The 115,343-nt window shown below is 71.6% G+C and carries 101 protein-coding genes, 2 tRNA genes and 1 pseudogene (2 of these 104 cut by a window edge); 71 read left to right on the forward strand and 33 right to left on the reverse strand.

Annotated elements, in window-relative coordinates; all coding sequences use genetic code 11:
- The 4 genes from IE277_RS17945 to IE277_RS17960 all read right to left on the reverse strand — a co-directional run.
- Positions 1-896: the 5' portion of an ABC transporter ATP-binding protein gene (locus IE277_RS17945; RefSeq protein ID WP_189953583.1), read on the reverse strand. Its footprint begins 130 nt before the window's first position; the window shows 896 of its 1,026 coding nt (coding positions 1-896); the start codon lies at positions 894-896; its stop codon lies off the left edge, out of view.
- A gap of 11 nt (positions 897-907) precedes the next feature.
- Positions 908-1,888: an ABC transporter permease gene (locus IE277_RS17950; protein WP_189953585.1), complete on the reverse strand. Its 981-nt coding sequence runs from the start codon at positions 1,886-1,888 to the stop codon at positions 908-910.
- Positions 1,889-1,969: 81 nt separating this feature from the next.
- Positions 1,970-3,751 carry an ABC transporter substrate-binding protein gene (locus IE277_RS17955; protein WP_189953587.1) on the reverse strand — a complete coding sequence of 594 codons (1,782 nt, stop codon included), beginning with the start codon at positions 3,749-3,751 and terminating at the stop codon, positions 1,970-1,972.
- A 76-nt stretch (positions 3,752-3,827) separates the two neighbouring features.
- Positions 3,828-4,859, reverse strand: a complete 1,032-nt coding sequence (locus IE277_RS17960; protein ID WP_189953589.1) for an ABC transporter permease — start codon at positions 4,857-4,859, stop codon at positions 3,828-3,830.
- A 466-nt stretch (positions 4,860-5,325) separates the two neighbouring features.
- Here IE277_RS17960 and IE277_RS17965 point away from each other — a divergent pair, with 466 nt between their 5' ends.
- From IE277_RS17965 to IE277_RS17985, 5 genes are read left to right on the forward strand one after another with little or no spacing between them, the layout of a single operon-like run.
- Positions 5,326-6,945: a peptide ABC transporter substrate-binding protein gene (locus IE277_RS17965; protein ID WP_189953591.1), complete on the forward strand. Its 1,620-nt coding sequence runs from the start codon at positions 5,326-5,328 to the stop codon at positions 6,943-6,945.
- 5 nt (positions 6,946-6,950) lie between these two features.
- Positions 6,951-7,871, forward strand: coding sequence for an ABC transporter permease (locus IE277_RS17970; RefSeq protein ID WP_189953593.1), 921 nt, complete (start codon positions 6,951-6,953; stop codon positions 7,869-7,871).
- Complete coding sequence (locus IE277_RS17975; RefSeq protein WP_189953595.1) at positions 7,864-8,844, forward strand: ABC transporter permease; 981 nt, start codon at positions 7,864-7,866, stop codon at positions 8,842-8,844. The genes IE277_RS17970 and IE277_RS17975 overlap by 8 nt, the downstream gene beginning before the upstream one ends.
- Positions 8,845-8,851: 7 nt before the next feature.
- Positions 8,852-9,835 (forward strand): ABC transporter ATP-binding protein, encoded by a 984-nt coding sequence (locus IE277_RS17980; protein WP_189953597.1) that lies wholly within the window; start codon positions 8,852-8,854, stop codon positions 9,833-9,835.
- Positions 9,819-10,880 (forward strand): ABC transporter ATP-binding protein, encoded by a 1,062-nt coding sequence (locus IE277_RS17985; protein ID WP_189953599.1) that lies wholly within the window; start codon positions 9,819-9,821, stop codon positions 10,878-10,880. The genes IE277_RS17980 and IE277_RS17985 overlap by 17 nt, the downstream gene beginning before the upstream one ends.
- A gap of 126 nt (positions 10,881-11,006) precedes the next feature.
- Here the strand turns inward: IE277_RS17985 and IE277_RS17990 are convergent, their stop codons facing one another.
- Complete coding sequence (locus tag IE277_RS17990) at positions 11,007-13,145, reverse strand: S9 family peptidase (RefSeq protein WP_189953601.1); 2,139 nt, start codon at positions 13,143-13,145, stop codon at positions 11,007-11,009.
- 165 nt (positions 13,146-13,310) lie between these two features.
- On the opposite strand from IE277_RS17990, the gene IE277_RS17995 reads away from it, so the two are divergent.
- The 9 genes from IE277_RS17995 to IE277_RS18035 all read left to right on the forward strand — a co-directional run bounded on the left by IE277_RS17995 (position 13,311) and on the right by IE277_RS18035 (position 23,676).
- The gene (locus tag IE277_RS17995) at positions 13,311-13,505 is read left to right on the forward strand and encodes a hypothetical protein (RefSeq protein WP_189953603.1); all 195 of its coding nucleotides are present in this window, start codon (positions 13,311-13,313) and stop codon (positions 13,503-13,505) included.
- A gap of 43 nt (positions 13,506-13,548) precedes the next feature.
- Complete coding sequence (locus tag IE277_RS18000; protein WP_189953605.1) at positions 13,549-16,014, forward strand: MFS transporter; 2,466 nt, start codon at positions 13,549-13,551, stop codon at positions 16,012-16,014.
- 59 nt (positions 16,015-16,073) lie between these two features.
- Positions 16,074-16,934 (forward strand): N-acetyl-1-D-myo-inositol-2-amino-2-deoxy-alpha-D-glucopyranoside deacetylase, encoded by an 861-nt coding sequence (gene mshB / locus IE277_RS18005; protein ID WP_189953607.1) that lies wholly within the window; start codon positions 16,074-16,076, stop codon positions 16,932-16,934.
- Positions 16,931-17,347 (forward strand): DUF6113 family protein, encoded by a 417-nt coding sequence (locus IE277_RS18010; protein ID WP_189953609.1) that lies wholly within the window; start codon positions 16,931-16,933, stop codon positions 17,345-17,347. Before mshB ends, IE277_RS18010 begins: the two co-directional genes overlap by 4 nt.
- 159 nt (positions 17,348-17,506) lie before the next feature.
- Positions 17,507-20,020 (forward strand): hypothetical protein, encoded by a 2,514-nt coding sequence (locus IE277_RS18015; protein ID WP_189953612.1) that lies wholly within the window; start codon positions 17,507-17,509, stop codon positions 20,018-20,020.
- 179 nt (positions 20,021-20,199) lie between these two features.
- Positions 20,200-21,129, forward strand: coding sequence for an ABC transporter ATP-binding protein (locus IE277_RS18020; RefSeq protein WP_189953614.1), 930 nt, complete (start codon positions 20,200-20,202; stop codon positions 21,127-21,129).
- Positions 21,126-21,866 (forward strand): ABC transporter permease, encoded by a 741-nt coding sequence (locus IE277_RS18025; protein ID WP_189953615.1) that lies wholly within the window; start codon positions 21,126-21,128, stop codon positions 21,864-21,866. Before IE277_RS18020 ends, IE277_RS18025 begins: the two co-directional genes overlap by 4 nt.
- Before the next feature lie 5 nt (positions 21,867-21,871).
- A complete protein-coding gene (locus IE277_RS18030; protein ID WP_189953901.1) occupies positions 21,872-23,065 on the forward strand; it encodes a sensor histidine kinase in 1,194 nt (397 codons plus the stop codon).
- Positions 23,062-23,676 (forward strand): response regulator transcription factor, encoded by a 615-nt coding sequence (locus IE277_RS18035; protein WP_189953617.1) that lies wholly within the window; start codon positions 23,062-23,064, stop codon positions 23,674-23,676. The genes IE277_RS18030 and IE277_RS18035 overlap by 4 nt, the downstream gene beginning before the upstream one ends.
- 22 nt (positions 23,677-23,698) lie before the next feature.
- Here the strand turns inward: IE277_RS18035 and IE277_RS18040 are convergent, their stop codons facing one another.
- Positions 23,699-24,565, reverse strand: coding sequence for a transglutaminase family protein (locus IE277_RS18040; protein WP_229881721.1), 867 nt, complete (start codon positions 24,563-24,565; stop codon positions 23,699-23,701).
- A gap of 28 nt (positions 24,566-24,593) precedes the next feature.
- On the reverse strand, positions 24,594-25,610 hold the full coding sequence (locus tag IE277_RS18045) for a GNAT family N-acetyltransferase (protein WP_189953620.1): 1,017 nt from the start codon (positions 25,608-25,610) through the stop codon (positions 24,594-24,596).
- A 140-nt stretch (positions 25,611-25,750) separates the two neighbouring features.
- Between IE277_RS18045 and fdxA the strand changes: the two genes are divergently transcribed.
- On the forward strand, positions 25,751-26,071 hold the full coding sequence (gene fdxA / locus IE277_RS18050) for a ferredoxin (RefSeq protein WP_053758679.1): 321 nt from the start codon (positions 25,751-25,753) through the stop codon (positions 26,069-26,071).
- Positions 26,072-26,230: 159 nt separating this feature from the next.
- Positions 26,231-27,322 carry a bifunctional succinyldiaminopimelate transaminase/glutamate-prephenate aminotransferase gene (locus IE277_RS18055; RefSeq protein ID WP_189953622.1) on the forward strand — a complete coding sequence of 364 codons (1,092 nt, stop codon included), beginning with the start codon at positions 26,231-26,233 and terminating at the stop codon, positions 27,320-27,322.
- Positions 27,323-27,428: 106 nt separating this feature from the next.
- Here the strand turns inward: IE277_RS18055 and IE277_RS18060 are convergent, their stop codons facing one another.
- Together IE277_RS18060 and IE277_RS18065 are read right to left on the reverse strand one after the other, a co-directional pair.
- Complete coding sequence (locus IE277_RS18060; RefSeq protein ID WP_189953624.1) at positions 27,429-27,845, reverse strand: ATP-binding protein; 417 nt, start codon at positions 27,843-27,845, stop codon at positions 27,429-27,431.
- A 285-nt stretch (positions 27,846-28,130) separates the two neighbouring features.
- Positions 28,131-29,117 carry a heavy metal transporter gene (locus tag IE277_RS18065; protein ID WP_189953626.1) on the reverse strand — a complete coding sequence of 329 codons (987 nt, stop codon included), beginning with the start codon at positions 29,115-29,117 and terminating at the stop codon, positions 28,131-28,133.
- Positions 29,118-29,214: 97 nt separating this feature from the next.
- On the opposite strand from IE277_RS18065, the gene dapE reads away from it, so the two are divergent.
- Together dapE and IE277_RS18075 are read left to right on the forward strand one after the other, a co-directional pair.
- Positions 29,215-30,294, forward strand: coding sequence for a succinyl-diaminopimelate desuccinylase (gene dapE, locus IE277_RS18070; protein ID WP_189953628.1), 1,080 nt, complete (start codon positions 29,215-29,217; stop codon positions 30,292-30,294).
- Between the two features lie 105 nt (positions 30,295-30,399).
- Entirely contained in the window at positions 30,400-31,158 is a 759-nt protein-coding gene (locus IE277_RS18075; protein WP_189953630.1) for an LOG family protein, read from the forward strand.
- 77 nt (positions 31,159-31,235) lie between these two features.
- On the opposite strand, the gene folP is transcribed toward IE277_RS18075, so the two are convergent.
- Positions 31,236-32,096, reverse strand: coding sequence for a dihydropteroate synthase (folP, locus tag IE277_RS18080; protein ID WP_189953632.1), 861 nt, complete (start codon positions 32,094-32,096; stop codon positions 31,236-31,238).
- A gap of 160 nt (positions 32,097-32,256) precedes the next feature.
- Here folP and IE277_RS18085 point away from each other — a divergent pair, with 160 nt between their 5' ends.
- Positions 32,257-32,622, forward strand: a complete 366-nt coding sequence (locus IE277_RS18085; protein WP_189953635.1) for a DivIVA domain-containing protein — start codon at positions 32,257-32,259, stop codon at positions 32,620-32,622.
- Positions 32,619-33,209 carry a DNA-3-methyladenine glycosylase I gene (locus IE277_RS18090; protein WP_189953637.1) on the forward strand — a complete coding sequence of 197 codons (591 nt, stop codon included), beginning with the start codon at positions 32,619-32,621 and terminating at the stop codon, positions 33,207-33,209. Before IE277_RS18085 ends, IE277_RS18090 begins: the two co-directional genes overlap by 4 nt.
- 70 nt (positions 33,210-33,279) lie before the next feature.
- Here the strand turns inward: IE277_RS18090 and chcB are convergent, their stop codons facing one another.
- Positions 33,280-34,083: a 2-cyclohexenylcarbonyl CoA isomerase gene (gene chcB, locus IE277_RS18095; protein WP_189953639.1), complete on the reverse strand. Its 804-nt coding sequence runs from the start codon at positions 34,081-34,083 to the stop codon at positions 33,280-33,282.
- 62 nt (positions 34,084-34,145) lie between these two features.
- Here chcB and IE277_RS18100 point away from each other — a divergent pair, with 62 nt between their 5' ends.
- Both IE277_RS18100 and IE277_RS18105 read left to right on the forward strand, forming a co-directional pair.
- The gene (locus IE277_RS18100) at positions 34,146-34,319 is read left to right on the forward strand and encodes a hypothetical protein (RefSeq protein ID WP_189953641.1); all 174 of its coding nucleotides are present in this window, start codon (positions 34,146-34,148) and stop codon (positions 34,317-34,319) included.
- A 144-nt stretch (positions 34,320-34,463) separates the two neighbouring features.
- Positions 34,464-34,631 carry a DUF3117 domain-containing protein gene (locus IE277_RS18105; protein WP_018544333.1) on the forward strand — a complete coding sequence of 56 codons (168 nt, stop codon included), beginning with the start codon at positions 34,464-34,466 and terminating at the stop codon, positions 34,629-34,631.
- 87 nt (positions 34,632-34,718) lie between these two features.
- On the opposite strand, the gene IE277_RS18110 is transcribed toward IE277_RS18105, so the two are convergent.
- Positions 34,719-35,417: an O-methyltransferase gene (locus IE277_RS18110; protein WP_308433398.1), complete on the reverse strand. Its 699-nt coding sequence runs from the start codon at positions 35,415-35,417 to the stop codon at positions 34,719-34,721.
- A gap of 234 nt (positions 35,418-35,651) precedes the next feature.
- On the opposite strand from IE277_RS18110, the gene sigE reads away from it, so the two are divergent.
- The 5 genes from sigE to IE277_RS18135 all read left to right on the forward strand — a co-directional run bounded on the left by sigE (position 35,652) and on the right by IE277_RS18135 (position 41,293).
- Positions 35,652-36,362 (forward strand): RNA polymerase sigma factor SigE, encoded by a 711-nt coding sequence (gene sigE, locus IE277_RS18115; RefSeq protein WP_189953643.1) that lies wholly within the window; start codon positions 35,652-35,654, stop codon positions 36,360-36,362.
- Positions 36,359-37,441, forward strand: a complete 1,083-nt coding sequence (locus IE277_RS18120) for a zf-HC2 domain-containing protein (protein ID WP_189953645.1) — start codon at positions 36,359-36,361, stop codon at positions 37,439-37,441. Before sigE ends, IE277_RS18120 begins: the two co-directional genes overlap by 4 nt.
- Positions 37,442-37,575: 134 nt before the next feature.
- Positions 37,576-39,729, forward strand: coding sequence for a trypsin-like peptidase domain-containing protein (locus tag IE277_RS18125; RefSeq protein WP_189953647.1), 2,154 nt, complete (start codon positions 37,576-37,578; stop codon positions 39,727-39,729).
- A gap of 84 nt (positions 39,730-39,813) precedes the next feature.
- The gene (locus tag IE277_RS18130; RefSeq protein WP_189953649.1) at positions 39,814-40,281 is read left to right on the forward strand and encodes a sec-independent translocase; all 468 of its coding nucleotides are present in this window, start codon (positions 39,814-39,816) and stop codon (positions 40,279-40,281) included.
- Positions 40,282-40,630: 349 nt separating this feature from the next.
- Positions 40,631-41,293: a hypothetical protein gene (locus IE277_RS18135; protein ID WP_189953651.1), complete on the forward strand. Its 663-nt coding sequence runs from the start codon at positions 40,631-40,633 to the stop codon at positions 41,291-41,293.
- A gap of 70 nt (positions 41,294-41,363) precedes the next feature.
- Here the strand turns inward: IE277_RS18135 and IE277_RS18140 are convergent, their stop codons facing one another.
- Genes IE277_RS18140 through IE277_RS18150 form a run of 3 tightly spaced genes read right to left on the reverse strand, consistent with a single transcriptional unit; the run spans position 41,364 to position 44,422 of the window.
- The gene (locus IE277_RS18140) at positions 41,364-42,497 is read right to left on the reverse strand and encodes an Mrp/NBP35 family ATP-binding protein (RefSeq protein WP_189953653.1); all 1,134 of its coding nucleotides are present in this window, start codon (positions 42,495-42,497) and stop codon (positions 41,364-41,366) included.
- Between the two features lie 43 nt (positions 42,498-42,540).
- A complete protein-coding gene (locus IE277_RS18145; protein WP_189953654.1) occupies positions 42,541-43,143 on the reverse strand; it encodes a DUF1003 domain-containing protein in 603 nt (200 codons plus the stop codon).
- Complete coding sequence (locus IE277_RS18150) at positions 43,133-44,422, reverse strand: magnesium transporter MgtE N-terminal domain-containing protein (protein WP_189953656.1); 1,290 nt, start codon at positions 44,420-44,422, stop codon at positions 43,133-43,135. The genes IE277_RS18145 and IE277_RS18150 overlap by 11 nt, the downstream gene beginning before the upstream one ends.
- Positions 44,423-44,660: 238 nt before the next feature.
- On the opposite strand from IE277_RS18150, the gene IE277_RS18155 reads away from it, so the two are divergent.
- The gene (locus IE277_RS18155; RefSeq protein ID WP_189953658.1) at positions 44,661-45,416 is read left to right on the forward strand and encodes a hypothetical protein; all 756 of its coding nucleotides are present in this window, start codon (positions 44,661-44,663) and stop codon (positions 45,414-45,416) included.
- Positions 45,417-45,462: 46 nt separating this feature from the next.
- Here the strand turns inward: IE277_RS18155 and IE277_RS18160 are convergent, their stop codons facing one another.
- Together IE277_RS18160 and IE277_RS18165 are read right to left on the reverse strand one after the other, a co-directional pair.
- Complete coding sequence (locus tag IE277_RS18160; protein ID WP_189953660.1) at positions 45,463-45,975, reverse strand: hypothetical protein; 513 nt, start codon at positions 45,973-45,975, stop codon at positions 45,463-45,465.
- 24 nt (positions 45,976-45,999) lie between these two features.
- Positions 46,000-47,124, reverse strand: coding sequence for a magnesium and cobalt transport protein CorA (locus IE277_RS18165; RefSeq protein WP_189953662.1), 1,125 nt, complete (start codon positions 47,122-47,124; stop codon positions 46,000-46,002).
- Between the two features lie 460 nt (positions 47,125-47,584).
- On the opposite strand from IE277_RS18165, the gene IE277_RS18170 reads away from it, so the two are divergent.
- From IE277_RS18170 to IE277_RS18185, 4 genes are all read left to right on the forward strand, one after another.
- Positions 47,585-48,169 (forward strand): suppressor of fused domain protein, encoded by a 585-nt coding sequence (locus tag IE277_RS18170; protein WP_189953664.1) that lies wholly within the window; start codon positions 47,585-47,587, stop codon positions 48,167-48,169.
- Positions 48,170-48,342: 173 nt separating this feature from the next.
- Complete coding sequence (locus IE277_RS18175) at positions 48,343-48,984, forward strand: DUF6758 family protein (RefSeq protein WP_189953666.1); 642 nt, start codon at positions 48,343-48,345, stop codon at positions 48,982-48,984.
- 210 nt (positions 48,985-49,194) lie between these two features.
- The gene (locus IE277_RS18180; RefSeq protein WP_189953667.1) at positions 49,195-50,052 is read left to right on the forward strand and encodes a PHP domain-containing protein; all 858 of its coding nucleotides are present in this window, start codon (positions 49,195-49,197) and stop codon (positions 50,050-50,052) included.
- Between the two features lie 121 nt (positions 50,053-50,173).
- Entirely contained in the window at positions 50,174-50,779 is a 606-nt protein-coding gene (locus IE277_RS18185; RefSeq protein ID WP_067128824.1) for a MarC family protein, read from the forward strand.
- 55 nt (positions 50,780-50,834) lie between these two features.
- Here IE277_RS18185 and IE277_RS18190 read toward each other — a convergent pair whose 3' ends face one another.
- Positions 50,835-50,987: a DUF8834 family protein gene (locus IE277_RS18190; protein WP_189953669.1), complete on the reverse strand. Its 153-nt coding sequence runs from the start codon at positions 50,985-50,987 to the stop codon at positions 50,835-50,837.
- Between the two features lie 207 nt (positions 50,988-51,194).
- On the opposite strand from IE277_RS18190, the gene IE277_RS18195 reads away from it, so the two are divergent.
- Positions 51,195-52,100: an NYN domain-containing protein gene (locus IE277_RS18195; RefSeq protein WP_189953904.1), complete on the forward strand. Its 906-nt coding sequence runs from the start codon at positions 51,195-51,197 to the stop codon at positions 52,098-52,100.
- A 62-nt stretch (positions 52,101-52,162) separates the two neighbouring features.
- On the opposite strand, the gene IE277_RS18200 is transcribed toward IE277_RS18195, so the two are convergent.
- Positions 52,163-53,044 (reverse strand): alpha/beta fold hydrolase, encoded by an 882-nt coding sequence (locus tag IE277_RS18200; protein ID WP_189953671.1) that lies wholly within the window; start codon positions 53,042-53,044, stop codon positions 52,163-52,165.
- Positions 53,045-53,208: 164 nt separating this feature from the next.
- Positions 53,209-55,779, reverse strand: a complete 2,571-nt coding sequence (locus tag IE277_RS18205; protein WP_229881723.1) for a DEAD/DEAH box helicase — start codon at positions 55,777-55,779, stop codon at positions 53,209-53,211.
- Positions 55,780-56,182: 403 nt separating this feature from the next.
- On the opposite strand from IE277_RS18205, the gene IE277_RS18210 reads away from it, so the two are divergent.
- On the forward strand, positions 56,183-56,920 hold the full coding sequence (locus IE277_RS18210) for a ferritin-like fold-containing protein (protein WP_189953673.1): 738 nt from the start codon (positions 56,183-56,185) through the stop codon (positions 56,918-56,920).
- A gap of 150 nt (positions 56,921-57,070) precedes the next feature.
- On the opposite strand, the gene IE277_RS18215 is transcribed toward IE277_RS18210, so the two are convergent.
- The 4 genes from IE277_RS18215 to IE277_RS18230 all read right to left on the reverse strand — a co-directional run bounded on the left by IE277_RS18215 (position 57,071) and on the right by IE277_RS18230 (position 58,924).
- Positions 57,071-57,337, reverse strand: coding sequence for a hypothetical protein (locus IE277_RS18215; RefSeq protein WP_189953676.1), 267 nt, complete (start codon positions 57,335-57,337; stop codon positions 57,071-57,073).
- Positions 57,338-57,504: 167 nt separating this feature from the next.
- A complete protein-coding gene (locus tag IE277_RS18220; protein WP_189953678.1) occupies positions 57,505-57,732 on the reverse strand; it encodes a DUF3107 domain-containing protein in 228 nt (75 codons plus the stop codon).
- 172 nt (positions 57,733-57,904) lie between these two features.
- Positions 57,905-58,546: a TetR/AcrR family transcriptional regulator gene (locus IE277_RS18225; RefSeq protein WP_189953680.1), complete on the reverse strand. Its 642-nt coding sequence runs from the start codon at positions 58,544-58,546 to the stop codon at positions 57,905-57,907.
- A 156-nt stretch (positions 58,547-58,702) separates the two neighbouring features.
- Positions 58,703-58,924, reverse strand: a complete 222-nt coding sequence (locus IE277_RS18230; protein ID WP_189953682.1) for an Rv3202a family protein — start codon at positions 58,922-58,924, stop codon at positions 58,703-58,705.
- 273 nt (positions 58,925-59,197) lie between these two features.
- Between IE277_RS18230 and IE277_RS18235 the strand changes: the two genes are divergently transcribed.
- From IE277_RS18235 to IE277_RS18290, 13 genes are all read left to right on the forward strand, one after another.
- Positions 59,198-60,217, forward strand: coding sequence for an alpha/beta fold hydrolase (locus IE277_RS18235; RefSeq protein WP_229881726.1), 1,020 nt, complete (start codon positions 59,198-59,200; stop codon positions 60,215-60,217).
- A gap of 658 nt (positions 60,218-60,875) precedes the next feature.
- Complete coding sequence (locus IE277_RS18240) at positions 60,876-62,246, forward strand: DUF3152 domain-containing protein (protein WP_229881728.1); 1,371 nt, start codon at positions 60,876-60,878, stop codon at positions 62,244-62,246.
- 56 nt (positions 62,247-62,302) lie between these two features.
- Positions 62,303-62,398, forward strand: a complete 96-nt coding sequence (locus IE277_RS49540) for an Ms4533A family Cys-rich leader peptide (protein ID WP_373310809.1) — start codon at positions 62,303-62,305, stop codon at positions 62,396-62,398.
- A 182-nt stretch (positions 62,399-62,580) separates the two neighbouring features.
- Complete coding sequence (locus tag IE277_RS18245) at positions 62,581-64,299, forward strand: ABC transporter substrate-binding protein (protein WP_189953683.1); 1,719 nt, start codon at positions 62,581-62,583, stop codon at positions 64,297-64,299.
- A 4-nt stretch (positions 64,300-64,303) separates the two neighbouring features.
- Entirely contained in the window at positions 64,304-65,341 is a 1,038-nt protein-coding gene (locus IE277_RS18250; RefSeq protein WP_189953685.1) for an ABC transporter permease, read from the forward strand.
- Positions 65,338-66,336 carry an ABC transporter permease gene (locus IE277_RS18255; RefSeq protein ID WP_189953687.1) on the forward strand — a complete coding sequence of 333 codons (999 nt, stop codon included), beginning with the start codon at positions 65,338-65,340 and terminating at the stop codon, positions 66,334-66,336. Before IE277_RS18250 ends, IE277_RS18255 begins: the two co-directional genes overlap by 4 nt.
- Positions 66,333-67,928, forward strand: coding sequence for a dipeptide ABC transporter ATP-binding protein (locus IE277_RS18260; RefSeq protein ID WP_189953689.1), 1,596 nt, complete (start codon positions 66,333-66,335; stop codon positions 67,926-67,928). Before IE277_RS18255 ends, IE277_RS18260 begins: the two co-directional genes overlap by 4 nt.
- A gap of 201 nt (positions 67,929-68,129) precedes the next feature.
- Positions 68,130-69,887 (forward strand): DUF3492 domain-containing protein, encoded by a 1,758-nt coding sequence (locus IE277_RS18265; RefSeq protein WP_229881729.1) that lies wholly within the window; start codon positions 68,130-68,132, stop codon positions 69,885-69,887.
- Between the two features lie 332 nt (positions 69,888-70,219).
- A complete protein-coding gene (locus tag IE277_RS18270; protein WP_189953908.1) occupies positions 70,220-71,299 on the forward strand; it encodes a hypothetical protein in 1,080 nt (359 codons plus the stop codon).
- Positions 71,300-71,966: 667 nt separating this feature from the next.
- On the forward strand, positions 71,967-72,926 hold the full coding sequence (locus IE277_RS18275; protein WP_189953693.1) for an NAD-dependent epimerase/dehydratase family protein: 960 nt from the start codon (positions 71,967-71,969) through the stop codon (positions 72,924-72,926).
- The gene (locus tag IE277_RS18280) at positions 72,914-73,663 is read left to right on the forward strand and encodes a spherulation-specific family 4 protein (RefSeq protein WP_189953695.1); all 750 of its coding nucleotides are present in this window, start codon (positions 72,914-72,916) and stop codon (positions 73,661-73,663) included. The genes IE277_RS18275 and IE277_RS18280 overlap by 13 nt, the downstream gene beginning before the upstream one ends.
- A gap of 63 nt (positions 73,664-73,726) precedes the next feature.
- On the forward strand, positions 73,727-74,905 hold the full coding sequence (gene moeZ, locus IE277_RS18285; protein ID WP_189953697.1) for an adenylyltransferase/sulfurtransferase MoeZ: 1,179 nt from the start codon (positions 73,727-73,729) through the stop codon (positions 74,903-74,905).
- Positions 74,906-75,181: 276 nt separating this feature from the next.
- Complete coding sequence (locus IE277_RS18290) at positions 75,182-75,622, forward strand: RICIN domain-containing protein (protein WP_189953699.1); 441 nt, start codon at positions 75,182-75,184, stop codon at positions 75,620-75,622.
- Between the two features lies 1 nt (position 75,623).
- On the opposite strand, the gene IE277_RS18295 is transcribed toward IE277_RS18290, so the two are convergent.
- Positions 75,624-77,168, reverse strand: a complete 1,545-nt coding sequence (locus tag IE277_RS18295) for an alpha/beta hydrolase (RefSeq protein WP_189953701.1) — start codon at positions 77,166-77,168, stop codon at positions 75,624-75,626.
- 70 nt (positions 77,169-77,238) lie between these two features.
- The gene (locus tag IE277_RS18300) at positions 77,239-80,103 is read right to left on the reverse strand and encodes a lysylphosphatidylglycerol synthase domain-containing protein (RefSeq protein ID WP_189953703.1); all 2,865 of its coding nucleotides are present in this window, start codon (positions 80,101-80,103) and stop codon (positions 77,239-77,241) included.
- Between the two features lie 186 nt (positions 80,104-80,289).
- On the opposite strand from IE277_RS18300, the gene IE277_RS18305 reads away from it, so the two are divergent.
- The 6 genes and pseudogenes from IE277_RS18305 to IE277_RS48810 form a co-directional block, all read left to right on the forward strand.
- A complete protein-coding gene (locus tag IE277_RS18305) occupies positions 80,290-80,676 on the forward strand; it encodes an MGMT family protein (protein ID WP_189953705.1) in 387 nt (128 codons plus the stop codon).
- 257 nt (positions 80,677-80,933) lie between these two features.
- Positions 80,934-84,386, forward strand: coding sequence for an ATP-dependent helicase (locus tag IE277_RS18310; protein WP_189953707.1), 3,453 nt, complete (start codon positions 80,934-80,936; stop codon positions 84,384-84,386).
- Between the two features lie 114 nt (positions 84,387-84,500).
- Positions 84,501-88,145 carry an ATP-dependent DNA helicase gene (locus IE277_RS18315; RefSeq protein WP_189953709.1) on the forward strand — a complete coding sequence of 1,215 codons (3,645 nt, stop codon included), beginning with the start codon at positions 84,501-84,503 and terminating at the stop codon, positions 88,143-88,145.
- Between the two features lie 53 nt (positions 88,146-88,198).
- The gene (locus tag IE277_RS18320; protein ID WP_189953711.1) at positions 88,199-89,602 is read left to right on the forward strand and encodes a dipeptidase; all 1,404 of its coding nucleotides are present in this window, start codon (positions 88,199-88,201) and stop codon (positions 89,600-89,602) included.
- A gap of 155 nt (positions 89,603-89,757) precedes the next feature.
- Positions 89,758-90,702: an NAD(+) diphosphatase gene (gene nudC, locus IE277_RS18325; RefSeq protein ID WP_189953713.1), complete on the forward strand. Its 945-nt coding sequence runs from the start codon at positions 89,758-89,760 to the stop codon at positions 90,700-90,702.
- Positions 90,703-90,760: 58 nt separating this feature from the next.
- Positions 90,761-90,853: pseudogene (locus IE277_RS48810) on the forward strand (class I SAM-dependent methyltransferase); the annotation flags it as partial.
- 246 nt (positions 90,854-91,099) lie between these two features.
- Here the strand turns inward: IE277_RS48810 and IE277_RS18335 are convergent.
- Positions 91,100-91,357, reverse strand: coding sequence for a mycoredoxin (locus IE277_RS18335; RefSeq protein ID WP_189953714.1), 258 nt, complete (start codon positions 91,355-91,357; stop codon positions 91,100-91,102).
- A 125-nt stretch (positions 91,358-91,482) separates the two neighbouring features.
- On the opposite strand from IE277_RS18335, the gene IE277_RS18340 reads away from it, so the two are divergent.
- The 5 genes from IE277_RS18340 (at position 91,483) to IE277_RS18360 (ending at position 95,457) form a co-directional block, all read left to right on the forward strand.
- Positions 91,483-93,762 (forward strand): ATP-dependent DNA helicase UvrD2, encoded by a 2,280-nt coding sequence (locus tag IE277_RS18340; RefSeq protein ID WP_373310818.1) that lies wholly within the window; start codon positions 91,483-91,485, stop codon positions 93,760-93,762.
- 203 nt (positions 93,763-93,965) lie between these two features.
- Entirely contained in the window at positions 93,966-94,247 is a 282-nt protein-coding gene (locus tag IE277_RS18345) for a hypothetical protein (protein ID WP_373310819.1), read from the forward strand.
- Between the two features lie 169 nt (positions 94,248-94,416).
- The gene (locus tag IE277_RS18350) at positions 94,417-94,785 is read left to right on the forward strand and encodes a WhiB family transcriptional regulator (protein WP_189953718.1); all 369 of its coding nucleotides are present in this window, start codon (positions 94,417-94,419) and stop codon (positions 94,783-94,785) included.
- On the forward strand, positions 94,782-95,105 hold the full coding sequence (locus IE277_RS18355) for a putative WhiB-interacting protein (protein ID WP_189953720.1): 324 nt from the start codon (positions 94,782-94,784) through the stop codon (positions 95,103-95,105). Before IE277_RS18350 ends, IE277_RS18355 begins: the two co-directional genes overlap by 4 nt.
- Positions 95,106-95,244: 139 nt before the next feature.
- Positions 95,245-95,457, forward strand: a complete 213-nt coding sequence (locus tag IE277_RS18360; protein WP_189953722.1) for a hypothetical protein — start codon at positions 95,245-95,247, stop codon at positions 95,455-95,457.
- A 17-nt stretch (positions 95,458-95,474) separates the two neighbouring features.
- Here IE277_RS18360 and IE277_RS18365 read toward each other — a convergent pair whose 3' ends face one another.
- Both IE277_RS18365 and IE277_RS18370 read right to left on the reverse strand, forming a co-directional pair.
- A complete protein-coding gene (locus IE277_RS18365; protein ID WP_189953724.1) occupies positions 95,475-96,845 on the reverse strand; it encodes an ABC1 kinase family protein in 1,371 nt (456 codons plus the stop codon).
- On the reverse strand, positions 96,838-98,049 hold the full coding sequence (locus IE277_RS18370) for a TOMM precursor leader peptide-binding protein (RefSeq protein ID WP_189953725.1): 1,212 nt from the start codon (positions 98,047-98,049) through the stop codon (positions 96,838-96,840). The genes IE277_RS18365 and IE277_RS18370 overlap by 8 nt, the downstream gene beginning before the upstream one ends.
- Positions 98,050-98,373: 324 nt before the next feature.
- Here IE277_RS18370 and IE277_RS18375 point away from each other — a divergent pair, with 324 nt between their 5' ends.
- From IE277_RS18375 to IE277_RS18390, 4 genes are all read left to right on the forward strand, one after another.
- Positions 98,374-98,970 carry a M48 metallopeptidase family protein gene (locus IE277_RS18375; RefSeq protein ID WP_189953727.1) on the forward strand — a complete coding sequence of 199 codons (597 nt, stop codon included), beginning with the start codon at positions 98,374-98,376 and terminating at the stop codon, positions 98,968-98,970.
- Between the two features lie 129 nt (positions 98,971-99,099).
- Complete coding sequence (locus IE277_RS18380) at positions 99,100-100,914, forward strand: TerD family protein (RefSeq protein WP_189953729.1); 1,815 nt, start codon at positions 99,100-99,102, stop codon at positions 100,912-100,914.
- A gap of 12 nt (positions 100,915-100,926) precedes the next feature.
- Positions 100,927-101,607, forward strand: coding sequence for an AIM24 family protein (locus IE277_RS18385; protein WP_189953732.1), 681 nt, complete (start codon positions 100,927-100,929; stop codon positions 101,605-101,607).
- Between the two features lie 17 nt (positions 101,608-101,624).
- The gene (locus tag IE277_RS18390) at positions 101,625-102,380 is read left to right on the forward strand and encodes an AIM24 family protein (RefSeq protein WP_189953734.1); all 756 of its coding nucleotides are present in this window, start codon (positions 101,625-101,627) and stop codon (positions 102,378-102,380) included.
- An 85-nt stretch (positions 102,381-102,465) separates the two neighbouring features.
- Here IE277_RS18390 and IE277_RS18395 read toward each other — a convergent pair whose 3' ends face one another.
- Together IE277_RS18395 and IE277_RS18400 are read right to left on the reverse strand one after the other, a co-directional pair.
- Positions 102,466-102,987: an NUDIX hydrolase gene (locus tag IE277_RS18395; RefSeq protein WP_189953736.1), complete on the reverse strand. Its 522-nt coding sequence runs from the start codon at positions 102,985-102,987 to the stop codon at positions 102,466-102,468.
- Complete coding sequence (locus tag IE277_RS18400; protein WP_189953737.1) at positions 102,984-104,441, reverse strand: zinc-dependent metalloprotease; 1,458 nt, start codon at positions 104,439-104,441, stop codon at positions 102,984-102,986. The genes IE277_RS18395 and IE277_RS18400 overlap by 4 nt, the downstream gene beginning before the upstream one ends.
- A 192-nt stretch (positions 104,442-104,633) precedes the next feature.
- Between IE277_RS18400 and IE277_RS18405 the strand changes: the two genes are divergently transcribed.
- The 4 genes from IE277_RS18405 (at position 104,634) to IE277_RS18420 (ending at position 107,797) form a co-directional block, all read left to right on the forward strand.
- A complete protein-coding gene (locus IE277_RS18405; RefSeq protein ID WP_189953739.1) occupies positions 104,634-105,746 on the forward strand; it encodes an SDR family oxidoreductase in 1,113 nt (370 codons plus the stop codon).
- Positions 105,747-105,887: 141 nt separating this feature from the next.
- Complete coding sequence (locus tag IE277_RS18410; protein WP_189953741.1) at positions 105,888-106,349, forward strand: molybdenum cofactor biosynthesis protein MoaE; 462 nt, start codon at positions 105,888-105,890, stop codon at positions 106,347-106,349.
- Between the two features lie 127 nt (positions 106,350-106,476).
- Positions 106,477-106,650 (forward strand): hypothetical protein, encoded by a 174-nt coding sequence (locus IE277_RS18415; protein ID WP_189953743.1) that lies wholly within the window; start codon positions 106,477-106,479, stop codon positions 106,648-106,650.
- 49 nt (positions 106,651-106,699) lie between these two features.
- On the forward strand, positions 106,700-107,797 hold the full coding sequence (locus IE277_RS18420) for a YlbL family protein (protein WP_189953745.1): 1,098 nt from the start codon (positions 106,700-106,702) through the stop codon (positions 107,795-107,797).
- 151 nt (positions 107,798-107,948) lie between these two features.
- Here IE277_RS18420 and IE277_RS18425 read toward each other — a convergent pair whose 3' ends face one another.
- Complete coding sequence (locus tag IE277_RS18425) at positions 107,949-108,491, reverse strand: PPA1309 family protein (protein WP_189953747.1); 543 nt, start codon at positions 108,489-108,491, stop codon at positions 107,949-107,951.
- 164 nt (positions 108,492-108,655) lie between these two features.
- On the opposite strand from IE277_RS18425, the gene IE277_RS18430 reads away from it, so the two are divergent.
- The 4 genes from IE277_RS18430 to IE277_RS18445 all read left to right on the forward strand — a co-directional run bounded on the left by IE277_RS18430 (position 108,656) and on the right by IE277_RS18445 (position 113,860).
- Positions 108,656-111,568, forward strand: a complete 2,913-nt coding sequence (locus IE277_RS18430) for a UPF0182 family membrane protein (protein ID WP_189953913.1) — start codon at positions 108,656-108,658, stop codon at positions 111,566-111,568.
- A gap of 41 nt (positions 111,569-111,609) precedes the next feature.
- Positions 111,610-111,683: transfer RNA gene (locus IE277_RS18435), tRNA-Met, on the forward strand.
- 204 nt (positions 111,684-111,887) lie between these two features.
- A complete protein-coding gene (locus IE277_RS18440) occupies positions 111,888-113,708 on the forward strand; it encodes a tetratricopeptide repeat protein (protein ID WP_189953749.1) in 1,821 nt (606 codons plus the stop codon).
- Positions 113,709-113,786: 78 nt separating this feature from the next.
- Positions 113,787-113,860 (forward strand) — tRNA-Met (locus IE277_RS18445).
- 92 nt (positions 113,861-113,952) lie between these two features.
- Here the strand turns inward: IE277_RS18445 and IE277_RS18450 are convergent.
- Positions 113,953-114,369 (reverse strand): Fur family transcriptional regulator, encoded by a 417-nt coding sequence (locus tag IE277_RS18450; protein WP_189953751.1) that lies wholly within the window; start codon positions 114,367-114,369, stop codon positions 113,953-113,955.
- A 138-nt stretch (positions 114,370-114,507) separates the two neighbouring features.
- Between IE277_RS18450 and IE277_RS18455 the strand changes: the two genes are divergently transcribed.
- Positions 114,508-115,343: the 5' portion of a catalase gene (locus IE277_RS18455; protein ID WP_189953753.1), read on the forward strand. 634 nt of this gene lie beyond the right edge of the window; the window shows 836 of its 1,470 coding nt (coding positions 1-836); it begins with the start codon at positions 114,508-114,510; its stop codon lies off the right edge, out of view.

The following is a 115,343-nucleotide window of genomic DNA, read 5'->3' on the forward strand; positions in this document are numbered from 1 at the left end:
ACCTTCTCGGTGAACCCGCAGCGCGGGTGGAAGCGGCAGCCGGACGGCGGGTTGAGCAGCGAGGGCGGGGAGCCGGGAATGGGGGAGAGCGGCACGTCGACCGCGCCGTCCAGACTCGGCATCGAGTTCAGCAGGCCCAGCGTGTAGGGGTGGTCCGGGGCGCTCAGCACCTGCTTCTTGGTGCCGCGCTCCACGCACCGGCCGCCGTACATCACCAGCACGTCGTCCGCGATGTCGGCGATGACACCGAGGTCGTGGGTGATGAAGATGATGGCGGTGCCGAACTCCTGCTGGAGGTCCTTCAGGAGGTCCATGATCTGGGCCTGGACCGTCACGTCGAGGGCCGTGGTCGGCTCGTCGGCGATCAGCAGCTCGGGGTCGCAGACCAGCGCCATGGCGATCATCGCGCGCTGGCGCATACCGCCGGAGAACTGGTGCGGATAGTCGTCCACGCGGATGTCGGGCTGCGGGATGCCGACGCGGCGCAGCATCTCGATCGCGCGGGCCCGCGCCTCCTTCTTGGAGACGCCGGTGTGCTTGCGGTACGTCTCGGCGATCTGTGCGCCGATCGTGTGGTACGGCGAGAGCGAGGCCAGCGCGTCCTGGAAGATCATGGACATCTTGTTGCCGCGCAGCTTCTCCAGCTCGGACTCGGAGGCGTGGATCAGCTCCTTGCCGTCGAGCAGGATCTCGCCGTCCATCGTGGTGTTCCGCGGGTCGTGCAGGCCCAGGATCGCCATGTTGGTGACGGACTTGCCGGAGCCGGACTCGCCGACGATGCCGAGGGTCTTGCCCTTCTCCAGGTCGAACGACAGCCCGTCGACGGCCTTGACGACGCCGTCCTCGGTGGAGAAGTGGACCTTCAGGTCGCGCAGGGAGAGGAAGGGGGTGCTCATGGTCTCTCTCCTTATGCGAGGCGCACGCGCGGGTCGACGAGGGCGTACACGGCGTCGACGATGATGTTGAAGATGACGATCGCGGCCGCGGCGACCAGGACGACACCGAGCAGCACCGGGAGGTCGTTGGTGCTGACCGCCTTCACCGAGAGCGCGCCGATGCCCTGGAGGCTGAAGGTGTACTCGGTGATGATCGCGCCGCCGAGCAGCTGGCCGAGGTCGAGGCCGAAAATGGTGATGATCGGGCCCATCGCGCCGCGCCAGGCGAAGCGGAAGAACACCGTCCGGCGGGAGAGTCCCTTGGCACGCGCCGTCCGGACAAAGTCCTCGCTCAGCGACTCGACCATCTGGGAGCGCGTCATACGCGTGTAGTTGGCGGTGAAGATCAGCGACAGCACCAGCCACGGCACCAGCAGACCGGTGAACCACTTGCCCGGATCCTCGGTGAACGGCGTGTAGTTGGCACGGTCCAGCAGGTGCAACTGGTCCACGAAGAGGTACGTGGCGAGGACACCGATGACGAAGATCTGCATCGAGGACGCGATCAGCGAGGCCGAGCTGGCGATCTTGTCGAGAGCCTTGCCCTGCTTCACCGCGGCCAGCATGCCCGTGCCGACACCGAAGATCAGGAAGACCACGGAGCTGCCGAGGGCCAGCGAGAGCGTGGTCGGGAAGCGGTCCTCGATGGTGGCAAGGACCGGCTCGCGGTTCTGGAACGAGTAGCCGAGGCACGGCGCGTCGCAGTGCCCGAAGGAGGTGTAGTCACGCCCCACGAACAGGCCCTTGAGCCAGTCCCAGTACTGCACGGGGAGCGAGTGGTCGATCCCCAGGTTCTTCTTCACCAGGGCCAGGGTCTCAGGGGTGCAGACCTTGCCGCACGCGATGCGGGCGGGGTCGCGCGGAGCGGCGTAGAACAGGACGAACACCAGGGCGCTGATGATCAGCAGGATCACAGCGGCGCCGAGGGTCCGGCGGATGAGGAAGCGGAGCATGGCAGTTGGGTTTTCCTGACGGGATGCCGTAGGGGGTCAGACGGCGGGGCGGCGTCGTGGCCGCCCCGCCGGGGTCGTACGTCAGGCCTTCACGAAGGTCTTGTACAGCAGGGTCGAGGCGAACTGCGGGTCCATCTGGGCGCCGCCGACCTTGGAACCGTGCAGGTAGTAACGGCGCTGGAAGGTCTCGGGGATGATCGGCGCGACCTCCTGCATGATCCGCTTGTCCAGCGCGGACCAGGCCTTGCCGGCCTCCTTCTGGTCGGGGATCACCGCGTTCTTCTTGATCCCCTCGTTGATCCAGCTGATGTTCGTCTGCGAGATGTTGTTCAAGCCGTTGCCGATGACCGCGCCGTCGAACAGCGGCTGGATCACGGTGAAGGCGGTCGGCCAGTCCGGGGACCAGCCGAACCACATCACGTCGTAGCTGTTGTTGATCTGCTGGATCTGGTCGTAGTACGTGGTCTGGTCGACCGGCTTCATGACCGGCGTGAACCCGGCCGCCTTCAGCGCGTTCTCGATGACGACCTTGGTCTTCATGTAGGTCGGGTCGTTCGGGAAGGCGTAGACGACCTTCGTGCCCAGCTTGCCGGCCTCCTTCAGGAGCGCCTTGGACTTCTCCGGGTCGCCCTGCGGCTTGGTGTTCTTGCCGTAGAGGTCGTACTTCTCGTACCCGATGAGGTCCGGGCTCATGATCGAGGTCGCGATCTCACCCGCGGTGGGGCCGCCGTAGATCTGCCGGATCTGCTGCAGCGGCCAGGCGTAGTTCAGGGCCTGGCGGACCTTCAGGTCGGTGACGCGCTTGGTGTTGATCGCGTAGTAGTACAGGCCGGTGAGGAGGCCGTTGAAGCTGCGCGCCTTCAGCTGCGGGTCGGTGAGCACCTTCTGGATGCGCTCGGCCGGGACTTCCTTGTAGATCGACACCGCGTACTGGTCGTTGCCCTGGTCCGCGATGAAGCGGTCGGTGGAGTCGAGGATGTTGATGCCGAAGGTGAACTCGAAGCTGTCCGGGTAGGCGTTGCGGATCGAGTCGGTCGCCGGGTCCCAGTTCTTGTTGCGGATCAGGACCATCGACTTGTCGGTCGTGTGGGCCTTGATCTTGTACGGACCGCAGGCGGCCGGCAGCTTGTCGTACTTCTCCTTGGTGTCCAGCTTCGGCGAGGTGGCGGCGTACGAGTGCATCCCCAGCGTGAAGTTGAAGTCCGGCTTGGGCTCGGCCAGGTGGAAGGTGATCGTGCGCTTCGCCTTGTCGGTGACGATCGAGTCGAGGTGCTTGCCCTTGTAGGGACCCTCGTAGGCGTCACGCCACTTGGCGCCCTTGCCGGTCAGCGCCAGCTGGACGTAGGTGGCGGACTCGGTGATGAACGGGGCCCACAGGCGCTCGATGCCGTGGCGCACGTCCTCGACGGTCAGCTCGCTGCCGTCCTCCCACTTCAGACCCTCCTTCAGCGTGAAGGTCCAGGTCTTGTTGTCCTTGGAGGCGGTGCCGGTGTCGGTGGCGAGGTCGCCGACCAGCGTCTGGTGACCCGCGGAGTCGGTCTTGTAGCCGGTCAGGCAGCGGTGCAGCAGCAGCGCGGCCGTGGAGTTGTACGCGTAGTAGATGCGCTGCGGGTCCAGGTGGGAGAAGTCCTGCGGCGACAGGCCGTAGATCGTGCCGCCCTTCTTCGCACCGGGGATCTCCGGGGCCGGGCCGGTCGAGTCGGCCTTGGTGCCGATGGTGACCTTGGCGCCCGTGTAGGAGGTGGCACCGTCGGTCGGGGTGTTGCCGCCGCCCCCGCCGCCGCTGCTGCACGCGGACAGGAGCGTCGAGCCCGCGGCCGCGACAGAGGTGGCGATGACAAAGTTTCTGCGGGAGAGAGACATGGCTGACCCGTTCGTAGTGGAGGACAAGAGGTGCTGTGAGCCCGGCCGGGCCCCGTCGCCCGGCCGGACTCGGAACTCAGCGCTTGGTCTTCGGGTCCAGGGCGTCGCGGACCGAGTCGCCGAGCAGGTTGAAGGCGACGACGAAGATCACCATGGCCAGGCCCGGGAAGAGCATGAAGGTGATGTCGTCCTGGTAGACCTTGGCGCCGTTCTGGATCATCACGCCCCAGTCGGGAGTGGGGTCCGAGAGGCCGACGCCGAGGAAGGCGAGAGCCGCTTCCGTGGTGACGTAGGTGGGGAGGAGGAGCGTTGCCTGGATGAGGATCGGGGTCCACAGGTTGGGCAGCAGTTCCTTGAAGATGATCCGGGCCGGGGAGGCACCGGTGACCTTGGCCGCCTCGACGAACTCGCGCTCGCGCAGGGCGAGTACCTCGCCGCGCAGCAGACGCGCGATGGAGGCCCAGCCGAAGGCCGTCATCACGAGGATCAGGCTGGTGACGGTGAGCCACACGGGGGTGCTGTCCGTCGGCGCGACGAAGATCGCGATGACCACCGGCCAGAAGGCGATGAAGAACAGCGTCTGCGGGAACGCCAGCAGGATGTCGATCACGCGGCCGACGAAGTAGTCCGTCTTGCCGCCCAGGTAGCCGGCGGTGACGCCGAGGACGACACCGAGCAGGGTCGTCAGCAGGGCGGCGACGGTCGCGATCAGCAGCGAGTTACGGATGCCGTAGAGCAGGAAGGTGAAGACGTCCCGCCCGAGCTGCGGCTCGATGCCGAACCAGAAGTCGGAGCTGATGCCGCCGTTGGGCTTGATCGGGTAGTTGAACTGGTTGAACAGGCCGGGGGTGTTCATGCCGTACGTGGTGTACGGGTCCTTGCCGTACACCTTGGCGATCAGCGGCGCGCCGATGCCCACGACGAAGAAGAAGATCACCACGAAGGCGGATATGACGCCCGCCCGGTCCCGCTTGAAGCGGGTCCAGGCCAGCCGTCCCGGAGAGCGGCTCTCGGTGCCCTTGGGGGTGCCGGGCGTCGCCGAGGCGGCGCTGTCTTCGTCGGTCACCTCGAGTGCGGCGGCCGGGGAAGGGGATGCGGGGGTGGTCATGATGCTCCGTGCCTTGTGGGTCAAGGCTCCGCAGGGCGTCCCCCTACGGGCTACGCCGGACTTTTTCAACGCAATTCATTCAAGGTCAATAAATTCTCGGTCCCCTTGGTTGCCTCTTTACCTTCTTTACTCGTGCTTGAACATATCGTAGCTACGCGGGTAGCACGCTGTAATCAATCCGTGCTTCACATCGGGCCAATCGGGCTAATCGGTCAATGGGTTCGATATGCGGACGGTGGTGTGCCGAAATGCGTACATCGGCACGTCGCAATCCAACGTTTCAGCATCGTTGCGCGGAGATCTGTTGCGCGCCACGCCGAAGATCGTCCGAGTGGGCTCGGCGGGCTGACTGCATTCGGATGACGTGTCCCCCTAAAGGCCGTTCAATCCGGCGGCGGGCATGCGATATGCGATGCATGAGTCGATATTGGCCGGTATCGGCTCGGTGATCGCGGAGGAGGCAGACATGCGGGGCATCACGCACGTCCGATGGGCCGCCTGTGTGATCGCCACGGGGCTGCTCGCCACCGCCTGCGGGAGCGGCGCCGGCTTCGGCGGCGCCGGGGTGCTGACCTCCTCCTGGGGCGACCCGCAGAACCCGCTGGAGCCGGCCAACACCAACGACGTGCAGGGCGGCAAGGTCCTCGACATGATCTTCCGGGGCCTGAAGAAGTACGACCCGAGGACGGGCAAGGCCCAGAACATGCTCGCCGAGCGCATCGACACCCCGGACTCGCGGAACTTCACCGTCACCGTCAAGGCCGGCTGGCGCTTCAGCGACGGGGAGCCCGTCACCGCCAGATCCTTCGTGGACGCCTGGAACTACGGGGCCGGACTGCGCAACAACCAGAAGAACGCGTACTTCTTCGGCTACATCGAGGGCTACGACAAGGTCCACCCCGACAGCGGCCCGCAGAGCGCCGACACCCTGTCCGGACTCCGGGTCACGGGTCCGCGGACCTTCACCGTCCGGCTCAACCAGAAGTTCTCCAGCTTCCCCGACACCCTCGGCTACGCGGCCTACGCACCCCTCCCGCGCGTCTTCTTCACCGACCACGCGGCCTGGCTGAGCAAGCCCGTCGGCAACGGGCCCTACCGGATCGAGTCGTACGCCAAGGGCTCCGCCATGTCCCTGAAGAAGTGGGACGGCTATCCCGGCCCCGACCCGGCGCGGAACGCCGGGGTGACCCTGCTGGTGTACACCGAGAGCAACACCGCCTACACCGATGTGCTGGCCGGCAACCTCGACCTGGTCGACGACGTGCCCGCCGCCCAGCTGAAGAACGTCGGCACCGACCTGGACGGCCGCTACATCAACACCCCGGCCGGCATCCTGCAGACCCTGGCCTTCCCGTACTACGACCCGAAGTGGAACACCGCCGGGGCGCGGAAGGTCCGCACCGGCCTGTCCATGGCGATCGACCGCAAGCAGATCACCGAGACCATCTTCCGGCGCACCCGCACCCCGGCCAGCGACTGGACCTCCCCGGTCCTCGGCACGGCCGGCGGCTTCCAGGACGGGCTGTGCGGCCATGCCTGCGACTACGACCCCGCACAGGCCAGGAAGCTGATCCAGGAGGGCGGCGGGCTCCCCGGCGGCCGGCTGAAGATCACCTACAACGCGGACACGGGCTCCCACAAGCAGTGGGTGGACGCCGTGTGCAACTCCATCAACAACGCCCTCGGCAAGGACACGGCCTGCGTCGGCAACCCGATCGGCACCTTCGCCGACTTCCGCAACCAGACCACGGGGCACAAGATGACCGGCCCCTACCGGGCCGGCTGGCAGATGGACTACCCGTTGATCCAGAACTTCCTGCAGCCGCTGTACTACACGGGCGCCTCCTCCAACGACGGCCTGTGGTCCGACAAGCGGTTCGACCGGCTCGTGGACCGGGCCAACGCCGAGACCGACCGGGCCGCGGCCGTCCGGCTCTTCCAGCAGGCCGAGGGGGTCGTCCGCGACAACATGGCCGCCATCCCGCTCTGGTACCAGAACGGCAGCGCCGGCTACGCCCCGCGGCTGTCCCATGTGGCGCTCAACCCGTTCAGCGTGCCCGTCTACAACGAGATCAAGGTCGGCTGAGCGGCATGGCGCGCTATGTCGCACGGCGGCTGCTGCAGATGATCCCGGTGTTCATCGGGTCGACGCTGCTGATCTTCCTGATGGTGAACGTGATGGGCGACCCCATCGCGGGCCTGTGCGGCGAGCGGGCCTGCGACCTGGCGACGGCCGCCCAGCTGAAGCGGGAGTTCGGCTTGGACAAGCCGCTCTGGCAGCAGTACGCGACCTACATGGGCAACGTCTTCACCGGCGACTTCGGCACCGCCTTCAACGGGCAGAAGGTCACCGAGCTGATGGGATCGGCGTTCCCCGTCACGATCCGGCTCACGATCGTCGCCATCCTCTTCGAGATCGTCATCGGTGTGACGCTGGGCGTGGTGACGGGCCTCAGGCGTGGCCGGCCCGTCGACACCGGGGTGCTGCTGGGCACCCTGGTGGTGATCTCGGTGCCCACCTTCGTCACGGGTCTGCTGCTCCAGCTGCTGCTCGGCATCAAATGGCAGTGGATCAGCCCGTCGGTCCGCTACGGAGGTTTTGACGAGCTGATCGTGCCGGGCCTGGTCCTCGCCTCCGTCTCCCTCGCCTATGTCACCCGGCTGACCCGCACCTCCATCGCGGAGAACAAGCGGTCCGACTACGTCCGTACGGCCGTCGCCAAGGGCCTGCCCCGGCACCGGGTCGTCGTCCGTCATCTGCTGCGCAACTCGCTGATCCCGGTGGTCACGTTCATCGGCGCCGACATCGGCGCGCTGATGGGCGGCGCGATCGTCACCGAGCGGATCTTCAACATCCGGGGCGTCGGCTTCCAGCTCTACCAGGGCATCCTGCGCCAGAACACCCAGACGGTCGTGGGCTTCGTGACCGTCCTCGTCCTTGTCTTCCTCGTGGCCAACCTCCTCGTCGACCTCCTGTACGCCGTACTCGACCCGAGGATCCGCTATGCCTGAACAGCCGCACGAACCCGAGGGGGCGATCGCCGGGACCGGCATGGGCGCGACGATGGACCTGGGCGCGAGCGAGGCGGCGACGCTGGAGCGCACGCCCGCAGGGCCGCGGGGCACGGGCCCCGCCGGCAAGCCCCGCTCCCTCTGGTCGGACGCCTGGCGGGACCTGCGCCGCAACCCGGTCTTCCTGCTCTCCGCGCTGGTCATCGTCTTCCTGGTCCTCATCTCCCTGTGGCCCTCGGCGATCGCCTCCGGCAGCCCCCTGCAGTGCGACCTCGCCAGGGCCCAGGACGGCGCGGGCCCCGGGGCGCCCTTCGGCTACGACGGCCAGGGCTGCAACGTCTACACGCGCACGGTGTACGGCGCCCGTGCGTCGGTCACGGTCGGTGTGCTGGCGACGCTCGGGGTGGCCGTCACCGGGTCGGTGCTCGGGGCCCTGGCGGGCTATTTCGGCGGGGTCTGGGACTCGGTCCTGTCCCGGATCACCGACATCTTCTTCGCCATCCCGGTCCTGCTCGGCGGTCTGGTCCTGCTGTCCGTGGTCACCAGCAACACGGTCTGGCCGGTCATCGGGTTCATGGTGCTGCTGGGCTGGCCGCAGGTCTCCCGGATCGCGCGCGGCTCCGTCATCACCGTCAAGCAGAACGACTACGTCCAGGCCGCCCGCGCTCTCGGCGCCTCCGACTCCCGCATCCTGCTGCGCCATATCGCCCCGAACGCCGTGGCGCCGGTGATCGTCGTCTCGACCATCGCGCTGGGCACGTACATCGCCCTGGAGGCGACCCTGTCGTACCTCGGTGTGGGCCTGAAACCGCCCAGCGTCTCCTGGGGCATCGACATCTCCGCCGCCTCCCCCTACGTCCGCAACGCCCCGCACGCCCTCCTGTGGCCCTCGGGCGCCCTGGCCGTCACGGTCCTGGCCTTCATCATGCTCGGCGACGCGGTCCGCGACGCCCTGGACCCGAAGTTGAGGTGAGGGCGGCGTGCTGCTCGAAGTGCGGGAGCTGCAGGTGGAGTTCCGGACCCGGGACGGGGTCGCGCATGCTGTCAACGGGGTGTCGTACGCCGTGGACGCGGGGGAGACGCTCGCCGTGCTCGGGGAGTCGGGGTCGGGCAAGTCGGTGACCGCGCAGGCCGTGATGGGGATCTTCGACATGCCGCCGGGGCGGATCACCGGTGGACAGATCTTCTTCCAGGGGCGGGATCTGCTGAAGTTGAGGGAAGAGGAGCGGCGGAGGATCCGCGGCGCCGGGATGGCGATGATCTTCCAGGACGCCCTGTCGGCGCTCAACCCGGTCCTCTCCGTGGGGGACCAGCTGGGCGAGATGTTCGTCGTGCACCGCGGGATGTCGAAGAAGGACGCGCGGGCCAGGGCCGTCGAGCTGATGGAGCGGGTGCGTATCCCGGCCGCCGCCCAGCGGGTGCGGGACTATCCCCACCAGTTCTCCGGCGGAATGCGCCAGCGCATCATGATCGCCATGGCGCTGGCCCTGGAGCCGGCGCTCGTCATCGCCGACGAGCCCACCACCGCCCTCGACGTCACCGTGCAGGCCCAGGTCATGGATCTGCTCGCGGAGTTGCAGCGCGAGTACCGGATGGGGCTGATCCTGATCACCCACGACCTCGGCGTCGTGGCGGACGTGGCCGACCGGATCGCGGTGATGTACGCGGGGAAGATCGTCGAGTCGGCGCCCGTGCGCGACATCTACAAGGCGCCCGCCCACCCCTACACCCGCGGCCTGCTGGACTCCATCCCGCGGCTGGACCAGAAGGGCCAGGAGCTGTACGCCATCAAGGGTCTGCCGCCGAATCTGCTGGACATCCCGCCGGGCTGCTCCTTCCACCCGCGCTGCCCGATGGCCCAGGACGTCTGCCGCACCGACGAACCCGCGCTCCAGGAGGTCTCCGATGTGCGCGGCAGCGCCTGCCACTTCTGGAGGGAGTGCCTGCATGACCGCGACCACTGAGCCGATCCTGGAGGTCGACGGGCTCGTCAAGCACTACCCGCTGACCCAGGGCATCCTGTTCAAGAAACAGATCGGCGCGGTGAAGGCCGTCGACGGCGTGGACTTCACCCTGTACAAGGGCGAGACCCTCGGCATCGTCGGCGAGTCCGGCTGCGGCAAGTCGACGGTCGCCAAGATGCTCTGCCATCTGGAGCGCCCGACGGCCGGCGTCATCCGGTTCAAGGGCGAGGACATCACCCGGCTGTCCGGCCGCGCCCTCAAGGCCGTACGCCGCAACATCCAGATGGTCTTCCAGGACCCGTACACCTCCCTCAACCCCCGGATGACGGTCGGTGACATCGTCGGGGAGCCGTACGAGATCCACCCCGAGGTCGCGCCCAAGGGCGACCGGCGTCGCCGGGTCCAGGAGCTGCTGGACGTGGTCGGCCTCAACCCGGAGTACATCAGCCGCTATCCCCACCAGTTCTCCGGCGGCCAGCGCCAGCGCATCGGCATCGCCCGCGGGCTGGCCCTGCGCCCCGAGGTGATCGTCGCCGACGAGCCGGTGTCCGCGCTGGACGTCTCCGTCCAGGCCCAGGTGATCAACCTGCTGGACCGGCTGCAGTCGGAGTTCGACCTGAGCTACGTCTTCATCGCGCACGACCTGTCCATCGTCCGGCACATCTCCGACCGGGTCGGCGTCATGTACCTCGGGCGGATCGTGGAGACCGGCCGGGACGCCGAGATCTACGACCATCCCACGCACCCCTATACCCAGGCGCTGCTGTCCGCGGTCCCGGTGCCGGACCCCGAGGCCCGCGACCACCGCGAGCGGATCATCCTCACCGGCGATGTGCCGTCCCCGACGGACATCCCCTCCGGCTGCCGCTTCCGCACCCGTTGCTGGAAGGCGCAGGAGCGCTGCGTCCGGGAGGTGCCGGCCCTCGCGGTGCCGGATGTCTTCCGTGCCGTGTCCGGGCCGGCGGCCCATGACTCGGCCTGCCACTTCGCCGAGGAGCGGCAGGTGGTCCCGGCGGAGGGCGAGCACGGCAACGGGCCGGGATGACATGACGCACCCCGGCCCGTTCACGGCACCCGCACGGCCGTACGCCGATCAGCCTCCCGTGTCCGTATATCGGTACCGCGTCCGTGAAGTTGCCTGTGTGTTAACGCAATTGACGGCCGTCTGACGTCATGTGGCCTGCTGGGGCAGGGCGCGCCGCAGGAAGTCCAGCTGCAGCCGCAGCAGGTTCTCGGCGACGGTCTCCTGCGGCGTCATGTGCGTCACCCCGGACAGCGGCAGCACCTCGTGCGGGCGGCCCGCGGCGAGCAGGGCGGAGGACAGCCGCAGGGAGTGGGCGACGACCACATTGTCGTCCGCCAGCCCATGGATGATCATCATCGGGCGGTGCGGCTCGGCCGGGTCGACCAGACCGGCGTCGTCGATCACCGAGTTACGGCGGTAGACCTCCGGCTGCTCGTCCGGCAGACCGAGATAGCGCTCCTGGTAGTGGGTGTCGTACAGCCGCAGATCGGTGACGGGTGCGCCGACGACCGCCGCGTGGAAGACGTCCGGGCGGCGGAGCACCGCCAGCGCCGCCAGATAGCCGCCGAAGGACCAGCCGCGCACGGCCACCCGGTCCAGATCCAGCGGGAACTCCCCGGCGAGCGCGTGCAGCGCGTCCACCTGGTCCTGGAGCACGGTGGCGGCCACCTCGTCCCGGATCGACTTCTCCCAGGCCGGCGAGCGCCCCGGGGTGCCCCGCCCGTCGGCCACGATCACCGCGAACCCCCGGTCGGCGAACCACTGTGAGGTGAGATGGGCGTTGTGCGCGGCGAGCACCCGCTGGCCGTGCGGGCCGCCGTAGGGATCCATGAGGACGGGCAGGGGCGTGTCGCCGGGGTAGTCCCGTGGCATAAGCACAGCGCACGGAATTCGGCGTGCGCCCCCCTCGATGAACGTCACCCGCGGGGACAAACCGGGATCTTCGGCGTACGACCGGACAGTCACCGCCTGTTTTACGTCATGCAGCACCTGGACCCGGGTGGCCGGCCGGTCCGGTGCCGCGGAGGCGAGCACGGTCACTCCGCCGGCCCGTACGGCCGAGTGCACGCCCGGCTCCTGCGACACGCGCTCCACGCCCAGTTCGTTCACCCGGTACACATGGACTTCGCCGATCTCCGGCGCCGGGGCATCCTCCCCCGCGGAGGCGGAAACCAGCACGTCCTCCGCGCCCACGTCCAGCACCGCGCGGATATGCAACTGGCTGCTGGTCAACGGCCGTTCACCGACCGCCAGCACCCGGGCACCGCCCTCGTCCACGATGCGGACAAGCTGCCCCGAGGGGCTCCAGCAGGGCACTCCAGGGAAGAGTTCCAGCCAACTTGGATCTTCGTCGGCGTGCACCATCCGGGTGGCCCCCGTGTCCGGGTCCACCGCCAGGAACAGCTGGCTGCGCTGGTCCCGCGACTGCACCAGAAGCAGCGGCGCACCCGCCGCTGACCAGTGCACATGGGCCAGATACGGATAGCGGGACCGGTCCCACGCCACCTCCGTGCGCTCCCCGTCGAGGCCGATCACGAACAGCCGTACGTCCGCGTTCGGAGTGCCCGCCGCCGGGTAGGCGACGTTAACTGGATCACGCTCCGGGTGCGCAGGATCCGCGATCCACCAGCGCCGTACCGGCGTGTCGTCCACGCGTGCGACGAGCAGCCGGCGGCCGTCGGGCCCCCACCAGAAGCCCCGCGTCCGCTTCATCTCCTCGGCCGCGATGAACTCCGCGAGGCCGTAGGTGATCTGCCCCGGCCCGTCGGCGGGCTCCGGCTCGGCGAGCGCCCGGTCGTCCCCGCCCTCGGCGCCCACCACCCGCAGCGCGCCCCGCGCGACATATGCGACATGCCGGCCGTCGGGGGAGGGGCGGGGGTCGATCACCGGTCCCGGGACCCGCAGTTCACGTGTCGTACCGGCGCGCAGCTCGGCCGTGAAAAGCCGCCCTGACAAGGCGAAAGACGCCAACTCCAGGGCTGTGTCGGTGGCATAGCCGACGATGCCGGCGCCGCCCTCTCGGCTGCGCTCCCGGCGCGCTCGCTCCTCGGCCGAGAGCCGTTCGAAGGCGCCGCCGAGCAGGGTGTCCGGGTCGGCCGCCACGCGCTCCTCGCCCCCTGGAAGGTCCATGACCCACAGGGAGTTGGTGCGGTCGCTGCCGGAGGCGGAGCGCAGGAACGCGACACGCGAACCGTCCGGCGCCACGGTGAACGCACGCGGCGTGCCGAGCGTGAATCGCTGGGTCCTGGCGTGCCGACGGGGGAAGGAGTCAGACTCGGTCGTCATACCCCCGACCATATTGGCCATGCGCCCCCTTGTGCGGCCGTGCGCCGAGCGATGCGCGAGCACGGATAGTTATGATCACTACCGCTGTGTGGGTATGAACCTGCTGGCGTCTGCATGGATTTGCCCAACTGATCTGGATCTGGCGATCTTTGGAGGTGAGCCGCCGTGGCACTCTCGATTTCGGCGGTGGTGCTGCTGGCGGTCATCGTTTTCCTGCTGATCAAGAAGTCAGGGCTGAAGGGCGGTCACGCCGTCATCTGCATCCTGCTCGGCTTCTATCTCGCCTCCTCGACCATCGCCCCCACGATCAGCCAGCTGACGACGAACGTCGCGAGCATGATCGGCAGCATCAAGTTCTGACAAAGCCTCGCGGTCGGTTGGATAGCTGCACTATCTTCCAGCCGTGGATCAACTGCGCCCCGGTGACCCGACCGGCATAGGCCCGTACCGTCTGATCGCCCGGCTGGGCGAGGGCGGGATGGGCCTCGTCTATCTGGGGCGCGACGAGGGCGGACGCACCGTGGCCGTGAAGGTCGTCCAGGCCGACTACGCCGGGCACCACGAGTTCCGCAGACGGTTCGCCCGTGAAGTGGCCGCGGCCCGGCGGGTGGGCGGCAGCTGGACGGCGGCCGTGCTCGACGCCGACCCGGACGCCGCCGTTCCCTGGGTGGCGACGCAGTACATTCCCGGGCCCGACCTGCACTCCGTGGTCGCCGAGGACTTCGGGCCGTTGCCCGAGCACTCGGTCCACTCCCTCGCCAACCGGCTCGCGATCGCCCTGCGGGCCGTGCACGAGGCGGGCCTGATCCACCGTGACCTCAAGCCGTCCAACGTCCTCGTCACCGTCGACGGCCCCCGTGTCATCGACTTCGGCATCGCGCGGGCGATGGACAGCCTCTCCGGGGACAGTCTGCACACCCGCACCGGCATGCTGATCGGCTCCCCGGGCTTCATGTCGCCGGAACAGGTCCGCGGCCTGGAACTCACCCCCGCCAGCGATGTGTTCTGCCTCGGCGCCGTCCTCGTCTACGCCGCCACCGGGCGGCTGCTCTTCGGCGCCACGGAGACCGGCCTGAACGCCCACCTCTTCCGGATCGCCGAGGACGAGGCGGACCTGACCGGCGTACCCGAGTCGCTGGCCGGCCTCGTCGGTGCCTGTCTGCACAAGGACCCGGCCCGGCGGCCCACCCCGCAGCAGGTGGCCGAGCGCACGGAGGCGGAGCGGAGCGGGGAGTGGCTGCCGAGCCCGGTGCTGGCACAACTCGGCCGCCACGCAGCCCGGTTGCTGGACTTCGCCCCCGTGCCCCGCGACGAGCCCGCGGCCGGGACGGCCGTCCCGTCGGACCCCCGCGCCGCACTCGCCGGGGCCCGCACCGCACCGCCGCAGCCGCAGCCGCACGCACCGGCTCCGCAACCCCCCGCACCGGCTCCGCAGCTCCGTACGCCGGTTCCGGCGCCCCCGCCGCCCGCGTACGTACCGACCGTCGGCACCCCGGCAGCCGGGTTCCCCGCCGGCCCGCGTCCGGGGCGCTGGTGGGGGCTCGCGGCGCTGGCGCTGGCGCAGTTCACGGTCCTGTTCGAAGCGGCCCTGGGGCTCTGGCCGTTCATCACCCGCGCACTGGGCCTGCACCACGCACTGGGCCTGGCGATCGAGGGCCCGTTCACACCGTCCCTCGTCTACAGCCTCTGCTTCGGCGGTCTGCTGCTGCTCGGCGGGCATCTCGCGGACCTGATCGGACCGCGCCGGACCCTGGCCGCCGGCCTGGTCGGATTCGCGTCGGCCGCCCTGCTCGGCAGCGCGGCCGACGCCACGGGCATGATCGTCCTGGCCCGCGGCCTGCAGGGCGCCTGCGCCGCACTGATCACCCCGTCCGCGCTCGCCCTGGTGAGCACCGGCTTCACCGAGCCGAAGGAACGCCGCAGGGCTTTCGGGCTCTACACCACGGCCGCCGTCGGCGGCACGGCCTGCGCGATGCTGCCGACCCTGTCGCTGTCGATGAACCTGGACTGGCGCGTCGCCATGGGCGCGGCCGTTCCGCTCGCCGCGATCGCCCTGGTCGGCACGCTCACCCTGGTGCACGACGGCGGCCCCCGCTCCGGCGCCCGCTTCGACGCGCTCGGCGCGCTGCTCGGCCTCGCCGGGGTCGCCGCGCTCGTCTACGGCCTCGGCCAGACCCATGCCGAGGGGAAGGGCTGGAGCGCCCCCCTGACCGTGGGCCCGATCGTGGGCGGCATCCTCGCGCTGGCGGCCTTCCTGTGGTGGCAGACGAGGGCGCCGAGCCCGCTCCTCGCGCCGTACATCGTCCGGGACCGCGGCCGGGCCGGCTGCCACCTCGCCCTGCTCCTGTCCGGCGTCGGCACCTTCACCTTCCTCGGGATCCTGAACTTCACCCTGCAGGAGTTCCACCACTACGCCCTGATCCAGGTCGCCCATTCCCTCCTGCTGCTCTCCGGCGCCCTCGCGCTCGGTGCCACCCAGGTCTCCGCACGTCTGCTGCACCGCGTCGCGCCCCGCGTCCTGACAGCGGCGGGCCTGACGACGACGGGTCTCGGCCTGCTGGTGCTGACCGTCCTGGCGTCCAGCGGAGGTGACTCGACCGACATGCTCGGCCTGTTCCTCACCGGTCTCGGCATCGGCACCGCCGTCATGCCCCTCTACGACCTCGCGACCGACGCGATCGCGCCCCAGCACACCGGCGCGGCAGCGGCGGCCCTCACCACGACCCAGCACCTCGGCGGAGTCCTCAGCGCCGCGTTGTTCCCCGTCTTCACCTACCCCGGAAGCATCTTGTGCGTGGCCGCCGTCCTTGTGCTGACGGCCCTCATCACCTGGCCGCTGCTCGGCGCCCGCCCGCGTACGGCCGTCTGACACGGCGGCCTGCGGCCTGCCGCGCCGCGTCGGCGAGTACGCCTCGTAGGGTGGTCCCCATGATGGAACTGCCAGCCCGGCGTCTGCTGCTGGTGCACGCGCACCCGGACGACGAGTCGATCAACAACGGCGCGACCATGGCCCGGTACGCGGCCGAGGGCGCCCAGGTGACCCTGGTCACCTGCACCCTCGGGGAGCGGGGTGAGGTCATCCCGCCCGAGCTGCGGCATCTGACCGGCGCCGCACTGGGCCTGCGGCGGCGCGGCGAACTGGCCGAGGCCGTGCGCGCGCTCGGGGTGGGCGACGCCCGGCTGCTCGGCGGCGCGGGGCGGTACGGGGACTCGGGCATGATGGGCATCGCGGACAACGCGGACCCGGGCTGCTTCTGGCAGGCCGAGGTCGACGAGGCCGCCGGCTGCCTCGCCGAGGTGATCGTGGAGGTCCGCCCGCAGGTCCTCGTCACCTACGACGACCAGGGGGGCTACGGCCACCCGGACCATATCCAGGCCCACCGCGTCGCCATGCGCGCCGTCGAGCTGGCCGACGAGCGCGGCCACCGGATCGACAAGGTCTACTGGAACCGCGTCCCGCGCTCCGTCGCCGAGGCCGCCTTCGCCCGCCTCCAGGACGAGCTGGCGGCATCGCCGTTCGGCAAGGCGGCCACACTGGACGACGTACCGGGCGTGGTCGACGACGAGCGGATCACCACCGCCGTCGACGGCACCGCCCACGCCGCCGCCAAGGCCGCGGCGATGCGCGCCCACACCACCCAGATCGAGGTGGCCGAGCCGTACTTCGCGCTCTCCAACGAGCTGGCCCAGCCGCTGTTCACCACCGAGTACTACGAGTTGGTGCGGGGCATGGCCGAGCCCGGGGAGAGCGACCTGTTCGCCGGCCTCGGCATCGAGGAGACCTCATGAGCGACACGGGACCGGGCTCGCTGCTCGCCCGGCCGGTGCAACGGCCCTCGGCCGCACGGGCCGCCGCCTATGCCGGACTGTTCGTGCTCGGCGGCGTCGTCGGCCTCGCCGGGACCCTGGTCCAGGCCGCCTGGTTCCCCGGCGGGCTGCTGCTCGCCCTCGCGGGCGCGGCCGGGCTGTTCCTCGGCGGTGCGTACGCGACCGGCGGCCGGGGCGGGGCGGTCGCCCCGGTGGCGGGCTGGATCGTCGCCGTCGTCCTGCTCACCGCAGCGCGCCCCGAAGGCGACTTCCTGTTCGCCGCGGGCGGCTCGTCGTATGTCTTCCTGCTCGGCGGCATGGCTCTCGCTGTGATCTGTGCCACCCTGGGCGCCGGGCGGCAACCCCGCGGCGGTCCCGCCCGACTTGGCAAGTGACGTACCACTTCGCCGTGCGGCGCACGTGCGAGTCCGGTGTGGGTTTCCTCGGCGGTCCTGGGATACACGCCAGAAGTGGCCAGTATGGTGGTGCGCGCCGCCGAGCCGCCCGAGAGTTCAGGTCGAAGCGGGCGGCGGAGCCAACTGGGAGAACCTGCCTTGAGTCGTGAAACTGACACTCCGTCCTCCGGGCCCAACGGGCACGGCGGAGCCGCATACCCCTCCGGCACGCCGCCGTACGGGACCCCCATGGCTTCCGACGACGCCGCGGACGCGGGCCGTTCGGCCACGCGGCCGGAGGAGAAGAAGACCGAGACCACGCTGACGACCCGGATCCGGATCAACATCCCCGGGTCCCGGCCCATCCCGCCGGTCGTCGTGCGCAAGCCCGTCGGGGACTCCGACGGCGCCGGGGACGAGGCGCCCGCCGCCGAGCCGCGACCCGCGCCCGACCGGATCGCCGGCGCGGCCCCCGAGGCGCCCGCCGAGCCCGCGGCCCAGGCCGGGGAGAAGACCAGCGACTGGTTCGCGCCCCGCAAGTCCGGCGGCGGCAAGGCCGGTCCGGGCGGCGCCACCACGAACGGGGCGGGTGCGTCCGGCGGTTCGGGCACTCCGGGCACTTCGGGTCCTTCGGGCGCTCCTGGTGGTCGGGGCGGTTCTGCCCCCGCCTCCGGCGCACCGGGCACCCGTACGGGTGGTTCGGGAGCATCCGGTGCTTCCGGTGGCACCGGCGCACGCCCCGGCGGCGGCCGTCCCGGCGGTGTGGTCGGCTCCATGAGCGTCCCGGGCGGCTCCCGCTCCGGCAGCACGAACGGCAAGGGCCTGCCCGGCGCCACCGGCGGCCCCGTCGCCCCCGGGCACGGCGGCGGCACCGGCTCCTTCGACGTCACCGAGGCGCTCGCCGCGGGCCCGCTGGGCGGCGGCTCCCGCCCCGGCGCCGCCGGCGGCGAAGCACGCCGCGACGACCTGCCGTACTTCTCGGAGAGCGCCGGCCAGGACGGCTTCGGCACGGGCGCCCCCGGCGCGACCGGCCAGAGCGGCTTCCCCGGCAACGGCGCGGGCGGCTCCGGCGGCACTGGCGGCCCCGGTGGCACTGGTGGCCCCGGTGGCCCCGATACCTTCGGTGGTACGGCGGGCATCGGCGGACCGGGCGGCCCCAGCGGCTTCAACGGCCCGCACGGTCACGGCGGTCCCGGCGGCCCCCAGGGCCCGGCCGGCCCCACCACCGGCCCGGTCACCGGCGACGGCCCCCTCGTCCCGTCGGCCGCGGATCCCTTCGCCGACCTGTCCGGTCCGGGCGCCTCGCACGGCACGGGCGGCTACGACGGCCTCACCGGGCCGGGCGGCCAGGTGCCCCAGGCCCCGGGCGGCGCCCTCTCGGACCTCGGCGGCACCGCGGGCCCCGGCGGTCCGGGCGGCCCCGGCGGTCCGGGCGGCCTCGGCGGTCCGGGTGTCGGTCCCGGCGGCGGCCCCACCGGACTCGGTCCCGGCGGCGGCCTCAGCGACGACACCGCGATCCTCACCCCGCAGAAGCCGGCCCCCGAACCGGGCACGCCCGGCTATCGCCCCGACAACGTCTCCGGGCACACCGTCACCAGCGGCATCCCGGTCGTCCCCGGCGTCGGCAGCTCCCCGTTCGGCGGCGCCTCCGGCGACGGACCGGCCGCGCAGTCCCCGGCCGAGCCGAAGCGGGCCGCCGCACCCAAGGCGCAGACCAAGCCGAAGAAGAAGGGCCGCAGCAAGCTGGTGCTGCTCGGCGTCGGCGTGGTCGTCGTCGCGGGCGGTGCCTACGGCGCCGGACTGCTGATGAACCACACCGACGTCCCCAAGGGCACCACCGTCCTCGGCGTGGACATCGGCGGCGGCACCCGTGACGACGCCGTCAAGAAGCTCGACGACGCCTTCGGCACCCGGGTGAACAAGCCGCTGAAGCTCTCCGTCGGCGGCCGGACCGTCAGCCTCACCCCGCAGAACGCCGGTCTCCAGTTCGACTTCCAGTCCACCGTGAGCAAGGCCGCGACCAGCGACTACAACCCGGTCCACGTCATCGGCTCGCTCTTCGGGCAGAAGCGCGTGATCGAACCGGACATGCCGGTGGACGAGGAGAAGCTGCAGGCAGCCCTCCAGCAGGCCGGTGGCGGCTCCGGCTCGGTCGTCGAGGGCGGTATCACGTTCAAGGCCGGCCAGGCCGTCGCCGTCTACGGCAAGCCGGGCAAGGCGATCGACGCGGGCCAGTCCGCCGAGGCGGTCGAACAGGCCTACCGGCAGCTGGTGGAGACGGACACGGCGACCCCGGTCACCGTCCCGACGACCACCAAGCAGCCGACGGTGTCGAAGGCGGCGGTCGACCAGGAGATGAAGTCGTTCGCGGAGCCGGCGATGTCGGGCAAGGTGACCATCTCGGCGGGCGCCGGGCACGCGCTGGTGATGAGCCCGGAGAAATCGCTCTGGAAGTTCCTCAGGGTGGTACCCACCGCGGACGGCAAGCTGGTCGACAAGCCCGACCTGAACGCCCTGAAGCAGCTCTACGGCGGCACCTTCGACGGCGTCCTGATCACCCGCGCCAACGGCAAGAAGACGCCGGTCACCCCGCAGGAGGTCTACCTCACCCTCCGCCAGGCCCTGATCAGCAGGACCAACCGGGTCGCGGTCATCGACACCAACCCGACCTAGCCGGGCCGTAGCAGGGAGGAAGGGGGGCGTCCGCCGTTCGGCGGGCGTCCCCTTCGTCATGCGCGTCACCCGATCCGTACGACACCTGCGCGTCACCCGATCCGTATGACATCTGTCATCCGGCACGGAGGACCCCCGACACTGCCCCGCGAGGGGTCCCTGCCGCCAGCATGGACGGCATGACGACAACTGCGGCACCGGCCACCACCACCCCGGTGGTCGGCTTCGACCAGGTGACCAAGAGCTACGGCGATGTGCGGGCCGTCGACGGGATCTCGCTCCGGCTGCACCCCGGCCAGACCGTTGCCCTGCTCGGCCCGAACGGGGCCGGCAAGTCCACCACCCTCGATCTGCTCCTCGGCCTCAAGCACCCCGACAGCGGCACGGTGAGCCTCTTCGGCGGCACCCCGCGCGAGGCGATCGCCGCCGGCCGGGTAGGGGCCATGCTGCAGAGCGGCGGCCTGATGGACGAGGTCACCGTGGCCGAGCTGGTGAAGCTGGGCTGCTCGCTGCACCCGAGGCCGTACAAGGCCGCCGATGTGATGGCCCGCGCGGGCATCGCGCAGATCGCCGACCGCAAGGTCAACAAGCTCTCCGGCGGCCAGGCCCAGCGCGTCCGCTTCGCCCTCGCCACCGCAGGCGACAGCGACCTGATCATCCTGGACGAGCCGACCACCGGCATGGACGTCTCCGCCCGGCAGGCCTTCTGGGCCACCATGCGCGAGCAGGCCGACCAGGGCCGTACCGTGCTGTTCGCCACCCACTACCTCGAAGAGGCCGACGCCATCGCCGACCGGGTCCTGGTGCTGCACCGCGGCCGGCTCCTCGCCGACGGCACCGCCGCCGAGATCAAGGCCAAGGCGGGTGCCCGCAGGGTCTCCTTCGACCTGGAGGGCGAGATCGACGGGACCGCGCTGCGCGCCCTGCCCTTCCTCACCTCGATCGACATCTCGGGCCAGACCGTCCGTATCCAGTCGACCGACGCCGACGCCACCGTCCACGCCGTGTACGGCCTCGGCGTCTACCCCCGCAACCTCGAAGTCGCCGGCCTCGGTCTGGAGCAGGCCTTCGTCGCCATCACGGAGGCCGAGGAGGCCAAGCAGTCATGAACGCCCTGATCAAGCTCGAACTGGCCCGCGCCCTGCGCAACAAGAAGTTCCTGTTCTTCTCGGTGCTCTACCCCACGTCCCTCTTCCTGATCTTCTCCAGCAGCTCCGGCTCCGGCGAGAAGGTCGACGGCACCGGCCTGACCGTCGCCACCTACCTGATGGTCTCCATGGCCTCCTTCGGCGCCCTGACCGCCGTCCTCATGGGCAACAGCGAGCGCATCGCGAAGGAGCGCGAGAGCGGCTGGGTACGGCAGCTCAGGCTGACCACGCTGCCCGGACGCGGCTATGTCTTCGCCAAGATCGCCAGCGCCGCCGTGGTGAGCCTGCCGTCGATCATCGTGCTGTTCATCGCCGCCGCCGCGATCAAGCATGTCCACCTGGACGCCTGGCAGTGGCTCGCCCTCACCGGGATCATCTGGGCCGGCAGCCTGGTCTTCGCCGCCCTCGGTGTCGCCATCGGCTACCTCGCCACCGGTGACGCGGTCCGCCCGATCACGATGATCATCTACTTCGGCCTGTCGATCCTCGGCGGCCTGTGGATGCCGACCACCACCTTCCCGAAGGTCCTGCAGGACATCGCGAAGTGGCTGCCCACACACGCGTACGCTGCCCTGGGGCGGGCGATCGAGCAGAGCCAGACCCCGAGCACGACGGACGTCGCCGTCCTCGCCGGGTACTTCGTCCTCTTCGCGGGCGGCGCGGCCTGGCTGTACCGGAAGGACACGCTGAAGGCGTGAGCACCATGACGGAAGACCCGCAGGCCGGCGAGCGGTGGCCGGATACGAAGGTACGGATCGGCCAGGTCGCCACCACCCGGCGTGAGCTGCTGGTGAAGGCCCTGTGGATCGGCGTCTGGCTGGTCTTTCTCAGCTCGCCGGTCGACGACCTCACGAGCGGCCGCCACACCACGGGCGCCACCGTGGCCGGCGCCCTCGGCCTCACGGCGTTCGTGGGCGTCTATCTCGCGCTGGTCTTCCGCCGCATGGGCCGGCCGTTCTCGCCGCGCCTGACCGTCTCCTCGATCGTGGTCCTCGGCGTGCTCGCCCCGGTCCTGGCCTACAGCCTCGGCGGTGCCTGGCTCGGTCTGTTCGTCTATGTCTCGGTGGCCTGCGGGGCGACCCTGCCGGTGCCGGCGGCCTACTGGGCGGTCCCGGCGACCGGCACGGTGATGTACCTCGTCGGACTGCACTCCGACGAGAAGGAGGCCCGCGGCCTGCTGGTCCTGGTGGTCCTCATCGGGTTCGCGATGGTCGGCGTCGGCCAACTGGTCCGTACCACGATCGAGTTGCGCAAGGCGCGGGCCACCGTCGCCCAGCTCGCCGCCAACGAGGAGCGGCTGCGGCTCGCCCGCGATCTGCACGACCTGCTCGGCCACTCGCTGTCCCTGATCACGCTGAAGAGCGAGCTGGCCGGCCGGATGCTGCCCGACCACCCCGACAAGGCCGCCCAGCAGGTCGCCGACATCGAACAGGTCAGCCGGCAGGCCCTGGTCGACGTCCGGGAGGCCGTCACCGGCTACCGCCGCCCCCGGCTCGCCGCCGAACTCGCCGGCGCCCAGGTCGCCCTGACCGCCGCCGGCGTCACCGCCGAGGTGCCCGCCGACCCCGACCTCACCGGCGTCCCCGAGGAGGCCGAGTCCGTGCTCGCCTGGGCGCTGCGCGAGGCCGTCACCAACGTGGTCCGGCACAGCGGCGCCGACAAGTGCCTGATCCAGCTCGCGCACCGCCAGACCCTGGACGGTGCGATGCTCGAACTCTGCGTCGAGGACAACGGATCCGGCGGCAGCGGCAGCGGGCCCGGCAACGGTCTGACCGGCCTCGGCGAGCGGCTGGAGAAGGCCGGTGGCACCCTGGAGGCGGGCCGGGTCAAGCATGGCTTCCGGCTGGTCGCCCGCGTCCCCTCGGCCCTGCCGGGGCACGTAGGATCCGGGGCATGACGAGCATGATCAAGGTCCTCCTCGCCGAGGACCAGTCGATGGTCCGCGAGGCCCTGGCCGCGCTGCTCGGCCTGGAGGACGACATCGAGGTCGTCGCCCAGGTCGCGCGCGGGGACCAGGTGCTGGCGGCCGTCGGCGCGCACGGCGTGGACGTGGCGCTGCTCGACATCGAGATGCCCGGCTGCACCGGCATCGAGGCCGCGGCACGGGTCCACCGGGAGTTCCCGCGGGTCAAACTGGTCGTCCTGACGACCTTCGGCCGCCCCGGCTATCTGCGCAGCGCCATGGAGGCCGGCGCCGACGCCTTCCTCGTCAAGGACGCCCCGGCCGCCCAGCTCGCCGAGGCCATCCGCAAGGTGCTCTCCGGCGAGCGGGTCATCGACCCCACACTCGCCGCCGCCGCGCTCGCCGAGGGCGCCAACCCCCTCACCGAGCGCGAACGCGAGGTGCTGCGTGCGGCGGCCGACGGCTCCACCAACGCCGAACTGGCCAAGGCCCTGCACCTCTCCCAGGGCACGGTCCGCAACTACCTCTCCACGGCGATCCAGAAACTGGCGGTACGCAACCGGGCGGAGGCGGTACGGATCGCGAGGGAGAAGGGCTGGCTCTGACGAGCCGGGAGGCCCCGACAGGTCAGTTGAGCATGGCCCGAGCCGTATGGGCCTGTTGCCGTACTTTCCGGGCGGCCGGTTCGTCGACGACCTCGATCAAGTCGGCGTAGGCGTCCAGCTCCTCCGCGCCCGACACGAACTCGCCCCGCTGCACCAGCAGTTGCCCGCGCTCATAGCGCAGCCGGGCCGGATGCGCGGGCACGGCCAGCGCCAACTCCACGGCCCACAGCGCCACATCCGACCGCTCGGGCCGGGCGGCCGCCCATGCGCGGATGTTGTTCAGGATCCGCTGGACGACCTCCAGCGGCGCCGCGGGCTCCAGCATCGAGGCGTCCAGCGGCGCCCCCGTGGCCCCCACCACGAGCATCTGCGCGTCGGACCCGGTCAGCACCCGCCCCGCGTCGAACGGATCGGCCAGCACCTGCTCCTCGGCCGCGCCGAACCCCACCACGAAGTGTCCGGGCAGCGCGACCCCGTACACCGGCGCCCCCGCCCGCCGCGCGACCTCCAGCCACACCACCGACAGCAGGATGGGCAGCCCGCGCCGCCGCAGCAGCACCTCGTGCAGCAGGGAGGACTCCAGCCGCTGGTAGTCGCCGGGTGTGCCGTGGAAGCCGTAGCGCTCCCCGAGCAGCCGCTGTACGGCCTGTGCCCACGCGTGCGGCCCGCCCGGCCGGTACGGCAGCTCGCCCGCGAGCCGGTCCAGCTCCGCCTGCGCGGTGTCCGTCCCGGCCTCGCCCAGCGCGCCGTCCGCCGCGGCGCCGATCAGCAGACACAGCGCCGCCAGATCCGGCCGCTCGGAGCGCGCCTCCTCGGCGAATCCGCGGCGCAGCTCGGCCGCCCGCTCCGGCGGTGGCGGATACGGCGGCGGCAGATACGGGTGCTGCATGCGAGGCTCATGCCCTTCCATGACGGTTCTACGGCCGGGCGGCGCCGGAATCGTCCGGCTCCCGGTAGTGGTGGTAGCTGTGGTGCGGGCTGAAGCCCAGCCGGGCGTACAGGCCTCGTCCGCCCTCGTTGTCCGTCTCCACCTGCAGCCAGGCCGCCGACGCGCCCTCGTCCAGCGCCCGCCGGGCCAGCGCGGCCATCACCTCCGTGGCGAGCCCCTGCCGGCGCCGCCCGGGGTCCACCTCGACCGCCGCGAACCCGGCCCACCGCCCGTCCACGACACACCGCCCGATCGCCGCCGGCGGCTCGCCCGCCGGGCCGGGCACCGTCGCGAACCACACCGACGGGCCCCCGCACAGCACCCGCAGGGCCACCTCGCTCACCCCCTTGCGCCGGTACCGGGCGAGCCAGGCCTCGTCCGCCCGCCGGGACAGCCGCACACCCGCGCCCTCGGCCCGGTCCGCGACCGGCGCGAGAGCGCCGGTCCACACCTCGGCGGTCACTTCCCGCACCCAGCCGCGCCGCTCCAGCTCCGCGCACAGCAGCTCCTGTGTGCCCTCGGCCCCGGTGGCCGCCTGGACGTAGGCGGGCAGGCCACGCTCGCCGTACCAGCGTCGTACGGCATCGAGGGCCGCGTCGAGCGGAAGCCCCGGATCGCCGAGCGGCAGCACGCTGTTGGCCCGCCGGGTGAACCCGCCGCCGGCCCTGAGCTCCCACTCCCCGAGCCGCTCGGTCTCCAGCGGTGGCCAGCCGCGCGAGCCGACCCGCGCGAGTTCGTCGTAGGAGGCGGCGGGGCCCCGGCGGCGTGCCGGAGCGGCCGGCACCACCTTGCCGGCGACCAGGGCAGACTCGGCGATGCGGACACTTCGCCCATCCCGTCGCGTGATCATGAGCACGCCATCATTCCATGATGTGAGAACACCCACCGTGTCGGTGAACTTCTCCGGTCCTGCACCAGGTTCGCCCAAGCGCCGTACGGATACCCGTTTTCCCACGTCAGCGGGGGTGATGCGGACTTCCAGCCGTCCTGCCGCCGAGATTTCCACTGGTCAGTTCACCCCTCATGTTCGGATCATGCTCCGGAACGGAGATACTAGGGGCGGGCATCGACGACGCCGCGCTCCCGCGCGCCAGGCGGCGGAGCCTACGGAGGCCCGCCAGCGCCCTATCGAGGAGGAACGACAGCGTGACCTACGTCATCGCGCAGCCTTGTGTCGACGTGAAGGACAAGGCGTGCATCGAGGAGTGCCCGGTCGACTGCATTTACGAGGGCTCCCGGTCCTTGTACATCCACCCGGACGAATGCGTCGACTGTGGTGCCTGTGAGCCGGTCTGCCCGGTCGAGGCGATCTTCTACGAGGACGACACTCCGGAGGAGTGGAAGGACTACTACAAGGCGAACGTCGAGTTCTTCGACGAGCTGGGCTCTCCCGGTGGCGCCAGCAAGCTGGGGCTGATCGAGCGCGACCACCCCTTCATCGCCGCGCTGCCGCCGCAGGGCGAGTGACCGTCTAGAGCATCCAGCGGCCGTCCGCCCGCGACAGCGCCGCCTCGGTCCCGTACGGCTCGATCGTCCCGATCACCGCCGCACGGGACCGAGGCTTTTGCCGCCCCGTGCGAAGCTGCCCCGGGCGCAGCCGCACCGTCGAAAGTGAGCCTGATTCCCGTGTCCGCAGTCTCCGACCGGCTCCCCACCTTCCCCTGGGACAAGCTGGAGCCGTACAAGAAGACGGCCGCCGCGCACCCCGACGGCATCGTCGACCTGTCCGTGGGTACCCCGGTCGACCCGGTGCCCGAGCTGGTCCGGAAGGCCCTGATCGACGCGGCCGACTCCCCGGGCTACCCGACGGTGTGGGGCACCCCGGCGCTGCGCGACGCGATCACCGGCTGGCTGGAGCGCCGCCTCGGCGCCCGCGGGGTCACCCACCGCCATGTCCTGCCGGTCGTCGGCTCCAAGGAACTGGTGGCCTGGCTGCCGACCCAGCTGGGCCTCGGCCCCGACGACAGGGTCGCCCACCCGCGCCTCGCCTACCCCACCTACGAGGTCGGCGCCCGCCTCGCCCGCGCCGCGTACGAGACCTACGACGACCCGCGCGACCTCGACCCCGCCGGCCTGAAGCTCCTCTGGCTGAACTCCCCGTCGAACCCGACCGGCAAGGTGCTCTCGAAGCAGGAGCTCACGGACATCGTCGCCTGGGCCCGCGCCCACGGTGTCCTGCTCTTCTCCGACGAGTGCTACCTGGAACTGGGCTGGGAGGCCGACCCGGTCTCGGTGCTGCACCCGGACGTCAACGGCGGCTCCTACGACGGCATCGTGGCCGTCCACTCCCTCTCCAAGCGCTCCAACCTGGCGGGCTACCGCGCGGCGTTCATCGCCGGCGACCCGGCCGTCCTCGGCCCGCTGCTGGAGATCCGCAAGCACGGCGGCATGATGACCTCGGCGCCCACACAGGCGGCCGTCGTGGCGGCCCTGGGCGACGACGCCCACGTCCAGGAACAGCGCGAGCGCTACGCCGCCCGCCGCGAGGTGCTGCGGGCCGCCCTGCTGGGCCACGGCTTCCGCATCGAACACAGCGAGGCGAGCCTCTACCTCTGGGCCACCCGCGACGAGTCCTGCTGGACCACCGTCGCCCACCTCGCCGCCCTGGGCATCCTCGTCGCACCGGGTGACTTCTACGGCGAGGCGGGCGAACAGTTCGTACGTGTGGCGCTGACGGCAACGGACGAACGCGTCCGCGCAGCGGCAGCCCGTCTGTAACGGGCCGTGCCGACGTAGGAACGCAGGGACACAAAAGCGGACGGGGTCCAGGGAGTTCCCTGGACCCCGTCCGGCGGTCAAAGCCAGGCGCTCAGCCGGCCGGCGCTCAGCCGAGCGGCAGCGACTTGCCCTGCACCGGCAGCTGCGGCAGCCCGCCACCCGCCGTGGAGGACGCGGCGTCCCCGACGACGCTGCCCGCTGCCCCGGTGACCTCACCCGCGGCCTTCCGGGCCACCGGCGCGGTCTTGTTCACGGCGCTGGTGCCGGTGTGGGCCGCACCCGGCACGGTCTTGCCGACCGCCGTGCCGCCCGTGGTGGCCGCGAGCGTGGTGGCGTTCGTCGTGGCGCCGTCGACGGTGCCACCGAGGTTCGCCGCGTCCGGGGTGGTCACACCACCCAGGTTCGGGACCGCCGCCGGCTGGGTGGCCGCACCGGCGGAGCCGGCCGCACCGACCCCGGCTGCCGCTCCCGCTGCGACGAGCAGCGCGGCACGGGCGATCCGGCGGGTCAGAGGGAGGGACATGATGCTCCATTCGACGGGAGAGAAGTGTCTGTGTCCGAAGCCCGGTTGGGGCTCGGACGCCGTGACTACCGCTCGAAGCCCGCGAAGGTTGCGGACGTCCCAGGTAAAGAATGGATAACGCATCGCATTATCAGGTGGGGATAAAAACGGGCAAAGAGCGTCTCCCTGAAATCCCGCAGAATCCTTACGGCCCTTGATTTCCAAGGGAATCCGGAGGCGGTGCCCGTTCCGCCCAGGGAGTGGGATCGGCGTGCGCCGCATCACCCGCCGGAGTGATGCCCCGTACTACTGTCCGGTCTCGATCCGAACCGCCCCCGTGGACTCCACCGCACCACCGGCCCCGTCCGAAGCGGCCGTCTTCCAGTGGCCGCCGCTCCCGGCCGTCCACGCGCTGCCCGCGTACGACACCCGCTGGATGTGCAGCGCCGCGGAGTTGGCCACGGCCCACTGCGCCAGCTGCCAGCCGCGCTCCCGCTCGCCACGTCCGATCGCATCGACCTTCGTGCCCAGCGGCACCGGCACGGTCACGGTCCGCCCCTGCGCGGTCGCGGTCACGCTCGGCGAGGGAGAGGGTGACGGCACGGGCGTGCCGCCCACCTCCGCACCGGTCTCCTGCAGCGCGTCCCGCCCGAAGTCCCGTACCAGCGCGGCCCGTACCGCGTCCGGGCCCGTCGCCTCGGCCGTGGAATCCTGGCGCCCGTCACAGGTCAGGCTGGCCGGCGCGCGCCCGGTCAGCGCCGCCGCCAGCAGCGTCGCGTCCGGCTCGTGCTTGGCGTACGCCTCCGGGTAGCCGCTGCGCTGCACCTGCTGGGCCGCCTGGGTCAGCGGCAGATCGGTGTAGTCCGGCACCTTGGCGAGGTGTGCGTAGAAGATGCCCGCCGCGTAGGCCGGGTCCATGATCTGGTGCTCGGTGCCCCAGCCCTGCGAGGGCCGCTGCTGGAACAGGCCCAGCGAATCCCGGTCGCCGTGCTCGATGTTGCGCAGCCCCGACTCCTGCAGGGAGGTGGCCAGTGCGATCGCCACGGCCCGCTCGGGCATCCCGCGCCCGGTGCCGACGGCCGCGATCGTCGCCGCGTTCACCGCCTGCTCGGGTGTGAACTCGTACGACGTCCCGTCGCCCGAGGACGACACCACTGTGCAGCCGCGCGCTCCGCTGCCGGTGACGTACTGCACCACGAGGTACGCGGTGACACCGCAGAGGACCAACAGGGCCGCGCCGAAACGAAAGCGACGGCCGCGGCGTTTGGGACGGGTGGGGGACGGCTCTGGCACGCCTCCAAGGTACTGGAGCCCCGTCATCCCCTTACGGCGGGCTGTCCGGACAGCGCTTACCCCCGCTCTCGGTGGCCGGCGCGTTAGGGTCGGGCCCATGGCCGACACCTCGCTTGACCTCACGCTCGATGCCGCCGCGCTCACCGCGCAGCTCGTGGACTTCCCCTCCGAGAGCGGCACCGAGAAGCCGCTCGCGGACGCCATCGAGACCGCCCTGCGCGCCCTGCCGCATCTGAGAGTCGACCGCTACGGCAACAACGTCGTCGCGCGTACGGACCTGGGCCGCGCCGAGCGCGTGATCCTGGCCGGCCACATCGACACCGTCCCGATCGCGGACAACGTACCCTCGCGCCTGGACGAGGACGGCGTGCTGTGGGGCTGCGGCACCTGTGACATGAAGTCGGGCGTCGCGGTGCAGCTGCGGATCGCGGCCACGGTCCCCGCCCCCAACCGCGACCTGACCTTCGTCTTCTACGACAACGAGGAGGTCGCCGCCGACCTGAACGGCCTGAAGCACATCGCCGAGGCCCACCCCGAGTGGCTGCGGGGCGACTTCGCGGTCCTGCTGGAGCCCTCCGACGGCGAGGTCGAGGGCGGCTGCCAGGGCACCCTGCGGGTGCTGCTGAAGACCACGGGGGAGCGGGCCCACTCCGCGCGCTCCTGGATGGGCTCCAACGCCATCCACGCCGCCGCCCCCGTCCTGGCCCGCCTCGCCGCCTACGAGCCCCGCTACCCGATCATCGACGGCCTGGAGTACCGCGAGGGCCTGAACGCGGTCGGCATCAGCGGCGGCGTCGCCGGCAACGTCATCCCCGACGAGTGCGTGGTCAAGGTCAACTTCCGCTACGCCCCCGACCGCTCCGAGGAGGACGCGATCGCGCACGTCCGCGAGGTGTTCGCGGACTGCGGCGTGACGGAGTTCGTCGTCGACGACCACAGCCCCGGCGCGCTGCCCGGCCTCTCCCACCCGGCCGCGGTCGCCTTCACCGAGGCGGTCGGCGGCACCCCGCGGCCCAAGTACGGCTGGACGGACGTCTCCCGCTTCTCCGCGCTCGGCGTCCCCGCGGTCAACTACGGCCCCGGCAACCCGCACTTGGCGCACAAGCGCGACGAGCGGGTGGAGACGGCGAAGATCCTTGCGGGCGAGGAGCGCCTGCGGAACTGGCTCACCGCGTAGGGCGCCCGTTCGGCGCACGCATGCCGGACATGCGCATGTCCCCCCGGCGTAACCTGCGTAGATCTACTCTGAGGTGGAACTACCGGCACGACGGAGGGAGCGCACATGCCTACCGGCAACCCCGAGGGGAAGAAGGTGCCGCCGGAGGAGCAGCGGCTCGGACCGGTCCTCCGGCGGCGCGGACAGGTGACCGCCAGCACCACCGACCAGCGGCTGCTGGACGCCGGCGGCCCCACGGACTGGGTGCACACCGACCCCTGGCGGGTGCTGCGCATCCAGTCGGAGTTCATCGAGGGCTTCGGTACGCTCGCCGAACTCCCGCCCGCCATCAGTGTGTTCGGCTCGGCGCGGACGCCGGCGGACTCGCCGGAGTACGACGCGGGGGTGCGGCTCGGCCGCGGCCTGGTCGAGGCGGGCTGGGCGGTGATCACCGGCGGCGGCCCCGGGGCGATGGAGGCGGCCAACAAGGGCGCCTGCGAGGCGGGCGGCGTCTCGGTGGGGCTCGGCATCGAGCTGCCCTTCGAGCAGGGGCTGAACCCCTACGTCGACATCGGCCTGAACTTCCGCTACTTCTTCGTCCGCAAGATGATGTTCGTGAAGTACGCGCAGGGCTTCGTCGTCCTGCCGGGCGGCCTCGGCACCCTGGACGAATTCTTCGAGGCCCTGACCCTGGTCCAGACCCAGAAGGTCACCCGCTTCCCGATCGTCCTCTTCGGCAGCGAGTACTGGGGCGGCCTGGTGTCCTGGCTGCGCAACACCCTGGTCGCCCAGGGCAAGGCGTCCGAGAAGGACCTCCTCCTCTTCCACGTCACGGACGACGTCGACGAGGCGGTGGCCCTGGTCTCCAAGGAAGCCGCCCGCTGACCACCCCGGCTCCGCCCCGGCCTCAACCCGGCTCCGCCCCGTCACCGGCCGCTTCGGGGGGCGGAGCCCCCTGGGGGTCAGGCCAGGCCCCGTCTGGCCACCGCGGGGACCCGGTGGCCGGTGATCGACGCGACCATGTCCAGCACCTGACGGGTCTCGGTGACCTCGTGCACCCGGTACACCCGCGCCCCGAGCCACGCCGACACCACGGTCGTCGCGAGCGTGCCGATCAGCCGTTCCTTCAGCGGCCGGTCCAACGACTCACCCACGAAGTCCTTGTTGGACACCGACACCAGCACCGGCCACCCCGTCGCGACCATCTCGCCCAGCCGCCGCGTCGCCTCCAGACTGTGCCGGGTGTTCTTCCCGAAGTCGTGCCCGGGATCGATCAGCACCGACTCGCGCGGCACCCCGAGAGCCAGCGCCCGCTCGGCCAGCCCCAGGGTCACACCGAGGATGTCGGCCATGACGTCGTCGTACGTCACCCGGTGCGGACGGGTCCGCGGCCGCGCACCCCCCGCGTGCGTGCACACCAGCCCCGCCCCGTAGCGCGCCGCGACCTTCGCGAGCCGCGGATCGACGCCGCCCCACGCGTCGTTCAGCAGATCCGCCCCCGCCTCGCACGCCGCCTCGCCGACCTCGGCCCGCCAGGTGTCCACGCTGATGACCACGTCCGGGAAGCGCCGCCGTACCTCCGCCACGAAGCCGACGGTCCGCCGCGCCTCCTCCTCGGCGGTGACCTCCTCGCCCGGTCCCGCCTTCACCCCGCCGATGTCGATGATCGCGGCTCCCTCGGCCACCGCCTGTTCCACGCGCGTGAGCGCCGGCTCGTCGAGGAAGGTGGCGCCCTGGTCGTAGAAGGAGTCCGGTGTACGGTTCACGATCGCCATGATCACCGGCTCGTGGGGCCCGAATTCACGCTTGCCCAGTCTGAGCATCCGCTGTGCCCTCCGCTCGTGCATCCCGCAGTGCGGCCGCCTGAGACCCGCAATGTCAGACCCGCATGGCACGATCGGACCCTGAAAGAGTCAAGAGATGCGTCGGATACATTTCGACGTCCGGTAGTGCGTCCGGCAGAGAGCGTGGGGACCCCTGGCGATGGTGATGTTCTTGTTCCTGGTCGTCGCGCTGGCCGTCGTGGTCGCGGCGGTGACGCTCGCCGTGGTGGGCGGCGGCGCAAGCGGCCCGCTGCCCGAGGCCGCGCCGGAGCGGCTGCAGGACCCGCTGCCCCCGGACCGTCCGGTGGACCGGGAGGACGTGGAGAGTCTGCGTTTCCCGGTCGCTCCGCGTGGCTACCGCATGGCGGACGTCGACGACGCCCTCGGCCGCCTCGGCGCCGAACTGGCCGAGCGGGACGCCCGGATCGCCGACCTGGAGTCGGCGCTGGCCGGCGCCAGAGCCGCGGCGGCACATGTCCGCATGGAGAAGACCGATCACCCCGATCACCCCGAGGACCGGCGATGAGCGACGGAGCCACCCTCGCCGGGCCCGACGGCGCGCTGCGCTGCCCGTGGGCCCTGTCCACCGAGGACTATGTGTCGTACCACGACGAGGAGTGGGGCCGCGCGGTCCACGGCGACGACGCCCTCTTCGAACGGCTCAGCCTGGAGGCCTTCCAGTCCGGCCTGTCCTGGATCACGATCCTGCGCCGCCGCCCGGGGTTCCGGTCGGCCTTCGCGGGCTTCCGCATCGAGAAGGTCGCCGCGTTCACCGACGAGGACCGCGAACGCCTGCTGGCGGACCCGGGCATCATCCGCAACCGCGCCAAGATCGATGCCACGCTCGCCAACGCGCGCGTGCTCGCCGGCTGGGCCGAGGGCGAGCTGGACGAGCTGATCTGGTCCCACGCACCCGACCCGGCTGCCCGGGCGGCCCCGAAGACCCTCGCCGACGTCCCGGCCGTGACCCCGCAGTCCACGGCCCTGTCCAAGGCCCTGAAGAAGCGCGGCCTCGGATTCGTCGGTCCGACGACCGCGTACGCCCTGATGCAGGCGTGCGGCCTGGTCAACGACCACCTGGAGACCTGCGTGGCGAGAAGCTCCGGTTCCTGACCGCTGTGCCCCTGCCGACGGCGCCGTGCCGTCGGCCGGGATTCCGGGGGATGCCGGCCGGCGGGCGGGTTCAGCGCCCGAGGTACTTCGGCTTCTCCTTGTTCACGAACGCCTGCACGGCGATCGCGTGGTCCTCGGACCGGCCGGCCCGGGTCTGCAGTTCGTCCTCCTTCTCCAGGGTCTCGGCGAGGGAGTGCGTGAGCCCGTGGGCCACCGCCTCCTTGATCGCCGCGTACGCCACCGTCGGCCCCTCGGCCAGCGCCCGCGCCGTCTTCACGGCCTCGGCGCGCAGTTCGGCGGCGGGCACGACCCGGTTGGCGATGCCCAGCTCCAGCGCGTCCTGGGCGGTGATGCTGCGCGGGAAGAGCAGCAGGTCGGCCGCGCGGCTCGGGCCGATCACCCGGGGCAGCGTCCAGGAGACGCCGGAGTCGGCGGTCAGCGCCACGCCCGCGAAGGAGGTGTTGAAGGCGGCCGTGTCGGCGACCAGCCGGTAGTCCGCGGCGAGCGCGAAACCGAAGCCCGCTCCGGCCGCGACGCCGTTCACCGCGGCGAGCACCGGCTTCGGCGCTCCGGCGAGGGCCTTCACGATCGGGTTGTAGTGCTCCTTGACCGTGCTCATCGTCTGCCCGGACCCGGTCTCGCGGTCGGCCGCGAGGAGCCCGATGTGCTCCTTGAGGTCCTGGCCCACGCAGAACGCCCGGTCCCCGGCGGCGGTCAGCAGGATCGCCCGTACGGCCGTGTCCCCGGCCGCGGATTCCGCCGCCTCCCGGAGGGCGGCCTTCGTCGCGATGTTCAGCGCGTTCATCGCTTCGGGGCGGTTCAGCGTGATCGTCGCGAGTCCGTCGCTCACCTCGTAGAGCACGGTGTCGGCCATGGCACATCCCCTCCGTTTCACGGATGACGTACCGCTCGGTACGTCCCTGTACGAAGGACAGCATGGCGGAGATCGCCGTCCAAGGGCCGGACCCGACATGTGACCTGCGTCAAAGAAACCGGAGCGCGGCGGTGCGGTGGTTGTCCGTGGATGTCGGTGCGGCGGCGCAGTATCGCAGCCACATCGCCGAATTGGGTGGTTTTGCTCGCGCGCGTTGCCCAAGCGATGCCGACTGATGTTGGTCATCGGGTCGTGCGATGCGGGATAATGGCCGGGAAGCAATGTGTTCGATGCCGCTGTCGCGTGTCCGTTCCGGAACCGCGGAATGCCCTCCGAGGGTCACGGCAGACGATGAGCTGGTTTCAGGAAGGGGAACGAGCATGGCGGCCATGAAGCCGCGGACGGGCGATGGCCCGCTCGAGGTGACCAAGGAGGGGCGGGGCATCGTCATGCGCGTTCCGCTCGAAGGCGGCGGTCGGCTCGTCGTCGAGCTGACCCCTGACGAGGCCGAGGCACTCGGCGACGCCCTCAAGAAGGTCGTCGTCTGACGTCCCAGGGATCCTGACCTTCCGGCTGCCCCGGCATCGCACGCGGTGCCGGGGCAGCCGCGTCTGCGCCTCCCGTGGCGGGCCCGGTCACCGCTTCACGGCGCACAGCAGGCCGTCGCCGACCGGCAGCAGCGAGGGGACCAGCTCCTGGCTCTCGCGCACCGCGCGCAGCAGTTCCCGCAGCCGCAGCACCTCGGTGGGCTGCGGCCCCGAGTCGATCGTACGGCCGCCCGCGAAGACGCCCTCGAAGACCACCAGACCGCCCGGCCGCAGCAGGCGCAACGATTCAGCGAGATAGTCCAGATACTCCAGCCGGTCCCCGTCGCAGAAGACGAGGTCGTAGCCGGCGTCCGCGAGGCGGGGCAGGACGTCCAGGGCGCGGCCGGGGATGAAGCGGGCCCGGTTGCTGGCGAAGCCGCAGGCGCGGAAGGCCTGCCGGGCGAACTGCTGGTGCTCCGGCTCCGGGTCGACCGTGGTGAGCACCCCGTCCGGGCGTATGCCGTGCAGCAGATGAATTCCGGACACCCCGCAGCCGGTGCCGATCTCCGCGACGGCCTTCGCGTCCACGGAGGCGGCGAGCAGTCGCAGCGCGGCGCCCGTGCCGGGCGACACCGAGCGCAGCCCTGCCTCGCGGGCCCGGTCGCGGGCCCAGCGCAGCGCTTCGTCCTCGGCGACAAAGGCGTCGGCGAACGCCCAGCTCGTCTGCCGGTTGCCGGTAATGACCCTCTCCTGTCCCCGTGAATGCCTGGGCGTGACTGTATCCGTTGGCGTCGGGAACCCGCAGATGGGACCGGACGTTTACCGGGTTGAGACAGTGGCCGGATGGGCGACGGGGGGCAAGAGGTGGGTCAGGGCGTCGAGCAACTGCTGACGCGGCCGCATGAGCCGGGCCAGCGCGTATCAAATTCTCGTAAAACCGCTTATCCGGAGCTAACGGGCGAGGTGGCTATGGTAGGGGCTCCACTGGACACCACCAGAGCCGACAGGGGAGGTGCGGCTGCGCCCGGGGATCGGGGTGGAGTGCTGCGGCGCTTCCTCGGGTCGGCGGGCAGGCCGAAATCCGTGACCGACACCGCTGCTGACCACCACGCCGCTCTCGCCGCGGGCGAGGCCCAGACCGCGACCTTCGCCACCGACGCGGACGGGCAGGCGTGGACTCCGCCCACGTGGGAGGAGATCGTCAGCACCCACAGTGCCCGTGTCTACCGCCTCGCCTACCGCCTGACCGGCAACCAGCACGACGCCGAGGACCTCACCCAGGAGGTCTTCGTCCGTGTCTTCCGCTCCCTGTCGACGTACTCGCCGGGCACCTTCGAGGGCTGGCTGCACCGCATCACCACCAACCTCTTCCTGGACATGGTGCGGCGCAAGCAGCGCATCCGCTTCGACGCCCTCGGCGAGGACGCGGCCGAGCGCCTGGCCAGCCGCGAGCCCACCCCGCAGCAGCTCTTCAACGACGCGCACTTCGACGCCGACGTCCAGCAGGCCCTGGACACCCTCGCGCCCGAGTTCCGCGCCGCCGTCGTCCTGTGCGACATCGAGGGACTGTCGTACGAGGAGATCGCCGCGACCCTCGGCGTGAAGCTCGGCACGGTCCGCTCCCGTATCCACCGCGGCCGCTCCCAGCTCCGCAAGGCCCTCGCGCACCGGTCCCCGGAGGCGCGCGCGGCCGAGCGGCGCTCCTTCCTGACCCGTGTCCCCGCTCTGGGAGGAGGGGGCGCGACCGCGTGAGTGGATCCCGGCCCAAACCTGCGGCGGCGCACCTCGCAGAGCAGCACCTCGGAGACCGACTCTCCGCCCTGGTGGACGGAGAGCTCGGTCATGAGTCGCGTGAGCGGGTCCTCGCGCACCTGGCCACCTGTGCCCGGTGCAAGGCGGAGGCGGACGCCCAGCGCCGGCTGAAGAACGTGTTCGCGGAGGCGGCCCCGCCGCCGCCCTCGGCAAGCCTGCTGGCCCGCCTCCAGGGCCTGCCCGGGGAGGGCGACCTGGACGGCGACGGCATGTCGCCGCCCGGCGGCGGATTCCTCGGACGCGGCGCGCACGACGAACCCGCCCCGCCCGCCGACCCCTCCGGTTTCTTCGGGGCCCTCGGCGTCTTCGGCGGACGCCGCGGCGACCGTTTCGCGTTCGGGTACGTCCCGGCCCGCCCCCACAGCCCGGTCCCGGCCGGCTCGCACCACTCCCTCCCCACCGCCGACGAGCGCGGCTTCCGTATCCATCCCGTCGGCCGCCCGGACGACGGCCGCTCCGCCTCGCGCGGCCTGCGGTTCGCCGTCGCCGCCGCCGGCGCGGTGTCGCTGGCCGCGGTCGCCCTCGGCGGCATGACCACCGCCATCCCCGGTGACACCACGGCCGATGCCCGCGGCGGCGGCAACGGCAGCAATGTGACCCCGGCGCGCTCGGCCGGCACCGGCTCGGGCACCAGCTCGGGCACCGGCGCGACGCCCGACAGCCAGCGGCGTCGCGCGGTGGGTCCGCTGATCGCCCAGGGCGGCGGTCAGCTCGGCCAGACACCGGCCGTCCCGACCTCGATGTCCGCGCCGCTGGTGCCCGGAATGCCGACCCCCGGCACCGGCCAGGCCCAGGCCGATGCCGTCCGTGACCTGGCCGCGCCGATCATGGCCGGTGCGGCCGCTGTCTCCCCGCTGATACGTCCGCTCGACGACACCGTGGTCTACCCCCTGAACGCCTGGTCCACGACCCCCGGAAGAGCCGGCGCCGGCCTGCTGTCCGCCCCCCTCCCCGCGCCCGCCCCCGACACCACCCCCGCTGCCTCGCCGTCCCCCTCCGCACCCCGCCGGACGCCCTGACCGGCCACTGCGCCACGGCCCGCGAACCTGGTTGAATCCTGTGAGGGCCGTTCCCGCGGCGTTGACCGGGGGACGTAGTCGACGTTCTGTGGCCGCCGCCGAAGCGCGCGGCCACGGCCAGCCGTGGGGAGAGCATGAACGAGGGGAACGGTGTCCTGCCGGAGGAAGGGCCGCAGGGGGCGGCGGAGCTGACGCCGACCGACCGGACCGACACCACGGCGCGGCAGACCGCCGAGCCGATCGAGACACCGGGCTCCATCGAGTCACCGGCGGCCGGGCCGACGGATGCGGCGTCGGTGGACTCCGCCTCGGCGGACTTCGAGCTGGCCCGCCCGGCGACCGCGTCCGCGCGGCCGGCGGGGGCGGACCGGACGGGGACCGGGAGCGGCGGGGCCGGCGGTGCGGAGAGCGCCGGGTCGAAGGCCGAGAGGGCCGGGGCCCGCGATCCGGAGGGCGTCGCGCCGGACGGCGTGGGGGACGCCGGAGCGGCGGGCGCCGGGTCCGGCGGTGAACAGAGCGCCGGGGCCGGCACGGGTGAGGCCGTGGCGGACGGGGACGCGGACGGGGACTTCGAGTTGGCCAAGCCGGTGGCCGCGCCGACGGGCGCTGCCGGGGCGGACGGGAGCACGGCGGTCACCGTGCCGCCCGAGCCCGGGGAAACCGCCTGGGCGGCCCCCACCGAGCGGCCCAAGCCGTTGCACGACCCCGACCCCTACGGCACCCCGCCGTACGGCGAGCCGGGCCCCTGGGCGCCCGCACCGCCCGTCCAGCATCCCGCCGCCCCGGCCCAGGGCACGCCCCTGCCCGCCCCGGCGGTCGCGCCGATGCCGGGGCCCGTCGCCTCGGCGCCCGGGGTTCCCACCCCTGTGCCGGGATCTCCCGCGCCTGCGCCCGCGCCGCCCATCGATCCGCACGCCCCCTCGGCCCCCGCCCCCGCCGCCGCCCCGGCGCCCGGCGCTGCGGATCCCGAGACCTCGGCCGTCGGTCATCCCGTGGCCGGTGCCGCCGGCGCCCTCCCGGTGCCGGCGCCGGTGTCGGCACCGGCGTCGTCCGAGCCGGTGGTGGATCCGGCCCGGCGTTACGCCCCCTGGGCCGCCGGTTCCGCCACGGAGCAGGCGGGGGTGCCGGGGGCGCTGCAGCAGACCGGCGCCGCAGTGCTGACGGACGAGCAGCGAGGCCGTCGGGCGAAACGGTTCGTGCTGGTGTGGGCCCTGGTGATCGCCCTCGTCTCCGGCGGCATCGGCGGGATCATCGGCGCCTACGTCGAGAACCAGGGACTCGGCGACGACGTCCGACTGCCGCAGTCCGGACACGTGCCCGCCGGGCGCGCGCCGGACAGCGTGGCCGGGATAGCCGCTCGCGCGCTGCCCAGCGTCGTCACCCTGCATGTCACCGGGACCGACCAGGAGGACACCGGCACCGGCTTCGTGCTCGACAGCCAGGGCCACATCCTCACCAACAACCATGTCGTCGCGCCCGCCGGCGCGGCCGGCGCGATATCGGTGACCTTCAGCAGCGGCGACACCGTCAAGGCCGAGGTGATCGGCCGGGACAGCGGCTACGACCTCGCCGTCGTCCAGGTCCACGGTGTGCACGGGCTCGCCCCGCTGCCCCTCGGCAACTCCGACGATGTGCGGGTCGGCGACCCCGTCGTCGCCATCGGCGCCCCCTTCGACCTCGCCAACACCGTCACCTCCGGCATCATCAGCGCCAAGGAGCGGCCCATCACGGCCGGCGGCGAGAAGGGCGACGGGAGCGATGTGTCGTACGTCGACGCGCTGCAGACCGACGCGCCCATCAACCCGGGCAACTCCGGCGGCCCCCTGCTCGACTCCAGGGCCCAGGTGATCGGCATCAACTCCGCCATCCGCTCCGCCGACAGCGGCTCCGAGTCGGACAGCGGCCAGGCGGGTTCCATCGGCCTGGGCTTCGCCATCCCGGTGAACCAGGCCAGGCGCGTCGCCGAGGAACTGATCAACGACGGCCATGCCACCCACCCCGTGATCGGCGTCACCCTCGACATGGCCTACACCGGCGACGGCGCCCGTATCGACAGCAAGAGCGCGAACGGCGGCCCGGCCGTGACCCGGGGCGGCCCCGGTGCGCAGGCCGGTCTCCACGCGGGCGATGTCATCACCGAGGTCGACGGGCAGCCCGTGCACACGGCCGAGGAACTGATCGTCAAGATCCGCGCCCACCGGCCCGGCGACTCACTGCGGCTGACGGTGAAGCGCGACGGCACCGACCGGGACATCCCGCTCCGGCTGGGCGCGGCGGAGCAGAACTGACAGAAGTCTCACCTCGGGACGGTACCGGTCGGACGGGAACGCCGGGTACCGTTGAGCGACCGAGGACATCACAAGGAGCGTCAGGTGTTCAATGACATAGGACCACTGGAGCTGGTGACGATCATCGTCCTCGCCGTGCTCGTCTTCGGTCCGGACAAGCTCCCCAAGGTCATCCAGGACGTGATGCGCACGATCCGGAAGATCCGCGAGTTCTCGGAGAGTGCCAAGCAGGACATCCGCAGCGAACTGGGCCCGGAATTCAAGGACTTCGAGTTCGAGGACCTCAACCCCAAGGCGTTCATCCGCAAGCAGCTGGACAACGACGAGCTGGGGCTGAAGGAGATCCGCAACGGCTTCGACATCAAGAAGGAGATGGCCGAGGTCACGGATGCCGTGCACGGCCGGGAGAGCGAGGCGTCGACCTCGTCTTCCGCGTCCTCCCCGTCCTCCTCGTCTTCGGCCGCCTCGTCCGGTGGCCGTATCGACATGACGAAGAAGCCCGAGGGGCCCGGCACGGACGAGCGGCCGCCGTTCGACGCGGACGCCACCTGACGCCGTACGCCGGCTGATGCCGTACGCCACCTGACGCCGTCGCCACCTGATGCCGTACGCCGGCTGATCCCGTAGGCTGGCGATGCCGTGCGCCCCCCTGATCCGGGACGGCGCCCGGCCCGGGTCGACACGCGCACACGGGCGCAAGCCGCGCACGTGACGCGCGTCATAGCACGGACCCGTCGCATACGGCCTGATCAGGACGTTCACAGGACCCACGCATCCAGGGCCTGCCCAGGCGTTCTCACCGGTGTGGATATGCTGCCGAGTTGTTGTGCGGACCGGAGGAGTACGCCCGAAGGGGGGCGGGCCGCCCCGGTCCGACGAGAGCGAGGAGGCGTCCGGGCAGATGGAGACGACGAGGGTGGGCGCGCAAGCGCCGGACGCGGCGGGCGGACAGCAGCTGCCCTCCGGTCGGCGCACGGCCGACGGTTACCTGAAGGCGCCCTTTTCCTGGTACGCGCTCGACGAGGCGTTCACCGGGCCGCGCTGGCTGATGCAGGTCGGTACGGCGGCCGACGGTGCCGTCGAGCACGGTTCGATCGGGCACGGTGACGAGCCCTCCGTACGGGGCGAGCTCGGCCCCGACGGGGAGTCGAGGGAGAAGTTCGCGGTGGTCGTCACGGTCGCCGCGCACCCGTCGCGCCGGAGCGCCGACGGTACGGGGCTGCTGGAGGCGACCTCGGTGTCCTCGGCCGCGTGGCTGGCCGGGGTGGGGCTGCTGTCGTTCACCTGGCCGGGGCAGATGGACCACACGCTGCGGGACGACTGGCTGGAGCAGCAGACGGAGACCGCGTGGGCCCTGGCCGACGATCTTGAGGGGCCGGAGTGGTCCCGGCTGTCGCTGCCGGTGGACGGGGTCGCGGCCTCTTTCTACTACCGGGAGTCGGAGTTCGGGTGGGTGCTCGCCGGTACGACCGAGGCGGGGGTGCACCTGGGGGCGTACGGGCGGGGTATGAGCGCGTACGGGCTCGGGTTCGCCGTGGTCAAGGACGTGTCCGCCTACGCGTGAACATCGCCTGCGCGTGAGTGGACAAGGGGCGCCGAAACCATCCGGCGCCCCTTCGTCGTAGGACCGGTGCTCAGAACTTGTTCTTCGGGGTGATCCCCAGGGACAGACCCGACAGGCCCCGCTGGCGGCCTCCGAGCTTGCCCGCGATGGCGCGCAGGGCCGAGCCCGCCGGGGAGTCCGGGTCGGTCAGCACCACCGGCTTGCCCTCGTCACCGCCCTCGCGCAGGCGGACGTCGATGGGGATGTTGCCGAGGACCGGGACCGTCGCACCCGTGGTGCGGGTGAGGCCGTCGGCGACCAGCTGGCCGCCGCCCGTGCCGAAGACGTCGACCATCTCGCCGCAGTGCGGGCAGGGCAGGCCGGACATGTTCTCGACCACGCCGACGATCTTCTGATGGGTCTGCACCGCGATGGAGCCGGCGCGCTCGGCCACCTCGGCCGCCGCCTGCTGGGGCGTCGTCACGACCAGGATCTCGGCGTTCGGGACCAGCTGGGCCACGGAGATCGCGATGTCGCCGGTGCCGGGCGGCAGATCCAGCAGCAGGACGTCCAGGTCGCCCCAGTACACATCCGCCAGGAACTGCTGCAGAGCCCGGTGCAGCATCGGGCCGCGCCAGACCACCGGGGCGTTGCCCGGGGTGAACATGCCGATGGAGATGACCTTCACGCCGTTCGCCGACGGCGGCATGATCATGTTCTCGACCTGGGTGGGACGGCCGTCCGCGCCCAGCATGCGCGGCACGCTGTGGCCGTAGATGTCGGCGTCGACGACGCCCACCTTCAGGCCGTCGGCGGCCATCGCCGCCGCGAGGTTGACCGTCACGGAGGACTTGCCGACGCCGCCCTTGCCGGAGGCGACCGCGTAGACGCGGGTGAGGCTGCCGGGCTTGGCGAAGGGGACCTCGCGCTCGGCCTGGCCGCCGCGCAGGGCGTTGGCCAGCTCCTTGCGCTGCTCGTCGCTCATCACGTCCAGCGTGACGTCGACGCCGGTGACGCCCTCGACCCGGGAGACCGCCTCGGTGACCCGCTGAGTGATCGTCTCGCGCATGGGGCAGCCGGAGACCGTCAGGTACACGGTGACCGCGACCATCCCGTCCTCCCCGATCTCCACCGATTTGACCATCCCCAGTTCGGTGATGGGTCGGTTGATCTCGGGGTCGTTCACCGTCGCCAGTGCCTCGCGCACCGCGTCTTCCGTAGCCATAAGGACGATGGTACGGCGCCCCGAGGGGCCTTCGGGATGCCCCTCAGCGGTCGTCTGTGTCACGTCCCGGCGACCGTTCTGGCCGTTCCGCCGGGAATACGACATGCCCGTCGTGACGGCGTCTGTGCTCCAGTTCCTTGACGAGGTCCTGCATCTCGGAGCGCATCCAGTCGCGGGTCGCGACCTCGCCGAGGCCGAGGCGCAGCGCGGCGATCTCCCGGGTCAGGTACTCGGTGTCGGCGATGGACCGCTCGTTCTGTTTGCGGTCCTGCTCCAGGTTGACCCGGTCGCGGTCGTCCTGTCTGTTCTGCGCGAGCAGGATCAGCGGGGCCGCGTAGGAGGCCTGCAGCGACAGCACCAGGGTCAGGAAGATGAACGGGTAGGTGTCGAAGCGCAGGTGCTGGGGCGCGGCGATGTTCCACACGACCCAGACGATGATGACGACCGTCATCCAGACGATGAAGCGGCCCGTGCCCAGGAAGCGGGCGATCTTCTCCGACAGCCGGCCGAAGGCCTCCGGGTCCCACTCGGGCAGGAACCGGTGGCGCGGCGGGCGCGGCTGGTCCAGCCGGGGCGTACGGGGCCGGGTGGCCGCCGTGGCGCCGGACGCTGTGCGCTCGCGGGTGGTCTCGCGCTCAGGAGCCATGCGGGGCCGCCCCCTCTTCCTCGTCCAGATGGAACTCGGTCTCCCGCCAGTCCTCGGGCAGCATGTGGTCCAGTACGTCGTCCACGGTCACAGCGCCGAGCAGCGACCCGGCCTCGTCCACCACGGGCGCCGCCACCATGTCGTACGTGGCGAAGAACCCGGCGATGACGGGCAGCGCGGCGCCCGGGGCCAGGGTCTGCAGATCCTCGTCCAGGAGCGAGCTGACCAGCGTGTACGGCGGATCGCGCAGCAGCCGCTGGAAGTGGACCGTGCCCAGGTACTTGCCGGTCGGGGTCTCGTCGGGCGGGCGGCAGACATAGACCTGGGCGGCGAGCGCGGGGGAGAGGTCGGGATTGCGGACCCGGGCGAGCGCGTCGGCGACCGTGGCGTCCGGGCGCAGCACGATCGGCTCGGTGGTCATCAGACCGCCGGCCGTGTGCTCCTCGTACGACATCAGGCGGCGCATGTCGGCCGCGTCGGCCGGCTGCATCAGGCTCAGCAGCCGCTCCTTGTCCTCCTCGGGCAGCTCGGAGAGCAGGTCGGCCGCGTCGTCGGGGTCCATGGCCTCCAGGACGTCCGCCGCACGCTCCTCCTTCAGCTTGCCGAGGATCTCGATCTGGTCGTCCTCCGGCAGCTCTTCGAGTACGTCGGCCAGGCGGTCGTCGTCGAGTGCGGCGGCGACCTCGGCCCGCCGCTTGGCGGAGAGGTGGTGCAGGACGTTGGCGAGGTCGGCGGGGCGCAGCTGCTCGAAGGTGGCGAGCAGGCTCTCGGCGCCCTGGCCGTGTTCCTCCAGGGAGAAGCCGGTGACGGCGGACCAGTCGGCGGTCAGCGTCTCGCCCTTGGCCCGCCGGAAGGCGCTGGCCTTCTTCCCCTTGCGGACGAAGACGCGGTCGACCTCCCAGTCCCGGCGGGCGGGCAGCTGCTGCACGGACACATCGAGGACGGTGACCTCCTCGCCGGTCTCCACCAGCGTCACCCGCCGGTCCAGCAGCTCCCCGAACACCAGCCGCTCGGTGGGCCGCTGCTCGAACCGCCGGACGTTCATCACGCCGGTGGTGATGACCTGCCCGGACTCGACGCCGGTGACCCGGGTCATGGGCAGGAAGATACGGCGCCGGGTGGTCAGTTCGACCACCAGCCCGAGCAGTCGCGGGGGTCTGCGGCCCACGCGCAGCATCACGACCAGATCGCGTACACGGCCCACCTGGTCGCCGTTCGGGTCGAAGACGGGGACCCCGGCGAGGTGCGAGACGAAGATCCGGGGGGCGCCGGCTGCCATGGCTGTGCTTCCTCTGCTGACGTGGGCTGGGAATCGCCCCTTTCTGGGGTGTTCCGCTTTCTTTACTGATGGATCAGGGAATTGCTCGTATTTGTCCGCACGGGTGCGCTTCAGGCTAGCCCGTACCGGTCGAATACGCCCTGGTGGGGAGTCCGGACGGACTGGCTCCGCCGGACGGCCGGGGCACGGGTACGCTGCGGTACGCCGCTCAGGAACCGTCAGAAAGGCGAGTCCATCCGTGACTGCGATTCCCCGGGGCCGTACCCGCAGGGCCGCGCTGGTGAGCGCGGCCTGTGCCCTCGCCGTGACGGGGGCGGCGGTGCTGACCGGGTGCGGGGGCGATGACCCGGACGCGGGGACGAACGGCGTGGGCAAGCTGTCCGCCACCGCGATCCAGGCGAAGACCCGGGCCGCCGCCAAGGGAGCGCCGGCGGTACGGCTGTCCGGGACCGTGGTCACCAGCGGCCGGACGTATCAGCTGGACATGCGGTTGAAGGCCGACGGCGGGACCGGGTCGGTGACCTCGAAGGGGGCGTCCTTCAAGCTGCTGCGGATCGGCGAGCAGCTGTACATGAAGGCGGACGCGGACTTCTGGAACCAGGCGGGCGGCCAGGGGGGCGGCGACGGCGGTGACGCGGCCGGCAAGCTGAACGGCAAGTATGTGAAGGTGCCGCAGGGCGATCCCGCGTACAAGAAGTTCAGCGGCTTCACCGACAAGGCCGTCCTCCTCGACGGGCTGCTCACATTGCACGGCACGCTCGCGACGGACGGCCATCACGACGACGACGGCACCCGCACCATCCGCATCTCGGGCGACAAGGGCGCCGGCGGCAGCCTCGATGTGTCCCTGGAAGGCACGCCGTATCCGGTCCGCCTGGCCCGCGCCGGCGGCGCCGGCACGCTCACCTTCTCCGACTGGGGCAAGGATTTCGCCGTGGCCGAGCCCGCGAAGGGGGAGACGGTGGATTACGGCAAGCAGCTGCCGACGTCGTAACGGAACTTCTCTCCGGGTGTCGAGCGTCCTTTCCTCGGCCCCCGCGCTACTTCTTCCGGCGTCGGGCCAGCAGCCGTGGCAGCGCCGCGGGTACCGGTCTGCGGGTCGTCGCCGGAGTCGTGACCGGAACGTCCGCCTGGCTGTCGGAAGGCAACGGCACCACGGACCCGGCCGGAGCCAGCCGCAGCACCCGGCACTCGCGTGCCCAGCGCGCCGGCATCTGTTCGCCGTCGGGGGCGTTCAGGCGCTTGCCCTTCAGCTCGGCCACCGCCGCCTCCCACTCGGCCGAGCCGGCCGTCAGCTCGGCCACGGTCGCCGGGAATGTCACCAGCCGGCCCCCCTTGTCCTTGCTGCGCACGGTCACCTCGGCAAAGCCCCCGCCGGTCAGCCCTTCGAGCGGCTGCTCACCGGGCCCGTCGCCGACCAGGCACACCGCGCCCTCGTGCCACACATGCCACAGCGCACGCGCGGCGGGGCTCCCCGCGCCCTTGACCCAGATGAGGCCGGACTTCTTCGCGGCCTCCTCGATGAGGGCCCGGTCGAGCAGCTCGCTTGTCATGCGCCCAGCCTATCCAGCACCTGCTCACAGCCAGCCGTTGCGCTTGAGCACCCGGTGGATGCCCACACACATGGCGATGGTGAGGCTCAGCACGAGCGGGTAGCCGTACTTCCAGTGCAGCTCCGGCATATGGTCGAAGTTCATGCCGTACACACCGGTCACCATCGTCGGCACGGCGATGATCGCGGCCCAGGCGGTGATCTTGCGCATGTCCTCGTTCTGCGCGACGGACGCCTGCGCGAGGTTGGCCTGGAGGATGGAGTTGAGGAGTTCGTCGAAGCCCAGCACCTGCTCCTGGACCCGGGCGAGATGGTCGGCGACGTCCCGGAAGTACTTCTGGATGTCCGGGTCGACCAGCCGCATCGGCCGCTCGCTCAGCAGCTGCATCGGGCGCAGCAGGGGAGCCACCGCGCGCTTGAACTCCAGTACCTCACGCTTGAGTTGGTAGATCTGCGCCGAGTCCACACCACGGGACACCCCGCCCTTGCGGCCCGGCGAGAAGACCTCGGTCTCCACGTCGTCGATGTCGTCCTGCACCGCGTCGGCGACCGCGACATAGCCGTCCACGACATGGTCGGCGATCGCGTGCAGTACCGCCGAGGGGCCCTTGGCGAGCAGCTCCGGGTCGTCCTGCAGCCGGTGCCGAAGCGCCCGGAGCGAACCCTGGCCGCCGTGCCGGACGGTGATGAAGAAGTCCCGGCCGGTGAAGCACATGACCTCGCCGGTCTCGACGACCTCGCTGGTGGCGGTGAGCCGGTCGTGCTCCACGTAGTGGATGGTCTTGAAGACGGTGAAGAGCGAGTCGTCGTACCGCTCCAGCTTGGGCCGCTGGTGGGCCTGTACCGCGTCCTCGACGGCCAGCGGGTGCAGCCCGAACTCGCTGGCGATACCGGCGAATTCGGCCTCCGTCGGCTCGTGCAGCCCGATCCACACGAAGCCGCCGTCCCGGCGCACCAGCCGCATCGCCTCGTGCGGGCTGAGCGGCTTGCCGCTCGCGACGCGGGTGCCTTCGCGGTAGACGGCGCAGTCCACGACGGCCGAGGGGGTGGCCGGGTCACGCGTGGTGTCGTACGACGACGTGCTCGCGGCCTTGCGCGGCGAGACACGGGACGGGCGGACAGCGGCACGCAGGTCGCGGATCATCGACATGGGCAGGCTCCTTCGCGACGGGCAGCGAAAGACCGCCGGCGACGGGTGGAACTACCCGGAATGGGGACGTCCTGACTGCGGGATGTTTGGCACGTCCACAAAGCGGGGAGCACCGCACCGTTGCGGTGGCGACTTCGCTACTGAAGCAGAATGATTCGGATCAGGCACAGCGAGATGACGTGCTCTTCCGATGGGCGATACGCACGGGAAGGCGGCAGCCAGCCAGAAACCAGCCAGTGACCAGATCAGCGGGCGGAAGAGCGAGTGGTACTGCACGGTCGACTTCGATCCATGACAGCCCCACCTCCTCCGGCCGGTCCCTCGTAAGGGAGTCCTCGGTGTCGGGACTTGACGGCGCGCTCTGCTTGCGTGCTGTCCCGAACCACCGGCTCAGCGTAGCAGTGACCCGAACTGTCAAGGCGCCGCTTTGCCCGCTGCTGACGAGTTCTATGCTCGCGGCATGGTTGATGTTCTCCCTCTGGTCGAGGCACGGTTGACCACCGCGCTGGGCGCGCCGGACGCGCGCGCCGCCGTCACCTTCCTCGGCACGGACCGCATCGAGGTGCTCCGGTTCCAGGAGGGGGACGTCGTCCGCTACGCCACCCTCGGGATGTCCGCGCAGCCCATGGCCGACCCCACCGCGATGCTTGCCGACCCGGTCAAGGGCCCCCGCGCCGAGCTGGTCCTCTCCGTCCGCGCGGGACTCGCCGACACCGACAAGGTGCTCCGGCCGCTCGCCGTGCTGGCCGCGTCCCCGCAGGTGGAAGGCCTGATCGTGACACCGGGTGCCTCTTTGGACGTCGGTGACCCGCTGTGGCCCGGCGCCCCCTTCACCTCGGTCCTGGTGGGCGAGCCCGGCGGTCTGGTCGAGGATCTGGAACTGGACGACCCGATGGAGCCCGTGCGGTTCCTGCCGCTGCTGCCGATGACCCCGAACGAGGCGGCCTGGAAGCGGGTGCACGGCGCGCAGGCCCTCCAGGAGCGCTGGCTGGCGAACGGCACGGACCTCAGGGATCCCGTCCGCAGGTCCGTCCCGCTGGAGTGAGCAAGCTCACCAAGCCCCGTCCCTGACGGGCCAGTTGGCAAAGGCGCCACGATCGGGCGAAGTTAGCCCGTCTAATAAATGCAATATACATGCAAGTCCTCGCGGTCAAGGCTTCCGCCCGGACGGGTGATCGTCCTTGACGTGGGCGGGCCGGGGTAGGACCGTGGAGCCCTATGAGGGGCGAACCCAGTTGCCCGAGGTGTGGTGGCCGGGTCAGGGCTCCCGGTCTCTTCGCCGATTCGTGGCAGTGCGATGTGCACGGCACGGTGTATCCGCTGCAGCCCGTGATCCCGCCCAGTGTCGAAGCCCTCGGTGCCGTTCTGCACCGCACCCACGTCCCGGTGTGGATGCCCTGGCCGCTGCCGGTCGGCTGGCTGTTCACCGGCGTCGCCTACGCGGGCGACGACCGCAGCGGCGGCCGCGGGACCGCCGTCGCCTGCTCCGGCCCCGGCCCGCTCGGCGGCCCCGGTGAACTCATCCTGGTCGCCGAGGAACTCGGCGTCGGACTCGGCGCGCGGTACGCGGGCATCGACAGCCCCGACCCGGGGTCGTACATGAACATCGAGAAGCCGCCCGAGGCCAAGGTCCTCGCCGCCGGCCGCCCGACCCCGCTCTGGCATGTCTACCGCACCCCCGACGACCGCGCGGTCTTCGCCGGCGAGGCGCTCGGGATGTGGGTCTGGGCGGTGATGTGGCCCGAGCAGTCCGGCCTGCTCATGTACGACGAGCTGGTGCTGACGGATCTGCGGGACGTGGGCGCGGAGCTGGATCTGGTGCCGTGCGGGGCGTTGTCGCCGCGCTTGCTCCGGCCGTAGCGCCCACGGGGGTGCCGGGTGCTGTGTGGTGGATGCCGGGTGCCGTGTGGTGGCGGGTGCGGGTTTGTGGTGGGTTGCTCGCGCAGTTCCCCGCGCCCCTGAGGGCGTTGCAGTAGGGGGCACTATATGGTTGCGGGTGTGACAGGGGGCTTGAAAACCCGGCTATCCTTAGGTGTCCCCTTCCGTCCGTCACCGCCTGGAGCGAGCGCTGTGCGTATCGATCTGCACTGTCACTCCACGGCCTCCGACGGTACGGACACCCCCGCCCAGCTGGTGCGCAATGCCGCCGCGAGCGGGCTGGACGTCGTGGCGCTGACCGATCACGACACCACCCGTGGGTACGCCGAGGCGATCGCCGCGCTGCCCCGCGGGCTGACCCTGGTCACCGGCGCCGAGCTGTCCTGCCGGATCGACGGCGTCTCCATGCATCTGCTGGCCTACCTCTTCGACCCCGAGGAGCCCGCCCTGCTCGCCGAGCGCGAGCTGGTGCGCGACGACCGGGTGCCGCGGGCCAAGGGCATGATCGCCAAGCTCGGCGCGCTGGGCGTGCCGGTCACCTGGGAGCAGGTCGAGCGGATCGCCGCCGGCGGTTCCGTGGGGCGCCCGCACATCGCGACCGCACTGGTCGAGCTGGGCGTCGTGCCGACCGTGAGCGACGCGTTCACCGAGGAGTGGCTGGCCGACGGCGGCCGGGCCTTCGTGGAGAAGCACGAGACCGACCCCTTCGAGGCGATCCGGCTGGTCAAGGGCGCGGGCGGGGTCTGCGTGTTCGCGCATCCGGCCGCCGCCAAGCGTGGTCGTACGGTCCCGGACTTCCGGATCGCGGAGATGGCCGAGGCCGGCCTGGACGGCATCGAGGTCGATCACATGGACCACGACGTCGACGCCCGCGACCGGCTGCGGGGCCTGGCCAAGGAGCTGGATCTGCTGGTCACGGGCTCCTCGGACTACCACGGCAGCCGCAAGACCGTGTCGCTGGGCGCGTACACGACCGACCCCGAGGTGTACGGGGAGATCACCCGGCGGGCCACCGGGGCGTTCCCCGTCCCGGGGACCGGCGGAGCCTGAGGCTCGCACGCTCACTCTTCCGGCACCTGCCGGCACTCTTCCGCGCAGCGGCTCCTGACGGGGCCGGCCCGCGCTCCCTCACGCCCGTAGTTCTTCTTCCAGCAAGGCCTGTGCTTCCCCCATGTTCGACATCGCCGTCTTCGGTTCCCTGTTCCTGACCCTGTTCGTCATCATGGATCCCCCGGGGATCACCCCGATCTTCCTCGCCCTCACCGCGGGCCGTCCGGCCAAGGTGCAAAAGCGCATGGCCTTCCAGGCCGTGTGCGTGGCGGGCGGGGTCATCGCCACCTTCGGCGTCCTCGGCCACCAGATCCTGAACTATCTGCACGTCTCCGTCCCCGCGCTGATGATCGCGGGCGGACTGCTGCTCCTGCTGATCGCGCTGGACCTGCTCACCGGCAAGACGGACGAGCCGAAGCAGACCAAGGACGTGAACGTGGCGCTCGTACCGCTCGGCATGCCGCTGCTGGCCGGGCCCGGCGCGATCGTGTCCGTGATCCTCGCCGTGCAGAAGGCCGACAGCGTGGCCACACAGATCTCGGTGTGGTCCGCGATCCTCGCGATCCATGTCGTGCTGTGGCTGGTGATGCGTTACTCGCTGCTGATCATCCGGGTCATCAAGGACGGCGGTGTCGTGCTGGTGACGCGGCTCGCCGGCATGATGCTCTCCGCGATCGCCGTCCAGCAGATCATCAACGGCGTCACTCAGGTGATCCGGGGGAGCTGAGCCGTCGTCGGCCCGGCGCCCCCGGAAAGCTTGAGTGGCGCTGCACGCGTGAGCGTTACGAGGCCTTGGTCTCGGCCGGGCGGATCCACAGGCGCTGTCCGATGGCGGCGGCCTGCTGAACGATCCGGTTGACGGAGGCGGCGTCCACGACGGTGCTGTCCACGGCGGTGCCGTCGACCTCGTCGAGTCGCAGGATTTCGAAGCGCATGGGCTTCTCCCTTCGTCTGGTCATCCTCCTGAGGAGAACTACTCGGTGTGCCGGAGCTGTCTCCGGCCTCGTGTGTAGTCAACGAGCTGCAGGTTACAAACATTCCCTACGCTAAAGAAATTTTTCGAACGGCTAATTACTGACCGGTAAGCATCGTCGGCGGGGCCAACCGGGACCGGTTGTGTTCGCAGCGTGACCACCGGGACAATGGAGGCGATGAACGACGACCTGGCGGCCCTGGGCGCCCGCATCGACCACACCAACGAGCTGCTGGAACGCATGCTCGCCGAGGTGGCGAAGACGCCCTCCACCCACGCGATCTTCGTCGACGCGGGGTATCTGTACGCCGCCGCCGGCCGACTCGTCGCCGGTACCGAGGACCGGCGCGCCTTCGACCTGGACGCCGAAGGCCTGATCGAGGCACTCATCGACCGGGCCCGCTCGGTCTTCGCGGACAGCCGCCTGCTGCGCGTGTACTGGTACGACGGCGCCCGCCGGCGCATCCACACCGCCGAGCAGCAGACCATCGCCGAACTGCCCGACGTCAAGGTCCGCCTGGGCAACCTCAACGCGAACAACCAGCAGAAGGGCGTCGACTCACTGATCCGCAGCGATCTGGAATCCCTCGCCCGGCACCGCGCCATCAGCGACGCGGCACTCCTCGGCGGCGACGAGGACCTGGTCTCGGCGGTCGAGGCGGCGCAGGGGTACGGCGCCCGGGTCCACCTCTGGGGCATCGAGGCCCCAGAGGGCCGCAACCAGGCGGAACCCCTCCTCTGGGAGGTCGACAGCCAGCGCACCCTCGACCTCGACTTCTTCAAGCCGTACGTCTCCCGCCGCACGGCCGCCGCCTACGAGGCCACCGCCGGCACCCGCCCCAGCCGCGAGGACGTCCGCTTCGTCGGCGCCCAGATCGCCGCGAAATGGCTGGCCGCGCGGGGCCGCGAGGCCCTGGCCGACCTCCTCCCCGGCCACCCCTACCTCCCCGGCTCCGTCGACCAGGACCTGCTGGTCGAGGCCGAGAGCCTGCTCCAGTACTCCCTGCGCGGCCAGGCAGACCTCCGCCGCGCCCTCAGGGACGGCTTCTGGGGCCATCTGCAGGGCCAGTACTAGGGCGTGTTGCGAAGTCCCGTCGTCTGCCCGGAGGGCGGCAGGCGGGACTTTCGCAACACGCCCTAGCGCTCTGTGCCGGCGGTGTCCCAGAAGTCGGCGATCGCGCGGGCCGTGGCCAGGGGCTGGTCGGTGTTGGGGGAGTGCTCGGCGTTCTCGATCACCGTCCGCCGCGCGTCCAGCCGTACCGCCATCTCGTCCAGCAGGGGCACCGGCCAGGTGTCGTCCCGCGAGCCCGACAGGACGTGGAACGGCAGCGGTACGGCGGCGAGTTCCGCGACGCGGTCCGGTTCCGTGCACAACTGGCGCCCGGTGGCGTTGAGTTGGGCGGGCGTGGTGCCCAGCCAGCGGCGCCGCAGGTCGTCCCGGTCGTCGAGACCGTCGTCGAGCGCCGGCGTCTCGGTCTCCTCGGGCGTCTCCATCGCCTGGATCGCGTCCCACACGTCCGCCATGTCCATCACCCCGAGCGCGTCCCGCAGCAGCTTCACGCGCTGCTGCTGGGACTCCGAGATCTGCGCGGGACCGGAGGCCATGAGCGTCAGCGAGCGGAAGGGGGCGTGGTCGAGCAGGACGGCCGCGCGTGAGATCTGCCCGCCGAGGGAGTGACCCAGCAGATGCACCGGCTGCCCGAGCGCCTCGGCCTGTGCCACCACGTCCCGCGCCAACTCCCGCTGTGCGTAAGCGGATTCATCGGTCTCGGGTCCGTCCGACTCGTACTGGCCGCGCCCGTCGACGGCCACGGTCCGGTATCCGCGCCGCGCGAGCGGCACATGCAGCGGATTGAAGTCCTCCTTGCTCCCGGTGAACCCCGGCAGCAACAGCGCGACACCCCGGGGCTCGACACCGTCGGCCACGGGAGCGTCGACGACGGCGAACTCGCCGCGCGTGGTCCGCAGCGCGTACGCACGGGCACCGGGCGGCGGGACAAAGGTGGAGGGCCTGCTCATGGGGAGAGGCTATCGGGCGGCCACGAACACCTGGGAGGAGGCAGGGGGTAGCACCGCGCCGGGGCGGCCTGCGGGGCTGGGGGCGTGGGACGCCGGCGTGCCGGACGTGCGACGGCCCGGCCCACAGGGAGTGGGCCGGGCCGTTCGTGACGCGGGGTGCCGGATCAGCCTTCGGTGACCTCGACGGCCGCCGCGGCCTTGCGGGCACGGCGACGCGGCTTGGCCTCCGGCTCCTCGGTGGCCTGCGCCGGAATCCCGGCACCGGCCGCTTCGGCGACGGCCTTGCGGGTCCGCCGCACCTTGGGCGCGGCCACCTCGGCGGCACCGTCCGCGTCGGCGACGGCGGCGGCCGTCTTCCGGGTGCGGCGGGGCTTGGCCTCGGCTTCGGGGGCCGCCTCGGCGGTTGCTGCGGCCTTGCGGGTGCGGCGCGGCTTGGCCTCCGTGCCTTCGGCGGTGTCCGCGGCGGCTTCGGCAGCGGCGGCCGTCTTGCGGGTGCGGCGGGGCTTGGCCTCGGCCTCGGGGGTCTCGGCGGGCTCCGTGGCGGCAGCGGCCTTGCGGGTGCGGCGCGGCTTGGCCTCGGCCTCGGGGGTTTCCGTCGCCTCCGGGGCAGCGGCTGCGGCCTTGCGGGTGCGGCGCGGCTTGGCCTCCGTGCCTTCGGCGGTGTCCGCGGCGGCTTCGGCAGCGGCGGCCGTCTTGCGGGTGCGGCGGGGCTTGGCCTCGGCTTCGGGGGTCTCGGCGGGCTCCGTGGCGGCAGCGGCCTTGCGGGTGCGACGCGGCTTGGCCTCCGTGGCCTCGGCCGTGTCCACGGCGGCCTCGGCGGCTGCCGTTGCCTTGCGCGTGCGGCGCGGCTTGGTCGCCGGGGCGGGCTCAGCCACGGTCTCGGCGGTCTCGGCCGTCTCGACGGCCGTCTCCGCGGCGGACGCGGCCGTCTTGCGGGTGCGGCGGCGCGGCTTGGCCTCCGGCGCTTCCGCGGTCACGGCCTCCGCCACCGGCACGGTCTCCACCGGCGTCACGGCCGTCTCGGCCACGGTCTCGACGACCGGCGCCGTCGGCTCCGCCGACTTGCGGGTGCGGCGGCGGCGCGGCTTCTCCAGGGTGTCCGGCGCGGCCGGGGCCTCCACCGTGTCCACCGTCTCGACGGCGGCCTCGCTGGCCTCGGCGGTGACGGGCACCGGCTCCGCCGACGCTCCGCCGCGCGTACGCCGACGGCGGCGCAGGGCGCGGGGTGCCGCGGGGGACTCCTCCGCCAGGCCGGACTCGGCGGCCGGCGCCGGGGCGGTCGTAGCGACCGGGGCGTCGGTGGTGGCCTCCAGCGGAGAGCCACCGCGCGTGCGGCGACGGCGGCGCGGCGTACGGGACGGACGCTCGCGCTCGGCCGGGGCGGCAGCGGACTCGCCACGGCCGCCGCGGTCACCGCGGCCCCGGCCGCGAGCGCCACGCCCGCCGGTCTCGCCGAGGTCCTCCAGCTCCTCCGCCGCAAGGCCCGCCCGGGTCCGCTCCGAGCGCGGCAGGATGCCCTTCGTGCCGGCGGGGATGCCGAGGTCGGAGAACAGGTGCGGGGAGGTGGAGTACGTCTCCACCGGGTCGTTGAAGTCCAGCTCCAGCGCCTTGTTGATCAGCTGCCAGCGCGGGATGTCGTCCCAGTCGACGAACGTGATCGCCGTACCCTTCGCGCCCGCGCGGCCCGTACGGCCGATGCGGTGCAGATACGTCTTCTCGTCCTCGGGGGACTGGTAGTTGACGACGTGGGTCACACCCTCGACGTCGATACCGCGCGCGGCCACGTCGGTGCAGACCAGGACGTCGACCTTGCCGTTGCGGAACGCGCGCAGCGCCTGCTCACGGGCGCCCTGGCCGAGGTCGCCGTGGACCGCGCCGGAGGCGAAACCGCGGCGCTGCAGCTGCTCGGCGATGTCGGCGGCCGTGCGCTTGGTGCGGCAGAAGATCATCGCGAGCCCGCGGCCGTCGGCCTGCAGGATGCGGGCGACCATCTCCGGCTTGTCCATGGAGTGACCGCGGTACACGAACTGCTTGATGTTCGCGACCGTCGCGCCCTCGTCGTCCGGCGCGGTGGCGCGGATGTGGGTGGGCCGGGACATGTAGCGGCGCGCGAGGCCGATGACCGCGCCCGGCATGGTCGCCGAGAACAGCATGGTCTGGCGCTTGACCGGCAGCATGTCGATGATCTTCTCGACATCGGGCAGGAAGCCCAGGTCGAGCATCTCGTCGGCCTCGTCGAGGACCAGGCACTTGACGTGCTTCAGGTTCAGCTTCTTCTGGCCCGCGAGGTCCAGCAGCCGGCCCGGGGTGCCGACGACCACGTCGACGCCCTTCTTCAGGGCCTCCACCTGCGGCTCGTAGGCCCGGCCGCCGTAGATCGCCGTCACGCGTACGTTACGGACCTTGCCGGCCGTCAGCAGGTCGTTGGTGACCTGGGTGCACAGCTCGCGTGTGGGGACGACGACGAGGGCCTGCGGGGCGTCCGTGAGGGCCTCGGGGGCGGCACGGCCGGCCTCCACGTCGGCGGGGACGGTGACGCGCTCAAGGAGCGGGAGACCGAAGCCCAGCGTCTTGCCGGTGCCGGTCTTCGCCTGGCCGATGACATCCGTGCCGGACAGGGCGACGGGGAGCGTCATCTCCTGGATGGGGAAGGGAGTGATGATGCCGACGGCTTCCAGGGCCTCGGCGGTCTCGGGAAGGATTCCGAGTTCTCGAAACGTGGTAGTCAGGGTCATGCCTCTTCTGTGTGCGCGGTGCGAGGCGAGCGCGGGGGTCATGACTGACCGTGCCGGGGACGTCGGCTGCCGTACGGGCGAACCACTCGGGCAAGCCGTAAGACACGGGACCTCTGCCGACGCTCTAGCGCTCGTACCGCTGAGGGTCCCTCCTGTCGTCGTACGGTCATCGCCGTACGGCCAGGGAGGGCTGTCGGGTCGGAGCCGATCGGGCCAACGACCGGGCATCCTCATACATGCGCCCTGTCGGGAGACGTCGAACAGTGTCGATGCACTCTGGCAGGCGCATTACCACCATACCCCGGAATCGCGCACATGCGATGGCCGATTTGGTCACGTCATGGTGGTCACACTGATCCACCAGGACCTTCCGAGGTCGCGCAAGCGGGCTATTGTGCGCCTCATGACTAGCTCTGACAAGGCTGAGAACGACTCCGCAGCACCCACGGGCGTCGCCGCCCAGGACTGGGCGCAGGCCTCCGCCGAGCCGCAGTACCGCGCCGCGGTCGTGGATCTGCTCGGCGCGCTCGCGTACGGGGAACTGGCGGCGTTCGAGCGGCTCGCGGAGGACGCGAAGCTGGCGCCGACCCTCGGGGACAAGGCGGAGCTGGCGAAGATGGCCTCGGCGGAGTTCCATCACTTCGAGCGGCTGCGGGACCGGCTGACCGAGATCGGCGAGGAGCCGACGGCCGCGATGGACCCGTTCGTCGCCGCGCTCGACGGCTTCCACAAGCAGACCGCGCCCTCGGACTGGCTGGAGGGCCTGGTCAAGGCGTACGTCGGCGACTCGATCGCGAGCGACTTCTACCGGGAGGTCGCGGCCCGGCTCGACTCCGACACCCGGGAACTGGTTCTGGCCGTTCTCGACGACACCGGGCACGCCGAGTTCGCGGTGGAGAAGGTGCGGGCCGCCATCGACGCCGACCCGCGCGTGGGCGGCCGGCTGGCGCTGTGGGCGCGGCGGCTGATGGGCGAGGCGCTGTCGCAGTCCCAGCGGGTTGTCGCCGACAGGGACGCGCTGTCGACGATGCTCGTGGGCGGCGTGGCCGACGGGTTCGATCTCGCGGAGGTCGGGCGGATGTTCTCGCGGATCACTGAGGCGCACACGAAGCGGATGGCTGCGCTGGGCCTGGCGGCCTGAGAGCGGGGGCGCTCGGTGGGGGTGGGTGCGGTGAGTTGTGCGGCTGCGGGTCCGTTCGGGCCGGTCGCGCAGTTCCCCGCGCCCCTGGCGGTGCAGTTCCCCGCGCCCCTGGGGGTGTTGACCCTTGTGTCGGCTGCGAAGGTGCCGTCCCTACGCCGTGGCTGATCGGCGCAGGCGGGGTGACGGGCGCAGGAGCAGGGACAGGGAGGCCGCGGAGATGATCGCGGCGCCCAGCAGGCTCGGCCAGGAGGTGCCGGGGCCGAGGGCGGTGTGGGTGACGAAGTCGCCGAAGAGGGCGCCGGCGACACCCGTCGAGTACACCAGCGGACGGGCCGGCAGCCGGTGGGACAGGCGGTATGCGGCCGCCCAGGCGAGGACGAGACCGAGCACAGCGGATCCGAGCGCTTCCAGGATCATCTCGAGGTCCCTCCCACGGCACGCTGCCCTTGACGGTCGTAGCCCGTCATACCCGTGACCTGCGGACTGCAATCCTCCGCTGTGCATGAGTTGTGCGCCATCTGTGTGCACGTCCACACAGAAGGGCCCGGCGGCCAGGTGCCGCCGGGCCCTTCTCGCGAGGCCGGCTACAGCGCGCCGAATCCCACCTTGCGCACGGTCGGCTCGCCGATCTCCACGTACGCCAGGCGGTCCGTCGGCACCAGGACCTTGCGGCCCTTCTCGTCCTGGAGGCTCAGCAGCTGCGTCTTGCCGGACAGCGCCTCGGACACCAGGCGCTCGACCTCCTCGACGCTCTGATCGCTCTCCAGAACGATCTCGCGGGGCGCGTGCTGCACGCCGATCTTGACCTCCACGGCTTTGTCCCTCCGACGGTCACTGATGTGCGCGATCTGCCGCGCCGTACGCAGCACACATTAGTCCGGTGAGGCGACGTACACGCTGCGGGCCGGAACGCCGTCAGCGAACAGCGGGCGGGAACAAACGCCGTCGGCGGGGTGCCGTCGGTGGTGTGTCGTCGGTTCGCCGTCAGTGGTGCTCGCTGCCGTGCAGCGGGAAGCCGGCGATGCCCCGCCAGGCCAGTGAGGCCAGCAGTTGCACCGCCTGGTCGCGCGGCACGCTGCGGTCGCTGTGCAGCCAGGAGCGGGCCACCACCTGGGCGAGACCGCCGAGGCCGGAGGCGAGCAGCATCGACTCCGCCCGCGACAGACCCGTGTCTTCGGCGATGACCTCGCAGATCGCCTCGGCGCACTCGTTCGTGACCTTGTCGACGCGCTCGCGGACCGCGGGCTCGTTCGTCAGGTCCGACTCGAAGACCAGCCGGAAGGCGCCGCCGTCGTCCTCGACGTACGCGAAGTAGGCGTCCATGGTGGCGCGGACGCGCTGCTTGTTGTCGGTCGTGGATGCCAGCGCGCCGCGCACGGACTGGATCAGCGCCTCGCAGTGCTGGTCCAGCAGGGCGAGGTACAGGTCGAGCTTGCCGGGGAAGTGCTGGTAGAGCACCGGCTTGCTCACGCCGGCCCGCTCGGCGATGTCGTCCATCGCCGCCGCGTGATAACCCTGCGCGACGAAAACCTCCTGGGCGGCGCCCAGCAGCTGGTTCCGTCGGGCGCGGCGTGGCAGACGGGTGCCACGCGGGCGTGCCGCCTCAGTTTGCTCGATGGCTGTCACGCCGCCTCCCAAAGTCGTCCATTTCGCGGTGTCGGCCGCGCGGCCATCGTACTTTTCGGTAACCGTGGTGTGCGCGGTGCGAGCGCAGAATTTCACGTACCGGACGGCGGCGAAAGCGGCCGCGGACTGTTGCGCGGCCGCGGGGCCGCCCCGAGGTCAGCGGTAGTCGTCCTCGTCGAGCGAGACCACGCGTGCCTGTTCGACCAGATCTGCCACGTTCGCCCGGTCCGGGTCCACGTCCGTCAGCGGGTCGTCGTGGTCCGGCGTGATGTCGGTGTGCTGCTCCGCGGCGTCCACCTCGGGGGCCTCGACGTCGATCTCGGCCGGATCGACCTCCGGCTCCTCGGTCGCGTCGGGCTCTGTGGGGTCATAGGCCATGGTGGGCTCCCTTCCTACGAACGTCCCCGGAAGCAGCAGGGGCCACTGCGGGTGCCCTCGGTATGAGCCTAGGAGAGACCTGATCCGGACGCCATGCCGTCTCGTCCGTTCGTTTCCGTTGTCCGCCGGTGTTCACCGTTGTCCACCGGTCTCGGCGTTGTCGGCCGGTCGGGTACGATCCGCTCCCGACTGTCCGGGTCCCCCGTCACTCTCGATGCATTCTGTGACGGCCGACACACGAACCTCGGCGTGATCACCTCGTAACATTGCCGCATGTCTTCGACCGAGTCGCCGTCCGTGCCGGCCGCCAGTGTGCTTCCCGGGGCGGCGCCCGTCCGGGTCGGTGAGGGCGAGCGGCTGCGGTCCGTGGGGCTGCCCGGAGCCACCCTGGCGATCCGTTCCCGCGGCCCCGCGCGGCAGGGCCTGCCGCGCGCGCTGTACGTCCACGGGCTCGGCGGTTCCTCGCAGAACTGGTCGACCCTCATGGCCGAGCTGGACGGTGTCGTGGACAGCGAGGCGGTCGATCTGCCGGGCTTCGGCGACTCCCCGCCGCCGGACGACGGGAACTACTCCGTCAACGGGCACGCGCGCGCGGTGATCCGCTATCTCGACGCGGTCGGCCGCGGCCCGGTCCATCTGTTCGGCAACTCGCTCGGCGGCGCGGTCACCACGCGCGTGGCCGCCGTACGACCCGACCTCGTCCGTACGCTCACGCTGGTGTCCCCCGCCCTGCCGGAGCTGCGCATCCAGCGCACCGCGGCGCCGACCGCGCTGCTCGGCGTGCCCGGGGTCGCCGCCCTGTTCACCCGGCTCACCAAGGAGTGGACGGCCGAGCAGCGGGTGCGCGGCGTGATGGCGCTCTGCTACGGCGACCCCTCGCGCGTGTCGCCCGAGGCCTTCCAGGACGCCGTCGAGGAACTGGAGCGGCGGCTGCAGCTGCCGTACTTCTGGGACGCGATGGCCCGCTCCGCGCGCGGGATCGTCGACGCCTACACGCTCGGCGGACAGCACGGGCTGTGGCGCCAGGCCGAGCGCGTGCTCGCGCCGACCCTGCTCGTGTACGGCGGCCGCGACCAGCTCGTCGGCTACCGCATGGCCTCCCGCGCGGCCCGCGCCTTCCGGGACTCCCGCCTGCTGTCCCTGCCGGATGCCGGGCACGTGGCGATGATGGAGTACCCCGAGGTGGTCGCTACGGCGTTCCGTGAACTCCTCGCGGACGCCGGGGCGCCGGGCCCGGACGCAGACACCGACGCTGACGTCACCGACGTCACCGTCCCGGGCCCGGGGAGCTGAGGCCCGCGTGGGACGCCACAGCCGCCGCGGTCCGGCCCCCAAGGACGACACCGCGGACATATCCGCCAAACGCGCGCCACGCCAGCGGGACACCCGCTCGGCCGACGACCGGCGCATCCCGGGGGCACCGGGCGCTGCGGGGCGCGGGGGTGCGCCGGGTTCGGTGGGCGCTCCGTGGCGTGACGGGGTGCCGGGTCGTGACGGGGTGCCGGGCCCGATCGGTGCTCCGGGACGCGGAGGCATGCCTGGCCCGGCGGGCGCTCCGGGACGCGGAGGCATGCCTGGCCCGGCGGGCGCTCCGGGGCGTGGGGGCGTGACGGGTCCGCCGGGTGCTCCGGGGGCCGCCGTGCCGCCGCCCGGTGCGGCTGGCGGGCGCGGCGGACAGCCGCCGCTGCTGCCGGGGCAGCGACAGGCGCCGATGGGCGCCATGCCGGCCCCTGGTGTGCCGGGGTTTCCTGACGGCACTCCCGCTGATGGCGTCCCGGGGTTCCCCGGGGGCACTCCGGCTCACGGGGTGGCGCGTTTCCCGGACGGTACTCCGGCGCGCGGTGTGCCCCGTCTGCCCGACGGCACTCCAGCGCACGGCGTCCCGGGGTTTCCTGACGGCACTCCGGCTCATGGTGTGCCGCGTTTCCCCGACGGCACTCCGGCTCACGGGGTGGCGCGTTTCCCGGACGGTACTCCGGCGCGCGGCGTGCCCCGTCTGCCCGACGGCACTCCGGCGCACGGCGTCCAGAGGTTTCCTGACGGCACTCCCGCTGATGGCGTCCCGGGGTTCCCTGGGGGCACTCCGGCTCATGGTGTGCCCCGTTTCCCCGACGGCACGCCCGCGCACGGTGTTGCGAGGTTTGCCGACGCCACGCCCGCGCGCGGTGTGCCCCGCCTGCATGAGGGGGTTTCCGCGCGTGGCGGGCACCCCGAGCAGTGGGAAGCCGGTGGTGGCTGGGGTGAGTTCGCGGGGGCGGCAGGGCCGGGTGTCGCGCTTCCGCGGCAGCGGCCCGCGGGGCCGGGTACGGGTCCCGGAGCCGGGCCCCGGCAGGACTACCTCGACGCCTTCACCGACGCACGCGGCGGCACAGCCGGCGTCGATGACGACATCGACGTCTTCGCGCCCCGCGCCCCGGAACCTCGCCCCACCGAGGAGCACCCGGCCGACGCGCCGGAGACGGACGGCGACGACGCGCCTCCCTCCGCCCCGGCCGCACAGCGTGCCGTCGGCCTGCCCGCGCAGCGTTCCGGCGGCAAGGGGCGGGCCTTCACCGGTATCGCGGCGGCGGCCGTCACCACCGTGCTCGCGGTGGTCGTCGCCGGGCAGGTGGCCGAGTCGCAGGACGGCAGCGGTACGCAGTCGCGGTCCGCGCCCGACCAGGCCGGTGACGCGCACACCCCGGGCGGCCAGGCCCCGTCCGCCGCGGCCGGCACGGTCGCGCTGTCGTACGAGCAGAAGATGGGCCGGACGTACCCGCTCAGCGCCACGCTGAAGGGCTCGGGGAAGTTCGAGGCCGTACCCGGTTTCGCCAAGGCGCCCGGCACCGGGCGGAAGTACACCTACCGCGTGGACATCGAGCAGGGCATGGGGCTGGACGGCGCGCTGTTCGCCGATGCCGTGCAGAAGACCCTGAACGACCGGCGCAGTTGGGCCCACGGCGGTGCCCGTACCTTCGAGCGGATCTCCTCCGGCAAACCCGACTTCGTGATCACGCTGGCGAGCCCCGGTACGACCGCCAAGTGGTGCGCCAAGTCCGGGCTGGACACCACGGAGGACAACGTCTCCTGCGACTCAGCCTCCACCGAACGAGTGATGATCAATGCATACAGGTGGGCACAGGGCAGCAAGACATATGGGGACAAGATCTACCCCTACCGGCAGATGTTGATCAATCATGAGGTCGGTCACCGGCTCGGACACGGCCATGTGAGCTGCCAGAAGAACGGCGAACTCGCTCCCGTCATGCAGCAGCAGACCAAGTTCCTCGACCATGACGGAATCCACTGTCTGCCCAACCCCTGGCCCTATCCCGGGAGTTGACAGGCACCGCTTGCGTCACATTGACATGAGCCGCAAGTTCGTTCATATTTCTGCGCATGTGGTCCCGTCACGCCGTCCATGAGAGCGCAGCCATCGAGCTGGCGCTCATCGGTGTGACCGCACTCTGCGTGGCCGACATCGACTGTCGCTGACGCCGCCTCCCCGGCGTCCGCGTCGCGACTCTTTCTTTTTCTTCGCCTCCGTGACCTGCGTCACGGGCTTTTCGACGACCCGACGCCGGGGCCGACGTCTGTCCACAGCCGTCTCACTCCTCGTCCACATGTCTCACTCTTCGAGAATTCCTCGATCAGTCCCCCGAGAGGTCGTCATTCCGATGCGTCAACCGTCCGTCATAGCGCGCCGCGTGGCCGCGGCATCCGTCAGCCTGGTCGTGGCAGCGGGCGCCGCCGCCTGCGGCCCGAAGGACAACGATGCCAAGGGCTCCGGTGGCGACTCCACGCCCCACAAGGGCGGCACCCTGACGGTGCTCAACTCCCAGCCGCAGACCGACTTCGACCCCGCCCGCCTCTACACCTCCGGCGGCGGAAACGTCCCTTCGCTGGTCTTCCGCACCCTCACCACGCGCAACCGCGAGAACGGCGCGGCCGGTTCCAAGGTCGTCCCCGACCTCGCCACCGACACCGGGCGCCCCAACAAGGACGCGACCGTATGGACGTACACCCTGAAGAAGGGCCTCAAGTACGAGGACGGCACGCCGATCACCTCGGCCGACATCAAGTACGGCATCGAGCGCTCCTTCGCCCCCGAGCTGTCCGGCGGCGCGCCGTATCTGCGTGACTGGCTGGCCGGCGCGGCCGACTACCAGGGGCCGTACAAGGACAAGAAGGGCCTCTCGGCGATCGAGACGCCGGACTCCCGGACCATCGTCTTCCATCTGGACAAGCCCGAGGGCGAGTTCCCGTTCCTCGCCACGCAGACGCAGTTCGCGCCGGTGCCGAAGGGCAAGGACAACGGCACCAAGTACGAGGAGCACCCGGTCTCCTCCGGCCCGTACAAGGTCGTCAAGAACGAGAACGACGGCGAGCACATGCTCCTCGCGCGCAACACGTACTGGTCGGCGGCCACCGACGCCGAGCGCAAGGCCTACCCGGACACCATCGACGTCCGTTCCGGCCTCGACTCCTCCGTGATCAACCAGCGGCTGTCCGCGTCCCAGGGTGCGGACGCGGCCGCGGTCACCACGGACACCAACCTCGGCCCGGCCGAACTCGCCAAGGTCAGCGGCGACAAGGAACTCGCCGCGCGTGTGGGCACCGGCCACTTCGGCTACACGAACTACATCGCGTTCAACCCGACCGTGAAGCCCTTCGACAACCCGAAGGTGCGGCAGGCGATCGCGTACGCCGTCGACCGGTCCTCGGTGGTCAACGCGGCCGGCGGCAGCGCGCTCGCCGAGCCCGCCACCACCTTCCTGCCCGACCAGAAGTCCTTCGGCCACACGCCGTACGACCCGTTCCCGGCCGGTGCCTCCGGCAACGCGGCCAAAGCCAGGCAGCTGCTCGCCGAGGCCGGTCACAAGAACGGTCTCAGCGTGACGCTGACCCATTCCAACGCCAAGGACTTCGAGACCAGCCCGGAGATCGCGACCGCCGTCCAGGACGCGCTCAAGAAGGCCGGCATCACCGTCAAGCTCCAGGGTCTGGAGGACAACGACTACCGGGACACGATCCACAGCGTGAAGACCGAGCCCGGCTTCTTCCTCGCCCACTGGGGCGCCGACTGGCCCTCCGGCGGTCCCTTCCTCGCCCCCATCTTCGACGGCCGGCAGATCGTCAAGGACGGCGCGAACTTCAACACGGGCCTGCTCAATGACAAGTCGGTCAATGACGAGATTGACGCGATCAACAAGTTGACCGACCTTGACGCGGCCGCCAAGCGATGGGGCGCACTGGACCAGAAGATCGGCGAGCAGGCCCTCGTCGTGCCGCTGTTCCACCCGGTCTACAAGCGCCTGTACGGCTCGGACGTCAGGAACATCGTCATCAGCGACTGGACCGGCGTGCTGGACATCTCCCAGGTCGCGGTGAAGTGACGCCGTGAGCGAGGCACTTGTCGCCGTCGAGGCCGCCGGGGCGGACACCGCCGCCCCGGCGGCCTCGGGGGCACGTCAGTTCTGGCGGCGGCTGCGTGCGCAGCGCGCCGCCCTGGTCGCCGCGGCCGTCGTCGCGCTGCTCGTCCTGATCGCGCTCGCCGCGCCGCTGCTCACCGGGCTGGAGGGCCAGGACCCCACCACCTACCACCCGGCCCTGATCGACTCCGCGCGCGGCGGCGTGCCCACCGGCTCCTTCGGCGGCATCGGCGCCGACCACTGGCTGGGCGTCGAACCGCAGACCGGACGCGACATGTTCGCCCGGCTCGTCTACGGGGCGCGCGTGTCGCTGGGGGTCGCCCTGGCCGCCACGGTGGTCCAGGTGGTCCTCGGTGTCGCCATGGGCGTGGCGTCCGGACTGGGCAGCCGCTGGGCGGACCTGGTCCTGAGCCGGATCACCGACATCTTCGTCTCGATGCCGCTGATGGTCATGGCGCTCGCGCTGCTGGCCATCGTGCCCGACGGCTTCCCGCGGCCCGTTCTCGTCGCGCTGATCATCTCCCTCGTCTCCGGCTGGAGCACGACGGCGAAGATGGTGCGCGCCCAGACCCTCACCCTGAAGAACCTCGACTATGTCGCCGCGTCCCGGCTCAGCGGCTGGAGCACCTGGCGCACCGCCGTACGCGAGCTGCTGCCCGGACTCGCCGCGCCCGTCATCACCTACGCGGCGCTGCTGATCCCGACGAACATCAGCGCCGAGGCGGCCCTGTCCTTCCTCGGTGTCGGGGTGAAGCCGCCGACGCCGTCCTGGGGGCAGATGCTCACCTCCGCCGACGTCTGGTACCAGGCGGCCCCGCAGTATCTGCTGCTGCCCGCCGCGGCCCTGTTCGTGACGGTGTTCGCGCTGACCGTCCTCGGTGACGGCGTCCGTGTCGCCCTCGACCCGCGCGCGGCCTCCCGCCTGCGCATCGGCACCGGCCGCAAACGCGAGGCCCGTGCGGAGACGGCGGGCGCCTTCGGAGCGAAGAAGGAGGACCGGGCATGAACGCCCTCACCGGCTTCGTCCTGCGCCGTGTCATCGGTGCCGTGGTCACCCTGTTCGCGCTCTCGGTGATCATCTACGTCGTCTTCTACGTCACCCCCGGCAACGTCGCCCAGATCACCTGCGGCCCGCGCTGCTCCCCGGTCCAGGTCCACCAGGTGGCCCAGCAACTCCACCTCGACGACCCGCTGTACGTGCGCTACTGGCACTTCCTGCAGGGACTCTTCGTGGGCCAGGACTTCTCCACCGGTACATCCGTGGAGCACTGCTCGGCGCCCTGCCTCGGCCAGTCGTACCAGACCGACCAGCAGGTCACCGGCATCATCCTGACCCGGCTGCCGGTGAGCTTCTCGCTGGTCCTCGGCGCGATGGTGATCTGGCTGCTGCTCGGCGTCGGCACCGGCGTGCTCTCCGCCTGGCGGCGCGGCCGCTTCAGTGAGCGCGCCCTGACCGCGCTCACCCTGGCCGGTGTCGCCACGCCCGTCTTCGTCATCGGCCTGGTCCTGATGATCGTCGTCTGCGGCGAACTGCAGCTGCTGCCCTTCCCGGAGTACGTGAACTTCACCGACGACCCCGAACAGTGGGCGTGGAACCTGCTGCTGCCCTGGCTCTCCCTCGCCCTCATCGAGTCGGCCAACTTCGCCCGGCTGACCCGGGCGTCGATGCTGGAGACCCTCGCCGACGACCACATCCGCACCTTCCGCGCGTACGGCGTCGGAGAGCGCGCGATCATCGCCCGGCACGCGCTGCGCGGTGCGACCGCGTCCGTCATCGCGCTCAACGCCGTCACCTTCGGCTCGGCCGTCGGCGGTGCCGTGCTCACCGAGACCCTGTTCGGCCTGCCCGGCGTCGGCCAGGAGCTCGTGCACGCGGTGAAGGTCGTCGATCTGCCGGTGGTCGTCGGCATGGTCCTGGTCGTCGGCTTCTTCGTGGTCCTCGCCAACGCCGTCGCGGACGTCCTGTACGCGGTGGCCGACCGACGGGTGGTGCTCGCATGAGCCTGGTCGAAGTCACCGGCCTGACGGTCGAGTTCGGCTCCCTGCGGGCCGTGGACGGACTCTCCTTCAGCCTGGCGGAGGGCGCCGCGCTGGCCCTCGTCGGCGAGTCCGGCTCCGGCAAGTCCACCGTCGCGGGCGCCCTGCTGGGCCTGCACCGGGGCACGGGGGCCCGGGTCAGCGGCTCGGTGCGGGTGGCCGGCACGGACGTACAGGCCGCCCCGGACGAGGAGTTGCGGCGGCTGCGCGGGGCGAAGGCCGCCATGGTCTTCCAGGACCCGCTGTCCTCGCTGGACCCGTACTACGCGATCGGCGACCAGATCGCCGAGGTCCACCGCGTGCACACGCGCGTGTCACGCCGTACCGCACGCGCGCGTGCCGTCGAGGTGCTGGAGCGCGTGGGAATCCCGGACGCCGTACGGCGCTCCCGGTCCCGGCCGCACGAGTTCAGCGGCGGCATGCGCCAGCGCGCCCTGATCGCCATGGCGCTCGCCTGTGAGCCGGACCTGCTGATCGCCGACGAGCCGACCACCGCCCTCGACGTCACCGTCCAGGCACAGATCCTCGATCTGCTGCACACGCTGCGCGAGGAGACCGGCATGGGCCTGCTGCTCGTCACGCACGACGTGGGCGTCGCCGCCGAGAGCGTGGACGACATCCTCGTCATGCGGCACGGCACGGCTGTCGAGCACGGTCCCGTCGGCCGGGTCCTCGCGGCGCCCGCGCAGCCGTACACCCGCGAGCTGCTCGACGCGGTCCCGCGCGTGGACGCCCGGCGCACCGGCTCCCGGGCCACCGACGAGGCCGTGCTGGAGGCCACCGGGCTGCGGCGCGAGTTCGGGCGCGGCAGCCGGACGTTCGCGGCCGTGGACGACGTCTCGGTGACCGTCCGCCGCGGCGAGACCCTCGGCGTCGTCGGTGAGAGCGGCAGCGGCAAGACCACGCTGGGCCGCATGCTGGTCGGGCTGCTGGAGCCGACCGCCGGCGCGATCCGCTACGAGGGCCGCCCGCACACCGGCGTGAACCCGGCCGTCCAGATGGTCTTCCAGGACCCCGTCTCTTCCCTCAACCCGCGCCGCAGCGTGGGCGAGTCCATCGCCGACCCGCTCCGCGCGCGTGGCACGGAGCGGGACGAGCAGCGCATCCGGGGGCGCGTGACGGAACTGCTGGAGCGCGTGGGGCTCGAAGGGGCGCACTACGACCGCTACCCGCACGAGTTCAGCGGCGGCCAGCGCCAGCGCATCGGCATCGCCCGCGCGCTCGCCGCCGAACCCCGTGTGATCGTCTGCGACGAGCCGGTCTCCGCGCTCGATGTGACCACACAGGCACAGGTGGTCGAGCTGCTCGGCGAACTCCAGCGGGAACTCGGTCTCGCGCTGGTCTTCATCGCCCATGACCTCGCCGTCGTACGGCAGGTCAGCGACCGGGTCGCGGTGATGCGCCGGGGCCGGATCGTCGAATACGGACCGGCGGACGAGGTGTACGACAGCCCGCGCGAGCCGTACACCAGGCAACTCCTGGCCGCCGTACCCGCGCTCGATCCGGAGCTGGCCGCCCGGCGGCGCGCGGCCCGGCGGGAGCCGGCCGTGGCGTAACGTTTTGTGCTCGGCCGATCGCCCTGTGGAGCCCTAGCGCGGCCGAACGCGACCTGCACGCGAAAGTTACGACCGTTCACCCCTTTTGGTGGCGCGATGGACAACCGTCCGTCGCGCCACCGCCTTGTCCCCTTACGTTCGTCCCGCCGCGAGCCGCCTGGACAACGGTGGCTCCCCAGAAGGGAGATCGGGGGTGCACACGTGCGCATCGGACTGCTTACGGAGGGTGGCTACCCGTATGTGAGCGGTGACGCCGGATTCTGGTGCGACCGGCTCGTGCGCGGGCTCGGGCAGCACGAGTTCGACATCTACGCGCTCAGCCGCAGCCGACGCCAGGAGGACGACGGCTGGGTCCCGCTCCCACCGCAGGTCACCCGGGTGCGGACGGCGCCGCTGTGGACATCCGAGGACGCCATCGCAAGGGGCGGCCCGAAGGGCCTTCTCGGCAGGGTCGCGGCGGGAGACCGGCGGGCGTACGGGCGGCGCACGCGCCGGCGCTTCGCCGAGTGCTACGGCGAACTCGTCGGGGCGATGTGCGCCGGGACCGGGATCGACACCGCCCCCGAGGATGCGGCCACCGATCTGCCGGACCGTTTCGGCAGCGCGCTGTACGGACTCGCCGATCTCGCCCGTGAACAGGGCGGACTCGTCGGCGCCCTGCGCTCGGACAGCGCCGTGCGCGCCCTCGAACGCGCCTGTCGCGCCCCCGGCGCGCTGCGCACGGCGCGCGAGGCGCGCGTGCCCGAGCTGCTCACCGTCACCGCGCATCTCGAACGCGCCCTGCGCCCCCTCTCGCTCGACTGGTACGGCGACGACGGCCTCGGCGCGGTCGACCTCTGCCACGCCGCCGCCGGGGGCTCCGCCGCCCTCCCCGGGCTGCTCGCCCGGCACTTCTCCGATGTACCGCTGCTCGTCACCGAGTACGGCGTACAGCTCCGCTCGCACTATCTGGCCCTCGGCCCCGACACCGCCGCCCCCGCCGTGCGCGCGCTGCTCGGCGCCTTCCAGGGCCGGCTCGCCGCCGAGGTCTACCGGCGCGCGGAGATCCTCACGCCCGGCAACGCCCACGCCCGGCGCTGGCAGGAACGGTGCGGCGCCCACCGGGCGAGGATCCGCACGGTCTATCCGGGCATGGACGCCGCCCGCTTCGCGGAGGTCGGCGAGGCCCCGGACCGTGCCGATCCGGACACGCTGGTCTGGGTGGGGCGCGTCGAACCCGCCAAGGACCTGATCTCACTGCTGCACGCCTTCGCCGAGGTGCGCAAGGAGGAGCCCAAGGCGCGGCTGAGGATCGTCGGCGCGCCCTCGGGGCCCGAGGGCGCGGACTACCTCGGCCACTGTCGGGCGCTTGCCGCACAGCTCTTCCCGGACGAGGCGGAGGGCGCGCACGCCGTCGGCGACAACCCGGTCTCCTTCGAGGAGATCGGCGGCCCGGAGGCCCCCACGCTGCCCGACGTGTACGCCGCCGGTGCGGTCGTCGTGCTGTCCAGCGTGATCGAGGGTTTCCCGATCGGCCTGATCGAGGCCATGTTCTGCGGTCGGGCGACGGTCTCCACGGACGTCGGCGCGGTGGTGGAGGTCATCGGGGGCACGGGACTCGTCGTGCCCCCGCGCAATCCGCGGGCGCTCGCCGAGGCGTGCGTGACGCTGCTGCGCGACCCCGAGCGCCGTGAGCGCCTCGGCGCCGCCGCGCGCGCCCGCGCGCTCGAACTGTTCACCGTCGAGCAGAACATCGCGGCATTTCACAGCATTTACCTCCAGATCGTCTCGCACTGCCCGGTCCGCCGGGTCGTCCTCGACGAGGCCGGCGCACCACTGCCGTTCGCCACCCCCGCCGAGTCCCACGTCCCGGGCGGCTGGACCGGCCCCACGGCCCGTGTGCTGCCCCGGACCCTGCCCGGCTGGGCCGCGGCCCCACCGGTGCGCGCGACACCGCTGGCCGCTGCGGAGGGGGCGTGATGAGCGTTCAGGACGACCGTGTCGACGAGGACACCGACGACGAGGGCTTTGACGAGGGCTTTGCGGGCGTGCCGATCGGACGGGGGTCGAGTGCGCCGGGCGGGCCGGACCGGCCCGGGATGCCCGGGGCGGCCGAGCCCTGGGACGCGCGGTCGGGGGAGTGGCTCGCGGGAGAACGGGACGGCCGGGGACCGCTCGCCGTGGGTGTCGTGGCGGACGGGGGAGCGGGCGCCTCGCGGGTGTTCGGCTCGCCTTCCGGCACCGGGGATCCAGGGGATCCGGTGCCGGGCAAGCGGCGTGTCGCCGTACCCCGGCGGGGAGCCGCCGACCCCGTGAAGACGCTGCTGCACCGGCATCGTGAACTGTGCGAACGCGCCGTGGACCCGCTGGAGATCGCCGCCGGGCTGGAGGCGCACGGTGTCACCGACCGGACCGCCGCCCGCTTCCGCCACCGCGATGTCTTCTCGCTCGCCGAGGAGCTGTACGCGCGCGTGCCGCGCGGCGGCGAGCCGGGCCCCCCGGCCGAACCCCTGCCCGTGCCGCGCGTCCGCGCGGACTGGATCCTGCTCACCCTGCTGCCCGGTGCCCTCGCCACGGCCACTGTTGCCGGACTGCGCCTCACCCACGGCCGCCCCCGTCTCCTGGTCGCGCTCGTCGGTGTCCTCGCAGTCGCCTTCGCCGCGCGCGCCGCACTGCGCCGTGGTCCCCTCGCCGGACCGCTCGGCACACACGCGTGGCGCTCGGCGAACGCCACGCGTGCGTGGACCCTCTGGCTGCTCGGCTACGCCCTCCTCGGCGACGGCCTGCTGCACGCCCTCGTCAGGGGCGGCCCCGACGCCCTGCCGACCGGCGCCCCGGACGGCCCCTGGCCCACGGCCACCGCGCCCGCCCTGGCCCTCACGCTGGCCTGCGCCCCTGCCGCCTGGTGCGCCCATCTGCTCACCGCGGGCGCCCGCCGCAGGCTCGTCGGCAGCCGTGGCCTCGGCGACTTCACGGCCGCCGCCAAACCGTTGCTGTTCGGCACGTTCGCCCTCTTCCTGGGCGTGCTCACCGCACTGCTCCTGGCGTGCGGCACCGTCCTGCACGCACCCGTGGCGTACCCGCAGCCCCTCGCCCTGGGCGCCCTGCTGCTGCTCGGCCGGCTGCTCACCGTGCACCACCACCGGCACGCGCCGGCCCTGCTGCTCGGCGCCGCCGCGGTCACGGAGGCGCTGGCCGTCGCCCTGCCGTGCGCCGCGCGGCTGCCCGGCTGTGCCGCCCTGGCGGCCCCGGTGCGCACGCTGGTGAACACCTGGGGTGAGGCGGCCGTCCCGGCCCTCGCCTGCGGTATCGCGGCGCTGGTCCTGCTGATCCACGCGGGCCGCACCCTCACCCAGGCCTCGGCACACGCGCCGACGGGAGCCCCCGAATGAACCTTCCGCACCGGCCCGCACCCCCGCCGGAGGCGGCCGCATCACCACCTTTGAAGGAGAAACGCCAGATGACCACCTCCCGACCCGGAGCGTCCGGCCCCCCCGGAACCACCGGCGCGCCCGCAGCTGCCGCAGCCGCCGCAGCCGCGGGCGCACGCGCCGCCGGGACCGCCGGAGCCGGAGTCCGGGGAACCACCGGATCCGCCGGCCCCGCCAGAGCGGGCGGACCCACCGCACCCTCCCGCCGCCCCGCCGCATGCTTCCGGCCCAGCGCCTCCTCCGGGCTTGCCAGGCCGGTCAGGCCCAGCGCTTCCTGCGGGCTTGCCGGGCCGGTCAGGCCCAGCGCCTGCTCTTGGCCCGCCGCTTGGCCCGCCGCGCCCGGCCTCTCCTCCGGACCCCCCGTGCCCGTCCGGCCCCCCGCCCCCTCCTGGCCGGGCGCAACCTTCCCGGCCACCGTGCCGGTCGGCCCCGTCCGTGACACCGGCCTCGTCCGTCAGGTAACCGGCCTCGCCTGTCACGCCGGCCTCGCCCGCCACACCGGCCCCGTCCGTGATACCGGCCTCGTCTGTCACGTCACCGGCCTCGTCGGCCTCGCTTGCCACACCGGCCCCATCCGTCACACCAGCCTCGCCGGTCACGCCCGTGCCCACACCCCCGGAGCCGCCCGATGAGGGTTCTGCTGATCGGAGCCAACGGATACATCGGCCGCTTCGTCGCCGACCGTCTGCTCGCCGACCCGGCCGTCCAGCTGACCGCGCTCGGCCGCGGCGACGACGCCGACGTCCGCTTCGACCTCGCCACCGGCAGCCCCGGCGCGCTCACCCGCTTCCTCGACGCGGTGCACCCGGGAGTCGTGATCAACTGCGCCGGCGCCATCCGCGGCGGTGCCCGCGACCTCACCCGGCACAACACCGTGGCCGTCGCCACCGTCTGCGAGGCGCTGCGGCGCAGTGGCTGCGGCGCCCGCCTGGTGCAGATCGGGTGCAGCGCCGAATACGGGCCGAGCCAGCCCGGCTCCTCCACCGCCGAGGACGCCGTACCGCGGCCCGGCGGCCCGTACGGCGTCAGCAAGCTCGCCGCGACCGAACTCGTCCTCGGCTCCGGCCTGGACGCCGTCGTGCTGCGCGTCTTCTCACCGGCCGGGCCCGGCACCCCGGCCGGCTCTCCGCTCGGCCGGCTCGCCGAGGCCATGCGGCGGGCCATGCAGTCCGGCGACGGCGAACTGAAACTCGGCGGCCTCGGCGTCCAGCGCGACTTCGTCGACGTACGCGACGTCGCGCGCGCCGTGCACGCCGCCTCGCTCTCCGCCGCCCAGGGCGTCATCAACATCGGCTCCGGCCGCGCCGTCCGGCTGCGTGACGCCGCCTCCGTCCTCGCGCGCGTGGCCGGGTACGGCGGTGCCCTGCACGAGCTGGACGCCCCGCCCGGCCCGCTGCGCGGCGCCATCGGCCACCCGCGCCCCGACTCCGACCACGCGGGCCCGGTGGCGTACCCCTACCCGGACGGCTGCGGCAGCTGGCAGCAGGCCGATGTGCGCACCGCGCGCGACCGGCTCGGCTGGCGGCCCCGCATCAACCTCGAAGAATCCCTGGCCGACATCTGGATGGAGGCGGCATGCCGCATCTGACCAGCACCACAGCGGGCACCACCGGCACCGGACTGCGCACCGCCCTCGGCATCCCCGGGTACGCCCACCCGCTCGTCGCCCCCGCCCAGTGGGCCGAGCTGGCCCGCCCCGGCACCCCGCTGGACTGGGTGGTCCTCGATGTGGCCGCGGGCCCCGGCACCCGTCCGGACCCGCACTGTCTGGAGGCCGCGGGCCGGCTGCGGGGCGCGGGTGTCCGGGTCCTCGGCCACCTGGACCTCACCCATGGCGCCCGGGCCTTCGGCGACCTGCTCGCCGACGCCCACCGCCACCTCGACTGGTACCGGGTGGACGGCTTCCTGCTGGACCGCTGCCCCACCGACCGCACCGCGCTCCCCGAGGTCCGCCGGGCGATCACCACGCTCCGGGAGGTCAGTGACAGCGCCCACATCGTCCTCGGCCACGGCAGCCACCCGCACCCCGGATACGCGGACCACGCCGACCAGCTGGTGACCTTCTCCGGCCCCTGGTCCGCCTACCGCTGGTCCCAGGTCGCCGAGTGGACCGCGGACTGTCCGCCGGACCGCTTCTGCCACTTCGTGCACAGCGTGCCCCGTGGCCATCTGGAGGAGGCGCTGCGCATCGCACGCTGGCAGGGGGCGGCGACGATCTACTTCACCGACCACACCGACCGCCGCGGCCACGCCGACCCCTGGGAGACGATGCCCGGCTACTGGGACGACATTGTCTCGCGTATCGGAACAGGTGTCTCGGAATGAAGAAGGCCATGGCAGTGTTACGGAAAGAACAACCGTAGTGATTGACCGACCAACGGAGTCCCCGTGTCGCTGCCACCCCTGGTCGAGCCAGCTGCTGAGCTCACCGTAGACGAGGTCCGCCGGTACTCCCGCCACCTGATCATCCCCGACGTCGGGATGGACGGGCAGAAGCGGCTGAAGAACGCCAAGGTGCTCTGTGTGGGCGCCGGCGGCCTGGGCTCGCCGGCGCTGATGTACCTGGCCGCCGCGGGCGTGGGCACCCTCGGCATCGTGGAGTTCGACGAGGTCGACGAGTCGAACCTGCAGCGCCAGATCATCCACAGCCAGTCCGACATCGGCCGCTCCAAGGCCGAGTCCGCCCGTGACAGCGTCAAGGGCATCAACCCGTACGTGAACGTGGTCCTGCACGAAGAGCGGCTCGAAGCCGAGAACGTGATGGACATCTTCAGCCAGTACGACCTGATCGTCGACGGCACCGACAACTTCGCGACCCGCTACCTGGTCAACGACGCCTGCGTGCTGCTGAACAAGCCGTACGTATGGGGTTCGATCTACCGCTTCGACGGCCAGGCCTCCGTCTTCTGGTCCGAGCACGGCCCCTGCTACCGCTGCCTCTACCCGGAGCCCCCGCCGCCGGGCATGGTCCCGTCCTGCGCCGAGGGCGGCGTGCTGGGCGTGCTGTGCGCGTCCATCGGTTCCATCCAGGTCAACGAGGCCATCAAGCTCCTCGCGGGCATCGGCGAGCCGCTGGTCGGCCGGCTGATGATCTACGACGCCCTGGAGATGCAGTACCGCCAGGTCAAGGTCCGCAAGGACCCGAACTGCGCGGTCTGCGGCGAGAACCCGACCGTCACCGAACTCATCGACTACGAGGCCTTCTGCGGCGTGGTGTCGGAGGAGGCCCAGGAGGCCGCCCTCGGTTCGACGATCACTCCGAAGCAGCTCAAGGAGTGGATCGACGAGGGCGAGAACATCGAGATCATCGACGTCCGCGAGCCGAACGAGTACGAGATCGTCTCCATCCCGGGCGCCAAGCTGATCCCGAAGAACGAGTTCCTCATGGGCGCCGCCCTGGAAGGCCTCCCGCAGGACAAGAAGATCGTCCTGCATTGCAAGACGGGTGTCCGCAGTGCGGAAGTCCTGGCCGTCCTGAAGTCCGCGGGCTTCGCCGACGCCGTCCATGTGGGCGGCGGCGTCATCGGCTGGGTCAACCAGATCGAACCGCACAAGCCGGTCTACTGACCGGCCCGTCGGCCGACCCGTACGACGTATCAGGCTCACGGCCCTGACCTCGGTCAGGGCCGTGAGCCTTTTCCGTCTCTTTTGTTGAACGTTGCAATGTGATGATCGTGTCGGTTAGCGTGATGTCAACTTTGCGCGCAAAACGGCGCGCTGAGATGGCGACCATTGTGTGACCACGGTCACGCAAGCCGACGGGCCACCGGCGAGGTGCGACCACCCTCGCGGTTCCGTGCGGCCCTCGGCGCCACGAATGCGACAGATGAGACGGGGAGTTCCATGAAGAAGCGTGTTCTCGGCGGGCTGGCGGTAGCGGCCCTCGCTCCGGCGGTGATCCTGGCGGGCGCAGGCACGTCGTTCGCCGCCTCCTCCACGGTCACCTGGAAGAACAAGCTCAGCGGCAAGTGCCTGGGCTACGCGAACGGCATCCCCCTGGCGGCGTTCGACTGCGGTTCGAAGCCCTCCAAGTGGACCGAGACAAAGCAGTCCGACGGCACCTATACGCTCCGGACGAGCTACGGCTACTGCCTGGACAGCAACAAGGACGGCAAGGTCTACCTGCTGCACTGCAACGGCGGTGCCAACCAGAAGTGGAACGAGTTCAAGGACTCCACGGGCTGGCGCCTGCAGAACAACGCGACCAAGCTCACGCTCGGCCAGGAGCGGGACACGCTCTACACCAACTTCGACGGCGGCCTGAAGGCCCAGCGCTGGAGCTGAGTCAGGAGCAGACCGTGCCGGTCTTCGGCTCCTTGCCCTCCAGCAGATAGTCGTTCACGGCGCTCTGCACGCACTTGTCCTTGCTGTCGTACGCACCGTGCCCCTGGCCCTTGTACGTCAGCTCGACGGCGACGCCCTTGCCGAGCGCCTCGACCATCTTCTGTGCGCCCTCGTACGGGGTGGCAGGGTCACCGGTGTTGCCGACGACCAGGATGGGCGCCGAGCCGGGGGCGCTGACGTCCGGGTGGTCGGCGGCACCCGGCACGGCCCAGTCGGTGCAGCTGACCATGCCCCAGGCCAGGTAGTCCCCGAACAGCGGGGAGGCGGCGCGGAATTCGGGCAGCTTCCGCTGGACGTCGTCGGCGGTGTACCGGGGTTTCTGGTCAGCGCAGTTGATGGCGGTGTTCGCCGCGGTGATGTTGCTGTACTGGCCGTCATCGCTCCGGCCGTTCAGCGAGTCGGACAGCAGCAACAGGATCTTGCCGTCGCCCTGGTACGCCTCCTCCAGCCCCTCGGTGAGGTACTCCCAGAACTCCTTGGAGTACAAGGACTGTGCGATGCCGTTGGTCGCGGCGGTCTGGGTGAGCTGGCGCGGCGGGATGCCGGGGATCGGCTTCTTCTCCAGGTCGTCCAGCAGTTTCGCGATGCGGTTCTTGACGTCCTGCGCGGTGTCGCCGATCGGGCACTCGGTGGTCTTCGAGGTGCAGTCCCGGGCGAAGTTGTCGAGCGCGAGCTGGAAGCCCTTGGCCTGGCCGAGCGCGCCCTGTTCGGGATCCTGCGTGGGGTCGACGACGGCGTCGAGCACGGCCCGGCCGACGTTCCTGGGGAACAGATGGGCGTACACGCCGCCCAGTTCGGTGCCGTAGGAGATGCCGAAGTAGTGCAGCTTGGCGTCCCCGAGGACCTGGCGCATCAGATCCATGTCGCGGGCCGCGTCCGTGGTGGCCACGTGCGGCAGCACCGTCTTGGAGTTCTTCTCGCAGGCCCCGTTGAACTGCCTGGTGCGGTTCACCAGCGCGGTGCGCTCGGCGCTGTCGTCGGGGGTCGCGTCCTGCTGGAAGTACACATCCAGCTGTGCGTCGCTCTCGCACTTCACCGGCGCGCTGCGGCCGACCCCGCGCGGGTCGAAGCTGACCAGGTCGTAGCGGGTGCGCAGGGCGGCGTAGTCCTCGCCGAACGCGGGCAGCGTGCTCACACCGCTGCCGCCGGGCCCGCCGAAGTTGAACACGAGCGAGCCGATCCGCTCGCTCGCGGGGCCGCTGGCCCTGGCACGGATCAGGGCGATGCCGATGGTGTCGCCCTTCGGCTTGCTCCAGTCCAAGGGCGCCTTCATGGTGGCGCACTGCCATGCGGCGCCGCCCGGCAGCGGGGAGGGCGCGGTGCCGCCGCCCTGAGCCGCGGATGGAGCCGGGCAGTCCTTCCAGTCCAGCTTCTGCGCCGCGGGCTCGCGGTCCTTGGCGCCGTCGCCGCATCCCGCCAGCAGGGCGGACAGCAGCACGGCGGAGCTGACCAGGGCAGAGGCGCGCAGCCGGGAGGGATTCGCCATGTCCCCATCCTGGGGGCGCGCACGCCGGTGCGCGCGGGGCGCGGGCCGTACGAGGTACGCCCCTGCCTGCCTACAGGGCCCCCTTGCGCGTGAGGTGGTTGAAGGCCAGCCAGCCCGGGAGCACCGGCAGCCAGAGCGTCAGCAGCCGGTAGAGCAGCACGGCCGGGGCGGCGACCTCCTTGGGCAGACCGAAGGCGATCAGGCCGAGGGTGAGGCTCGCCTCCACCGCGCCCACGCCGCCCGGGGTGGGCGCCGCCGACCCGAGCGCGTTGCCGGCGAGGAAGACGACGGCGACGCTGGCGATGCTGAGCGAGGTCGTGCCGTGGCCGAACGCCCGGACGGAGGCGTCCAGGCACATCACGAAGCAGGCCGTCAGCAAAAGCATGCCGCCGATGCCGGTGACGAGCTTCTGCGGCCGCTGCAGCACATCGAGCATCCGCGGTACGACACCGGCGAACAGCGAGCGCACGCGCGTGACGACGAATTTCCGCAGGAACGGCACCGAGGTCACCACGAGCACCAGTACCGCCACCGTCAGCAGACCCGCGATGACCGTCCGGGACGGCGACAGTGACGGCGTCTTCTCGGTGCCGGTCAGATAGCCGAAGGACAACAGCATCAGGATGTGACAGCCGAGCCCGAACAGCTGCGACGCGCCGACGCTCGCCACCGCGAGACCCGCGCGTACGCCGGCGCGCTGCAGGAAGCGCGTGTTGAGGGCGACACCGCCGACCGCGGCCGGCGCGACGATCTTCACGAAGGACCCGGCGACCTGCGCCGCCACCGTCCGCAGGAACGGCACCCGCTCCGGCACGAAGCCCAGCAGCGCCATCGCGGCGGCGACATAGCTGAGCGCGGAGAACGCCACCGCGGCGAGCACCCAGCCCCACTGGGCCTGCGCGAACAGCGTCCCGAACTCGATATGGGTGAGCTGCGTCAGCAGGTAGTAGGCGCCGATCGCGCCCGCGATGAAGCTGATGAGCGTGCGTGGGCGCACCCGCTCCAGCCGGGCTGGCTCCACGGGGGCCTGCGGCCTGATCCGCAGCACCTCGTGCCGGATCTGGGTGAGCAGATCCTCCTCACGGGCCTCTTCGAGGGCTTCGTCCAGGGCCCGCCGCTCCGCCCGCTGCTCGGCGCGTACGGCCTTCTTGTCGGGCTTTTCCAGGGCCGGTCCGCTCGGCTCCGAGGACTCCTCCGGGCGGGCCTGCTTGGCCTGCCGGGACGCCTCCAGGACCGCTTCGCGTTCACGCTGGGCGCGCTCGCGGGCCAGCCGGCGCAGCGTCGCGCGCGTGGCGCGCGTCAACGCGATCGGCTGGAGCATCGGCAGACAGTCGGCGACCGCGTCGGGGCCGAGCACGCCGACCGCCGAGGCCACCGCCCGCTCGGCGCCGACCCGCAGCCCGAGCGTCGTGACCAGCTGGGCCACGTCCATGCGCAGCAGCAGCTCGCCGGCCGCGATCTCGCCGCCGCGCAGCTCGGTGAGGATCACCTTGCCGGAACGATCCACCAAGATCGCGTCACCTGCGAGCCTGCGGTGCGCGATGCGCCGCGACTGCAGGGCCTGCACCTGGTGCCAGGTGTTGCGCAGCAGTTCGTCGGTGATCTCCTCGCCGGTCAGCGAGTCCAGCATGCGCCCGCCGGTGTGCTCGTAGACGAGCATGACGGCGTCGGGGCCGAGTTCGGAGGTGGCGATCAGCTTGGGCGCGTTGGCGCCGGCCGCGATCGCCGCGTACGCCAGCAGCGCCTCCTGCTCCAGCGCCTGGCGCAGCGACTGGAGGCTGGAGCGGGTGGCGAATCCGCGCAGGGTGAGATTGCGCCACGCGCGGTAGAAGAAGCCCTGCGCCTGCTGCTCCCGGTCCACGACCGTGACGTCCAGCGGCGGGCCGTCCTCCAGGGTGACGAAGTAGCGCCGGCCCCGGTCGCCGTTCTCCGACTCCACGGCCTCTTCGCGGCCCGCGGTGACGGGGTGGAAGCCGACGTGCCTGAGGCCCGCCATCAGGGTCTGGCCCGTGGGGCGGACGTTGGGGGAGCCGACCGCGTACAGCGTGCCGTAGGCGATGGTCCAGCCGATCAGCACGGTCAGGATGATCGAGAACGGGGTCGTGTAGCCCGTGACCAGCATCGAGAACGCGTCGAGCAGCAGCACGATCCACAGCACCGCGCGCCATCGGGGCCTGCGGGACATGCCGACGGCCGTCATGTAGGCGATGACGGGTGCCAGATAGCCGTGCACGGGGTCGGTCAGGGCGTGGATGTCGCCCGGTGAGGGCTGGGTGAGCGCTTCCTGGATCGAGTCAGGGGCGGCTCTCGCGACCCACAGATCGGTCGCGAGGGTCACTCCGTGGGCGAGGACGGCCGCGAGGACGCCGTCGGCGATGCGCAGCCCGTCCCGTTTGATCAGCCGTTCGATCGCGAAGGCGACCGGGACGAGCAGGATCGCGATGCTGGAGGCCAGTCCCGCGAACCTGATCAGCAGGTCGGGGGCCTGTCCGGTGCCCTTGTTGATGTCCTGTTCGAGACCCGAGGTGGTGCCGTGCGCGAAGGCGGCGATCGCGAGCAGTACGACGATGGCGAGCACGCCCACCAGACACCGCATGAGGTCGGAAGGGCGGTGCACGCGCGCGGGGAGCAGCGGTTCGTCACCCTCCACGGCCTCGGCGTGCGGATCGTCGTCTGCGCCCGGGCCGTGCCCGGGGGGCGTGTTCTTTAGGACGTGCGCCCCCTCGGTCGTGTGGTCGTCGCCCTCACGCGCGCGTGTGCCGTCGTTCTCCGCGCCGTCGTGCTCACGGGTTTCCGTGCTGTCGTGTGCACGCCGACCGGAGCCCTGGCGTCGTGCGTCGTCGCTGCTCCTGCCCGTCTCGCCGGCGGTGTCGGGGCGTGCGGCGGCGCCAGGGGTGCCTGCCCCGCCCTCGGGGGGCACGCCCTGCTGCTTCATGGTCTCTTCTTGGTCTCGTATCACCAGTCACCGCCCGCACGATGGTGGCATGCCCCGCCGGCACACGGGGGCATCAGGGTGCGGATGCGCGGGCGCACAGTCTGCCGGAAGCGCCGTCCGGGGGCGAGAGGGCCGTACTTCGCGGCCCGCGCCGCGCTGTCGGTGCGGTGCGGCAGGATGGGACGAATGAGCGAGCAGAGCCCTGCCGAGGACACCCGCGAGGAGTACGCGGACGAGCTGCCGGAGTACGCCGAGCGGGTCCTCCAGGTCGCGGAGCGGATTCCGCCGGGGCGGGTCATGACGTACGGCGATGTCGCCGAGTGGCTCGACGAGGGCGGTCCGCGCCAGGTCGGCCGGGTGATGTCCCTGTACGGCGGCGCCGTCCCGTGGTGGCGGGTCGTACGAGCCGACGGAGTGCTGCTGCCCGGGCACGAGCTGGGCGCGCTCGCCCACTACCGCGCGGAGGGCACGCCGCTGAAGGAGGCGGCCAGGAGCGCCGAGGGCCATCTGCCGCGACTCGACATGCGGCGGGCCCGCTGGGACGGCGGGGTGGGCGCGGAGGGTCACATCTGACAGCTTCCGCCATCGGATGCCGTCGGGGAGAGCCCGTGGCTCGTACGGGTGACATGGGGGACGTCCGCGGCATGACGTACGTTCGTGTGGTGTGGGACGCGCGTGGCGCGAGCGCCGCGAGGGAAGAAGCGGAAGCCCTGCTTCCGTCCGACGCGGCGGCGTAGCGTCGGCGGCACGTGTCCCCCTCACCCCGCGGCCACCGCCACGCACGCGTGACCGCCCGCCCACCAGTACAACCACCAGGACCGGCCAACCACGTGAGCTCCTCTTCCTCCACCGGACGCCTGTCGCACCCCCCGGTGCGACAGGGGGGCCGTGGCGCTTACCGACTGGTCCGTACCCCGCCGGCTGCCATCGACCCCCCTCCTCTTGACGCGGCACAGCGCGCCGTGGTTGACCACCGGAGCGGACCCCTCCTCGTCCTCGCCGGGCCCGGCACCGGCAAGACCACCACGCTCGTGGAGTCCGTGGCCGCCCGGATCGCCCGCGGCGCCGACCCCGAGCGCATCCTGGTGCTGACGTTCAGCCGCAAGGCCGCCGTCGACCTGCGTGACCGCATGGCCCGGCGCATCGGTGCCGCCCGCGCGCCCCGGGCCACCACCTTCCACTCGTACTGCTACGCCCTGGTGCGCGCCCAGCAAGACGGCGGTCTGTTCGCCGAGCCGCTGCGTCTGCTGTCCGGCCCCGAGCAGGACGTCACCGTGCGCGAGCTGCTCGCCGGTCAGCCCGAGCTGGAGCGGCTCGGCCTGACCCATGTCCGCTGGCCCGACGAACTGCGCGCCTGCCTGACCACGCGCGGCTTCGCCGACGAGGTCCGCGCGGTCCTCGCCCGCAGCCGCGAGCTGGGCCTCGGCCCCGACGCGCTGGACGCCTTCGCCCGCCGTATCGGCCGCCCCGACTGGCGCGCCGCCGCCGCGTTCCTCGCCGAGTACCTGGACGTGCTCGATCTCCAGGGTGTGATCGACTACGCGGAACTGGTCCACCGCGCGGTCCTGCTCGCCCGCCGCCCCGAGACCGCCGCACGGCTCGCCGCCCAGTACGACGCCGTGTACGTCGACGAGTACCAGGACACAGACCCCGCGCAGGTACGGCTCCTGCACGCGCTGGCCGGCAATCGAGCGGTGCAGTCCGAAGGGCTTCCGCAAGAGGGTGGCGGCGGGCGAGGGGCAGGCCGCACCCTGGTCGCCTTCGGCGACCCCGACCAGTCGATCTACGCCTTCCGGGGCGCCGACGTGAACGGCATTCTCGACTTCCCGGCGGCCTTCCCGCGTCCCGGCGGCCGCCCGGCGCCCATAGCGGTGCTGCGCACCTCACGCCGCTCCGGCGCCGCCTTGCTCGCCGCCACCCGTCTGATCACCCAGCGCATGCCGCTGCCCCGGCTGCCCGCCGAGAAGGTCCGCGCCCATCGCGAACCCGCCGCCGTACGGGACGGGGGCCGCGTCGAGGTCTACACGTACCCGACGGCCGGTACGGAACTGGACAACATCGCGGACATCCTGCGCCGCGCACACCTGGAGGACGGCGTCGCGTGGAGCGACATGGCCGTCCTGGTGAGGGCCGGATCCCGCACCCTGCCGACCCTGCGCCGCGCCCTCACCACGGCCGGCGTCCCGCTGGACATCGACGGCGACGACCTGCCCCTGCGACACGAACCGGCGGTGGCCCCCCTGCTGGCGGCCCTGCGTGCGGTGGCCAGGGCGGAGGCCGGGTGGCACGAGGAGAACAGCGCCGGGTCCGCCGAGGACGCCGCCCCCGAAGAGGCCCCCGAAGGAGCATCTGAAGAGGCCGCTGAAGAAGCCGCTGAAGGGGCCGTCGAGCAGGTCCGCGACGCCGCCTCCTGGCTGGACACCGAGACCGCGCTCACCCTGCTCGCCTCGCCCCTCGCCGGCATGGACCCGGCCGATCTGCGGCGCCTCGGGCGTGCGCTGCGCGAGGAGGAGCGCACGGCGGGCAACCCGTTGCCGCCCCCCTCCGACGTCCTGCTCGCGCGGGCGCTCGCCGAACCCGAGCGCCTGGCCGTGCACGACCCGGCGTACGCGCGCGGCGCACAGCGCCTCGGCGCGCTCCTGCGCACGGCCCGCGAGCGCCTGGCCGGCGGCGGCACGGCCGAGGAGGCGCTGTGGGACCTGTGGGACGGCACGCCGTGGCCCGCGCGCCTGGAGCGGGCCGCCCGGCGCGGCGGCGCGGCCGGCCGCAACGCCGACCGTGACCTGGACGCCGTGTGCGCGCTGTTCGCCACCGCCGCGCGCGCGGAAGAACGCACCGGAGGACGTGGCGCCCTGAACTTCCTGGAGGAGGTCGAGGCCGAGGACATCGCCGCCGACACGCTCGCACGCCGCGCGGTGCGCCCGGACGCCGTCCGCCTGATGACCGCGCACCGCGCCAAGGGCCTGCAGTGGCGCCTCGTCGTCGTCGCCGGCGTCCAGGAGGGCCTGTGGCCGGACCTGCGCCGCCGCGGCTCCCTCCTGGAGGCCGACCGCATCGGCCGCGACGGACTCGCCGAACCGCTCACCCCGGGAGCACTGCTCGCCGAGGAGCGCCGCCTGTTCTACGTCGCCGCCACACGCGCGCGTGAACGCCTCGTCGTGACCGCCGTGAAGGCGCCCGCAGAGGACGGCGACCAGCCGTCCCGCTTCCTGACCGAGCTCGGCGTCGAACCCCGGGACGTCACCGGCCGGCCCCGCCGCCCGCTGTCCGTGGCCGCGCTCGTCGCCGAGCTGCGCGCCACCACGGTCGACCCGCGCGCGTCCGCCGCGCTGCGCCAGGCCGCCGCCCACCGGCTGGCCCGGCTCGCCGCCCTCGCCGACGAGGACGGCCGTCCGCTGGTGCCCGCGGCGCACCCCTACCGCTGGTGGGGCATGTACGACCCGACCGAGAGCAAGGTGCCGCTGCGCCACCGCGACCACCCGGTCGTGCTCTCCGGCAGCGCCCTCGACCAACTGGCCAACACCTGTGCGCTGCAGTGGTTCCTGGGCCGTGAGGTGAAGGCCGACGCCCCGGCCACCGTGGCGCAGGGCTTCGGCAACGTCGTGCACGTCCTCGCCGACGAGGTCGCCTCCGGCCGCACCGCGGCCGACCTCGACGTCCTGATGGAACGGCTGGACTCGGTGTGGAACGCGCTCGCCTTCGACGCGCCCTGGAAGTCGCAGCAGGAGAAGGACAACGCGCGCGTGGCGCTCGAACGCTTCCTGAACTGGCATGTCCTGGACCGCACCGGGCGCACCCCGGTGGCGAGCGAGCAGGACTTCGACGTCACCCTCGAAGCGGGCGACTACCAGGTCCGCATCCGCGGCCAGATGGACCGCGTGGAGACGGACGACGACGGCCGCGCCTACGTGGTGGACTTCAAGACAGGCAAACAGGCGCCCAGCGCCGCCGAGGTGGCCCGCCACCCTCAGCTCGCGGTCTACCAGCTCGCCCTCCACGAGGGTGCCGCGGACGAGGCCTTCGACGGCGTACGCCCCGAACCCGGCGGCGCGGAACTGGTGCACCTCAGACAGGGCGCCGCCAAGCGCGACGGCGGCGAGACGCTGCCCAAGGTGCAGTCGCAGGAGCCGCTGTCGGGGGAGTGGGTCGGCGAGCTGCTGGCCACCGCCGCCGGCAAGGTCCTCGACGAACGGTTCGCACCGAACACCGGCCAGCACTGCACACACTGTGCCTTCCGCGCCTCGTGCAGTGCCCGGCCCGAGGGGCGGCACGTCGTCGAGTGAGCCGCCGCAGACGGGGGAGTGACGTACGGCACCAAAGCCGCTGACCTGCGCTTCTTCCTCCGCGGGCGGCCGTCCGTCCCCGACTGTCAGTGCTCGGCACTAGCCTTTTCCGACATGCCCGCCCGTATCGCCGACCCCGAGCAGCTCAAAGAGCTTCTCGGCATCCCGTTCACCCCGGAGCAGACGGCCTGCATCATCGCGCCGCCCGCCCCGCAGGTGATCGTGGCCGGAGCCGGATCGGGCAAGACCACCGTGATGGCCGCCCGCGTGGTCTGGCTGGTCGGCACCGGCCAGGTCGCCCCGGACCAGGTCCTCGGCCTGACCTTCACCAACAAGGCCGCCGGCGAGCTGTCCGAACGCGTCCGCAAGGCGCTGGTCAAGGCCGGTGTGACCGACCCGGATGTCATCGACCCGGACAACCCGCCCGGCGAGCCGGTGATCTCGACGTACCACGCCTTCGCCGGCCGCCTGCTCACCGACCACGGCCTGCGCCTCGGTCTGGAGCCCACCTCCCGGCTGCTCGCCGACGCCACCCGCTACCAGCTCGCCGCGCGCGTGCTGCGCGAGGCACCGGGCCCCTACCCCGCGCTGACCCGCTCCTTCGCCGACCTCGTCAGCGATCTGCTCGCCCTCGACTCCGAACTCGCCGAGCACCTCGTCGAGCCCGAGGAACTGCGCGCCTGGGACGCGGACCTGCTGCGCACCCTGCACAGGGCCAAGCTCACCAACGCCGATCTGCGCAAGGTCCCCGAGACGGCCGCCGCCCGCCGTGAACTGGCCGACCTCGTCCAGCGTTACCGGGCCGCCAAACGCGCACGTGACCTGCTCGACTTCGGCGACCAGATCGCCCTGTCCGCCCGGCTCGCCCGCATCCCCGAGGTGGGCCGGCTGCTGCGCGAGGAGTTCCGCGTGGTGCTCCTGGACGAGTACCAGGACACCTCGGTGGCCCAACGCGTCCTGCTGGCAGGCCTGTTCGGCGGCGGTACGGGCCATCCGGTGACCGCGGTCGGCGACCCCTGCCAGGCCATCTACGGCTGGCGCGGCGCCTCCGTCGCCAACCTGGACGACTTCCCCGCGCACTTCGCGCACGCCGGCGGTCACCTTGCTACCCGGCAGGCGCTCAGCGAGAACCGCCGCAGCGGCGGCCGCCTCCTCGACCTCGCCAACGGCCTCGCCGAGCCGCTGCGCGCGATGCACGCGGGCGTGGAGGCGCTGCGCCCGGCCCCCGGCGCCGAGCATGAGGGCATGGTCCGCTGCGCCCTGCTGCCCACCCACGCCGAGGAGATCGACTGGATCGCCGACTCGCTCGCCCACCTCGTGCACACCGGCACGGCCCCCGGCGAGATCGCCGTACTGTGCCGCACGGCGACCGACTTCGCCGAGATCCAGGGCGCCCTGGTGGCCCGGGACATCCCCGTCGAGGTGGTCGGTCTGTCCGGACTGCTGCACCTGCCCGAGGTCGCCGACCTCGTCGCCGTCTGCGAGGTGCTCCAGGACCCCGGTGCCAACGCCGCCCTGGTGCGGCTGCTGACCGGCCCGCGCTGGCGCATCGGCCCCCGCGACCTCGCCCTGCTGGGCCGCCGCGCCCGGCTGCTGGTCGCCCACACACGCGCGCGCGACACCGACGACCCGGACCGCCGGCTCGCCGAGGCCGTCGAGGGCGTCGACCCGGCCGAGGTGATATCGCTCGCGGACGCCCTGGACACCTTCCTCGAATCGCCCGTCGACGGCGAGGGGGACGACGACGGGCTGCCGTTCTCGCCGGACGCGCGGGTGCGCTTCGCGCGCCTGGCCGCCGAACTGCGCGACCTGCGCCGCTCACTGTCCGACCCGCTGATGGACGTACTGCACCGCGTCCTCGCCGTCACCGGCCTGGAGGTGGAGCTGTCGGCGTCCCCGCACGCGCTGGCCGCCCGCCGCCGCGAGACCCTGTCCAACTTCCTGGACGTCGCCGCCTCCTTCGCGGCGAGCGACGGCGAGGCCACCCTGCTCGCCTTCCTGGGTTTCCTGCGCACCGCCGCGCAGTACGAGAAAGGCCTCGACAACGCCCTGCCCGGCGGCGAGAACACCGTCAAGGTGCTCACCGCCCACAAGTCCAAGGGCCTGGAGTGGGACGTCGTGGCCGTGCCCGGGCTGGTCAAGGGCACGTTCCCCAGCGCACAGGGCCGCGAGAAGTGGACCGCGCAGGCCAAGGTGGTGCCGCACGCCCTGCGCGGCGACACCGACACGCTGCCCGACGCCGACAGCTGGGACGCGCGCGGCATGAAGGCCTTCCACGAGGCCATGAAGGACCACCAGCACACCGAGGAGCTGCGCCTCGGCTACGTCACCTTCACCCGCCCCCGCTCCCTGCTGCTCGGCTCCGGCCACTGGTGGGGGCCGAGCCAGAAGAAGCCGCGCGGCCCCTCCGACTTCCTCCAGGCCCTGTACGACCACTGCGCCGCCGGACACGGCGAGATCGAGGCATGGGCAAGGGAGCCCGCCGAGGACGAGGAGAACCCCGCCCTGCACACGGCCGCCGCCGACCAGGTGTGGCCGCTGCCGCTGGACGCCTCCGCCATGGCCCGCCGTCGCGCGGCCGCCGAGACCGTCCTCGCCCACCTGGACGCCCTCGCCGCCCACGACACCGGCCGCCCGCCGGCCGCCCATGACCCCGCCGCCCTCGACGACCCGGACTGGCCCCCGCCCCCGGACGACGACCCCTACGGCGGCGAGCCGTACGACGCTCCTCACGGCGGCGAGCCCTACGACGAGCACGGCGCGGACCTCCCGCACGACGAGGACCCCTTCGACGAGGACCCTTTCGGCGACGAGGAGCCCCCGTACGACACGGACGCGCGCGCCCCGTTCATCCCCGCCCCGGGCACTCCCGCCCCGGACGCCCCGAGCCCGGGCACCCCCGCAGGCCGGGACGCCCGGAGTGCCGGCCGGCCCACGGTCCCGCACCAGGCCCCCACGGTCCCGCACCAGGCGCGCCCCCCGCGGAACCACCCCGGCCCCGATGAACCCCAGCCCCAGCCCCTCACCGACCTCACTCCCGAGGAGGCCCGCACCCTCGCCTCCTGGGACCGTGACCTGGACGCGCTCACCGGAGAGCTGCTGCGCTCCCGGCAGGCCGTCACCGACGTCCCGCTGCCCGCCACCCTCAGCGCGACCCAGCTGCTGCGTCTGGCCGAGGACCCGGACGGGCTCGCGCAGGAACTCGCGCGCCCCATGCCGCGCCCCCCGCAACCGGCCGCGCGCCGGGGCACCCGCTTCCATGCCTGGGTGGAGGCCCGCTTCGAGGAGCTGACGCTGCCCCTGCTGGAACCGGACGAGCTGCCCGGCGGCGACGCCGAGATCGCCGACGAGCACGACCTGGCGGTCCTGAAGGAGGCCTTCGAACGCAGCGAGTACGCCCGGCGCACCCCCTACCGGGTCGAGGCTCCCTTCCAGCTCAGTCTCGCGGGCCGCGTCGTAAGGGGCCGTATCGACGCCGTCTACAAGCACGGCGACGGCGACGGGGCGACGTACGAGATCGTCGACTGGAAGACCGGCCGCGCCCGCACCGCCGATCCGCTGCAGCTCGCCGTGTACCGGCTGGCCTGGGCCGAGCAGCAGGGGGTGCCTGCCGAGTCCGTCACAGCGGCGTTCCTGTACGTCCGCAGCGGCGAGGTCGTACGACCGCGGGATCTGCCGGACCGGGCCGCCCTGGAGCGGCTCCTCATGGAAGACACGGAAGACACGGAAGACTCCGATGTGGCACACCCGACGACGTGAGTGTGACGAACCGCCCGCCGAGGATGTCCGTGCGGGCCGATAGGCTCGTGAGCATGAGCCAGACCCCGGACAGCGCCGTCCGCACGTACATCGAGCAGCACCGCGCCGCCTTCCTCGACGACCTCGCGGTATGGCTGCGCATCCCCTCCGTGTCGGCCCAGCCCGACCACGCGCCCGATGTACACCGCAGCGCCGACTGGCTCGCCACCAAGCTCACGGAGACCGGCTTCCCGACCGCCGAGATCTGGCAGACCCCGGGCGCCCCGGCCGTATTCGCCGAGTGGCCCTCGGACGACCCCGAGGCGCCCACCGTCCTCGTCTACGGCCATCACGACGTACAGCCCGCCGCCCGCGAGGACGGCTGGGACAGCGATCCCTTCGAGCCGGAGATCCGCGGCAACCGCCTCTACGCGCGCGGGGCGGCCGACGACAAGGGCCAGGTGTTCTTCCACACACTCGGCGTCCGCGCCCACCTCGCCGCCACCGGCCGCAGCGCCCCCGCGGTCCATCTGAAGCTGCTGATCGAGGGCGAGGAGGAGTCCGGCTCCCCGCACTTCCGGGCCCTGGTGGAGGAGCGGGCCGGCCGGCTCGCCGCCGACGCCGTGATCGTCTCCGACACCGGCATGTGGTCCGAGGACACCCCGACCGTCTGCACCGGCATGCGCGGCCTCGCCGAGTGCGAGATCCGGCTGTACGGCCCCGACCAGGACATCCACTCCGGCTCCTTCGGCGGCGCCGTACCCAACCCGGCCACCGCGGCCGCCCGCCTGGTCGCCGCTCTGCACGACGAGCACGCGCGCGTGGCGATCCCCGGTTTCTACGACGGCGTCGTGGAGCTGACCGACCACGAGCGGGAGCTGTTCGCCGAGCTGCCCTTCGACGAGGAGCGCTGGCTGCGCACCGCCAAGTCCCACGCCGCCCACGGCGAAGCCGGATTCAGCACCCTCGAACGCATCTGGGCCCGCCCGACCGCCGAGGTCAACGGCATCGGCGGCGGCTATCAGGGCCCGGGCAGCAAGACGATCATCCCGTCCTCGGCCATGGTGAAGCTCTCCTTCCGGATGGTCGTGGGCCAGGATCCCGAGCACATCGAGAAGGCCGTGCGCGCCTGGGCCGAGGCTCAGGCGCCCGCCGGGATCCGGCAGGAGATCAGCTTCGGTGCGGCCACGCGCCCGTGCCTGACCCCGCTCGACCACCCCGCCCTGCAGTCCGTGGCCCGCGCGATGGGCCGCGCCTTCGAGAAGCCGGTCCGCTTCACCCGCGAGGGCGGCTCCGGACCCGCCGCCGATCTCCAGGAGGTCCTCGGCGCCCCCGTGCTCTTCCTGGGTATCTCCGTCCCCTCCGACGGCTGGCACGCCCCCGACGAGAAGGTCGAGCTGGACCTCCTCTTCAAGGGCGTCGAGACCAGCGCGTATCTGTGGGGTGACCTGGCCGAGCACTGGCGTCCCACGCCCTGACCGGCAGGCGCCGCCCGGAAGGGCACGGCCCGCGGGGCACACTGGAGGGACCGCCCTGCCCGCCCCGCCCGCGCCCGGCCCGGTGCCTTCCCGCCGCACGTCCCGCCGAACCGCCCGCTGAACGAACCGCTGCACTGGGGGAGTTGGAAGCACCCGTGACCACCTGGACCAACGACACAGCCGATCGCCCCATCTCGCTGACCGCTCCGAGCGGCATCGACCGCGCCGCCCACCACCGGCTCGACGAAGCCTGGCTCGCGGCGGCGTGGAGCCACCCCACGACCCGCTGCTTCGTGGTCTCCGGCGGCCAGGTGCTCATCGACGAGACACCGGACGGCCGGACCGAACTCGTCATGACCCCCTCCTTCGAGGCCCCGCTCACCGAGGCACACCGCTACTTCCTCGGCATCGACGAGGAGGGCGTCAGCTACTTCGCGCTGCAGAAGGACTCGCTGCCCGGCCGTATCGACCAGTCGGCGCGCCCCGCCGGACTGCGTGAGGCCGGACTGCTCCTGTCGCCGCGGGACTCCGGACTCATGGTGCACGCGGTCGGCCTGGAGAACTGGCAGCGCACCCATCGCTTCTGCTCCCGCTGCGGCGAGCGCACGGTGATCGCCGCCGCCGGCCACATCCGCCGCTGCCCGGCCTGCGGCGCCGAGCACTACCCGCGCACCGACCCGGCCGTGATCATGGCGGTGACCGACGCGGACGACCGCATCCTGCTCGGCCGCCAGGTCCACTGGCCCGAGGGCCGTTTCTCCACGCTCGCCGGATTCGTCGAACCGGGCGAGTCCATCGAGCAGGCGGTGCGCCGGGAGGTGTCCGAGGAGGTCGGCGTCACCGTCGGCTCCGTGGAGTACGTGGCCAGCCAGCCGTGGCCGTTCCCGTCCAGCCTGATGCTCGGTTTCATGGCCCGCGCCACGTCCACCGAGATCGACGTCGACGGCGACGAGATCCACGAGGCCCGCTGGTTCTCCCGCGAGGAACTCCACGAGGCCTTCGAGTCCGGCGTGGTGCTGCCGCCCTACGGCATCTCCATCGCGGCCCGCCTGATCGAGATGTGGTACGGCAAGCCGCTTCCGACGCGCAGCTTCGTCTGAGGCACCCCGGGTGGCGGGCGACCCGTACTGGAACCACAACGTCCACTACCACCGGACCGTGCTGGCCGCCGTACCCGACGGCTGCCGCACGGCCCTGGACGTAGGCTGCGGCGACGGCCTGCTGGCCCGCAAGCTCGCGACCCGCGCGGCGCAGGTCACCGGCGTGGACCGGGCGCCGGACATGATCTGTCAGGCCGCGCCCGGCAGACCGGAAACGTCACCTTCGTGCAGGCCGACTGAGGCCGGCCCCGCCGGGCACCCCGCACCGCGGCCGGGGCGGCTGCCCCTTCTTCGGCCGGGCGGCCACCCGACGGCACGGGCGGCGAGCGCTGCCGGGCGCGGCACACGAAACCCCCGATCGGCGCGGGGCCGTTCGGGGGTCATGCGGAGCAAGGGGTCAGGCGCCGAGCGCCTGCTTCACCTGGGCGAGGCTCGGGTTCGTCATGACGACCTCGGTGCCTCCCTCGGTGGGAAGCACCCGAACGGTCGGGACCGTCTGGTTTCCGCCATTCGCCTTCTCGACGAAGGCGGCGGACTCGGGGTCCTGCTCGATGTTGATCTCGGTGTAGGCGATGCCCTCCCGGTCCAGCTGGCCCTTCAGCCGCCGGCAGTAGCCGCACCAGGTCGTGCTGTACATCGTCACAGTGCCCTGCATGTCTCTCGCGCTCCTCAGGCAGCTCGAAAAGGTCGTCCGAGGAGGGAACGTACGCCATCCGCCCGCCATTCCCGCCCGGGGTATCCACAGGCGCTGTGACACCCACCGCATTCATACGACTATCGGTGCCCGCCTGTGGACAACCGGCACAGCAGTCCCGGGCGACCTGGCAGCATGGCGGTGTGACAGCAGCAACGCACTCCACCCTTTTCCCGCAGGCTCCCGACGGCTCGCCGTACGCGGCCGGGCCGCGCGGGGCCGACGCGGTGCTCGAAGGGCTCGACCCCGAGCAGCGCGCGGTCGCCACCGCCCTGCACGGCCCGGTGTGCGTCCTGGCGGGAGCGGGCACGGGCAAGACCCGGGCGATCACCCACCGCATCGCCTACGGAGTGCTCGCCGGCATCCTGCAGCCGTCCAGCGTGCTCGCCGTCACCTTCACCAACCGCGCCGCCGGAGAGATGCGCGGCCGGCTGCGTCAGCTCGGCGCCCAGGGTGTCCAGGCCCGCACCTTCCACTCCGCCGCCCTGCGCCAGCTGCAGTATTTCTGGCCGAAAGCGATCGGTGGCGGCATGCCCCGGCTCATCGACCGCAAGATCCAGCTTGTCGCCGACGCGGCCGCGACGCTGGGCACCCGGCTCGACCGGGGCGAGCTGCGGGACGTCACCGCCGAGATCGAATGGTCCAAGGTCACCCAGACCGTCCCCGCCGACTATGCGTACGCGGCCGCGAAGGCGGGCCGCGAGGCCCCACGCGACCCCACCGAGATCGGCCATCTGTACGCGGCCTACGAAGACCTCAAACGCGAGCGCGCGGTGATCGACTTCGAGGACGTCCTGCTGCTGACCGTCGCCATCCTCCAGGACCGCCACGAGATCGCCGAACAGATCCGCGCCCAGTATCAGCACTTCGTCGTCGACGAGTACCAGGACGTCAGCCCGCTGCAGCAGCGGCTGCTGGACCTGTGGCTGGGCGACCGCGAGAACCTGTGTGTCGTCGGCGACGCCAGCCAGACCATCTACTCGTTCACGGGAGCAACGCCCGACCATCTCCTCGACTTCCGCTCCCGCCACCCCGGCGCCACCGTCGTCAAACTCGTCCGCGACTACCGCTCCACTCCTCAGGTGGTCCACCTCGCCAACGGCCTGCTGGCCCAGGCCCGCGGCCGCGCCGCCGACCACCGGCTGGAACTGATCTCCCAGCGTGCCCCCGGCCCCGAGCCGGGCTATGCCGAGTACGGCGACGAGCCCGCGGAGGCCGAAGGCGCCGCCCGCCGCATCCGCGAACTGATCGACGCGGGCGTCCCGGCCGCCGAGATCGCCGTCCTGTTCCGTACGAACGCCCAGTCCGAGACCTACGAACAGGCCCTCGCCGACGTCGGCGTGCCGTACCAGCTGCGCGGCGCCGAACGCTTCTTCGACCGGCCCGAGGTACGCAAGGCCGGCACGGCCCTGCGCGGCGCGGCCCGCTTCGGCGGCAACGACTCCCTGCTGGACGAGGCCGTGGACCTGCCCTCCCAGGTGCGTGCCGTGCTGTCCGGAGAGGGCTGGACCACCGAGCCGCCGGCCGGCTCCGGCGCCGTCAGAGAACGCTGGGAGTCCCTCGCAGCCCTGGTCCGCCTCGCCCAGGACCTCGCCGCCGGCAGACCCGGCGCCACCCTCGGCGACTTCGTCGCGGAACTCGATGAGCGGGCGAACGCCCAGCACGCCCCGACCGTCCAGGGCGTCACCCTCGCCTCCCTGCACGCCGCCAAGGGCCTGGAGTGGGACGTCGTCTTCCTCGTCGGCATCGCCGAGGGCATGCTGCCCATCACCTACGCCAGGACCGACGAACAGATCGAGGAGGAGCGTCGGCTCCTCTATGTGGGCGTCACCCGCGCGCGGGAGCGGCTCCATGTCTCCTGGGCCCTGTCCCGCTCGCCGGGCGGCCGCCCGGGCCGCCGGCCGAGCCGCTTCCTCGACGGACTGCGTCCCGGCACCACCGCCGCCGCCGGCCGTTCCGGCTCCGGTGCCACCGGAGGCGTCGAGCGCGGGACCGCCCGAGGCCCCGCGGCCGTTCCCCGGCGCGCCCAGCGCACCCCCGCCCGCTGCCGGGTCTGCGGCCGCACGCTCACCGACGCGGGCGAGATGAAACTGATGCGCTGTGAGGACTGCCCCTCGGACATGGACGAAGGGCTCTACGAACGGCTGCGGGAGTGGCGGGCCGTCCAGGCCGAGCGCAGCGGGCAGCCGGACTTCTGCGTCTTCACCGACCGGACTCTGATGGCCATCGCCGAGGCGCAGCCCGTAAGTCCCGCCGAACTCTCCAGGATCCCCGGCGTCCTCAGCCGCAAGCTGCGCAGCTACGGGACCGATGTTCTGGCCATCTGCGCAGGCCACGAGGTCGCGGAAGCCGACGAGGACGACTGATACGAACTCGTCGAAAAAATAGTTTGCGCATGCCCCAGCAATCGCCATAGGTTCTAGGCACGGAAGCCGCGGCCTTCTCGAAGGCCCCGATTCCGTGGTGTACTTGCATATCCGAGTGGACTGGCTCACCCCAGTCCCTGAGACGCCGAGAGGAGGCGAGTCCAGTGACCAGCATCAAGACCAACATCAGCAGCACGGCCAAAATGACCGATCGCTCGACCGTCTCCCTGTGCATGCTCGGCGCCTCTCACCAGGGCACCGGTCTGTCCGGCATCCGTGCCGTCCGTCCGGAGTCCTCTCTCGGTCTCGTGGGACTTCCCACCCGTGAGCGCAATGAGCGACCGACCAAGGCACTGGAAGCGGTAGCGGCACAGGCGCAGGCCTATGCCTTTGCGGCGGCCGGTGCCGGATTCCGGAAGCAGACGACGCAGCACCACCTGATGTGGGCCTTCCGTGGGCCTAAACCCTGGAGTGATCCAGCCTGATCCGATCAGGCCGGTGCCTTCAGGGCCGCGGAACCCCACCCGGGATCCGCGGCCCTTCTGTTTTCCCTGAACGGGGAGAGCGGAGCGAAGGGGCCTCGGGACAAAAGAACCCGGTACCAAGCCGACACCCGGTCAACCGGCCGGACCGACCAGACGAGGAAGACCAACCGTGCAACTCGAAGCGCACGCCCCGTCCGTACCGCCTTCACAGACGATCACCCCGCCCGGCCTCACGGAGGACTCCACCTTGACCCCCCTCACCGCGCTCACCGCGCTCGACGACGCCATCGAGAACCTCGGCGTACCCGTCCCCTGCCGCTCCTACGACCCGGAGGTCTTCTTCGCCGAGTCGCCGGCCGACGTCGAGTACGCCAAGTCGCTCTGCCGCACCTGCCCGCTGATCGAGGCCTGCCTCGCCGGCGCCAAGGAGCGGCGCGAGCCCTGGGGCGTCTGGGGCGGCGAGCTGTTCGTCCAGGGTGTCGTCGTCGCCCGGAAGCGGCCGCGTGGTCGCCCGCGGAAGAACCCGGTCACGGCATGAACACCGCAGGAACGATCGATCGCCCCGTCACGCACGACCCCAAGAAGCAGGCCCCGATGAAGCCGTCCACCAGCGAGCCCGCCGGCTCCGCGACCTCAGACGTCACCACCACGGGCGCGACCGAAGCGCGCCAGGACAGGACCCGAGAGATGCAACTCATGCAAGAAGCCCTGGCTCGTGCGCATATGCACGAGCGACTCCATGACGCCGTAAGGGAACGCCGGGCCGTGCGCCTGGCGGTCGCCCAGCGGATGCAGCGTCGGGCCGAGCGCGCCTCGCTGCGCGCCCGCCGCGCGCTCGCCATGGCGGTCATGCAGTAACGATCACGCCGACAGAAGCGGTGGCCTCCCGGCCCAGGGAGGCGAAGCCTTCTGCGCGGGGGCCGGTCCGGCCGAACGGACCGGCCCCCGCCGTGCGTTGCGCACGGCGATCGGCTGTCGGCGGAGTTATCGTCACGGGGTGACGAGTCTTCCCGGAGGAAGTGATCAGGGCGGCTCCACCGCGGAGCGCCGCGTGCTCGTGTGTGCCCGCTGCGGCACCCCCGCCGGCGACACCCAGCCGGCCACCTGGACCTGCTCCGTGGAGAACGGCACCCGCCAGTATTTCTGCGACACCTGCTCCCGGGAGAACCTCCGGGCGATCGAGGGCCGGCTGGACTCGGCCTGGTGGTGAGGTCCTCCACGCCTCGCTCAGGCCTCCGCCGCCGTCTCCTCCTGCGCCGACTCGTCCTGCGGGACGAAGCCCGGTAGCCACCCCTCCAGCTCCTCGCGCAGGCGTACCGTGGCCCCCAGTTGGCACAGGACGCCGATCGTGCTCAGGGTCACCCGGTGGATCAGGAGGTAGGCCGGGGGCAGATTGAGGCGCTTGCCCAGCTGGTAGGCGGGCGAGCGAGGGTCGGCGATGCGGGCGGCCTGGCTGCGCATCCAGCTGCGGGTGAAGGTGAACGCGTCGATCCGCGCCGGTTCTATGATCGGCAGCAGATAGTCGAGGACCGCGTCCGGGGCCAGCTCTATGGACTCCTTCACGAACCCTTCGGTGCACAGCAGTTCGTAGACCCCCTCGGCGTCACCGTCCAGCGTCATCCGCAGGGAGACACCGATCGGCGTCGGCAGACCGCCGGGCAGCCGGTCGACCGTGCCGAAGTCCAGGACGCCGAGGCGCCAGTCGTCCTCGCCGTCCGGGCCGCCGGGCAGCAGCCGGAAGTTTCCGGGATGCGGGTCGGCATGCAGCAGGCCGGTGCGGGCCGGGCCCGAGAAGAGGAACCGGGCCAGCAGCTGGCCGGCGCGGTCACGCTGCTCCTGGGTGCCGTCCGAGATCACCTCCGACAGCGGGACGCCGTCGATCCACTCGGTCACCAGCACCTGATCACACTGATGGACGACCGCCGGGATCACCACGTCCGGGTCGTCCTCGAACTCCTGTGCGTGAGCGGACTGGGCCTGCGCCTCCAGGCCGTAGTCCAGCTCCTCGGAGACGCGGTCCTTCAGCTCCGCGATGAGCGGCTTGACGTCCATGCCGGGGATCAGCGGCCCCAACAGGCGGGCGAAACGGCTCAGTTGCCCCAGGTCGGAGAGCAGGGCCTCGCCGGCGCCCGGGTACTGCACCTTGACCGCCACCTCGCGGCCGTCGTGCCACACGGCCCGGTGCACCTGTCCGATCGAGGCCGCGGCGGCCGGCTTGTCCTCGAACTCCTCGAACAGCTCGTGCCAGTCCGGGCCCAGCTGCTCCTCCAGCACCGCGTGCACCGTGCGGGTCGGCATCGGCGGAGCCGCCTCCTGGAGCTTGGTGAGGGCCGCGCGATAGGGCCCGGCCACCTCCTCGGGCAGCGCCGACTCGAAGACGGACAGGGCCTGCCCGAACTTCATCGCACCGCCCTTCAGCTCGCCGAGCACCTTGAACAGCTGCTCCGCGGTGCGCTGTTGCAGCTCTCGGCCGACGATCTCCGCGGACTCGCCCACGATCCGCTTGCCCAGCCCCCAGGTCGCCCGGCCGGCGAAGCCGAGCGGGAGCGCGGCGAGCTTGGCGGTCCGGGTGACCGCCTTCCGGGGAAGATCAGACATGCGCCCTCCAAGTCCCAGTCGGCCGCGCCGCGCCTGCCTTGCGTCGCTCCGTCGACGGCCGTTGCACCGCCATTGTCTCGCGTGCCGCGCCGTCGCTTGAGGAGTGCTCCGCTTTGTCTCTCTCCGCCGCCGCGCATCCGCATGCCGGATGCGGCCGCAGCGGTCGGGCACGCCAGTCGAGGCCGGGCACGGACACTTCCCAGCGGGCACCCACGCTGGACGGCGATCCCCCGTCGAGGAAGGCCAGCGCATGGGCCGCGGCCAGTCCGGCGACCGCCGTGGCCAGCGTCAGATCGCAGGCCCCGACCCGGCGGGCCTCGGGGCACCGCCACTGGGCGGCGAGCCGTGGCCAGGCCGGGTCCCGGTCCTCGCGGTGGAGATGCAGACAGCCGGCGCACCCGGACTCACCGGGCAGGACGAGCGGGCCGACGACACCGGTGCCCTCGACCACACCGGCGTACAAGTGCGGCGTTCCGGACGCCAGGAGCGGCTCGGCGTCGGCCGGGTCGGGCGCGTGCACGCTCACGTCGTCCCGGGGCGTGAGGACCACCAGGGAGTGCCCCGCGTCCCGGGCGCCGGATCCGGGGGAGTGGGCGTGGCGTGGTGGCCGGTCCGGGGCCGCGCGGCGCACGGCGGCCCGCGCCGCCACCTCCCGGCGCTCGCCGAGCGACTCGGCACTCAGCCCGCCCGGGGCCACGTCCCACGGCTCCACGCGTCCCGTGTCACGCACCTCGACCTCGCCGACTCCTGCGCCCGACAGCACCGACGCCAGCACGGCGCCGACTCGCCCCGCACCGCGCACCTGCACGCGCAGTGCGCGACGGGCTGCGAGCCCGGCTAGCGCGCCGCCCGGCTCGGCCGTGGTCAGGGACAGCGCGGCGAGGTCGGGGCGCAGCCGCCGCAGGACGTGCTCCTTGGCGCGCAGCGCGTCCGCGGCCGGTCCGCCGCCGCGTGCGTCGTCGACCAGGCCCGCGCGGGTCAGCCGCTCCAGCAGGGAGTCGACCCGGTCGGCCGGCAGATCCCTGCGGCGGCCCTCCTCGCGCAGCAGCGGCAGCCCGCGTGTGCCGTTGAGCAGATCCAGGAAGCCGTGCGTCGCCGGGTCCATCGGCCCGATCGTCAGCGCGTGTGCCGGCGTCATCCCGAACTGCACGGTGTCGCGATCACGCCAGCCGCGCCGCAGCGCGGGCTTCATCACCGGATGCATGACTGTCCCCCGTAATCCGTTGAAGGCATCTGCGGACCAACTCGTCGCCGGTGGAGCCGGTCACGCTCCGCCGACGCCTGCCAGCATGCCGCGCCCGCCGGTCCGGCGCCGAGAGTTGTCCACAGGCTGACGGTGTTTGTCATATAAACCTGCCGGACGAAGTCGGTTAAATCGGTCGATCGGTACAGGGTGAGCTGGTCAGGCAGTAAACCGGATGTGCGGATCAGTCGTAGGAATCATAGGAATCAAACGCATGGTGGGGGATCGGTATCGAACCGTTCCGGAGCCGGGACTTTGGCCATGCCCAACGGGTAACGTCGGGGCGTGCCCGCCGACCCACTGCACCGCGCCGCCATGCCACAGCGCAGCACGACCAGCCAGCCGCCCGGCGGCTCGGGGGCGAGCGCGATCGAGGTCCGCAGGAGTTCCCGGCGCCGCCGGACCGTCTCCGCGTACCGCGAGGGCGATCGCACCGTCGTACTGATCCCCGCCCGGATGTCGAAGGCGGAGGAGCAACGCTGGATCACCGTCATGCTCGACAAACTCGCGGCCCAGGAGAGCAAGCGGGTACTCGGCGACGCCGAGCTGGCCGAGCGCGCCGAGCAGTTGTCGCACCAGTACTTCGACGGCCGGGCGCGCCCCGGCTCCGTGCGCTGGGTCACCAACCAGAACACCCGCTGGGGTTCGTGCACCCCGGCCGAAGGCAGCATCAGGCTCTCGCACCGGCTGCAGGGCATGCCCGACTACGTCGTCGACTACGTCCTCTGCCATGAGCTGGCCCATCTGCTGGTCCCCGGTCACGGGCCCGACTTCTGGCGGCTGCTGGACGCGTACCCGCGCACCGAGCGGGCCCGCGGCTACCTCGAAGGAGTTGTCGCCGCCGAACGGCTGCCGTATCTGCCCGAGGCGCGCGAGGAGTGAGCCGGGCGCCGGCCGTCCGCTTGCGGGCGCGGTTGTGTACCGGGTCTGTACCGGCTGCGCCTGATGCCGGACTTTGCCGTTAGCCTGGCGCGACGCACTCGCATTCGGGATGGGGGACGGTCGTAACGCATGGCCAGGGAATTCCAACGCGGCCACAAGGCCAGGATCAGTGACCTCACGACGGGGACAGATCTGTACGTAGGCGTGCAGATCTCCGCCCCTGGGCTGACCTTCGACATCAGCTGCTTCGGGCTGGACGCCGACGAGCGCCTCTCGGACGACCGGTACTTCATCTTCTTCAACCAGCCGAAGTCGCCGGAGGAGTCCCTGCAGTTGCTGGGTGCCCAGGCCGGTGACACGGAGTCGTTCCGGATCACGCTGGACCGGATCCCGTCGCAGATCCGCAAGTTGTCCTTCACGGCGACCGTCGACGGCGCCGGACAGATGTCACAGATCGCCCCCGGATATCTGCGCATCGTGGCGGGCGGCGAGGAGGTCGCGCGGTACTCCTTCAGCGGCGCGGAGTTCTCCACCGAGCGGGCCGTGATGCTCGGTGACATCTACTTCAAGGACGCGTGGCGGTTCGCCGCCGTCGGGCAGGGCTTCGACGGCGGCCTGGAGGCGCTGCTGAAGAACTTCGGCGGCCAGGTGCTGGAGGAGGAGGCGCCCGCCGCCCCGCAGCAGCCGCAGACCGGCGCCGCCCCCGGATTCGCCCCGCCCGCCCAGGCCACGGCCCCGCCCGCGTTCGCCGCCCCGGCCGCGTCCACCCCGGCATCCACGCCCGCCCAGGCCCCTGCTCCGGCGCCGCAGCCCGCCGCCCAGGGCTTCGCGCCGCCCCCCGGTGGCACCCCCGCGCAGGGCTTCCCGCCCGCCGGTGGCACTCCGCCGCACGGCTTCACGCCGCAGCCCGGCGCCACGCCCCCGCAGGGCTTCACGCCGCAGCCCGGGCAGACCCCGCCCGGCCAGACTCCGCCCCCGGCCCCCGCGCCGAACGTGCACGGCGCGCCGACGGTCATCGCCCCCCTGGCCCCGCCCGCGGGCGGCGTCCATCCGCCCGCCCCGGCCCCCGCGCCGTACGGCCAGCCCCCGCAGCAGCCCTACGGCCAGCCGCCCCAGCAGCCGGCGTACGGCGGCCAGCCCGGCGCGCCGATGCCCCCGGGCTACGGCCAGCAGCCGCCCGGCTACGGCGGCCAGCCCGCCGCGCCCATGCCGACCGGCTACGGGCAGGTCCCCGGCCAGCAGCCCGCCGGCTACGGAACGCCGCAGGGCGCCCCGCAGGGCGGTGCCGGTGTGATGGGCGCGCTCCAGGCCTTCAAGGAGACGCCGACCGGGCAGCGCTGGACACAGCAGAACAAGAAGCTCATGCGCGTCGACCTCGGCATCGGCGGACAGCCCGTGCTGGCCCGGCAGGGCAGTATGGTGCTCTATCAGGGCAAGGTCGACTTCGGTTACAAGAGCGCCGGGTTCGCCGGCCGGATCGTGGGCAGCGCGACCGGCCAGGAGATGCAGCTGATGCGCTGCACCGGCAACGGCCAGGTGTTCCTCGCCGAGAACGCCGCCCAGCTGCACCCCGTCGAACTGCAGGGCGACGCGATCTGCGTGTCCTCGGAGAACGTTCTCGCCTTCGACGAGACCCTCCAGTACGAGGTCCGCCGCATCGAGGGCCATGGCATTCCCGGCGGCGCGCTGTTCACCATGCAGTTCCAGGGCACCGGCACGATCGTCGTCAAGACGCACGGCACGCCCGTGGTGCTGCCGGTCACGCCGACCACCTTCGCCGACTGCAACGCCGTCGTCGCCTGGTCGGCCGCCTCCCAGGTGATCGTCTCCAGCCAGGTCCGGATGCGCCGCAATGCCTACCCGGGCGACACCGGCGAGAGCGTCAACCTCCAGTTCCGGGGCGCGCCCGGCAACTTCATCGTCGTCCAGCCGTACGAGGTCTAGAGGGAGCCCGTCATGAACCAGCAGCTCGCGGGCTATGCCCCCGCACCGGTCACGGCCCGCATGGAGAACCACGGAAACCACATGCTGAAGGTCGCCATGCAGACCGGGAACGACCTCCTCGCGCGCGTGGGCTCGATGGTCGCCTACGAAGGCTTCGTCCAGTACGAGCCCAACCCGCCGGCCGTCCGCCAGATCGCCCGCGACTGGATCACCGGCGAGGGCGCACCCCTGATGAAGTGCACGGGCGACGGACTGCTCTACCTCGCCGACTACGGCGCGAACGTCGTCGTGATCAACCTCAACGGCGACGGCATCTCCGTCAACGCCACCAACCTCCTCGCCTTCGACGCCCATCTGAGCTGGGGTGTCGAGCGCGTCAAGGGGCTCGCCAAGTTCGCCGGGCAGGGCCTGTGGAACACGAAGATCTCCGGTCAGGGCTGGGTGGCCCTGACCTCCCGGGGCAAGCCGATCGTCGTCGACTGCGGCGGTGGTGAGGACGAGACGTACGTCGACCCCGACGCGCTCGTCGCCTGGTCGCCGAACCTGAAGGTGAAGGGCAAGCGCAGCTTCAAGGCGCAGTCGCTGATCGGCCGGGGCAGCGGCGAGGCCTACCAGATGGCCTTCTCCGGCCAGGGCATCGTCGTCGTCCAGCCCAGTGAGGACAGCACCGACCGCATCCGGATCCGGGGCTGAGGGGGAGCCAGAAAGCCATGCAGAGCCCGCTTTTCGCACACAACGACCTCCAGACGCAGGAGCGTTGGAGCCTGCAGAACTCGCAGCTGCTCCGCGTCACCCTGGAGGGTCACGACGACATCCTCGCCCGCAAGGGCACCATGGTCGCCTATCAGGGCATGGTCGAGTTCGACGCCGAGTACACCAGCAACAACCAGGCACACGCGCGTGCGTACACCGGCGAGGGCCTCGATCTGATGCGCTGTCACGGGCAGGGGACGGTGTTTCTCGCCAACCTCGCCCAGCATGTGCACATCATGGACGTCGAGCAGGACGGACTGACCGTCGACAACTCCTATGTCCTCGCCATGGACTCCTCGCTGCACTACGAGGTCGTCGCCGTCGACAGTCTCTACGGCATCTCCGGCTCCGGGAAGTACCAGCTGAACATCACCGGGCGCGGCCGGGTCGCCCTGATGACCTCGGGCGCACCGCTGTTGATGCAGGTCACGCCCGACAAGTACGTCAACTGCGACGCGGACGCGATCGTCGCCTGGTCCGCCGGGCTGCGTGTGCAGATGCAGGCCCAGACCCACTCCTCCGGGGTGTGGCGCCGGCGTGGGAACACCGGTGAGGGCTGGGAGCTGAACTTCATGGGCACAGGGTTCGCGCTCGTCCAGCCCAGCGAGCTGCTGCCGCCGCAGAACGCGGTGATCGGGCAGGGCCTCGCCGCCCAGTTCGGCATGGGCCAGCACGGGGCGCACGCGCAGAACCAGGGCAACGTCTGGAACTGAGCCCCGGGATCTGAGTCCGGAAAGCAAACGTAAGGGGCGGCCGCCCAGGCGGTCGCCCCTTACACGTGCACAGCCCCCTACCCGCTCACAGCCTCGCGCGGGTCGCTTCCAGCAGGCGTACGACCGACTCGTCGGCCACGTCGGCCACCTCGTCGTACCCGAACCAGCGCAGGTCGAGGGACTCGTCGCTGATCGCCTGTGTCGAGCCGGCCGGAGCCAGGGCGGCGTACTGCACGTCGAAGTGCCAGTGGCAGGGCGCCGGGATCGGATGCCGGTCGAGGCGCACCGGTCCGCCGGGCAGCAGCGTCAGCCCGGCGATCCCGGACTCCTCGGTCGCCTCGCGCAGGGCCGCCGCCTCCAGGGAGGCATCGCCCGGCTCGCAGTGGCCGCCCATCTGCAGCCACATCCGCAGCTTCCTGTGCAGCGTGAGCAGGACCCGGCCGCGCTCGGGGTCGATGACCAGGGCGCTCGCCGTCAGATGGCCCGCGTGACAGGCCTTCCACATGCCGTCCGGATGGGACGCCAGATGGTCCAGATAGGCCCGGCGCAGCTCATCCTGGTCCTCGAACCCCTTCAGGACGAGGACCGCGTCGTCGTACAGGCTCACTCGGCGTCGTCGCCCTTGCTGTCGTCCTTGGCGTCGTCGTCCTTCTTGCGCAGGTCGGGCTTGTGCAGGTCCCGCTTGTCGGCGGCCTCGCCGAGCATCTTGTCCAGCTCGGAGAAGTCCAGCTGCTCGCGGTGCACGAAGCCGTCCGGGTCGTCGAGGTCGCCGGCCGTCGGCAGCATGTCCGGGTGGGCCCACAGGCCGTCCCGGCCGTCGACACCGCGCGCGTCCGTGAGGGAGGCCCACAGACGGGAGGCGTCGCGCAGCCGACGCGGGCGCAGCTCCAGGCCGATCAGCGTGGCGAACGTCTGCTCCGCGGGGCCGCCCGTGGCCCGGCGGCGGCGCAGGGTCTCGCGCAGCGCGTCGGCGGACGCCAGACGCGGCTTCGCGGCCGCGTGGACCACCGCGTCCACCCAGCCCTCGACGAGCGCCAGAGCGGTCTCCAGACGGGCCAGGGCGGCCTTCTGCTCGGGCGTGTCCTCCGGCTGGAACATGCCCTGCTGGAGGGCGTCCTGCAGCTGCTCGGGGTTCTGCGGGTCGAACTGGCCGACCACGTCCTCCAGCTTGGCCGTGTCGACCTTGATCCCGCGCGCGTACCCGTCGACCGCGCCGAACAGGTGTGAGCGCAGCCACGGCACATGTGCGAACAGGCGCTGGTGAGCCGCCTCGCGCAGGGCCAGATAGAGCCGCACCTCCTCCTCGGGCACGCCGAGGTCCTTGCCGAAGGCCTCCACGTTGGCCGGGAGCAGCGCGGCCTTGCCGACCGGGCCGAGCGGCAGACCGATGTCCGTGGAGCCGACGACCTCGCCCGCGAGCACGCCGACGGCCTGCCCGATCTGCGTGCCGAACATGGCGCCGCCCATCGAGCGCATCATGCCGATCAGCGGGCCCGCCATGGCCTGCATCTCCTCCGGCAGGACGTCGCCCATCGCCGCGCCGACCCGCTCGGCGACCGGGTCGACCAGCTCCTGCCAGGCGGGCAGAGTCGCCTCGACCCACTCCGCGCGGGACCACGCCACCGCCGAGCCGGAGCCCGACGGCAGGGACGTCGCGTCGTCCAGCCACAGGTCGGCCAGGCGCACGGCCTCCTCGACCGCCTTGCGCTCGGCCGGGCCGATGCTGGCGTCCTTCGTGCCGTCCGGGGTGCCCTGGGCGACGGTCTGGCGGGCGATCTGCTTGGCCATGTCCCAGTTCACCGGGCCGCCCTCGTAGGAGAGCATCTGGCCCAGCTGCTGGAAGGCGGCGCCGAGATCGGTGGGGTTCAGGGAACCGAACATCGCTGCGAGCGGATTGTCGGCGCCGGGGCCGCCAAAGCCCCCGGCCCCGGACAGGTCACCGAAGCCGAACGGGTTGGCCGGTCCCTGCCCACCACCGCTCTGCTGGTCCTTCTTCTTGCCCTCGTCGCCGTCCTCAGGCTCCTCCGGCGGAAGGCCGAAACCGAATGGGGTGTCACTCACGGGATTCCTCGGCTGGTAAGGCCACCGGCTTCTCTCCGGCGGCGCGGCTGCCCGACAACACCACCAAGCGTAGACACCCGGACCCGATCGGGCCTCGGTGCTTCGCCCACGCAAGGCCTGCGGCAGGATGGATGCACCTGGTACGTACGCGTCACTCGCGCTCGTATTGAAGACAACCGCTGGAGACGCCCGGTGAGTTCCCCAGATCCGCAGGTTCGCGCAGCGCGAAACCCGTCAACCCCGCCCGCCCCGCGCGGGCCCGTCGTCGCGGTCACCGGTGCCGCCACCGGGGTCGGCGCCCTGCTCACCGAGCGGCTCGCCGCCTGCGAGGAGATCAAGCAGGTCCTCGCCATCGACGAGCGGCGCGGGGAGTGCGCCGGCGCCGCGTGGCACATCCTCGACGTACGCGATCCCGCCATCGCGGACAAGCTACGGGGCGCCGACGTCGTCGTCCACCTCGCGCTCGACCTCGATCTGGAGACCGACCCGGCGGCGCGCACCGCTTACAACGTCCGGGGGACCCAGACCGTCCTCACCGCCGCCGCGGCGGCCGGTGTGCACCGGGTCGTGCTGTGCACCTCGGCGATGGTCTACGGCGCGCTGCCGGACAACGAGCTGCCTCTTTCGGAGGACGCCGAGCTGCGCGCGACCGCCGAGGCCACCGGGGTCGGGGACCTGCTGGAGATCGAGCGGCTGGCGCGGCGCGCGCCGCGGGCGCATCCGGGGCTGAACGTCACCGTCGTACGGCCCGCCGTGCTGGTCGGGGGCACGGACACCGCGCTGACCCGGTACTTCGAGTCGCCGCGGCTGCTCGTCGTCGCCGGGTCGCGGCCCGCGTGGCAGTTCTGCCACGTCGAGGATCTGTGCAGCGCGCTGGAGTACGCCGTCCTGGAGAAGGTCGACGGGGAGCTGGCCGTGGGCTGCGACGGGTGGCTGGAGCAGGAGGAGGTCGAGGAGCTGAGCGGGATCCGGCGGATGGAGCTGCCCTCGGCGGTCGCGCTCGGCGCGGCGGCCCGGCTGCACCGGATCGGGCTCACGCCGTCCCCGGCCGGCGACCTCGCGTACACGATGTACCCCTGGGTGATCAGCGGCAGCCGGCTGCACGACGCCGGGTGGCGGCCGCGGTGGACCAACGAGGAGGTGCTCGCGGAGCTGCTTGAGGAGGTCTCCGGACGGCACACGGTCGCCGGGCGGCGGCTCGGCCGCAAGGACGCCACCGCCGCGGGAGCCGCCGGAGCGACGGTCGCGCTGCTGGGCGCGGCGGCGGTCGTACGCCGGGCTCGCAAGGCCCGCCGGCGGGCGTGAGGGCGCACGGGACGGCGTGGGACGGTTCCCCCGCGCCGGCGGGGTCCCGCCCCGCGTCGTACGACTCTCCAAGACGTCCCGCGCGCGTGCCTGGTGAATCTCGTATTCCCCGTCGTCACGCGCGTGCGGCACGATGGAGGCATGGTGAACGCGAACGAACACCCCGGTGAGCAGGCGGCGCAGGATCCCATCAAGCTGATCGGCGTCCGGGAGACCGCGCTCTCCGTGGACGAGGTGTTCCGGGCGGTCGGGGACGATGCCGCCGGGGGCGTCGCGCTGTTCGTGGGGACCGTGCGCAACCACGACGGAGGGGCCGACGTGGACGCGCTCGGATACTCTTGCCACCCCAGTGCCGAGGCCGAGATGCGACGGATCGCCGAGAAGGTCGTGGCCGAGTATCCGGTGCGGGCGCTGGCCGCCGTGCACCGGGTGGGAGACCTGCGGGTCGGGGATCTCGCCGTGGTCGTCGCCGTGTCCTGTCCGCACCGCGCGGAGGCCTTCGACGCCTGCCGCAAGCTGATCGACGACCTCAAGCACGAAGTGCCGATCTGGAAGCACCAGAGGTTCTCCGACGGCGCCGAGGAGTGGGTGGGGGCCTGCTGACAGCCGTCACCTGGGGTGCGCCCGTCCCCCCGGTTGCGTAACCGACCCCCTCGCGTGAGCGTTGTCAGTGCGGATGGTTAATCTGCTGATCAGTCAGTGCGGACGCTCATAGCGTTGGGAGGTCGGCATGGGGGCGCTTGTCTGGCTGCTGATTCCGCTTGTGGCCGCGATCGGCGGCGGGTTGTGGGGCAGTTGGGCCAATCGGACCCGCAAGGTGCGTGGTGACGGCCCGGAGCTGGACGGCTATGCCCGGTTCCGCGCGGCCATGGAGAAGTCCGACACGGGCGCCGGCGGCGCGTGACGGGGTGCCCTGACGGGGCGCTGACAGAGGCGTCCCGTACTGTCGTGCCATGCCACGCCGCACCGCGACGATGCTCGCCTCCACCCTGATGCTGATCGCGCTCCTGTGCGCCGGAGTGCTCATCCCCGTGCCGTACGCGGAGATGTCCCCCGGCCCGACCGTGAACACGCTGGGGAACCACGACGGCGAGCCGGTGCTGCAGATCACCGGGCACCGGACGTACCGGACCGACGGCCACCTGAACATGACGACGGTCCGCGTGACCAGCGCGGACTACCGGATGAACCTGGTGGAGGCGGTCTACGGCTGGCTGGACCACGACGCCAAGGTCGTCCCCCACGACACGCTCTACCCGAACGGCACGACGGAGCAGCAGTCCACGCAGCAGAACGCCGAGGAGTTCAGCCAGTCCCAGGAGAGCGCCAAGGTCGCCGCCCTGAAGGAGCTGGGCGTCCCGGTGAAGGCCTGGGTGATCGTCTCCACCGTCGTCAAGGACTCGCCCGCCGAGGGCAGGCTGCACGCCGGTGACGTGATCAAGGCCGTCGACGGTACGGTGGTGAAGCAGCCCTCCGACGTCGCCAAGTTCGTCACCAGGCACAAGCCCGGTCAGAACGTCGTCTTCACCGTCGTCCCCGCCAAGGAGCAGGCCGCCGCTGATAAGGCGCACAGGACGGCGACGAAGACGCAGGACGTCACCATCACCACGACCGCCTCCGACGACAACGGTCCAAAGCGCGCCGTCGTCGGGATCTCCGCCGGCACCGACCACACCTTCCCGTTCAACATCGACATCAAGCTCGCCGATGTCGGCGGTCCGAGCGCCGGTCTGATGTTCGCCCTCGGTATCTACGACAAGCTGACCCCGGGCCCGCTGACCGGCGGCAAGTTCATCGCCGGCACCGGCACCATCGACGACAACGGCACGGTCGGGCCGATCGGCGGCATCGAGATGAAGACCGTCGGCGCGCGCGACAAGGGCGCCCAGTACTTCCTGACGCCGGCCGACAACTGCGCGGCCGCCGCCAAGGACACCCCGGGCGGGCTCACGCTGGTGAAGGTCAAGACGATCGGGGACGCGCTGGACGCGCTCAAGGACATCCGCAGCGGGAACACCGCGGCGCTGCCCAAGTGCACCACCAAGGGCTGAGCCGCCGCACCACCAAAGGCTGAGCCGTGCCGCGCCGCCCGAGGCTGAGCCACCGCACCCTCCAGGGCTGAGCGGCTCATGACATGACAGGGGGCGCCCCCCTTCGAGCGGGGGCGCCCCTTCGTCATATCCCAGGGCAAAGGGCCCGCGGTCAGTCCGCGAACGTCGCCGCCAGGGCGTCCGCCAGGCCCGGCACCAGGTCAGGGCCTGTCAGGACCTCCGTCGCGGAGTCCTTCTCACGCAGCCGCAGCGCCGACTCGCGGCCGCCGTCGCGCAGCACCGCGACCGTCATCCGCACCTCCTGGCGCTCGGGGTGCTCGGCGACCCACTTGGCCAGCTTGGCGTCGCTCAGGTTCTTGGGGACCTGCGCCTCGGCGGACGGCGGCAGCATCATGCGCTCCACCGCGAGCGCGCAGCCGGCCACCGCGTCGGGCCAGGCGATGGTGCCGAGGAAGTCGTCCAGCGGCTTGCCGGACGGAAGCTCGTCCTGCTCGATCGGGGTGAGACCGGCGGACTCGGACGCGTCCTCAAGGCCCAGCTGGGCCGCGAGCGCGGGTTCCTGAGCCCGCAGCTGTGCGGTGTCGACAAGGGCGAAGAGGCGAGCGGGCTGGTCCCAGCCGAGGCCGGAGACGTACTCGTCGATCTCGAGTACGGCCCGGGTGAGCGGGCTCGCTGCCATGGGAGTGTTGGACATGGTCACAATCCTGCCTCGTTCCCCGCCTGAATCGGGAACCGAGCACAGCGTGAGTAAGTTGCATAGATGTTGGCCCGCGATCACGGGGGGCCACGGCGGGTCCGCGAACACGAGGGCCTGAGGGATCGACAGCGAACTTCGAGGTGCGCACCTTGGCTTTCCAGATGCCGGACCGCGGCGGAGGCCCGACGGGGCCGCGGATCAGAGCGGGCCGCCCGTCCCGGCGAGCCAGGACTTTGCTCATGACACTGGGCGTCCTGGCCGTCCTCGGCATGGCGTTCACCATGTTCGCGGGCTTCTGGACGGACTGGCTGTGGTACCGGTCGGTGCACTACTCGTCCGTGTTCACGACCATGCTCTGGACCAAGATCGGCCTCTTCTTCGTCTTCGGTCTGCTGATGGCGGTCGCGGTCGGCGTCAACATCTGGCTGGCGCACCGGCTGCGCCCTCCGCTGAGCGCCATGTCCATGGAGCAGCAGAGCCTCGACCGCTACCGGATGGGCATCGCGCCGTACAAGAAGTGGCTGCTGCTCGCCGTCACCGCGCTCGTCGGCCTGATCGCCGGCGCCTCCGCGGCCGGTCAGTGGCGGACATGGCTGATGTGGGTCAATGGCGTGCCCTTCCACCAGAAGGACCCGCAGTTCCACCTCGATGTCTCCTTCTACGCCTTCGACCTGCCCTGGTACCGCTTTCTGCTCGGCTTCGGCTTCGCCACCGCCATCCTGTGCCTGATCGCCGCCGCGCTCACCCACTATCTGTACGGCGGGCTGCGGGTGACCAGCCCGGGGGCGCGGGCGACCGGCGCCGCGACCGGGCATCTGTCGGTGCTGCTCGGCGTCTTCGTCGCCCTGAAGGCGGTCGCCTACTGGCTCGACCGGTACGGCCTGGCCGTCAAGTCCAGCGACTTCAAGGCGACCGGCGACTGGACCGGTCTGCGCTACGTCGACGCCAACGCCTATCTGCCGGCCAAGACGATCCTGTTCTGCATCGCCGTCATCTGCGCGCTGCTGTTCTTCGCCACGCTGTGGCGCCGCACCTGGCAGCTGCCCGTCATCGGCTTCGGCCTGATGGTCCTCTCGGCGATCCTGATCGGCGGCCTGTACCCGGCGATCGTGCAGAAGTTCCAGGTCCAGCCCAATGAGCAGGCCAAGGAAGCTCCGTACGTCCAGAAGAACCTCAAGGCGACCCGTCAGGCCTACGGCATCGACGACGCCAAGGTCACCGAGTACTCCGGTCAGTCCGCGACGAACGACAAGACCAAGCTGCGCGACGACGCGGACGCCGCGGCGAGCATCCGGATCATGGATCCGAACATCGTCTCGCCGACGTTCCAGCAGGCGCAGCAGATGAAGAACTACTACGCCTTCCCGACCAACCTGGATGTCGACCGGTACCCGAGCAAGGACGGCAAGAGCGGCAAGGGCGACAAGCAACAGGACACGGTCATCGGCCTGCGCGAGCTGAACCTGGCCGGCGTTCCGAAGAACAACTGGATCAACGACCACTTCCGCTACACGCACGGCTACGGCGCGGTCGCCGCCAAGGGCACCGAGGCCGACGACCAGGGCCAGCCGGTCTTCACCGAGTCCAACCTGCCCTCCAAGGGCGACCTCGGCACGTACGAACAGCGCGTCTACTACGGCGAGAAGACGACCACGTACTCCATCGTCGGGGGACCGCAGAAGGAGGTCGACTACTCGGCGGACAACGGCGACGAGAAGACCACCAGCTACACCGGCAAGAGCGGCGTCAACCTCGACAATCCGATCAACCGGGCCGCGTACGCGGTGGCGTTCAACGAGCCGCAGATCCTCTACTCCGGCGCGATCGGCAAGGGCTCGCGGATTCTGTACAACCGCACGCCCAAGGAACGCGTGGAGGCGGTCGCCCCCTGGCTGACCATCGACGGGGATGCCTATCCGGCGGTCGTGGACGGCAGTATCCAGTGGATCGTCGACGCGTACACGACGTCGAACGGCTACCCGTACTCCTCCCGTACGACCCTCGGGGACACGACGGCCGACTCGCTGACCGCCGCCAACAACAACCGCGCGGTGGTGGCCCAGCAGAACCAGGTCAACTACATCCGCAACTCGGTGAAGGCGACCGTCGACGCGTACACCGGCGAGGTCAAGCTGTACCAGTGGGACAGCCAGGACCCCGTGCTGAAGACCTGGATGAAGGCGTTCCCGGGCACGGTCCAGCCGAAGCGGGCCATCTCCCATGACCTGATGTCCCATCTGCGGTACCCGCAGGACCTGTTCAAGGTCCAGCGCGAGCTGCTCACCCGCTACCACGTGACGGACGCGCAGACGTTCCTCACCGGCAGCGAGGTGTGGCAGGTGCCGGACGACCCGACCAACGACTCGGGCAGCGCGGTGCCGCCGTACTACCTGAGCATGAAGATGCCGGACCAGAGCGAGCAGTCGTTCTCGCTGACGACGACGTTCACGCCGAACGGACGGGACAACCTCAGCGCGTTCATGGCGGTCGACTCCGACCCGGGCACCAGCGACTACGGCAAGATCAGAGTCCTGAAACTGCGGACCAGCACGACGGCCGACGGGCCGAAACAGGTGCAGAGCCAGTTCAACTCCCGGCCGGACATCGCGGAGACGATCAGCCTGCTCACCCGCGGGCATTCCAAGGTCGAGTACGGCAATCTGCTGACCGTGCCGCTCGACGGCGGACTGTTGTACGCGGAGCCGGTCTACGTCCTCGGCGGCAAGCTGAAGTACCCGTTGCTGGGCAAGGTGCTGGTCTCGTACAACGGCAAGACGGCGTTCGAGAACACTCTCGAAGAGGCGCTCAACAAGGTGTTCGGCGTGGCGGGTTCGACCACCACACCACCGGATACCGGCACCACCAAGCCGCCGTCCTCCACCAACCCGACCGTGCAACAGGCCCTGGACGACGCCCAGAAGGCCTTCGACGCGGGCCAGCAGGCCCTCAAGGAGCCGAACGGCCCGGACTGGACCGCCTATGACAAGGCCCAGAAGGATCTGAAGGCCGCGCTGAAGCGGGCCGAGGACGCGCAGGCCAAGGTCGGCAAGAACGGGACGGGAAGTAAGTCTTGATCAAGAGCACTCCGCGCCGTGATACGGTTGTCGTGCAACGGCGCGGGGTGGAGCAGCTCGGTAGCTCGCTGGGCTCATAACCCAGAGGTCGCAGGTTCAAATCCTGTCCCCGCTACTGCGAACGAAGGCCCGGATCCCAAGGGATCCGGGCCTTCGTGGTGTGCGAACTCATGTACTGAGGGGAGGGGCGGCCGCGCCGCCGTGGGGAGTTGAGTGCCGTGTGTTTGACTTGTCGTCCTGTGGGCATGTCGACAAAACGCTGAAGTGACCTCACGGGCTGCGGTATACCGGGTGTACCCAGGTTGCAGGTGGTGCGACGATGGACGTTATGGGGGAGAAGGCAACTCTGTTCGAGTCAGGGCGATTTGTGCTGCCTTCCGGTGAGGAGCCGACCCGCGACGAGCTGAGTGACGTGGCGGACGCCGAGGAGGAGGTGCGCCTCGCGCTGGCCGCGCGGAGCGGCGACGCCGAGGCGGCGAGCGTTCTCGGTGCCGTGCTGCTGCGCCGCGGCGACCTCGACGGAGCCGAATCCCATCTGCGGGCCGCCACCGCGTCCGGTGACCGGGCCGCCGCCAACAACCTCGGCGTCCTGCTGCATCAGCGCGGCTACCCCGAGGAGGCCGCCGGCTGGTGGCGCATCGCCGCCGTGGCCGGCTCGGCCGCCGCCGCACACGCACTGGGCCGCTACCACCGCGAGCGCGGGGACGAGCCCGCCGCCGAGTACTGGCTGCGCCAGTCCGCCGAGCAGGGCCATGTCCTCGGCGCCTACGCACTCGCCGATCTGCTGGAACACCGCGGGGACGTCGGCGCCGGCCACTGGATGCGGGCGGCCGCCGAGCGCGGCCACCGGGAGGCCGCCTACCGGCTGGCGCGCGCGCTCGACCGTTGTGCCGGACCCGAGGACGACGACGGGGCTGACAACGCTGTCGCCGAGGTCGAGCAGTGGTACCGGCAGGCCGCCGCGCGCGGTCACCGGCGCGCCGCGCTGCACCTCGGCGCGATCCTGGAGAAGCGCGGGGAGCTGAAGGAGGCCGGCCGCTGGTACCTGACCTCGGCCAAGGACGGTGAGGCGCGGGCAGCCTGCGCGCTCGGCTTCCTGCTGCGCGACGCCGGGGACACCGAGAGCGCCGCCGTGTGGTGGCTGCGTGCCGCCCAGGACGGCGACGGCAACGCGGCCAACGCGCTCGGCGCGCTGCACGCCGAGCGCGGTGAGACGCAGACCGCCGAGCGCTGGTACCGGGAGGCGCTGGACGCCGGCGACGACAACGGCGCGTACAACCTCGGGCTGCTCTGCGCCGAGCAGGGGCGTACCGCCCAGGCCGAGCAGTGGTACCGGCGCGCGGCCTACGCCGGGCACCGGGAGGCCGCGAACGCCCTCGCCATCCTGCTGCTCCAGGTCGGCGACACCACCGGTGCCGAACCCTGGTTCTCCAAGGCCGCCGAGGCCGGCAGCGTGGACGCCGCGTTCAACCTCGGGATCCTCTACGCCGGGCGCGGCACCGGGCCGGACGCGCAGACGGCGCTGCGCTGGTACGAGCGGGCGGCCGCGGCCGGGCACACCGAGGCCGCGCTCCAGGTCGGGATCGCCCGGCTGCGCGACGGCGACGAGCGGGAGGCCGAGCGGCATCTGCGGTGCGCGGCGGGCGGCGGCAGCGCGGAGGCGGCGTACCGGCTGGCGACGCTGCTCGACGCGCGGCGGCCGCCGGAGCCGGCGCATGAGCTGGGCGAGATCGTGCACGAGAAGAGCGAGTGCGAGGAGTGGTACGAGCGCGCGGCCACGCAGGGACACCGGCGGGCGCAGGTGCGGGTCGGCATGCTCGCGGCGGCGCGCGGGGACGTGGTCGAGGCGGCGCGGTGGTACCGGGCGGCCGCGGAGGCCGGGTCGCGCAACGGCGCGTTCAACCTCGGGCTGCTGCTGGCGCGGGAGGGGAGCGAGCCGGAGGCGGCGGTGTGGTGGACGCGCGCCGCGGACGCCGGGCATGGCCGGGCGGCGCTCCGGCTGGCGCTGGTCTACGCGCGTCGGGGAGAGCTGGCGGAGGGGCAGCGGTGGGCGGACCGCGCCGTCGCCCTCGGCCCGGCGGAGGTCTCGGAGCGGGCGGGGCGGCTCCGGGACGCGCTGCGTGAGGAACTCTCGGCGTGACGGGTAGTGGCCCTGGTCACAAGGCCCAGAAGCGATTTGCTTCCGTCGGCTTCTCTCGCGTAATGTCGTGTTCACCGACGCGGGGTGGAGCAGCTCGGTAGCTCGCTGGGCTCATAACCCAGAGGTCGCAGGTTCAAATCCTGTCCCCGCTACTGAAGGCCTAGGGCCGGAATCCAGATGGGTTCCGGCCCTAGGTCGTTTTCGCATGCCTGTGCAAAAAAAAGGGGGCTTGCGCCCCCCCTGTTCAGGACCCCGCGCAGTCCGGGCACAGCCCCCGGTACGTCACCTCGACGTCCGACACCGTGAAGCCGAAGCGCTCCGTGTCGGGCAGGTCGGCGAGCGGGTTGCCCGTCGGGTGGACGTCGCGGATCGAGCCGCAGCGGGCGCAGACCAGGTGGTGGTGCGGCCGGTGCGCGTTCGGGTCGTAGCGCTTGGCGCGCTTGTCCGTCGACACTTCCAGCACCTCGCCGAGTGTGACCAGCTCACCCAGCGTGTTGTAGACCGTCGCCCGGGAGATCTCGGGGAGCTTCGCGACAGCCCGTGCGTGGACCTCGTCGGCCGTCAGATGGACGTGTTCGCCGTCGAGGACCTCGGCCACGACGCGCCGCTGCGCGGTCATCCGCCATCCGCGTCCGCGCAGCCGTTCCAGAAGGTCGCTCATGGCCACCAGCCTAACAGCTAGGGGGACCAGGACGGGAATAGGTGTGAGATTGGACTATGAGTTGACTTGGACTTAGTCCAATGTAGGATCGGTGACGGCTTTGGCCACAGGACAGGACTGGGACAGGACAGGTCAGCGATGACGCAGGAGGCGCACGTGACGCAGGGACCGCTCACCACGGAGGCCGGTGCTCCGGTTGCCGACAACCAGAACAGCGAGACGGCGGGCGTCGGCGGGCCGGTCCTCGTCCAGGACCAGCTGCTGCTGGAGAAGCTCGCCCACTTCAACCGGGAGCGCATCCCGGAGCGGGTCGTGCACGCCCGCGGCGCCGGCGCGTACGGCACCTTCACGGTGACCGCCGACGTCACGCCGTACACCCGTGCCGCCTTCCTCTCCGAGGTCGGCAAGGAGACCGAGGTCTTTCTGCGTTTCTCGACGGTGGCCGGGAACCTCGGCGCGGCGGACGCGGTCCGCGACCCGCGCGGTTTCGCGCTGAAGTTCTACACCGAGGAGGGCAACTACGACCTCGTCGGCAACAACACCCCGGTGTTCTTCATCCGGGACGCGATCAAGTTCCCGGACTTCATCCACACCCAGAAGCGCGACCCGTACACCGGCAGCCAGGAAGCCGACAACGTGTGGGACTTCTGGGGGCTCAGCCCCGAGTCGACCCACCAGGTGACGTGGCTGTTCGGCGACCGCGGCATCCCGGCGTCGTACCGGCACATGAACGGCTACGGCTCGCACACCTACCAGTGGAACAACGCGGCCGGTGAGGTCTTCTGGGTCAAGTACCACTTCAAGACCGACCAGGGGATCAAGAACCTCACCCAGGGCGAGGCCAACCGGATCGCCGGTGAGGACCCCGACTCCCACCAGCGGGATCTGCGGCAGTCCATCGAGCGCGGCGAGTTCCCGAGCTGGACCGTGCAGGTGCAGATCATGCCGGCGGCGGACGCGGCCGGGTACCGCTT

The sequence above is a fragment of the Streptomyces alanosinicus genome, from assembly GCF_014650595.1.
GTDB lineage: Bacteria > Actinomycetota > Actinomycetes > Streptomycetales > Streptomycetaceae > Streptomyces > Streptomyces alanosinicus.

Bases quoted from the DNA above. Each gene is read 5' to 3' on its own strand.
- IE277_RS18165 (WP_189953662.1), bottom strand. From the start codon at position 47,124: ATGTCGATGATCCGCGACCTGCGTGCCGCTGTCCGCCCGTCCCGTGTC.
- IE277_RS18245 (WP_189953683.1), top strand. From the start codon at position 62,581: ATGCGTCAACCGTCCGTCATAGCGCGCCGCGTGGCCGCGGCATCCGTC.
- IE277_RS18300 (WP_189953703.1), bottom strand. From the start codon at position 80,103: ATGAAGCAGCAGGGCGTGCCCCCCGAGGGCGGGGCAGGCACCCCTGGC.
- dapE (WP_189953628.1), top strand. From the start codon at position 29,215: ATGGCCGACACCTCGCTTGACCTCACGCTCGATGCCGCCGCGCTCACC.
- IE277_RS18035 (WP_189953617.1), top strand. From the start codon at position 23,062: ATGACGAGCATGATCAAGGTCCTCCTCGCCGAGGACCAGTCGATGGTC.
- IE277_RS18280 (WP_189953695.1), top strand. From the start codon at position 72,914: ATGCCGCATCTGACCAGCACCACAGCGGGCACCACCGGCACCGGACTG.
- IE277_RS18235 (WP_229881726.1), top strand. From the start codon at position 59,198: ATGTCTTCGACCGAGTCGCCGTCCGTGCCGGCCGCCAGTGTGCTTCCC.
- IE277_RS18150 (WP_189953656.1), bottom strand. From the start codon at position 44,422: ATGGCAGCCGGCGCCCCCCGGATCTTCGTCTCGCACCTCGCCGGGGTC.
- IE277_RS18275 (WP_189953693.1), top strand. From the start codon at position 71,967: ATGAGGGTTCTGCTGATCGGAGCCAACGGATACATCGGCCGCTTCGTC.
- IE277_RS18170 (WP_189953664.1), top strand. From the start codon at position 47,585: ATGGTTGATGTTCTCCCTCTGGTCGAGGCACGGTTGACCACCGCGCTG.
- IE277_RS18355 (WP_189953720.1), top strand. From the start codon at position 94,782: ATGAACACCGCAGGAACGATCGATCGCCCCGTCACGCACGACCCCAAG.
- IE277_RS18090 (WP_189953637.1), top strand. From the start codon at position 32,619: ATGAGCGACGGAGCCACCCTCGCCGGGCCCGACGGCGCGCTGCGCTGC.
- IE277_RS18260 (WP_189953689.1), top strand. From the start codon at position 66,333: ATGAGCCTGGTCGAAGTCACCGGCCTGACGGTCGAGTTCGGCTCCCTG.
- IE277_RS18085 (WP_189953635.1), top strand. From the start codon at position 32,257: ATGGTGATGTTCTTGTTCCTGGTCGTCGCGCTGGCCGTCGTGGTCGCG.
- IE277_RS18100 (WP_189953641.1), top strand. From the start codon at position 34,146: ATGGCGGAGATCGCCGTCCAAGGGCCGGACCCGACATGTGACCTGCGT.
- IE277_RS18430 (WP_189953913.1), top strand. From the start codon at position 108,656: ATGCCGGACCGCGGCGGAGGCCCGACGGGGCCGCGGATCAGAGCGGGC.
- mshB (WP_189953607.1), top strand. From the start codon at position 16,074: ATGATGGAACTGCCAGCCCGGCGTCTGCTGCTGGTGCACGCGCACCCG.
- IE277_RS18210 (WP_189953673.1), top strand. From the start codon at position 56,183: ATGACTAGCTCTGACAAGGCTGAGAACGACTCCGCAGCACCCACGGGC.
- IE277_RS18200 (WP_189953671.1), bottom strand. From the start codon at position 53,044: ATGAGCAGGCCCTCCACCTTTGTCCCGCCGCCCGGTGCCCGTGCGTAC.
- IE277_RS18295 (WP_189953701.1), bottom strand. From the start codon at position 77,168: ATGGCGAATCCCTCCCGGCTGCGCGCCTCTGCCCTGGTCAGCTCCGCC.
- IE277_RS18020 (WP_189953614.1), top strand. From the start codon at position 20,200: ATGACGACAACTGCGGCACCGGCCACCACCACCCCGGTGGTCGGCTTC.
- IE277_RS18145 (WP_189953654.1), bottom strand. From the start codon at position 43,143: ATGGCTCCTGAGCGCGAGACCACCCGCGAGCGCACAGCGTCCGGCGCC.
- IE277_RS18390 (WP_189953734.1), top strand. From the start codon at position 101,625: ATGCAGAGCCCGCTTTTCGCACACAACGACCTCCAGACGCAGGAGCGT.
- IE277_RS18175 (WP_189953666.1), top strand. From the start codon at position 48,343: ATGAGGGGCGAACCCAGTTGCCCGAGGTGTGGTGGCCGGGTCAGGGCT.
- chcB (WP_189953639.1), bottom strand. From the start codon at position 34,083: ATGGCCGACACCGTGCTCTACGAGGTGAGCGACGGACTCGCGACGATC.
- IE277_RS18290 (WP_189953699.1), top strand. From the start codon at position 75,182: ATGAAGAAGCGTGTTCTCGGCGGGCTGGCGGTAGCGGCCCTCGCTCCG.
- IE277_RS18195 (WP_189953904.1), top strand. From the start codon at position 51,195: ATGGAGGCGATGAACGACGACCTGGCGGCCCTGGGCGCCCGCATCGAC.
- IE277_RS18320 (WP_189953711.1), top strand. From the start codon at position 88,199: ATGAGCCAGACCCCGGACAGCGCCGTCCGCACGTACATCGAGCAGCAC.
- IE277_RS18420 (WP_189953745.1), top strand. From the start codon at position 106,700: ATGCCACGCCGCACCGCGACGATGCTCGCCTCCACCCTGATGCTGATC.
- IE277_RS18190 (WP_189953669.1), bottom strand. From the start codon at position 50,987: ATGCGCTTCGAAATCCTGCGACTCGACGAGGTCGACGGCACCGCCGTG.
- folP (WP_189953632.1), bottom strand. From the start codon at position 32,096: ATGCTCAGACTGGGCAAGCGTGAATTCGGGCCCCACGAGCCGGTGATC.
- IE277_RS18385 (WP_189953732.1), top strand. From the start codon at position 100,927: ATGAACCAGCAGCTCGCGGGCTATGCCCCCGCACCGGTCACGGCCCGC.
- IE277_RS17990 (WP_189953601.1), bottom strand. From the start codon at position 13,145: ATGACGACCGAGTCTGACTCCTTCCCCCGTCGGCACGCCAGGACCCAG.
- IE277_RS18380 (WP_189953729.1), top strand. From the start codon at position 99,100: ATGGCCAGGGAATTCCAACGCGGCCACAAGGCCAGGATCAGTGACCTC.
- IE277_RS18025 (WP_189953615.1), top strand. From the start codon at position 21,126: ATGAACGCCCTGATCAAGCTCGAACTGGCCCGCGCCCTGCGCAACAAG.
- IE277_RS18135 (WP_189953651.1), top strand. From the start codon at position 40,631: ATGGAGACGACGAGGGTGGGCGCGCAAGCGCCGGACGCGGCGGGCGGA.
- IE277_RS18215 (WP_189953676.1), bottom strand. From the start codon at position 57,337: ATGATCCTGGAAGCGCTCGGATCCGCTGTGCTCGGTCTCGTCCTCGCC.
- IE277_RS18030 (WP_189953901.1), top strand. From the start codon at position 21,872: ATGACGGAAGACCCGCAGGCCGGCGAGCGGTGGCCGGATACGAAGGTA.
- IE277_RS17950 (WP_189953585.1), bottom strand. From the start codon at position 1,888: ATGCTCCGCTTCCTCATCCGCCGGACCCTCGGCGCCGCTGTGATCCTG.
- IE277_RS17955 (WP_189953587.1), bottom strand. From the start codon at position 3,751: ATGTCTCTCTCCCGCAGAAACTTTGTCATCGCCACCTCTGTCGCGGCC.
- IE277_RS18450 (WP_189953751.1), bottom strand. From the start codon at position 114,369: ATGAGCGACCTTCTGGAACGGCTGCGCGGACGCGGATGGCGGATGACC.
- IE277_RS18140 (WP_189953653.1), bottom strand. From the start codon at position 42,497: ATGGCTACGGAAGACGCGGTGCGCGAGGCACTGGCGACGGTGAACGAC.
- IE277_RS18125 (WP_189953647.1), top strand. From the start codon at position 37,576: ATGAACGAGGGGAACGGTGTCCTGCCGGAGGAAGGGCCGCAGGGGGCG.
- IE277_RS18105 (WP_018544333.1), top strand. From the start codon at position 34,464: ATGGCGGCCATGAAGCCGCGGACGGGCGATGGCCCGCTCGAGGTGACC.
- IE277_RS49540 (WP_373310809.1), top strand. From the start codon at position 62,303: ATGTGGTCCCGTCACGCCGTCCATGAGAGCGCAGCCATCGAGCTGGCG.
- IE277_RS18415 (WP_189953743.1), top strand. From the start codon at position 106,477: ATGGGGGCGCTTGTCTGGCTGCTGATTCCGCTTGTGGCCGCGATCGGC.
- IE277_RS18255 (WP_189953687.1), top strand. From the start codon at position 65,338: ATGAACGCCCTCACCGGCTTCGTCCTGCGCCGTGTCATCGGTGCCGTG.
- IE277_RS18230 (WP_189953682.1), bottom strand. From the start codon at position 58,924: ATGGCCTATGACCCCACAGAGCCCGACGCGACCGAGGAGCCGGAGGTC.
- IE277_RS17985 (WP_189953599.1), top strand. From the start codon at position 9,819: ATGACCGCGACCACTGAGCCGATCCTGGAGGTCGACGGGCTCGTCAAG.
- IE277_RS18425 (WP_189953747.1), bottom strand. From the start codon at position 108,491: ATGTCCAACACTCCCATGGCAGCGAGCCCGCTCACCCGGGCCGTACTC.
- IE277_RS18345 (WP_373310819.1), top strand. From the start codon at position 93,966: ATGACCGATCGCTCGACCGTCTCCCTGTGCATGCTCGGCGCCTCTCAC.
- IE277_RS17975 (WP_189953595.1), top strand. From the start codon at position 7,864: ATGCCTGAACAGCCGCACGAACCCGAGGGGGCGATCGCCGGGACCGGC.
- IE277_RS18410 (WP_189953741.1), top strand. From the start codon at position 105,888: ATGGTGAACGCGAACGAACACCCCGGTGAGCAGGCGGCGCAGGATCCC.
- IE277_RS18315 (WP_189953709.1), top strand. From the start codon at position 84,501: ATGCCCGCCCGTATCGCCGACCCCGAGCAGCTCAAAGAGCTTCTCGGC.
- IE277_RS18335 (WP_189953714.1), bottom strand. From the start codon at position 91,357: ATGCAGGGCACTGTGACGATGTACAGCACGACCTGGTGCGGCTACTGC.
- IE277_RS18370 (WP_189953725.1), bottom strand. From the start codon at position 98,049: ATGCATCCGGTGATGAAGCCCGCGCTGCGGCGCGGCTGGCGTGATCGC.
- IE277_RS18060 (WP_189953624.1), bottom strand. From the start codon at position 27,845: ATGTCCCTCCCTCTGACCCGCCGGATCGCCCGTGCCGCGCTGCTCGTC.
- IE277_RS17965 (WP_189953591.1), top strand. From the start codon at position 5,326: ATGCGGGGCATCACGCACGTCCGATGGGCCGCCTGTGTGATCGCCACG.
- IE277_RS18305 (WP_189953705.1), top strand. From the start codon at position 80,290: ATGAGCGAGCAGAGCCCTGCCGAGGACACCCGCGAGGAGTACGCGGAC.
- IE277_RS18075 (WP_189953630.1), top strand. From the start codon at position 30,400: ATGCCTACCGGCAACCCCGAGGGGAAGAAGGTGCCGCCGGAGGAGCAG.
- IE277_RS18440 (WP_189953749.1), top strand. From the start codon at position 111,888: ATGGACGTTATGGGGGAGAAGGCAACTCTGTTCGAGTCAGGGCGATTT.
- IE277_RS18010 (WP_189953609.1), top strand. From the start codon at position 16,931: ATGAGCGACACGGGACCGGGCTCGCTGCTCGCCCGGCCGGTGCAACGG.
- IE277_RS18365 (WP_189953724.1), bottom strand. From the start codon at position 96,845: ATGTCTGATCTTCCCCGGAAGGCGGTCACCCGGACCGCCAAGCTCGCC.
- IE277_RS18185 (WP_067128824.1), top strand. From the start codon at position 50,174: ATGTTCGACATCGCCGTCTTCGGTTCCCTGTTCCTGACCCTGTTCGTC.
- IE277_RS17960 (WP_189953589.1), bottom strand. From the start codon at position 4,859: ATGACCACCCCCGCATCCCCTTCCCCGGCCGCCGCACTCGAGGTGACC.
- IE277_RS18040 (WP_229881721.1), bottom strand. From the start codon at position 24,565: ATGCAGCACCCGTATCTGCCGCCGCCGTATCCGCCACCGCCGGAGCGG.
- IE277_RS18160 (WP_189953660.1), bottom strand. From the start codon at position 45,975: ATGACAAGCGAGCTGCTCGACCGGGCCCTCATCGAGGAGGCCGCGAAG.
- IE277_RS18205 (WP_229881723.1), bottom strand. From the start codon at position 55,779: ATGACCCTGACTACCACGTTTCGAGAACTCGGAATCCTTCCCGAGACC.
- IE277_RS17970 (WP_189953593.1), top strand. From the start codon at position 6,951: ATGGCGCGCTATGTCGCACGGCGGCTGCTGCAGATGATCCCGGTGTTC.